Source organism: Niabella soli DSM 19437 (assembly GCF_000243115.2).
GTDB classification, from domain to species: Bacteria; Bacteroidota; Bacteroidia; order Chitinophagales; family Chitinophagaceae; genus Niabella; species Niabella soli.
In genome coordinates, this window is record NZ_CP007035.1 from 173015 (window position 1) to 288357 (window position 115343).

The 115343-nt window shown below is 44.2% G+C and carries 88 protein-coding genes (2 of these 88 running past the window's edge); 49 read left to right on the forward strand and 39 right to left on the reverse strand.

Features of this window, described 5'->3' with window-relative positions; genetic code table 11:
- A protein-coding gene (locus tag NIASO_RS00695; protein ID WP_008582193.1) for an ABC transporter substrate-binding protein crosses the window boundary here: on the forward strand, positions 1 to 1121 show its 3' portion. The gene continues 517 nt to the left of window position 1, outside the view; 1121 of the gene's 1638 nt are visible here — the last part of the coding sequence; its start codon lies off the left edge, out of view; it ends in the stop codon at positions 1119 to 1121.
- Positions 1122 to 1736: 615 nt separating this feature from the next.
- Here the strand turns inward: NIASO_RS00695 and NIASO_RS00700 are convergent.
- The gene (locus NIASO_RS00700) at positions 1737 to 3083 is read right to left on the reverse strand and encodes a carbohydrate porin (protein WP_008582192.1); all 1347 of its coding nucleotides are present in this window, start codon (positions 3081 to 3083) and stop codon (positions 1737 to 1739) included.
- A gap of 709 nt (positions 3084 to 3792) precedes the next feature.
- On the opposite strand from NIASO_RS00700, the gene NIASO_RS00710 reads away from it, so the two are divergent.
- The 4 genes from NIASO_RS00710 (at position 3793) to NIASO_RS00725 (ending at position 9377) form a co-directional block, all read left to right on the forward strand.
- A complete protein-coding gene (locus NIASO_RS00710; protein ID WP_008582191.1) occupies positions 3793 to 4692 on the forward strand; it encodes an Abi family protein in 900 nt (299 codons plus the stop codon).
- 270 nt (positions 4693 to 4962) lie between these two features.
- Positions 4963 to 5700: a hypothetical protein gene (locus tag NIASO_RS00715; RefSeq protein WP_008582190.1), complete on the forward strand. Its 738-nt coding sequence runs from the start codon at positions 4963 to 4965 to the stop codon at positions 5698 to 5700.
- A gap of 621 nt (positions 5701 to 6321) precedes the next feature.
- Complete coding sequence (locus NIASO_RS00720) at positions 6322 to 8691, forward strand: AAA family ATPase (RefSeq protein WP_008582189.1); 2370 nt, start codon at positions 6322 to 6324, stop codon at positions 8689 to 8691.
- A 119-nt stretch (positions 8692 to 8810) separates the two neighbouring features.
- A complete protein-coding gene (locus NIASO_RS00725; RefSeq protein ID WP_008582188.1) occupies positions 8811 to 9377 on the forward strand; it encodes a hypothetical protein in 567 nt (188 codons plus the stop codon).
- 122 nt (positions 9378 to 9499) lie between these two features.
- On the opposite strand, the gene NIASO_RS00730 is transcribed toward NIASO_RS00725, so the two are convergent.
- Positions 9500 to 9736: a helix-turn-helix domain-containing protein gene (locus NIASO_RS00730; RefSeq protein ID WP_245605208.1), complete on the reverse strand. Its 237-nt coding sequence runs from the start codon at positions 9734 to 9736 to the stop codon at positions 9500 to 9502.
- A 303-nt stretch (positions 9737 to 10039) separates the two neighbouring features.
- On the opposite strand from NIASO_RS00730, the gene NIASO_RS00735 reads away from it, so the two are divergent.
- Both NIASO_RS00735 and NIASO_RS00740 read left to right on the forward strand, forming a co-directional pair.
- The gene (locus tag NIASO_RS00735) at positions 10040 to 10528 is read left to right on the forward strand and encodes a hypothetical protein (RefSeq protein WP_008581892.1); all 489 of its coding nucleotides are present in this window, start codon (positions 10040 to 10042) and stop codon (positions 10526 to 10528) included.
- A 397-nt stretch (positions 10529 to 10925) separates the two neighbouring features.
- Positions 10926 to 11531 (forward strand): hypothetical protein, encoded by a 606-nt coding sequence (locus tag NIASO_RS00740; RefSeq protein WP_008581889.1) that lies wholly within the window; start codon positions 10926 to 10928, stop codon positions 11529 to 11531.
- A 134-nt stretch (positions 11532 to 11665) separates the two neighbouring features.
- Here NIASO_RS00740 and NIASO_RS00745 read toward each other — a convergent pair whose 3' ends face one another.
- The 8 genes from NIASO_RS00745 to NIASO_RS00790 form a co-directional block, all read right to left on the reverse strand.
- The gene (locus tag NIASO_RS00745; protein WP_008581888.1) at positions 11666 to 11983 is read right to left on the reverse strand and encodes a GIY-YIG nuclease family protein; all 318 of its coding nucleotides are present in this window, start codon (positions 11981 to 11983) and stop codon (positions 11666 to 11668) included.
- Between the two features lie 261 nt (positions 11984 to 12244).
- Entirely contained in the window at positions 12245 to 13519 is a 1275-nt protein-coding gene (locus tag NIASO_RS00750; protein WP_008581886.1) for a multidrug effflux MFS transporter, read from the reverse strand.
- A gap of 11 nt (positions 13520 to 13530) precedes the next feature.
- A complete protein-coding gene (locus NIASO_RS00755) occupies positions 13531 to 14961 on the reverse strand; it encodes an efflux transporter outer membrane subunit (RefSeq protein ID WP_008581884.1) in 1431 nt (476 codons plus the stop codon).
- 195 nt (positions 14962 to 15156) lie between these two features.
- A complete protein-coding gene (locus NIASO_RS00760; protein WP_008581882.1) occupies positions 15157 to 18321 on the reverse strand; it encodes an efflux RND transporter permease subunit in 3165 nt (1054 codons plus the stop codon).
- Positions 18322 to 18508: 187 nt separating this feature from the next.
- Positions 18509 to 19684 (reverse strand): efflux RND transporter periplasmic adaptor subunit, encoded by a 1176-nt coding sequence (locus tag NIASO_RS00765; protein ID WP_008581881.1) that lies wholly within the window; start codon positions 19682 to 19684, stop codon positions 18509 to 18511.
- Positions 19685 to 19901: 217 nt separating this feature from the next.
- On the reverse strand, positions 19902 to 20498 hold the full coding sequence (locus NIASO_RS00770; RefSeq protein WP_008581879.1) for a TetR/AcrR family transcriptional regulator: 597 nt from the start codon (positions 20496 to 20498) through the stop codon (positions 19902 to 19904).
- Between the two features lie 715 nt (positions 20499 to 21213).
- On the reverse strand, positions 21214 to 21603 hold the full coding sequence (gene gloA2, locus NIASO_RS00775) for an SMU1112c/YaeR family gloxylase I-like metalloprotein (protein WP_008581878.1): 390 nt from the start codon (positions 21601 to 21603) through the stop codon (positions 21214 to 21216).
- A gap of 819 nt (positions 21604 to 22422) precedes the next feature.
- Positions 22423 to 28569, reverse strand: a complete 6147-nt coding sequence (locus NIASO_RS00790; protein ID WP_008581874.1) for an alpha-2-macroglobulin family protein — start codon at positions 28567 to 28569, stop codon at positions 22423 to 22425.
- Between the two features lie 237 nt (positions 28570 to 28806).
- Between NIASO_RS00790 and NIASO_RS00795 the strand changes: the two genes are divergently transcribed.
- Positions 28807 to 29463, forward strand: a complete 657-nt coding sequence (locus tag NIASO_RS00795) for a protein-L-isoaspartate(D-aspartate) O-methyltransferase (protein ID WP_008581872.1) — start codon at positions 28807 to 28809, stop codon at positions 29461 to 29463.
- A 10-nt stretch (positions 29464 to 29473) separates the two neighbouring features.
- Complete coding sequence (locus NIASO_RS00800; protein WP_008581870.1) at positions 29474 to 30169, forward strand: LysE family translocator; 696 nt, start codon at positions 29474 to 29476, stop codon at positions 30167 to 30169.
- A gap of 190 nt (positions 30170 to 30359) precedes the next feature.
- Here NIASO_RS00800 and NIASO_RS00805 read toward each other — a convergent pair whose 3' ends face one another.
- Positions 30360 to 31676 carry a (Fe-S)-binding protein gene (locus NIASO_RS00805; RefSeq protein WP_025298584.1) on the reverse strand — a complete coding sequence of 439 codons (1317 nt, stop codon included), beginning with the start codon at positions 31674 to 31676 and terminating at the stop codon, positions 30360 to 30362.
- Positions 31677 to 31743: 67 nt separating this feature from the next.
- Here NIASO_RS00805 and NIASO_RS00810 point away from each other — a divergent pair, with 67 nt between their 5' ends.
- The gene (locus NIASO_RS00810; RefSeq protein ID WP_008581865.1) at positions 31744 to 32235 is read left to right on the forward strand and encodes a phosphoribosyltransferase family protein; all 492 of its coding nucleotides are present in this window, start codon (positions 31744 to 31746) and stop codon (positions 32233 to 32235) included.
- Positions 32236 to 32402: 167 nt separating this feature from the next.
- Here NIASO_RS00810 and NIASO_RS00815 read toward each other — a convergent pair whose 3' ends face one another.
- Positions 32403 to 33284, reverse strand: coding sequence for a dienelactone hydrolase family protein (locus tag NIASO_RS00815; RefSeq protein ID WP_008581863.1), 882 nt, complete (start codon positions 33282 to 33284; stop codon positions 32403 to 32405).
- A 155-nt stretch (positions 33285 to 33439) separates the two neighbouring features.
- Between NIASO_RS00815 and cmk the strand changes: the two genes are divergently transcribed.
- The 3 genes from cmk to NIASO_RS00830 all read left to right on the forward strand — a co-directional run bounded on the left by cmk (position 33440) and on the right by NIASO_RS00830 (position 37324).
- Entirely contained in the window at positions 33440 to 34123 is a 684-nt protein-coding gene (cmk, locus tag NIASO_RS00820) for a (d)CMP kinase (protein ID WP_025298585.1), read from the forward strand.
- 240 nt (positions 34124 to 34363) lie between these two features.
- Positions 34364 to 35482: a Gfo/Idh/MocA family protein gene (locus tag NIASO_RS00825; RefSeq protein WP_008581860.1), complete on the forward strand. Its 1119-nt coding sequence runs from the start codon at positions 34364 to 34366 to the stop codon at positions 35480 to 35482.
- Between the two features lie 246 nt (positions 35483 to 35728).
- Positions 35729 to 37324, forward strand: a complete 1596-nt coding sequence (locus NIASO_RS00830; RefSeq protein ID WP_008581858.1) for a C1 family peptidase — start codon at positions 35729 to 35731, stop codon at positions 37322 to 37324.
- 303 nt (positions 37325 to 37627) lie between these two features.
- Here NIASO_RS00830 and NIASO_RS00835 read toward each other — a convergent pair whose 3' ends face one another.
- From NIASO_RS00835 to NIASO_RS20550, 5 genes are all read right to left on the reverse strand, one after another.
- Complete coding sequence (locus NIASO_RS00835) at positions 37628 to 38428, reverse strand: TlpA family protein disulfide reductase (protein ID WP_008581855.1); 801 nt, start codon at positions 38426 to 38428, stop codon at positions 37628 to 37630.
- 69 nt (positions 38429 to 38497) lie between these two features.
- On the reverse strand, positions 38498 to 39721 hold the full coding sequence (locus NIASO_RS00840; protein ID WP_008581853.1) for a DUF2130 domain-containing protein: 1224 nt from the start codon (positions 39719 to 39721) through the stop codon (positions 38498 to 38500).
- A gap of 116 nt (positions 39722 to 39837) precedes the next feature.
- Positions 39838 to 40101: a hypothetical protein gene (locus NIASO_RS00845; protein WP_008581851.1), complete on the reverse strand. Its 264-nt coding sequence runs from the start codon at positions 40099 to 40101 to the stop codon at positions 39838 to 39840.
- A 343-nt stretch (positions 40102 to 40444) separates the two neighbouring features.
- Positions 40445 to 41734 (reverse strand): tRNA (N(6)-L-threonylcarbamoyladenosine(37)-C(2))-methylthiotransferase MtaB, encoded by a 1290-nt coding sequence (mtaB, locus tag NIASO_RS00850; protein ID WP_008581850.1) that lies wholly within the window; start codon positions 41732 to 41734, stop codon positions 40445 to 40447.
- Positions 41735 to 41880: 146 nt separating this feature from the next.
- Positions 41881 to 42015 (reverse strand): hypothetical protein, encoded by a 135-nt coding sequence (locus NIASO_RS20550; protein WP_262491846.1) that lies wholly within the window; start codon positions 42013 to 42015, stop codon positions 41881 to 41883.
- A gap of 70 nt (positions 42016 to 42085) precedes the next feature.
- Between NIASO_RS20550 and NIASO_RS00855 the strand changes: the two genes are divergently transcribed.
- Together NIASO_RS00855 and priA are read left to right on the forward strand one after the other, a co-directional pair.
- Positions 42086 to 42667, forward strand: a complete 582-nt coding sequence (locus NIASO_RS00855) for a lysophospholipid acyltransferase family protein (protein ID WP_245605209.1) — start codon at positions 42086 to 42088, stop codon at positions 42665 to 42667.
- 5 nt (positions 42668 to 42672) lie between these two features.
- The gene (gene priA / locus NIASO_RS00860) at positions 42673 to 45174 is read left to right on the forward strand and encodes a replication restart helicase PriA (protein ID WP_008581846.1); all 2502 of its coding nucleotides are present in this window, start codon (positions 42673 to 42675) and stop codon (positions 45172 to 45174) included.
- A 184-nt stretch (positions 45175 to 45358) separates the two neighbouring features.
- Here priA and NIASO_RS00865 read toward each other — a convergent pair whose 3' ends face one another.
- Both NIASO_RS00865 and NIASO_RS00870 read right to left on the reverse strand, forming a co-directional pair.
- Entirely contained in the window at positions 45359 to 46492 is a 1134-nt protein-coding gene (locus NIASO_RS00865) for a S1C family serine protease (RefSeq protein ID WP_008581844.1), read from the reverse strand.
- Between the two features lie 4 nt (positions 46493 to 46496).
- Positions 46497 to 47066 carry an RNA polymerase sigma factor gene (locus NIASO_RS00870; protein ID WP_008581842.1) on the reverse strand — a complete coding sequence of 190 codons (570 nt, stop codon included), beginning with the start codon at positions 47064 to 47066 and terminating at the stop codon, positions 46497 to 46499.
- 136 nt (positions 47067 to 47202) lie between these two features.
- On the opposite strand from NIASO_RS00870, the gene NIASO_RS00875 reads away from it, so the two are divergent.
- Positions 47203 to 47430 carry a hypothetical protein gene (locus NIASO_RS00875; RefSeq protein WP_008581840.1) on the forward strand — a complete coding sequence of 76 codons (228 nt, stop codon included), beginning with the start codon at positions 47203 to 47205 and terminating at the stop codon, positions 47428 to 47430.
- Positions 47431 to 47601: 171 nt separating this feature from the next.
- The gene (locus NIASO_RS00880) at positions 47602 to 49251 is read left to right on the forward strand and encodes a DEAD/DEAH box helicase (RefSeq protein WP_008581839.1); all 1650 of its coding nucleotides are present in this window, start codon (positions 47602 to 47604) and stop codon (positions 49249 to 49251) included.
- Positions 49252 to 49898: 647 nt separating this feature from the next.
- Here NIASO_RS00880 and NIASO_RS20280 read toward each other — a convergent pair.
- The 4 genes from NIASO_RS20280 to NIASO_RS00895 form a co-directional block, all read right to left on the reverse strand.
- Positions 49899 to 50045 (reverse strand): hypothetical protein, encoded by a 147-nt coding sequence (locus NIASO_RS20280; RefSeq protein WP_008581838.1) that lies wholly within the window; start codon positions 50043 to 50045, stop codon positions 49899 to 49901.
- Between the two features lie 51 nt (positions 50046 to 50096).
- The gene (gene clpX / locus NIASO_RS00885; protein WP_008581836.1) at positions 50097 to 51344 is read right to left on the reverse strand and encodes an ATP-dependent Clp protease ATP-binding subunit ClpX; all 1248 of its coding nucleotides are present in this window, start codon (positions 51342 to 51344) and stop codon (positions 50097 to 50099) included.
- 96 nt (positions 51345 to 51440) lie between these two features.
- Positions 51441 to 52091: a ClpP family protease gene (locus NIASO_RS00890; RefSeq protein ID WP_008581834.1), complete on the reverse strand. Its 651-nt coding sequence runs from the start codon at positions 52089 to 52091 to the stop codon at positions 51441 to 51443.
- An 80-nt stretch (positions 52092 to 52171) separates the two neighbouring features.
- On the reverse strand, positions 52172 to 52855 hold the full coding sequence (locus tag NIASO_RS00895; protein WP_008581833.1) for a ClpP family protease: 684 nt from the start codon (positions 52853 to 52855) through the stop codon (positions 52172 to 52174).
- Between the two features lie 508 nt (positions 52856 to 53363).
- Between NIASO_RS00895 and NIASO_RS19530 the strand changes: the two genes are divergently transcribed.
- The 11 genes from NIASO_RS19530 to NIASO_RS00955 all read left to right on the forward strand — a co-directional run bounded on the left by NIASO_RS19530 (position 53364) and on the right by NIASO_RS00955 (position 74336).
- Positions 53364 to 56012, forward strand: a complete 2649-nt coding sequence (locus NIASO_RS19530; RefSeq protein ID WP_008581829.1) for an ATP-binding protein — start codon at positions 53364 to 53366, stop codon at positions 56010 to 56012.
- A 544-nt stretch (positions 56013 to 56556) separates the two neighbouring features.
- Positions 56557 to 60213 (forward strand): type I polyketide synthase, encoded by a 3657-nt coding sequence (locus NIASO_RS00910; protein ID WP_008581827.1) that lies wholly within the window; start codon positions 56557 to 56559, stop codon positions 60211 to 60213.
- Between the two features lie 26 nt (positions 60214 to 60239).
- On the forward strand, positions 60240 to 64256 hold the full coding sequence (locus NIASO_RS00915) for a non-ribosomal peptide synthetase (RefSeq protein WP_008581825.1): 4017 nt from the start codon (positions 60240 to 60242) through the stop codon (positions 64254 to 64256).
- A gap of 115 nt (positions 64257 to 64371) precedes the next feature.
- Positions 64372 to 65700: a UDP-glucose dehydrogenase family protein gene (locus NIASO_RS00920; RefSeq protein ID WP_008581824.1), complete on the forward strand. Its 1329-nt coding sequence runs from the start codon at positions 64372 to 64374 to the stop codon at positions 65698 to 65700.
- 199 nt (positions 65701 to 65899) lie between these two features.
- Entirely contained in the window at positions 65900 to 66286 is a 387-nt protein-coding gene (locus tag NIASO_RS00925) for a response regulator (RefSeq protein ID WP_008581823.1), read from the forward strand.
- Positions 66243 to 67349 (forward strand): sugar transferase, encoded by a 1107-nt coding sequence (locus tag NIASO_RS00930; RefSeq protein WP_008581821.1) that lies wholly within the window; start codon positions 66243 to 66245, stop codon positions 67347 to 67349. Before NIASO_RS00925 ends, NIASO_RS00930 begins: the two co-directional genes overlap by 44 nt.
- A 27-nt stretch (positions 67350 to 67376) precedes the next feature.
- Positions 67377 to 68084 (forward strand): TolC family protein, encoded by a 708-nt coding sequence (locus tag NIASO_RS00935; protein WP_008581818.1) that lies wholly within the window; start codon positions 67377 to 67379, stop codon positions 68082 to 68084.
- A 19-nt stretch (positions 68085 to 68103) separates the two neighbouring features.
- Positions 68104 to 70329 carry a Wzz/FepE/Etk N-terminal domain-containing protein gene (locus NIASO_RS00940; protein WP_008581816.1) on the forward strand — a complete coding sequence of 742 codons (2226 nt, stop codon included), beginning with the start codon at positions 68104 to 68106 and terminating at the stop codon, positions 70327 to 70329.
- Positions 70330 to 70334: 5 nt separating this feature from the next.
- Positions 70335 to 71777, forward strand: coding sequence for an O-antigen ligase family protein (locus NIASO_RS00945; protein WP_008581814.1), 1443 nt, complete (start codon positions 70335 to 70337; stop codon positions 71775 to 71777).
- Between the two features lie 149 nt (positions 71778 to 71926).
- Positions 71927 to 73108, forward strand: a complete 1182-nt coding sequence (locus NIASO_RS00950) for a glycosyltransferase (protein WP_025298587.1) — start codon at positions 71927 to 71929, stop codon at positions 73106 to 73108.
- Between the two features lie 19 nt (positions 73109 to 73127).
- Positions 73128 to 74336, forward strand: a complete 1209-nt coding sequence (locus NIASO_RS00955; RefSeq protein WP_008581812.1) for a glycosyltransferase — start codon at positions 73128 to 73130, stop codon at positions 74334 to 74336.
- A gap of 8 nt (positions 74337 to 74344) precedes the next feature.
- On the opposite strand, the gene NIASO_RS00960 is transcribed toward NIASO_RS00955, so the two are convergent.
- The 6 genes from NIASO_RS00960 to NIASO_RS20580 form a co-directional block, all read right to left on the reverse strand.
- A complete protein-coding gene (locus NIASO_RS00960) occupies positions 74345 to 75082 on the reverse strand; it encodes a polysaccharide deacetylase family protein (protein ID WP_008581811.1) in 738 nt (245 codons plus the stop codon).
- Between the two features lie 22 nt (positions 75083 to 75104).
- Entirely contained in the window at positions 75105 to 75878 is a 774-nt protein-coding gene (locus NIASO_RS00965) for a glycosyltransferase family 2 protein (protein WP_008581809.1), read from the reverse strand.
- 42 nt (positions 75879 to 75920) lie between these two features.
- Entirely contained in the window at positions 75921 to 76745 is an 825-nt protein-coding gene (locus NIASO_RS00970) for a glycosyltransferase family 2 protein (protein ID WP_008581807.1), read from the reverse strand.
- A 380-nt stretch (positions 76746 to 77125) separates the two neighbouring features.
- Positions 77126 to 78274, reverse strand: a complete 1149-nt coding sequence (locus NIASO_RS00975; RefSeq protein ID WP_025298589.1) for an acyltransferase family protein — start codon at positions 78272 to 78274, stop codon at positions 77126 to 77128.
- Between the two features lie 182 nt (positions 78275 to 78456).
- On the reverse strand, positions 78457 to 79305 hold the full coding sequence (locus NIASO_RS00980) for a glycosyltransferase family 2 protein (RefSeq protein ID WP_008581804.1): 849 nt from the start codon (positions 79303 to 79305) through the stop codon (positions 78457 to 78459).
- Complete coding sequence (locus tag NIASO_RS20580) at positions 79302 to 79898, reverse strand: acyltransferase (protein ID WP_316929397.1); 597 nt, start codon at positions 79896 to 79898, stop codon at positions 79302 to 79304. Before NIASO_RS20580 ends, NIASO_RS00980 begins: the two co-directional genes overlap by 4 nt.
- Positions 79899 to 80062: 164 nt before the next feature.
- Here NIASO_RS20580 and NIASO_RS19535 point away from each other — a divergent pair, with 164 nt between their 5' ends.
- On the forward strand, positions 80063 to 80641 hold the full coding sequence (locus NIASO_RS19535; protein ID WP_008581802.1) for a gluconate 2-dehydrogenase subunit 3 family protein: 579 nt from the start codon (positions 80063 to 80065) through the stop codon (positions 80639 to 80641).
- A gap of 7 nt (positions 80642 to 80648) precedes the next feature.
- Positions 80649 to 82316: an FAD-dependent oxidoreductase gene (locus tag NIASO_RS00995; RefSeq protein WP_008581799.1), complete on the forward strand. Its 1668-nt coding sequence runs from the start codon at positions 80649 to 80651 to the stop codon at positions 82314 to 82316.
- Between the two features lie 58 nt (positions 82317 to 82374).
- Here NIASO_RS00995 and NIASO_RS01000 read toward each other — a convergent pair whose 3' ends face one another.
- The 4 genes from NIASO_RS01000 to NIASO_RS01015 all read right to left on the reverse strand — a co-directional run bounded on the left by NIASO_RS01000 (position 82375) and on the right by NIASO_RS01015 (position 88081).
- Positions 82375 to 83706, reverse strand: coding sequence for an oligosaccharide flippase family protein (locus tag NIASO_RS01000; RefSeq protein ID WP_008581798.1), 1332 nt, complete (start codon positions 83704 to 83706; stop codon positions 82375 to 82377).
- Positions 83707 to 83771: 65 nt separating this feature from the next.
- Positions 83772 to 84647: a beta-1,6-N-acetylglucosaminyltransferase gene (locus NIASO_RS01005; protein ID WP_008581796.1), complete on the reverse strand. Its 876-nt coding sequence runs from the start codon at positions 84645 to 84647 to the stop codon at positions 83772 to 83774.
- A gap of 157 nt (positions 84648 to 84804) precedes the next feature.
- Positions 84805 to 86229: a hypothetical protein gene (locus tag NIASO_RS01010; protein WP_025298591.1), complete on the reverse strand. Its 1425-nt coding sequence runs from the start codon at positions 86227 to 86229 to the stop codon at positions 84805 to 84807.
- 496 nt (positions 86230 to 86725) lie between these two features.
- Positions 86726 to 88081 (reverse strand): hypothetical protein, encoded by a 1356-nt coding sequence (locus tag NIASO_RS01015; protein WP_025298592.1) that lies wholly within the window; start codon positions 88079 to 88081, stop codon positions 86726 to 86728.
- Between the two features lie 645 nt (positions 88082 to 88726).
- On the opposite strand from NIASO_RS01015, the gene NIASO_RS01020 reads away from it, so the two are divergent.
- Positions 88727 to 89590 (forward strand): ATP-grasp domain-containing protein, encoded by an 864-nt coding sequence (locus NIASO_RS01020; protein ID WP_168128479.1) that lies wholly within the window; start codon positions 88727 to 88729, stop codon positions 89588 to 89590.
- Here the strand turns inward: NIASO_RS01020 and NIASO_RS01025 are convergent.
- Together NIASO_RS01025 and NIASO_RS01030 are read right to left on the reverse strand one after the other, a co-directional pair.
- Positions 89587 to 91179 (reverse strand): hypothetical protein, encoded by a 1593-nt coding sequence (locus tag NIASO_RS01025; protein ID WP_008582167.1) that lies wholly within the window; start codon positions 91177 to 91179, stop codon positions 89587 to 89589. The genes NIASO_RS01020 and NIASO_RS01025 overlap by 4 nt on opposite strands.
- Positions 91180 to 91308: 129 nt before the next feature.
- The gene (locus NIASO_RS01030; RefSeq protein ID WP_025298593.1) at positions 91309 to 92370 is read right to left on the reverse strand and encodes an RluA family pseudouridine synthase; all 1062 of its coding nucleotides are present in this window, start codon (positions 92368 to 92370) and stop codon (positions 91309 to 91311) included.
- 800 nt (positions 92371 to 93170) lie between these two features.
- On the opposite strand from NIASO_RS01030, the gene lipB reads away from it, so the two are divergent.
- From lipB to NIASO_RS01075, 9 genes are all read left to right on the forward strand, one after another.
- A complete protein-coding gene (gene lipB, locus NIASO_RS01035) occupies positions 93171 to 93899 on the forward strand; it encodes a lipoyl(octanoyl) transferase LipB (RefSeq protein ID WP_008582164.1) in 729 nt (242 codons plus the stop codon).
- 278 nt (positions 93900 to 94177) lie between these two features.
- Positions 94178 to 95068, forward strand: coding sequence for a prephenate dehydratase (locus NIASO_RS01040; protein WP_008582162.1), 891 nt, complete (start codon positions 94178 to 94180; stop codon positions 95066 to 95068).
- Positions 95059 to 96216 (forward strand): pyridoxal phosphate-dependent aminotransferase, encoded by a 1158-nt coding sequence (locus NIASO_RS01045; RefSeq protein ID WP_008582160.1) that lies wholly within the window; start codon positions 95059 to 95061, stop codon positions 96214 to 96216. The genes NIASO_RS01040 and NIASO_RS01045 overlap by 10 nt, the downstream gene beginning before the upstream one ends.
- A gap of 4 nt (positions 96217 to 96220) precedes the next feature.
- Positions 96221 to 97072, forward strand: coding sequence for a prephenate dehydrogenase (locus NIASO_RS01050; RefSeq protein ID WP_008582158.1), 852 nt, complete (start codon positions 96221 to 96223; stop codon positions 97070 to 97072).
- Positions 97073 to 97088: 16 nt separating this feature from the next.
- Positions 97089 to 98180, forward strand: coding sequence for a chorismate mutase (locus tag NIASO_RS01055; RefSeq protein WP_008582156.1), 1092 nt, complete (start codon positions 97089 to 97091; stop codon positions 98178 to 98180).
- A gap of 85 nt (positions 98181 to 98265) precedes the next feature.
- Positions 98266 to 99291: a 3-dehydroquinate synthase gene (gene aroB / locus NIASO_RS01060; RefSeq protein WP_008582155.1), complete on the forward strand. Its 1026-nt coding sequence runs from the start codon at positions 98266 to 98268 to the stop codon at positions 99289 to 99291.
- 46 nt (positions 99292 to 99337) lie between these two features.
- Positions 99338 to 100687, forward strand: a complete 1350-nt coding sequence (aroA, locus tag NIASO_RS01065; RefSeq protein ID WP_008582154.1) for a 3-phosphoshikimate 1-carboxyvinyltransferase — start codon at positions 99338 to 99340, stop codon at positions 100685 to 100687.
- A gap of 108 nt (positions 100688 to 100795) precedes the next feature.
- Positions 100796 to 101788 (forward strand): chorismate synthase, encoded by a 993-nt coding sequence (locus NIASO_RS01070; RefSeq protein WP_008582152.1) that lies wholly within the window; start codon positions 100796 to 100798, stop codon positions 101786 to 101788.
- Positions 101789 to 101892: 104 nt separating this feature from the next.
- Positions 101893 to 102156, forward strand: coding sequence for a GlsB/YeaQ/YmgE family stress response membrane protein (locus NIASO_RS01075; protein ID WP_008582150.1), 264 nt, complete (start codon positions 101893 to 101895; stop codon positions 102154 to 102156).
- Between the two features lie 55 nt (positions 102157 to 102211).
- Here NIASO_RS01075 and purU read toward each other — a convergent pair whose 3' ends face one another.
- Positions 102212 to 103045 carry a formyltetrahydrofolate deformylase gene (purU, locus tag NIASO_RS01080; RefSeq protein WP_008582148.1) on the reverse strand — a complete coding sequence of 278 codons (834 nt, stop codon included), beginning with the start codon at positions 103043 to 103045 and terminating at the stop codon, positions 102212 to 102214.
- Between the two features lie 72 nt (positions 103046 to 103117).
- Between purU and bshC the strand changes: the two genes are divergently transcribed.
- Complete coding sequence (bshC, locus tag NIASO_RS01085) at positions 103118 to 104719, forward strand: bacillithiol biosynthesis cysteine-adding enzyme BshC (protein ID WP_008582146.1); 1602 nt, start codon at positions 103118 to 103120, stop codon at positions 104717 to 104719.
- Between the two features lie 351 nt (positions 104720 to 105070).
- Positions 105071 to 105550: an IS200/IS605 family transposase gene (gene tnpA, locus NIASO_RS01090; RefSeq protein WP_008582145.1), complete on the forward strand. Its 480-nt coding sequence runs from the start codon at positions 105071 to 105073 to the stop codon at positions 105548 to 105550.
- Positions 105551 to 105571: 21 nt separating this feature from the next.
- Here tnpA and purE read toward each other — a convergent pair whose 3' ends face one another.
- Complete coding sequence (purE, locus tag NIASO_RS01095; protein WP_008582142.1) at positions 105572 to 106090, reverse strand: 5-(carboxyamino)imidazole ribonucleotide mutase; 519 nt, start codon at positions 106088 to 106090, stop codon at positions 105572 to 105574.
- Positions 106091 to 106403: 313 nt separating this feature from the next.
- On the opposite strand from purE, the gene pncB reads away from it, so the two are divergent.
- From pncB to NIASO_RS01115, 4 genes are all read left to right on the forward strand, one after another.
- On the forward strand, positions 106404 to 107594 hold the full coding sequence (gene pncB, locus NIASO_RS01100; protein ID WP_008582140.1) for a nicotinate phosphoribosyltransferase: 1191 nt from the start codon (positions 106404 to 106406) through the stop codon (positions 107592 to 107594).
- Positions 107595 to 107819: 225 nt separating this feature from the next.
- The gene (locus NIASO_RS01105; protein WP_008582139.1) at positions 107820 to 108581 is read left to right on the forward strand and encodes a murein L,D-transpeptidase catalytic domain family protein; all 762 of its coding nucleotides are present in this window, start codon (positions 107820 to 107822) and stop codon (positions 108579 to 108581) included.
- Positions 108582 to 108676: 95 nt separating this feature from the next.
- Entirely contained in the window at positions 108677 to 110659 is a 1983-nt protein-coding gene (locus NIASO_RS01110; RefSeq protein ID WP_008582137.1) for a sialate O-acetylesterase, read from the forward strand.
- 56 nt (positions 110660 to 110715) lie between these two features.
- The gene (locus NIASO_RS01115) at positions 110716 to 111447 is read left to right on the forward strand and encodes an esterase family protein (RefSeq protein WP_008582135.1); all 732 of its coding nucleotides are present in this window, start codon (positions 110716 to 110718) and stop codon (positions 111445 to 111447) included.
- A gap of 130 nt (positions 111448 to 111577) precedes the next feature.
- Here the strand turns inward: NIASO_RS01115 and aat are convergent, their stop codons facing one another.
- The gene (gene aat, locus NIASO_RS01120; protein WP_008582133.1) at positions 111578 to 112225 is read right to left on the reverse strand and encodes a leucyl/phenylalanyl-tRNA--protein transferase; all 648 of its coding nucleotides are present in this window, start codon (positions 112223 to 112225) and stop codon (positions 111578 to 111580) included.
- A gap of 17 nt (positions 112226 to 112242) precedes the next feature.
- A complete protein-coding gene (locus NIASO_RS01125; protein WP_008582131.1) occupies positions 112243 to 112545 on the reverse strand; it encodes an ATP-dependent Clp protease adaptor ClpS in 303 nt (100 codons plus the stop codon).
- A gap of 212 nt (positions 112546 to 112757) precedes the next feature.
- Between NIASO_RS01125 and NIASO_RS01130 the strand changes: the two genes are divergently transcribed.
- The 3 genes from NIASO_RS01130 to NIASO_RS01140 all read left to right on the forward strand — a co-directional run.
- Positions 112758 to 114437, forward strand: coding sequence for a GMC oxidoreductase (locus NIASO_RS01130; RefSeq protein WP_008582129.1), 1680 nt, complete (start codon positions 112758 to 112760; stop codon positions 114435 to 114437).
- 55 nt (positions 114438 to 114492) lie between these two features.
- Complete coding sequence (locus NIASO_RS01135) at positions 114493 to 115152, forward strand: gluconate 2-dehydrogenase subunit 3 family protein (protein ID WP_008582126.1); 660 nt, start codon at positions 114493 to 114495, stop codon at positions 115150 to 115152.
- A gap of 84 nt (positions 115153 to 115236) precedes the next feature.
- Positions 115237 to 115343, forward strand: partial view of a hypothetical protein gene (locus NIASO_RS01140; protein ID WP_025298595.1) — the start only. 184 nt of this gene lie beyond the right edge of the window; the window shows 107 of its 291 coding nt (coding positions 1-107); it begins with the start codon at positions 115237 to 115239; its stop codon lies off the right edge, out of view.

The window sequence follows — 115343 nt, forward strand, 5'->3', positions numbered from 1 at the left end:
GCATTCTGGCTATGCAATATTGCTCGGTGGTAGCGCCGGAAGCGGTGCAAAAATTTGGGGTGGATTTCAGAAGCCATCCCGTGGGTACAGGCCCCTTTCAGTTTGTGGCCTGGGAAGAAGGACAGGGGCTGGTGTTTAAAAAGAATCCGCATTATTTTGAAAAAGACAGTGCCGGCAACCGGCTGCCCTATCTCGATGGCGTTAAAATAAGTTTTAAAGACAGCCGTGCAACGGAGTTCTTATTGTTCCGGCAGAAAAGTCTTGATTTTATTAATGAGCTGGACCCCAGTTTTAAAGATGAAGTGATGACGAAAAAAGGAGAACTGCGGAAAGAGTGGAAGGGGCAGATCCGGTTATTGACGCATCCTTATCTGAATACGGAATACCTGGGCATACTGGTTGATACGGCGTTGCCCATTGTAAAAGCTTCTCCGCTACGGTTTAAAAAAGTACGGCAGGCCATCAATTATGGATTTGACCGGCGAAAGATGATCCTGTACCTGCGCAATTCTTTGGGCACCGCCGCAGAATCGGGCTTTGTGCCCAAAGGACTTCCGTCGTTTAATGATTCCATAGTGAAAGGTTATTCTTACGATCCGGAAAAGGCGGCCCGGTTATTAAAAGAAGCGGGCTTCCCCAATGGAAACGGGCTTCCGGCAATAAAATTACTTACCGTTTCGGTGTATGCAGATTTTGCCAATTTTATAGCAAAGCAATTAGAAGAAATTGGCGTAAAGATCCAGGTGGAAGTAGTGCAGAAAGCGTTGCTGTTTGAAATGACTGCCAACTCCAGGGCCGTGTTTTTCAGGGCCGGCTGGATTGCCGACTACCCCGATGCGGAAAATTACCTGTCTGTTTTTTATTCAAAGAACCCGGCGCCGCCCAACTATACGCGGTATAAAAACCCGGAGTTTGATGCCGTTTTTGAAAAAGCAATTGCGGAAACCAATGATTCCCTTCGTTATGTTTTATACCGAAAGGCCGACCAGATCGCTATCGACGATGCGCCCGTAGTTCCTTTATGGTACGATAAAGTAGTGCAACTGGTGCAGCCCAACGTAAAAAACTTTCACCCCAATGCGTTAAACCTGCTGGAGCTGCGGCATACGATTATTGAATAAATAGGTAGTAGGGAGGTGAAACGTGAGAAGTGAATGGTGAAAGGTAAATGATGAAAAGAGCGTTCCTTACAAGAGGAACTATTTCACCGAAGGTAATCTCTGTAAAGTTTGATACCTCGCGATTCAGCCTCCAGTGTTTTCAGAATCTTTTTTTCGGATGACTTTCAAAGAAAATCTTTTCGCACCAGTCCTTTTCGTTTTCATCAGGGAGTGCCTTAACATTACTATTCCTAAACGTAATAGAAACTACAATTACCAACTGGCTTTTGAGCGCCTCTTTTTTACGCCGTGTGTGTTTGTTTTTTAGCAGAACATCCCCGTAAAAAATAAGCGCAGTAAGGATTGTATAACAGCCATGCCTTGAAATCTTCGACCTTCCCGCTCAATAAGGCTTTGCTGTAACTTTTCATAATGCCTGTTCGTGTGCGTGGCCGGTCAAACGGGCGGAGGCGTTCGTTTGACCATGACTTTTTGCTCTACTTTTGTGTCAAAGACAAAAGTGGAAAAAGAAAAAACAGCCGCTTTCTGTTCACTCGAAAATATCTCCGCCTGATCTGCGAAAGTCTGCGTATTCTGCGGGAACCATAATCGTAAAATATAATTTCTCCCCGAACTCTAAAACGTCACATGCCCCCGCACCGCAAACGCATGCACCGGTCCGCGGTCTTTATTATACCCCGGATTATTTACAAACTGGTAATCAAACGTCAGCCATAAGAACTTCGCTAATTGCGCACTGTAGTAGGTTTCAATAATTCCCTCCGAACCGTAATTCAGTTTTCCATCGCCAATAATAAACCCATAGCCGCCGGCTTTCAGAAAATCCCGGTGCGGCTTCGAAATACCATTCAGTGCACCGGAGAGGCCCCACACATCGCCACTGCGCTTCCAGCGCGAGCCGTTTACCGATACGCCCGCGGTTGCCGTCCGGTCAATTTCCGTAAAAGCCCAGGAAGCATATTTTCCATCGTTCCAGCCCAGGCGACTAAATACACCCACGCCATCCGCAAGCTCCTGACCAATGTTCAATCCTATCCCCAGTTTTTTACCCCCGTACGCGTGGTGCTCCTCTTCACCGTTGATCACTTTAAGTATCGCCGAATCTCCCGTTTGCACCGCGCTGATCCCATCCGCATAAGAGGGCGCCTGCGAATGCGTATTGCTCACAATAAGGCTTATGGCGCCCGGTCGTTTGTTAATGGAAAGTTTGTGTTCCAGTTCAAAAGTTTCAGAATGCGCTTTGGTGATTTGGTATTCCATCAAATGAAAATTAGCGATCCGCGGCACAGCTACCGTTGCCACCCGCAGGGTCCATTTGGGTTTTACCAGTTCCGCCACAACGCCCTCCGTATAGCCTCTCGTATTGGCCGGATAATCCCAGGCGCCGTTGGCCCAAACGGACCAGTTAAGGAACTGCGTGCGGGGGTCCTTGCTATAGGGGTTATCATCAAAAAAATCAGAAATGGCAAATTTACCGGCGCTGATCGTGATCCGGCTGGTGGGCACCAGCTCCGTTACCTGGTTTACGTCATCCTGCACGGTTTCATAGGTAGTGTTCCCAATCGGGATGTGCTGTTGCAGGTAGGCCCGCGCAATAAAAACAGCGGGCGCTACTTCCCCCACGCGGTAGGTTTCGCCATTCAGCGCACCGGCCACCCCGCGGGCAAAGCTAAGGCCCTTGCCGCCGGATACCTCCGGGTTTACATAAACCGAAGCGCCTTTCCAGAGTTTTCTTCCCAGGAACAGCGTAGCGGTCAGGCTGGTTACGGTTGGCTCCACCGAATCCGCCAAAGAATTTTCACCGCTGTACAGGGCCTTAAACCCCGAATGTTTTTGAGCAATAACGGTGGTTTGAAAATGCGTCGTCCATTTGGAAACTTTTTTTTCTTCCTGCGCCTTTAATCCCTGGCTAAACAAGGACAAAACCATTCCAAGTGCCAGTAACGTTCGTTTCAGGTTCATGATAAGGTATTAGGGTAGTAGTACAACTTTTTATGATCAGAGTGTGCCGTTAAAGCACAGTGCTGCAAATATAGAGCACAGCCGCCGATGAAACTTTTTAAGGCACCGGTTTTTGCGAAAGGTTTTTATTGGGCCGGCTGTAGTGCTTATGGCAGCCTCGTTGTGTCACTCACTTGTGCTGCGGTGCATAGGGCGGCTGGTTGTTGGTGGGACTTGGGCGACTGGGTGGGACAGGGAGCAGCCCGCCCGAATTATTTTCATAAGGGCCGTCGGCCTGCCCGTCCCCCAAATCGTCCCGCATCAAAGCGGGATCCCATCAATGCTGCCACGCCTTACACAGCCCTGCGGATGCTCAAATCTTAGGAACAGTTTTTTCTTACGGCTTCCTATAAAACGGCTCTTTTGTTAAAGAATACATTTGTATAAACCACGAAGGCGATTTTTTATGAGTTGTAAAAAATAAGTATATTAGCAAAGTAGCCTTTTAGGAAAAACAGAACCCTCAAAAACAAATACCGGAGCCGATAAATTTCTTCAACAAAAAAGCTATTGGATAATGGTGTTTAAGCATTTGTAATTGAAGCAATTGGCCCATCTGACAATACTAATGTTTTTTTATTTGCAAAATATTATTACCTTTGATTTATCAATCCCTCGCACGCCTCTGAATGTAAGCGCAACTTGCGAGGCTTTTTTTTGCCCAATCTGAATGAAATACACTAAAAAACCAGAAACCGCTGAACATTGTTGTTCTATCCTTAAGGAAAGAGGATTAATCATTAACGATCCCGAAAGAGCCATAAAATACCTGAAAAATGTTGGATATTTTAGATTGACAGGGTATATGTTTCATCTGCAAAGTAAAGATGGTAAACACAATTTTGCAGAAGGAACAAAATTTGAGGATATAATCGCTCTTTATCAATTTGATAAAAAATTGAGAGGAATTATTGCTGAAAATTTGGAAAGCATTGAAATTTGTTTAAGGGCAAAGCTAACGGACAAATACAGCGTTCAATATGGATTCTTTTGGTATACAGATAGCACCTTGTTTGACGATAAAGAAATATTTGACAACATCAATAGGGAAATTCAGGAAACTTTTAACGATCCCAAAGAGCTGTTTCTTAAGCGGTTCAAGAATAAATATACAATGGAGCGTATTCCTCCATCAAATATGGCGCTTGAAACCTTATCGTTGGGTAAACTTGCAAGATTATTTAAGGTATTAAAAAGCAGAGATGGTAAATCGGAAATTGCGAACGAATTTAATTTGCCAACGGCCACCCTTACATCCTGGTATATTTATTTAGCTAATGTTAGAAATATTTGCGCCCATCATTCACGGTTATGGAACAAGAAAGTTACAGCAGACAGACCTATATTTCCAAGCCGTGAAAAATATAGATTCAAAGGAGTGGTTTTTGACGATTCAAATACCACGCTTTATGGGATCATTTCAATGATAGACCGATTGCTGATTTCTTTCGACCCCGGTAATAGGTTTGCCCAAAAAATTGAAGATTTGATTGAGGCGTATTCAATTAATTGCACCTTAATGGGGTTCCCGGAAAATTGGGCGGCAACCGCAAATTGGAAAGCAAAGTAGGCACGCATTACACTAACCCCGGGGATGCTCAAATCTCAGTAACTTTTTTTTTCTTACAATTTCCCGTAAAACGGCTCTTTTGGTTAAGAATACATTTGCATAAACCGCGAAGGAGATTTTTTAAGAATTGTAAAAAGTAAGTATATTAGCATTGTAACCATTTGGAGAAAATTGAAACTGCTAAAGAATAAATGCCGGCATGGTTGTGGAAGGGAATAATTTCTTTTGATTTATAAAAGCGATGGCTCACTGTGTTTAAATACTTACATTATGACAAAGTTTAAAAAAATAACAATACGGGCTTTTTTTATTTTTGTGATCTTGATTCCAGTAGCAGCATTTGCTCATTTCATTATTTTCCCGCAAGAGACAAGAAGCATTTTAATCGACTATTCCGGTTTTAAAAAGGAGGGACGTATATATTTTAACGAGCATACTACTTCACAAGGTAAAATTGATAGCTTACAATCATTGATAACAGAAGCATCCGCTCGTGTTAAAGGCTTTTGGGGCCAGAAAATAAGTACCCCTAAATTTATTTATTGTAACAACGAATCCGATTTTAAAAAATATAGTGTCAATGCTTCTGCGCCTGCTGTTACCTATTTAAAATTAGGTTCGGTTATTGTATTAAGCAGGGAAGCAATGAACTTGGATATTATTGCTCATGAAATTTCACACGCTGAATTATATGAGCGACTTGGATTTTACAAATTCAATTATAAAATTCCAAGTTGGTTCAAACATGGAATAGCGATGCAGAATGATTATAGAAATTATTATTCTTTAGACACCCTGAAAGTAAGGTCCGATAACTTTAAAAATTTACCTGACATAAAATCTTTTACATCTGACAGGCAGTTTTATTCCGGTTCGCAAGAGCAAATTATGCTCAATTATATGACAGCTAAATATGAAGTTGAAAATTGGTATACAAAAGAAAAGCTTGACAAACTAATCGAAGACATAAAATCGGGTAAAACATTTGATGAAGCTTTCGGGAAATAACTTTGCCCCAATATTGGATTTGCCGCTTTTTCTTGCGCGGCTCTCACAGGCTTAGCCAACTAAGGGTACCGGCCATTTGCCGACGCTGTGGGGTGTTAGGTTTAGGATAAAGAGGGTTTTGCCTCAGAGAGGCAACCGGTGGGTAGGGGATTGGTTTAGCCGAGAGCAGCGGCCCGTCAGGGCCGCCAGGTGATAAGTTATCAAAGAATAAAATAGCTGGGAATTATCAGCCGCCTGTCGCCCCGGTCTCCATGTCCCACCAATACAAGCACGTGCCACGCTAACCTCAGGTATGCCCAAATTTTAGGCACAGCTTTTTCTTACGGTTTCCCGTAAAACGGCTCTTTTATAGAAGAATACATTTGCATAAACCGCAAAGGTGATTTTTTATTAATTGTAAAAAATAAGTATATTAGCATTGTGACCATTTGGAAAAAATATTAAAACTGCTAAAGAATAAATACCAGAACGGTTGCGGGACTGATAAATTCTTAATAAGCAAAGCTATTGTATAGTTGTATTAGAGCGTTTATGAACGATTATAAACGTTTAGTGATTGCTACAATCGGTGAGTTATGGAGCAATGCTGCTTTACAACATCGCAATAAATAACAGGAAGTAATGATAACAAAATTCAAATCAATAACTAACTTTGCAGTTTTCCAAAATTTTAATTGGGACACGACTATTCGAGATGGAGGCAACAATGCTGTTACATTCAAACCAATTAATATTTTTTACGGACGAAATTATTCTGGTAAAACAACACTTTCTCGAATAGTTAGAGCATTAGAAACAGGAAGCATTTCCGATAAATACGAAAATCCACAATTTGAAGTAAGTATTAAAGAGGCTGCAGATTGTACACCAAATAATTTAACAGCACATGGAAAAAAAATTAGGGTATTTAATGAGGACTTTGTAAAAGATAATCTTCGTTTCATCATAAATTCAGACGAGAGTATTACACCTTTTGCAATAATTGGCGGAAACGCAACAATTGAAGAAGAGATACGAAAATTCAAAGATGACTTGGGTGACAATGAGGAGGGCAACGAAAGCGGGTTTTATCTTGAACTTAAAAATGCTAACTCAATAGCTAATATAGCATATCAAGCGTATCAAACTGAAAATAATAGCTTAAGCCAACAATTAAATACAAAAGCATTAGACAGAACCACAGGTATAAAATATAGGTCTGATAGGTTTGGTGACCAAAACTATACCACAGCAAAGCTTTCAGCAGATATTGAAACTGTTTTAAAAAGCTCGTTTCAAGCCCTTACAGATGATGAAGTAACTCAAAAACTAAATTTGCTGGATGAAAAGGCGAATGAAGATATTCCTGCTGTAGGAAAGCCAAATTTAAATTTAAAAACGGTTAATGCAAAAGCTAAAGAGCTTATGACAAAATCAATCATCAGCTCTAATAAAATTGAACAGCTTTTGAAAGATGCTATCCTTAATCGTTGGGTTAAAGAAGGACGACAAATACACAAAAATAAACTTGAACAGTGCGCATTTTGCGGGAACCACATTTCCGAACAACGTTGGAACGAACTTGATAGTCATTTTGATGAAGAATCTGAAAAATTAGAAAAGGAGATTGATAAAACAATTTCGGAAATTGAAGATTTAACTCGAAGTGTTGATGGACAATTGCCAATCAATAAAAACGCTTTTTATTCAAAGTTTCATTCGGATTTAGATAGATTAATTTCACTAAGACAGTGTATTGTTGATAAAATAAAAGAGGAATTAAATCGTATTAATGAAAATCTTAAAGAACGTAAAGATGACCTGTTAAACTCAAAAAGATATATTGATATTAATGATAACAGCAAGCGGCTTGAATGGTGCTGGACAATATTTGACAAGTATAGAAATGAAGCTAATAATTATAGCAGCTCATTAGGAAATGAACAAACTGAAGCGAAGAAGTTACTACGATTGAGTGAAGTTAGTGGTTTTGTAGCAGCGATACAATATACTGGTAAAACTGCAAGGATACAAGAATTAAAAATAGCCTCCGAAACCGAAATGCAGAACAAACAAGCTATAGAACATAAAATACAAAGGCAAATCGAACAAATTGAAGACAAAGAACGTTTGATGAAAGATGAAGAAAAAGGAGCGCTAAAGGTAAACGAATATTTAAATAACTTTTTCGGACACGATTTTTTAACTCTACAGGCTAAAGAAGAAGCCGAAAGAAAAATACATTTTGAAATTATTAGGAATGGAAAAAGAGCCCATCATTTAAGCGAAGGAGAATGTAGTTTGATAGCATTTTGTTACTTTATGGCTAAACTTGAGGATGTTGAAACCAAAGGAAGTCATCCAATTATTTGGATTGATGACCCAATTTCAAGTTTGGACAGTAATCACATTTTTTTTGTATATAGTCTCATTAATGCAGAAATTATTTCGAAGCAAGAATTTGAACAAATATTTATTTCCACTCATAATCTTGATTTCCTGAAATACTTGAAACGACTTCCAGGTGCATTAAATAAAAATCAATGCAATTACTTTTTAATTTCAAGAGAAAAAGAAAATAGTAGAATTAGATTAATGCCAAGATATCTAAAAGACTATGTAACAGAGTTCAATTTTCTTTTTCACCAAATTTATATGTGCTCTACTGCTGATGCAGAGGATGAGCAGCAACACAATTTATTTTATAACTTTGGGAACAATACACGGAAGTTTTTGGAAGCATTTCTTTATTATAAGTATCCAAATGCCAATGACCAAATTGAAAAGCTAACAAAATTCTTTGGCGACAACAGACAAGCTTCTACAATGACAGATCGTATTAACAATGAGCTGTCGCACTTGGAAGGTTTGTTTGAACGAAGTATGACACCTATTGATATACCAGAAATGAAAAAAACAGCAGTATTTATATTGGACAGAATCAAAGAAAAAGACCATGAGCAATATCAGGCATTGTTATTAAGTATAGGTGTTGAAATTGGAATAGAATAAGTGCTGTGACACAGTATTTATCTAAGGCCTGTAGAATTTAATCATTAATTTATTTTCTACTATTATGCTTCAGTGTTTTATTTGCCGAAAGTTTCTAAATTAGCAAGTAAAAACGGCTTATGGAAATTTTGGATCAATTAATATCTGAGGGAGAGAGTTTAACGGGAACAATTGCATATGTGCCTGCTCCGCCGAATGTAATTAGGGGTTATTCTTTATATAGAACCTCGGAAAGTGATCGTTATCAAGATTGGTTGTCTTCTGTTCAACGTTTTGTCAAGACTTATCATTCAAGTGACGTAGAAGATGTTAAAGAAGCTGCAAAGAAGCTTAGTTCAGATAACCATCGTAAAATATTGGGAATATTAAGAGCAATTAAAATGTTGCCAACTGAGCCGGTTTCAACAAATATCAATAAGCCTTCCCCAATAAACAGTATTCATATTACTAACACTCAAAATAACACACAACAGGTAACTGTAAATTTATTCTTGGATGCAATAAAAGATGAACTAACTGGAAAAGAGTTTAAGGAAATAAAGGATATTCTGAAGGACTTTGAAGCAGAACCAGAAAAGACTAAAACAAAATTGATTGAAAAGATAAAAGGATTTGGCGGAAACGTTCTATCTAATATAGTTGCAAACATTTTGACAAATCCCACTATTTACAACGGGTTATTTTGATAAAAACACTGTTGATGTTGCATTATCGAAATCTGTGCAGATGTCTAAAGATTTCACATGTAAATTCAATTCTCAACTTCAAAATCCGGTGGATTTTTTGATTGTATTTCGAAGTCTGATGATTATTCAGATTCAGAAAAAAAATCTTCTAGTTCAGCATCTAAAGCAATTGCTAATTTAACAAGGGTAAGAAATTCAATATTTTTTTGTCCATTTTCTATTCTGCTAATTTCCGTTCTGTTAATTCCGGAATTAATTTCCATATCAAGCTGCGTTAACTTTTTTTGCTCCCGGAGTTTTCGAAGGCGTTCACCCAATAGGCTAATTTCCTGATTATATCGCTTTTCAAGTTTATTCACAATTCCAAGGTCCGGCAATGTTAAAAAAAATAAAGTGAGTTATAGCTCACATTTCAATTTGAATTACTATATTTGTGCTGAAATAATATTTTTGCGATTACTTCATAAAATTATTTGAAGCATTCGCTTTGAATCTCGAATAGAAACCTGAGAAATTTCAAAAACAACGGGATGATAAGCAGAATGGCTCACGACCTAGGCGTGGGCTCTCTTATCCGTTGCTAGGCGTCTCAGGGCCTCTAATGCGGTAAGTTGAGCACCACGCCTTTTTTGTGCGGGTGCCCAGCCTAAAACCTATTAGTTATGGATAACGCCGTTGCTACACCCGCACCAAACACCTTTAATGAAGCACAGTGGCTGCAAGTGCTTTTTCTGCTGGCAGATACGCAAAGCTGGCTGCAACAATTGCAGGAAGGCCTTATTTGGCAGTTGCCGGTAAAAAAACGTAAAAAGCTGCTGCGCCAGGGCTGGTACCTGAGCGCCAAAGTGCTGGCGCATATTTTAGAGCGTCATTATTACAAAGTGCCGCGCCACCCACTCACCGGCAAGTTTACCATTTCCGTACCGCAAATTGTAGCCTGCATAAGAGATGCCGGCCAAGAACAGCCCGCCCCTTTAGGGGTTGGGGGGAGTCACCACCTGCAACGCGTATGGGATGCGGGCATGCCCGTGGGCTATGATCCTGCGGGCAACACTGTAACTACCCTTACGGTTATTGCCACCACCAGCGGGGAAATTATGACCGCTTTTCCCGGCCGGGTGCAACCGCCGCCGCCAGTTTCGTCACCCTGACCGAAGCGCAGCGGAGCGGAAGGGTCTCACGATTTTCGGAGGGTTCGTTATTACAGGGATGCTTCGGCTCCGCTGCGCTGCGCTCAGCATGACGCGAGTATGATTGGTATACGTCACCCTGAGCCTAATAAAATGGAGCCGAAGGGTCTCTCAATTGTCGGTGGCTTCGGCATTACAGAGATGCTTCGGCTGCTCCCGGCGAGGGCCGGGATTCGCTCAGCATGACGACAGCATAGTCGGTGCACGTCACCCTGAGCGGAATGCAATGGAGCCGAGGGGTCTCTCAAATTTCGGAGTCTTCTGTATTACAGAGATGCTTCGACTACGCTACGCTTCGCTCAGCATGACGCGAGTATGATCGCCTGATAAAAGTATAATTAACCTAAAAAAATATCTCATGAAAAACAAAGACCCTTTTAAAACCCGCTGCTGGGCCGGTTTGGCCGTTGCCGATCCCTACCAGGTATTGGCCGAGTGTTTCCAGTTTGCAGATATCGGCTCCTTTAGAAAAACCATCCGGCAGGTATTGCTATCCGCCGCTAAAAACAAAATACATCAAAAGGAGGAACCGGCATCCGTATTGGATTCGTTTAAGGCGATCAGGTCTGTAATGCTTGCTGCACGGGCCTTTTGCCGGCAAAAGAAATCAAGCGCGCTGCAACTAAACCCGGAACAGTTTACAGACAAGCGGCTGTATGCCCGCCCCAATGCCACTTGTGCAGAATGGATGTATCTGCCCAAAAACCTGTCGGAAAAAGAGTATCAAAATCCTTATGCCGTGTTTCATCGCTTTTTTAAATATCAGGATATAAAGCAATGGCGGCAAAGTATTGAACATATATTAACCTATGCACTGTCCAGTTGTTCGGAAGATATTGATCTCGATTTATTAAAGCTATACCTGCACTTAACCCGGCTGATGGAAGCCGCGCATTTAATTGATGTGCGGGAGGTGCTGCATATTGGTGGGTATTTGAAGCCCGCGTTGCGGAAGGAGGGATGAGGGGAGCGAAGGCCTGCTTTAAGCACGTCACCCTGAGCGGAATGCAATGGAGCCGAAGGGTCTCCCAAATTTTGGAGTTGTTCGTATTACAGGGATGCTTCGACTCCGCTCCGCTCAGCTCAGCATGACGCTACTTAATACAAAAGACTATATATCTCCTTAGAAATCTCCTCATTAAAAACCTTCCACTGCGGATTCTTTCGTGCAATCAATTGTTCTTTCTTTTTTCTGATCCAGCCCTTCAACTGTTTTTCCCGTTCTATGGCCGAATTGATCGTATCGAACCACTCATAATAAATGAGTAGTGTTACATTGTATTTGTCCGTAAAGCTGCCGGGTATCTCGTGGTGCTCGTGCTCCCATAACCGTGACGGGAGATTGGATGTTACGCCGATATAAAGAACGGTTCTTAGCTTGTTGGTTAGTATGTATACAAAGCCGCCTTTTTGCATGGTACAAATTACTAAAATAAACCAGGATATTTGGGGGTTGGGTACTCCTAAATTTTGTTGGTGTTTATGTTACAGGGATGCTTCGGCTGCTCCCGGCCTTCGCCGGGATTCGCTCAGCATGACGGAAGCATGATTGGTACACGTCACCCTGAGCGTAATGCAATGGAGCCGAAGGGTCTCTCAATTGTCGAGGGCTTCTGTATCACAGAGATGCTTCGGCTCCGCTCCGCTGCGCTCAGCATGACGGCTACACCTTACTAACTATACAATAATGCAAGCTTCTTCCTCTTCAACAACAGCATCCGCAATCACTGCTGCTTCCACCGCAGGCGTTTGCTTTACCCACCGCTGACCTATCAGCAGTATCACCAGCGCCAGCAATCCACTGGCAGCAATAATGATGGCTATAGGTGTTGGTGTTCGGTTCTCAAACACACCGGTAAGCGCCGCAGCCAGGGCACCCAGGCCCATTTGCAGGGCACCCAGCAATGCAGAAGCACTGCCTGCTTCCTTGCTAAAAGGCAGAATGCTAAGCGCCGCGGTATTGGGAGAACTGATGCCCAGCGTGCAGAAAAGAAGAAAGATAACGGCGATGGTGCCATATAGCCCCAGGATGCCGGTGGTAATACCCGCCAGTAATACAAACCCGATGATGGTTTGCAGCAGTATGGATGCGGTTACCAATTGCTCGCTGGAATATTTTTTTAATAGCACGGCATTTAACTGGCTGCTGCCGATAAGTCCGGCTGCAATAATAGCAAAGATGGCACCGTAGGCTGTTTTAGAAACCCCAAAGTATTCCATAAATAAAAACGGCGAGCCGGAGAGGTAGGCAAATAATCCCGCAAAGGACACACCACCTACAAAGGCATAGGTAAAGAACTGCGGGTTCTTTAGCACACCGCCAAAGGCATTAAGTATGGGTCGGGGTTTTAAGGATACGGAAGTATCCGGAGGCCTGCTTTCCTTAAACAGGAACACCACCGCAGCCAGCGTAATAGCGGCAATGAGGGCCAGTATAATAAATACATCCTGCCATTTATAAAAAGCCACCACGTAGCTCCCAAAAGTGGGCGCCAATATGGGAGATACGCCTAACAGCAAAATGAGGAGCGACAGTACTTTGGCGTTATCTTCCAAAGGAAATACGTCCCTGGTAATGGCGCGCGGCGCTACCAGAGATACGCAACAGCCCAGCGCCTGTACAAACCGCAGCGCGATCAGCGCGTCCGAGGTATGCACCAGCACACAACCAATGGAGGCGGCAATGTACAGTACCAGTCCTATGATGAGCGGGCGCTTTCTGCCATAGCGATCCAGCAACGGCCCGCTGATAAGCTGCCCCACGCACAGCCCGATGAAGAAGCTGGACAGGGAGTAGGCAATGGTGTTGATGGACGTATGCAGGTCCTTTGCCATAGCCGGGAAACCGGGCAGGTACATGTCTATAGAGAATGGACCAATGGCGGTGAGTAATCCAAGAATGGCAATGAGTACTACTCTTGTTTTTTTATGGGTGATGTCGGTTACTTGCATAAAGTTTATTTTTATTTCCATCCGCCGCCAAGAGAGCGATAGAGGTCTACCGCGGCACTCAGCTGCAAACGGTGAATGTTGGCGAGGTTCAGCTCTGCCTGCAATACATTGGCCTGCGCGGAGAGCACCTCTATATAATTGGCCATGCCGCTTTTAAACAACAGCCGCGCATTTTTAATGGCCCCTTTTAAGGTATCGGCCTGACTGGTGGCAATGGTCTTTTGCTCTTTTAATTTTTCGGTGGCTACCAGTGCGTCCGATACTTCGCCAATGGCAGTGAGTACCGACTGGCGGAACTCCAGCACCGATTGCTCCCGCTGGATCTTTGCCGTTTCCAATTGTGTTTTTAACCGGCGCTGTTCAAACACGGGCTGGGTAACACTACCCAACAAAGTACCAAACAGGGATGCCGGTATATTAAACCAGTTATTGGCCAGGTAGGAGTTTAGGCCGCCCTGCGCGGTGATGGACAGGCTGGGGTACATATTGGCCTGGGCAATACCGGCCCTTGCATTGGCGGCGATCAGCTCCATTTCCTTAGCGCGTACATCCGGCCGCCTGCTGAGTATTGCAGAGGGAATGCCGGGTGTTAACCATTGCGGCACTGCCGAATTAAAAAGCCCTTTGCCACGCTCTACCGGTCCGGGTAAACTGCCGGTTAAAATGCTTAAAGCATTTTCCTGCACCGCAATATTTTGTTCCAGCTGCGGAATGAGCAGGGCAGTGGATTGCTTTTGCGCTTCCACCTGTTGTACGGCCAGCGTGGTAACCTCACCGGCATTGCGTTGCAGGCGGGTAAAGTTGAGCGTACTGTCGGTTATTGCCAGGTTCTTTTTTGCAATGTTCAGTTGCTCATCCAGCATCAGCAGGTTATAATAACCCTGCGCAATATTGGACACCAGCTGCGTTTGCACGGCTTTTGAAGCCTCGTAGGTTTGCAGGTAACCGGCCATGGTGGCCTCCTGCTGGCGACGGATCTTGCCCCAGATGTCGGCCTCCCAGGTAAGGTTAAAAGCGGCATTAAAATCTTCCACATGTTGCTTGCCGATAAAGCTGCCGATGCTTAACCCGTTTAAACTGTTGTTGGACGGATTAGTGGTTTGCGCCGTAACACTGAAGCTGAGCTGTGGCAGTTGCAACAGCTTTGCCTGCTTTAATGTTTGTACAGAAGCGGCCACGCGCTTTAGCGCTATTTGCAGATCATAGTTATAACTGATCCCTTTGCCGATAAGCGTTTGCAGGGTAGGGTCGGTAAAAAATTGTTTCCATTCCACATCGGCAATGCTGCTGGTGTCGGCCGTTGCAACCGCGCGGAATTCCTGCGGCAGCGCCACTTCCGGGCGTTTATAAGCCTGTCCTACTTTACAGGATGCGGCCGTAATCGCTATTACGATCACCGGCAGCAGCAGGGAATATCTTTTTTTCATATTTAAATAGTTCATAGTTGATTTGATCCTTTTTAATAAAGCCGTTCATTTTCTGTCGTCATGCTGAGCGAATCCCGACGAAAGTCGGGAGTAGTCGAAGCATCTCTGTAATAACTACCTCTTCGATAACTGTGAGACCCTTCCGCTCCGCTCCGCTGCGGTCAGGGTGACGTTCGTAATTATGCTTTCGTCATGCTGCGCCCATCGAGCTTATCTCAATTCCCAATCGGCATCATCCTCCGCTCTTTTTGCTACAATCTTTTCCTGCAAATACTGGAAGATGATGTACAATACCGGGATAATGAAGATGCCCAGTAACACACCGGTCAACATACCGCCAACGGTACTATAACCAATGGAGTGGTTACCAATAGCCGAGGCACCTTTTGCAAACACCAGCGGTAGCATCCCCACAATAAATGCAAAAGAGGTCATCAAGATCGGGCGCAGGCGCAGCCTTGAAGCTTCCAATGCGGAAGCCACCAGGCTCATTCCTTTTCTTCGCCGCTGTACCGCGTACTCCACAATAAGGATGGCGTTCTTGGCCAATAGCCCGATGAGCATGATCAACCCGATCTGTACATAAATATTGTTTTCTAATCCGGCAAAGCCGATAAATAAAAACACACCCATGATACCGGCGGGTACGGTAAGGATCACCGCCAGGGGCAACACATAACTTTCATACTGCGCTGCCAACAGGAAGTATACAAAGATGATGCTGAGCAGGAAGATGTACACCTGCTGACTGCCCGCGCTCCGTTCTTCGCGGGTAATGCCCGTCCATTCATAAGAGTAGCCTCTCGGCAGGGCCGTCTTCGCCGTTTCTTCAATAGCGCGGATAGCATCACCTGTACTATAGCCCGGTTTGGGCACTCCGTTAATGGTAACGGCATTAAAGAGGTTGTTGCGGGTTACGGTTTCCGGACCATATACACGCTTCAACGTAACCAGTGTTTTAACCGGCACCATTTCGCCCAGGTTATTTTTTACAAAAATGCCGTCCAGCGAAGACTGATCTTTACGATAGGGGATATCTGCCTGCGCCATTACCCGGTAGTATTTACCAAAGCGGTTAAAGTCGGACACAAAACTACTACCAAAGTAGATCTGCATGGTCTGCATCAGCTCGCTTACGGATACGCCCAACTGTTTTGCTTTAACATAATCGGTTTCTATTGAATATTGCGGATTGCCGGCTGCAAAGGTGGTAAAGGCATAGGCGATCTCTTTTCGTTTCATTAATGCGCCAATAAAAGCGCCAGCCGTATTGCCCAGTTTATCCAGCGGGCCATTGGTGCGGTCCTGCAACATAAACTCAAACCCGCTCACGTTACCAAAACCCTGTACGGTAGGGAAGTTGAAGAAGAAGGTATTGGCATCTTTTACGGAAGTTACCTTGCCGGTAAGTGCTGCCGCGATGGCATCCGGGTTCGTCAGCTTACCGCGTTTGTCTACATCCTTTAGCCGGATGAAACCTGCGGCATAAGGAGAAGCGGAGGCATTGCTGATAAAGTTTAATCCATCGGCTACCCAAAGATTTTCAACGGATTCTTCTTTTTTAATTATCTGGTCAATAGCCTCTGTTGCTTTATGAGTACGATGTAGTGAACTTCCCGGAGGCGTGTTTACCGCATACAATACGAAACCCTGGTCTTCCGTAGGAATAAATCCCGAGGGTGTTCTTTTGATCAGCCAGTAACTTACCCCGGCAATAAGCACCAACCCACTAATGGCTACCCATTTCCGGCGGATCAGGAATTTCAGACTGCCGATATAGCGATTGGTAAGGGTGCGGAATCCGGCATTAAAAGCCATAAAGAAGCGGCCCATAAAACCTTTCTTTTCGTGCGAATGTCCTTTTTCCCCCGGCTGATGTGTATTCTTCAGGAACAGCGCACAAAGCGCGGGGCTTAGTGTTAACGCGTTCACCGCAGAGATCAGGATGGCGATGGCCAGTGTAAAGGCAAACTGGCGGTAGAACACACCGGCCGGCCCCTGCATAAATCCGACAGGCACAAATACTGCGGCCATTACCAGCGTGATGGAAATGATGGCGCCGGAGATCTCATTCATGGACTGTACCGTGGCCTTGCGCACCGGCATATCCTTCTGTTCCATTTTTGCGTGCACGGCTTCCACTACCACGATGGCATCATCCACCACAATACCAATAGCCAGCACTAATGCAAACAGCGTGAGCAGGTTGATGGTAAAGCCAAACAACTGGAGAAAGAAGAAGGTGCCCACAATGGCCACCGGCACTGCAATAGCGGGTATCAATGTAGAGCGAAAATCCTGCAGGAAAATAAATACTACAATAAATACCAGTACAAAGGCGATGATCAATGTTTCCCTTACCTGGTGAATGGACGCATCCAGGAACTCCTTGGAGTTGTACATGGTAACGGGTTTGATGCCTTTGGGCATGGTGGTATACAGTTCTCCCAGTTGCTTCTCCACTTCTGTAAGGATCTCGTTGGCATTGGATCCGGCGGTTTGTAAGATCGCGAATCCCGAAACCGGTTTCCCGTTCAGGCGGTTATTGGCGTTATAAGTAAACGCACCAAACTCCACACGGGCAACATCTTTCAGCTTTAATACGGAACCATTGGGGTTTGCTTTTATCACGATGTTTTCATAATCTTCGTGCTGGTTTAGCTTACCCTTATACTTCAACACGTATTCAAAAACTTCATCGCTGTTTTGCCCCAACCGGCCGGGAGCAGCCTCAAGGCTTTGGTCCCTGATGGCCGCGAGTACATCCTGCGGGGAAAGATTGTTGGCTGCCAGTCGATCCGGTTTCAGCCATACGCGCATGGAATAATCTTTAGCGCCAAATACCTGTGCCTGGGCCACACCGGGGATCCGCTGTATCTGGGGAATCACGTTGATCTTTAAATAGTTCTCCAGGAACAGTTCATCGTACTGTGTACTGTCTTCACTGTAAAGCCCGGTAAACATGATAAAACTGTTCTGCACTTTTTGAGTGGAAATGCCCGACTGCACTACTTCCTGGGGGATCTGGTTCACGGCTTTGGAAACGCGGTTCTGTACGTTTACCGAAGCGATATCCGGATCGGTGCCCTGTTTGAAAAATACGGTCAGGGTCATGGTACCGTCGTTGCTGGAGTTGGAGGTCATGTAGGTCATGTTTTCCACACCGTTGATGGCTTCCTCCAACGGAGTGGCCACGGAGCGCGCTACCACCTCACCATTGGCGCCGGGGTAGGTGGCAGTAACCTGTACGCTGGGCGGTGCAATATCCGGGAACAGGGTAACCGGAAGCGCGAAGAGGGAGAGGATACCCAGCAAGAGCAGGATAATGGAAATAACCGTAGATAATACGGGTCGTTGTATAAATTTCTTTAGCATGATATAGAGTTGTAAGTATGCTGTGCGTAAATAATTGGGATAAAAAGTCCCCGGGCGGCAGGGGTTGCTGCTTTGTCAGGGCCTGTTGTCCGCAAGAAAATAAGTGCTGTTACCTTCCCGCAGCTATTCGCAGAACAGTGTTGCGATCAGCGCTTGTCTGCGCGATCTGCGGGAAAATAAACTTCTCTTAAATCGGATTGGCTTTTAACACGCTGTCGGCTGAAACCACCTGTGGCTGTATCTGTACACCGTCCTTTAAATTACCGGTTCCGGAAAGCACGATCTTTTCGCCTGCGGAAAGTCCTTTGTTTACAAAATAATAATAAGAAGTTTTACCGGAAACGGCAATGGGTTTGCTGGTTACCTTGTTACTGTTATCTACTGTAAATACAAATACTTTGTCCTGTATCTCAAACGTGGCTTCCTGTGGTACCACCAATACTTCATTAAAGAGCTGCGGCAGGCGGATCTTACCGGTGTTACCGCTTCTTAATATTTTATTGGGGTTGGGGAAGGCCGCGCGGAAATTAATGGCGCCAACGGTTTTATCAAACTGCCCCTGAACCAGCTCTATCTTTCCTTGTTGCGGATAAACGGTATTGTCGGCCAGCAGCAATTGAACAGAAGGAACGTTCTTCAGCTTTTGCTCAATGGTTTCGCCCGGGTATTTATTCTTAAAGGCAATGAAGTCGGGCTCACTCATGGAGAAGTAGGCGTACATCGTGTTCACCTCGCTGAGCACGGTAAGCGGCTGTGTTTCCCCACGGCCTACCAGGCTACCGGTTTTAAACGGAATGCTTCCGATATAACCGCTCACCGGCGCTTTGATCAGTGTATAGCCTACATTGATCTGTGCACCACCTACCAGGGCTTTTGCCTGTGCCAATGCCGCTGTTGCTGCATTGTAATTTGCTTTTGCTGTTTTTAGTTGCACATCGGAAACAACGTTGTTGTCTACCAGCGGTTTCAGCCGGTCCAGCTCTACCTGTTCTTTCTGAACATTTGCCTGCGCGGCTAATAAACTGGCCCGGGCATTGTTAAGCGCTTCATTGTAGGACTGTGGGTTGATCCGGAAAAGGGGTTGTCCCTGGGAAACATAAGCGCCTTCGTCAACATAGATCTTGTCAAGGTAGCCTTCTACCTGGGGCCGCACTTCCACGTTTACTTTACCTTCCAGCGAAGCGGAAAATTCCTGGTATACGGTAACGGGCGACAGAGGCGTTTGCATTACCGGTAAGGTGGGCGCCTGGTTTTGCGGACTTGAATTGGCTGCGCCGTTGGTGCAGCCTTGGATCGATATGGAAAGCGCAATAAGCGCAGGGATAATAATACTTGTGTGAATGGTATGGTTGTTTGCTTTCATCTGTTGAGTAGTTTTTTGAGTCAAAGAAATATTCGTCCTGCCGGTGTACCTACCGGAGAATGGCGCCCAGGTTGTTGCCGGGGCTGGTGCTCCTGTTTGCAAGTGTAATTCCTGCGTGTTACGGAATGGCGACCATTGCCCGTTGTCATTCCGTCCCGATTGCAATCGGGAAATGCACTAGAAAATAATTACTATTTGAATTGTCGTCTTTTTTGGCTTAAAGATTTTCAATAATGTTCACTACCATTTGATCGAGCACTGATACGTTCATTGTTTGCGGAACGTCAGCGCTTCTTGCGATCATGATTGAAGTAAAACCATGTATGGCCGACCAGAATGCGTGCGTTTTATAACACGCAGATTCAATATTGGTTTTCTTTTCGATGATTATTTTTTTTATGATTTCATAAATTATATCCTGTAAGGCTCCAAATTCTGTTTTCATTTTTCCTTCTCCGCAACAGGGCATACCCACACCAAACATGAGTTTGAAATAGCTCCGGTTCTTGAGCGCGAACTTCCAGTAGGTTTCTACAAACGCTTTCAGCTCCTCTTTCGGCGATGCTTTTTTTGAGATGGCTTTGTGAATATTTGACAGCAGCAGTTTAAAACCGTCCTGCGAAATTTCAAAAAGAATGGCCTCTTTGTTGGCAAAGTGATCATAGATCACCGGAGCGCTGTATTCAATAGCATCCGCTATTTTCCGTATGGACAGTGCTTCCCAGCCTTCACTCTTTACCAGCTGCAACGCTGCATCGATGATCTTTTTACGGACCAGCTCCTTTTCTCTCAATTTGCGCTCTGCTACACTCATGAAAAATAAATTTACCTAACAGTGTTAGCAAAGTTAACGGTGTTTTGAAACCACTTCCAAATTTTTTTTAAAATTTGTTGCCCAAACGTTTGTTATTGCCGCACCGTTAGTGATTCATCGCTTAACGTGTTGTAGTTGTTGACGAGCACATGTGCGGGGTTAATACCATTCCCGGAAAAAGGTAACCTGGTTTTTTCTGCTTCGGTTCAAAAAAGTAAATCAAAAAGCTAAACCCAATAAAAACATTGTTTGATTTATACAGTATCTCATTGTGAAAACACTGCCCGTTTTATTTGGAAGGCCGAAGCTAAAACGGGGTGGTGACAACTGTGTGTCAGCATGTTTTTTTTCTCTCTGAAAGATTGACCTGTTTCTAGCTCAAATGAATCGTGCCGATGGCACTCAATGCTCTACCGGGCTAATCAATCCGGAATAAATTCCGGATTTACCTGATGAACAAGCCGATGGCTTTCTATGACAGAAGGGATATCATTGTGCGGGATCGGAATTCCCCGGGGCCGCGAACTTTATAGAGGCGCAGCCTCGGTTTAATGGGTTAACGAGGAACTTCAGTTCCTTGTTAGCCTAAGGTCTGGTAAGACCAGAGAGCCATCGGCTCGGCCTATAAATCGCCCCCCAAATGGTATTCTTTTTATCATTAGGTCCGCGTGTTATGGCAAAATACGTTTCATCGTTTATCAGATCGCGTGCAACACTATATTTCATAAAGCTCAATAGGCAGCCCGTCGGGGTCAGCAAAGAAGGTGAATTTTTTTCCTGTGTATTCGTCAACGCGAAAAGGTTCTACCGTTATGTTTTTTGCCTGTAGTTGCTGAATGGCTGCGGCTACGTCCGTTACTTCAAATGCAATGTGGCGCAGGCCGGTGGCTTCGGGCCTTGTGGGGCGTGGCGGCGGATCAGGGAAGGAGAATAGTTCTATAAGATATTGATCATTTAACGCCAGGTCCAGTTTATAGGAGGCGCGTTCCTCCCGGTATACTTCTTGCACAATTGTAAATCCCAGTACTTCTATATAAAACTTTTTCGACCGCTCATAATCGCTGCAAATAATAGCGATGTGATGAAGCTTTTTTAAATTCAACATATAATTGTTCTTGTATGACTTATATAATTGCAATTATACCTCTTTTCTTATAGAATAGTGTTAGCTTATTGTTTAGCCTATTCGAAATGGGTCTCCCGCAGATTTTCGCAGAAGAAGGAAGTATGATCTGCGCTTCGCCATTGGCGGTCCAGATACCGATCTAGTTGTGTGGACACAAAATATTACTTTTTATATTTTTCTACTTTTTGGGCACCCAAAAAGTAGCGCAAAAAGGGCAGGGTCAAACGAACGCCTCCGGCCGTTTGACCGGCCACGCACGCGAACATACATTACGAAAAGTGGCAACAAGGCCTTGTTGAGGAGGCAAGGTCGAAACTCCGGTTACCTGATTGTCGATCAGCCTTCCCTGCGCTGATTTTTTCCCTGCTTGATTTTTCTGAATACAAACATCCGTTGGGTAAAAAATAGGCGCCCAGGATCCGTTGATTCCCGGAGTTGCAATTAAGTAAAAGAAATACCGCTGATGAAAAACAGTTGTTTGTTCCGAATGGATGCTGCTTAGAAGGGGTTCCGCCGCAGCCCGGCCACGAAACAGGCGGCGGAATTCACCTACCGGCGAAAAAGATTTTTTGCTCCACTTTTTTATTCCCGATTGATCGGGAATAAAAGTGGGAAATATGCAATTAGACAACACTCTATTCATCTTTTTCGATGATTATTGGAAAGAGTACACATCTATAGATCTCACCCACAGGTCTTACTCTATTTATAAACTATTTGAAATGTGTCCACACGATAGGATGACCATCGGGATACGGATTCTGCAGGCCATAAAAAACTTAATGCATAAGCAAAATACTATTTCGTCACTGTAACCCTTACGCCCTCACTATGCGCGGTAAACTCCGGCGCATACATACATTGAATAGTAGTAATGCCATTGCTGAAATTACCTGCAAGGGTTGCAAACAATGTGTATTCAAATACATACGTGCCTTTGGGTAAATAACTAAAAAAGAAATTAGTGCTGGCATCTTTGGTGGATTCATAATAGCCCAGTCCCCCCTGCCATTTGTAGGAGCTTAATACATTAACCGGCTCAAAACTGCTGGCGCGCATGTCTTTCATGTGCACATATTCCATATCCCGATCTACCCGCAGCTCCACCCGCACTTTTATTTTGTCGCCCACTTTAATGGGGTTTCCTTCTGCAACCGGCGTCAGCACCGGCCCCCGGTCACTATTGGTTTCAATGAATAATTTTTTACTGAGTTTTAAAGGCGTTTCCGCTGTTGTTATTTTGTCGAGGTCCTCAAAGTACTGCCAGTACAGACTTCCCCAGGTGGGTAATGTGTTGCTTTGTTTAGGGCCAGCGCTGGGTTGATCAACCGTTACGGTTACATTGCCCATGGATGGCCGCACTTTTTCGCCCGGAATTGTTTTTTTCATATAACCGGTTCCAGCTTCCGTTTTTTCCAGTTGAGAGGTTACTTTTAATCCGCCCAGATCAATAGTTACATCGGGCGTTACCGTTAACCACAGGGTGCCTTGCAATAACAGCGCATAACAGGCTTCAGCGGTTGCTTTCGTGCTTTCCCAGTTATTGGTTTGTTTGTTTTTAAGTAACCAGGTGCGCAGGTCGTCTGCTGTTTTATGATCGGCGGCTATTTCTTCAAAGGCTTCTATGATCAGCGATTGGCGTTCAATGGGTGCTTCGTACCACCACCAGCTTCTGTAGGTGTCTTTATAATAGCTGCCCAGTTCTTCATTGTTGACGGATGTTTCTTTCAATGATTTCAGAATGTTGCCAGCAGTGCTTTTGTCGCCGCTACGATACAGTGCCAGCGCCGCCATACCCTGCATATACTTGTTGGTTTTTACCCATGTTTTCGCCGCGCGCTCCATAAAATAGCCGACAGCTTTTTGAGCATTCGCTGCAATTTTATTATTGCTGAAGAAACTGCGCATGTACAAGTATTGGATCACATAGTAGGAGGGAATGTACCCGTTTAAATCAATTTTATTTTTTATCAGGTCGTCGTAAGTGTCTTTGATCCGGGCATCCAGGTAGGGAAGGGCTTTGTTTACGATCGTATTTGATTTTTGTATTTGCGAAGGTTCAATGGCATTTAATTTTTTTAAATGTCCGATGCCTGTTATAATATATTGGGTCATGTACTGATCATCCCTGCCGCCTTTGAACCAGACAAAACCGCCGTTCGGGCTTTGGAGCTGACTTAGTTTTTCGTACGCTCTGTTCAATTCGCCGCTCATGCGCATCAGGTCAAACAAAAGAGCGAGGTTTTTCTTTTGCTGAGCCTCTGTTTTAGCCTGCAATACCCAGGGCGTTTCTTCTAGTAAAACAGATTTCAGTTCCTGATTCTTTTGAAGATTACTAAGTAATGCTGCGGTGTCCTGCGTTTTCCAGGTATCGAATACCTGTTTTATTTTCGGCGAACTGTTGGCGATCAATGTGGCCAGGGAATTGGCATAATAACGGTTCCAGGTTTGTTCCGCGCATTCATACGGATACTCCATCATATAAGGCAGCGCCTGCACCGCATACCATGCCGGGTTGGAAGTATATTCAACTGTCAGCGACTGGTTGGTGAGGGTTTCACTTTGTCCGCTTTTCAATAATTTATCAAAGGTGAATTTTTTGGAACCATTGCCACGCATTGCAAGAGGTAGAGATTCGGTAACCAGCATCCGGTTGGTTAATACGGGCAACATATTTTCTTCGCCATCACTTAATGCAACGGTATTTGCTTTTTCGTTTGGAACCGTTGCGGTGATGCGCCAGGTAATGGCTTTACTGAATTGGTAAGGCACTTCAATGGGAAACTGTACTTGCTGGCTCTGACCTGCGGCGATGGTAAAATATTGTTGTGGGATCACATTTTTAAACCAGCCATCGATGGGCTCATTGGTAGCGGCATCAAATAATTGCAGGGTGGCGATGCCCGTTATTTCTTTGGAGGAAAGATTAACCACTTTGCTGCTGAATTCCATTTTATCACCTTCTCTCAAAAAGCGTGGTGCATTGGGTTGCACCATCAGTTCTTTTTGGGTGACGATCTCCTTTGAAGTATAACCAAATGCCAGTTCTTTAGTATGTGCCAAGGCCTGGAACTTCCAGCGGGTAAGGGCTTCAGGCATTGTGAAAGAGAAGCGAATGGTTCCGTCTTTGTCCGTGGTAAGGTTGGGCAGGAAGAAAGCGGTTTCATTAAAGTTCTTTCGGGGCTGTATTGCTGTTGGTGCAGCAATGTTTGACGGAATATCCGTATTAGCTTCCATTGCATCCATTGCCAGAGTGGGAACTGCCATCCCCAGGGAAGTTACAGCGCCGGTAATCGCCCTCTTGTTTTGAGTACCATATCCCACTACCACAACTTCGTTCACTGAAGAGTTGTCTCTCAGTTGTATCCCCGCTGCTTTCCCTTCCAAAGGCAGGCTTGCGACTGCACCGTATAAAATTGCCCGCCTGATAAATGGATTTTGGGAAACTAATTCGTCATAACGTTTGTCAAAATTTTTGTATTCTGAATGTAGGGTTGAACTTGTATGAGCACGCGTAATTGAAAAATTGCTCCCTGAGCTCCAATTATTATAATTGTAGCGGTTGGGCCATAGGCCTGGAATCCTCCATTGATGTGGGTAGAATTGATCCAGCGAAGCATCGTACATACTGGCAAGCAGTTCTGCCGCTACTTTTTCACCTTTATAACCCCTGATGGTGACACTCCATTTTTCCTCCGCGCCCGGCAGTGTCTTATCGCGGAAGGTGCCGTATTCAACTTTCAGCTCTTTGTTAGTCCAGGGTACTGCAATGGTTTGATTGATGGTAAATACCCGGTTGTTTTTCACAAACATATAATTCACCACATAACCGCCCCGGTCGGCCCCGGTGGCGCCAAATTCAAAATTGCGGGTAGTATTGTTGAGTGCGGAGAATGTGTACTGTGTTTTGTCTTTTGTCAGCCCCTGTACCAGGAATACATCTGGCGCAGTGCTGCCAATCTCAATAGTTGTTTTTTCTCCTGGCTCAATGGGCTTTGGTATGCTGGCCCACAGGTATTGCGGGTAAGCTTTTTGTTTTTGTTTCGATTCATAGAACTCCGCATAGTGGATATCCTTTACTTCTTTTCCGTCTTTGTCTTTCGCCGTAATTTCAATGGCATAAACCCCCGTTTCGGGGATAGCTTGTTTTACTTCAACCCTCCCGGTTGAATCCGTAGTTGCTTTTTGTATAAGCTGGGTTTGTGTTTTGGCCCAACTGGCGAATTGATCCTCATCTTTGTAAATATCATTGGGAAAATTTTTAATGTATTCTTCTTTAGTCATTGTAAACTGATCGGGCTGCTCCCAATAACGCTTCCGCAGCAAACGCTGTTCGGGCTTCAGTTTGGTAAGTGTCACATTGATCGTTGCTTGCTCAAATGTACCGGCCATATTCTGCGTGCTGATGTGCAGGTTGGTTGTGGCTTCGATAGGGATGCGTTGCGGGATCTCGGCAGTTATCAAAAGCGATTTATATCCAACAGAAACGGATTGTTCACCACTTCTTACTTCGCCATTGATGTCGGTTACATCCGTGTACACCTGGTAGTCAAATACCGGTTCCATTTTTGGATCAATACTCCGGTCGGGAATAGCATCGAAACGAATAATAAATTTGCCATCAGCATTTGTAGTGGCTGTACCGTGGGCTATTTCCATTTGCTCTCGATTCATTAGCCACCAATAACCCCTAAAGATCCAGGGGTAGGGAAAGCGTGCCTGGCGTACTACGCGGTATTTTACGGTGGCTCCATCCAGATCATTTCCCGCGTAGGCTTTGGCAAGCCCCTTAACCGTAATGCTGTCATTCAGTTTATAAGTGCCCTTCATCTTTTCAAAGTCTACGAAAAATTTGGGACGCTTATATTCTTCCACTCTGAAAGAACTGCTTCCTTCGGTGGTGGCGATGCTAAAACCGCCGTTTAATCCTCCCTCCGGCAAATGAAAACTGCCGCTGAAGGATCCGAACGCATTGCTGGTCACGGGCAGGTCAGCTACTTTTTGGTGATTGGCGTCATAGAGGGTTACCATGGTTTTGTATCTGGCCAAAACGGATGAATTCTTTTTAGCCGGATCGGTATTAACGGCAATGCCTTTAAAGTAAACCGTTTGGCCGGGCCGGTAAAGACTTTTGTCAGTAAAGAAGAATATTTTGGTGTTTTTCTTTTGCGCAGGGGCTGAGTAATTATTGTAATAGTAACCATAATTGTTGTCATCCATAAAAAAGCGTTCTTTTTGATACATAATATCGAGAAGATAATTATTTCCGCTTTTGATGTTATTGTTATCTGTGGTTCCTGAAAATGTAAAATACCCGTTTTGATCGGTTGAAGCCGTACTTATTTTTTTGTTAAGATAACTTCTTGTTTTGTAATCATAATCTTTTTTCCAAATGGTAACTGTAGCATTATTCAATGGTTGTCCGGTATTTCTGTTTAAAACAAAAAAATCGGTTTTATTATTTACATAACTTATGTTTGAAATATAGGTTAACTGTAAAGCGAGGATATTTTTGCTGGAATCAAAATCCTTATTCAGGGAAGTAATGATGTAATACTCGCCATTGGGTAATCCATCAGCTTTAATCTCCGCGCGATGCTCCCGGTAATCATTAGCCGCTGGCAATGCTTGCTCCCAAGATCGGATAGGGGCTGCTTTTGTGAACAGTTTCCAGTATTTTTCTTTTCCGTCACGGTCGGCCACAGCTGCTTTTAATTCAGATGTGGCAGGTATAATGCGCAGAAAGATTGTTGGGGTGTTTTTATAGGTGACCAATATCCGAAAAGGCTGATCGGGAAGGTTTACTTTTTCCAGATGAAAGCTAGACTCAGGCTCGCGTATTTCTTGCAATAAATTTCGGGCATTGACACTTCCTTCATTGCTGTTCCTTTGGTTTGTAATTTTTTCAAGAATTATAGTGGCGGTAATGATGTGCTTGTCATCCGGATTTTGTTTATTGCCAGGGAGATTGGATTGTTCGTACTGCCATTGCGCCATCAGGAACCGGGCCTGGTCCATCGCCGGAAGCTGCCCATATTTTTGAACTATTTTTTCGAGTCCTGCATAATAGAGGGCGTCTTTGTCCGGACTAACGGCCTGCTGGTGCATAAATTCCAGTCTGCTGATATCCGCGTCAATAAGCGCTTCAGGGCTTTTGTCTTTCAGATGCAACCGGATCAGTTTTTGATACAATTGCAGCGCTCTAAAACTGAGCGAAAGGCTATCCCTGGTCTGAAAAACACTATTTGCAAAGGTTGCAGCGGGTGCAAAGGCATCGGGCTGGTCGATCTCAAATTTATAAGCGGGCTGGGTTATGGTCCGTTCCGGATTCTTAAAATAATCCAATGCCCGGAATGCGAGCAGATCATAAAGGGTGGGGCGCAGGTTGCGTACATTCCCCTTTGTGATCAATGCATCATATGGCTCTAATCTTGTTTGCTGTAATAGTTTTTCAGGCGCTACTGATTCCAGGTACAGGTTGCTGATCACCTTTGTAAAATCATCCGCTGTCCAGGTTTCGGGGTCAGTCTTTTCGAAGTTTACCGTGTTAGTCCGGTTATAAAATTTGTGACGGTTCCAATTAAAGTATTGCTGATAGATGGACGCCTGGTAGCTTTTTAATAAAGCCGTAACCACTTCGCTACTTTCTTTTATTTCCGTTTCTATGGAGCTAATGCCCTTTAGTTCACTGTTCTCATTATTCGATTCCTGTAGGTAATTCATATAGAGCAGGGCTTTTATTACCTGCGCCTCTTGGCGATCTGCTTTTGCCTTTGCATAAATCTTTTTTACAATTGCCGTGGCAGACCGGTTCTGCCCTTTTTCAATCGTATCCATTACCACCTTCCAGTCGGCTTCATAGTTTTTTACAGATTGAGCGTTACTTTTCATACAGGTAAACAGGATAGCCATTAAAAAAAGGAGATGAATTCCCGGGAGCTTCATAAATAGAGTTTATTAAGAGATGCAGTAAGGTGTAAAATTACATAAAACGAGCGTCATCCCGACACCTGCGAAGCTGGATAGGGAGCCCGTACTGGCGGAATGAAAAATATAAAATATGAAATGGTTTCAAGTTCCAGGTTGCGGGTTTCTGGTTTCGGGCATAAACTGACAACTAATGGCTAATAACTGAATACTGGCAGCTCAAATCTCAACAGAAATCGTTTACATTTGCCGGGTATGAGAAGGACGTTAGAAGATACATACCGGCACAAGGGATTAAGGAAAAAGCTGGTGGAGGTAGTAAAGGGAAAAGGGATTACGGATGAAACGGTGTTGGAGACGATGAATGCTATTCCGCGTCATTTTTTTCTGGATTCCGCATTTGATGATGTGGCTTACGAAGACCGGGCTTTTCCGATAGGTGAGGGGCAAACTATATCGCAACCCTACACAGTTGCTTACCAGACACAATTACTGGAACTGACGCCGGGGATGAAAGTATTGGAGATCGGTACGGGAAGTGCTTACCAGGCGGTGGTGCTGGCAAAAATGGGTGTGAAATTATTTACGATAGAACGGCAAAAAATGCTGTTTGAGGAGAATAAAGGATTTGCCTACCTGAAACAGTTTCCTTTTATAAAATTTTTTTATGGCGATGGCTACCAGGGCCTGCCTACTTATGCGCCGTTCGATAGGGTGTTGATTACAGCCGCAGCGCCGGAAATCCCGCAAAAACTGATAGAACAATTAAAGCCGGGAGGGATGATGGTGATCCCAGTGGGAACAGGGAATGTGCAGCAAATGATGCGCTTAACCAAACAGGCAGACGGGAAAATGCAGGAAGAATTGTTTGATAATTTCTCTTTTGTGCCCATGCTGGCGGGTAAAAACTAAATGAAAAGCAGTGACGGAAAGTATTGCTAAAGGGTGGGTGCGCGTGTTTATTACCGGAATGGTGATCAGCTTCCTGGGCTGTCTGCCCCTGGGAACCTTAAACATTGCAGCCATGCAGATCGCAATCAATCAGTCGGTAGAAAATGCGCTGCTGTTTTCTTTGGGAGCGCTCACGGCCGAAATGATCTATGTACGCCTGTCGTTAGTAGCGATGGACTGGGTGCGCAAGCAGGAAAAAATATTCCGCATGCTGGAATGGCTGACCTTGCTGATCATTGTGGCACTGGCGGTTTCAAGCCTGTATGCGGCGATGCACCCGCAGCAGGGCAGGAATGTTATTTTAAACAATAACCTGCCGTCTTATATCCTGGGATTGAGTATGAGCGCGCTAAATCCTGTGCAGATTCCTTTTTGGTTTGGATGGAGCACAGTGCTGTTTACCAAAAATGTGTTGAAACCACAGGCTGCTTATTATAATACTTATATCATTGGTATTGGCCTGGGAACCATGCTGGGCAACTGTGTTTTTATTTTTGGAGGCCGGCTGATCGCCAGTAAGATTCAGAATAACCAGTCCTTAATGAATTACGTTATCGGCGGGGTATTTGTAATTACTGCGCTGATCCAATGCTGGCGCATGTTTGTGAAGAAGAAGGATATTGGGGCGAAGTTACATGAGACGGAGGAGGGAATGCCGAACGCATAATGCCTAATGCAAAACGCAGAAATAGTTCATGGTCGATAGTCCATAGTTCATAGCAGAGCACAGCATTACAAAAGATAACTGACAACTTAAATCTGATGGCTGATCAAGAACCCTCTTAGAACCCTCGTAGCCATATTATTCAAATGATTCAAACCTGAACCCTGGAACCTGAAACTTGTAACCTGTAACATCATCCGCCTTGCGTCCACGCGTCCCGGTCGTCCGGACTGAATTTCCAGGGAGCAAAATTGGTTTCTACATTGCTGAACATAGCATTCCATTCTTGCGGGGCGCTGCTTTCTTCCATTATTAAATAACGTCGCAACTGCAGAATAATATCAAGGGGGTTAATGCTTACCGGGCATTCCTGCACGCAGGCATTACAGGTGGTGCAGGCGCGCAGCTCTTCTACAGAAATATAATCGTGCAATAAGCTTTTGCCATCGTCTTTCCATTCCCCGGTTTTATCAATATTTTTCCCCACTTCCGCAACGCGGTCACGGGTATCCATCATGATCTTCCGGGGGGATAATAATTTTCCGGTGCTGTTGGCGGGGCAGGCAGCGCTACAACGGCCGCATTCAGTGCAGCTATAAGCATCTAATAAATTTTTCCAGCTCAGGTCCATCACATCTTTAGCGCCAAATTTAGCTGGGGGAGCCGCATCAGTGGGTGCCAGTTCCGGCTGCATAGCGTACAGTACTTCATTTTGTACCGAAGGCATATTTTCCATTTCGCCCATAGGCTCCAACCGGGCATAATACGCATTGGGGAAGGCCAACAAAATATGGAGGTGCTTGGAATAAGGCAGGTAATTGAGAAACGCCAGGATGCCGGCGATATGCAACCACCAACAACCGCGTTCAATTTCTTCCAGCGTGCTGTCTGAAAACCCGCTTAGCAAAGGTTGTAAATGTTCGGAAATAATAAAGTTACCTGTAGGATGCACCGCATAATGGGCAACGCCGCGCGCCTGTAGCAACGTATCGCTGGCATTCATGGTCAGGAATAAAGCCATCAGAAGGATCTCCGTGATCAGGATATAGTTGGCGTCGCTCCTGGGCCAGCCGTTCAGATCTTTACTCATGAAACGGCGGATCTTTAAAATATTTCTCCGGATCAGGAAAACGGCACAAAAGGAGAGTACCAGCAGCGCCAGCACTTCAAACGAATTGATCAAAAAATCATATAAGCCGCCCAGCACTCCGGCAAAAAGGCGGTGCGTGCCCACTATCCCATCCAGGATGATCTCCAGTATTTCAATATTGATAATCACAAACCCGGCATATACAAAAAAGTGCAAAAAACCTACCAGCGGGTTGCGGAACATCTTTTTTTGACCAAATGCAAGCAGTAGTACATTTCTCCAGCGTTGGTTGGGATGGTCACTAATCACCTCGTCTCTGCCCAGGTTAATATTGCGACGGATCTGCTTTATCTTTTTTGAAAAAAGTACAACGGCAGCTATGAATAGCAGTATAAATAAAATTTGTTGAGCAATTTGCATGTGCATTCAGTTACAAAGTGCTAATTTACGCCATCCTTTACAAGTAACTTCTATAAATAAACAATTCGTGAAAAAATATATTTTAAATGCCGATGCAGTGGAGAAGAAAATGCAGCGCCTGGCACTTGAATTAATTGAAAATAATTTATATGAAAAAGAGCTGATCCTGGTAGGGATCGAGGAAAGCGGCGTGGTGCTGGCCAAAAATATTCAGCAACGGATGAAAGGGAATAGCACTATTAAAACAGAACTGGTTACGCTTAAACTGGATAAGAAAAGACCGGAAGCTGTAACACTTAGCAAGGAACTAAATTTTGATGGCAAGGTTGTGGTTGTTATCGATGATGTAACCAACAGCGGCAAAACACTTTTATACGCGTTAAAACCTTTTTTGAATTACCACCCTAAAAAAATACAAACACTTGTTTTAGTAGAACGGACGCATACGCTCTTTCCGATCACCCCGGATTACCGCGGCACCTCCCTGGCTACCACGCTCCAGGATCATATTTATGTGGAGATTGAGGGCGATAAGGTGGTGGGGGCGTATTTGAGATAGGCGGAATGCTAAATACCGAACGCATAATGCTCAATGCGTAATGCAGGAAAATACGATCCGGTATAGCTTGAATAGTTATTAAAAGATACTCGATACTAGATTCTGGATATTGGATATCAAGCATCCAGCATCCAATATCAAAATATCTGCGCCAATAACTACTAACGCTAAGAAAACACTTTCGACAGAAATTTCTTCATCTCCTCCCAGGAAGCTTTATCCGCGGCTTCGTTGTATTTAATATCCAGTTTATATTTTTCCCCGATGGCGGTTGCCGCCGGGTTGGTAAATCCATGTTTCGCATTGGGATACCCGATAAACTGCATATTTGCGTTGGCTGTTTCCATTTCTTTTTTGAAATCGTTCACCACATTTACGGGAACAAAAGAATCAGCATCTCCGTTCAGCACCAGTATGGAAGGATGAATGCCTCCCTTACGCGCCGTAATGCCATAATTGGCCAGGTCTCCGTGAAAACTCACCACACCATTTATGTTTTCGCCAAGACGCGCCATATTTAATGCCATCGAACCGCCAAAGCAATAGCCGATCGCCGCAATTTTTGTTGTATCAGCCTCTTTGAAGGTCTTGGCTATTGCCATCGCATTATCAAAACGCTCCTGAGCCAGTTGTGGATTTTTGTAATATTTGGTTGCTTCTGCTCCAGCACCTTTGGGATCTTCAAATGTTTTACCATTCCCATACATATCCACTACTACTGCCAGGTATCCCAACTCAGCTACTTGCTTTGCCCTGCTTTTTATATAATCGGTGACGCCCCACCATTCAGGGATGATAAGCACAATTGGTTTTTTGCCGGGGTTGGCCGTATCAAAAGCTGCAATGCTGTTAAAGGTTTTAATGCCATCCTCAAATTCAACGGGCTCGATCTTTATATGCGGCAGTTCTCTAACAGTAGCGGCTCCCGTGGTATCAGAGGAATCCATATTGGACGCAGGAGGCGCTGCTTTATCTTTACCACCGTTGCAGGCAATTAAGAACAGGAAGATAAAAAAGGAAACCGGGAATAAAATCCGTTTGAGGTACATAGTTTCAAGGTTTGATTGAATATACAAAATAAACTTTAATAAAGCAAAGGTTGCAAATTTATTGGGAAAGCAACAATTTTCCCTTAATAAAAAATTGTATCTTGCTGTAGAATTGGCTCCTGATTAATACGGAGGTTGCGATGGGTAATGAAATTATGAAAAAAAAGATCATTGTTGCAATAGATGGCTGGTCCAGTTGCGGGAAAAGCACGCTGGCCCGGGCACTGGCTAAACAATTGGGGTATATTTATGTAGATAGCGGTGCTATGTACCGGGCCATCACCTTATATTTTCTCCGGGAGCATATTGACTGGACCAATGAAACCCTGATACCGGCTGCTTTGGAAGATATAGAGCTGGATTTCAGACCGAATGAAAATACCGGCGAAATAGAAATTTACCTGAACGATGAGAATGTGGAATACCTGATCCGCGACCTGATCGTAGCTGAAAAAGTGAGCGAAATTGCTGCCATAAAAGACGTGCGCGCCTTTGCCGTGGAACAGCAGCAAAAGATGGGGAAGAAAAAAGGGATCGTAATGGATGGCCGCGATATTGGAACGGTTGTTTTTCCCAGGGCGGAGTTAAAAATATTCATGACGGCCGACAATGCGGTACGGGTGGAGCGGCGGTTTAAAGAACTGGTAGAAAAAAATCCGAATATTTCTGTTGAAGAAGTAGCAGAAAATATCCAGATGCGCGATTATATTGATGCTAACCGGGAAATAAGCCCGCTGCGACAGGCAAAAGATGCGATCGTGTTAGACAATACCAATCTTACACAGGATGAGCAATTAAAAAAAGCCCTGAAATTAGTGAAAGGCGCCGTTGTAGCCTGAACGATACGAATCGATAAATGAGTATGTTATTTGCTGAACGCCTCAATGGCTCTTAATAACTCTATTGATTGATAATGCAATATTCTTATCAGAATAGAAATAAAGAATAAGAAATATTAAATAAGGAAATGTAAAAGTAGATCGGGTTTCTTGAATGAAAATTTCTAATCTAACGTGGTGCGCTCTCCCATTTATTACTTTATATTCTTCTTTGTTTAGCCATCTGCAAAATTCTTCGTCATGAGTACACGTCGCCATTTTATCCGCAATATCAGCCTGTCCACCCTGGGTGCCTATACTTTAATGGATTGGAAACCGGCTTCAGCCCTGTCTTTTTTTAATAGTGATGCGGTGCTGAAAGTTGCCTTGCTGGGGCTGGGCGGCTATGCGTCCCGGGTAGCGGAAGCGATACAGCAATGTCAACGCGTAAAAATTACCGGTCTCATCAGCGGTACGCCGGAAAAATTAAAACAATGGGGAGAAAAATATAAGGTCCCCGAAAAGAACCGGTACAATTATCAAAATTTTGATGCCATAAAAAATAACCCTGATATCGATGCGGTATATGTGATCACGCCGAATGCCCTGCATCATGATCAGGTGATCCGCAGTGCAAAGGCAGGTAAGCATGTGATCTGCGAAAAGCCAATGGCGATCAGTGCAAAGGAAGGAAGGGAGATGATCGAAGCCTGTAAAAAAGCCGGCAAACAACTGCTGGTGGGCTACCGGATGCATTTTGAACCACTGACGTTGGAAGTGGTACGCATGCGGAGTGCAGGAGAGTTGGGCGCCATACGGTTTTTTCAGGGCCTTTGCGGATTCAGGATCGGCGACCCCACGCAATGGCGGCTGAATAAAGCGCTGGCGGGTGGTGGTTCGCTAATGGATATCGGCATTTATGCATTAAACGGCAGCCGGTATATGGTAGGCGAAGAGCCGGTATGGGTTACGGCACAGGAAACAAAAACAGATCCGGTAAAGTTTAAAGAAGGTGTTGACGAAACGATTACGTTTCAACTCGGCTTTCCCAGCGGTGCCGAAGCCTCCTGTCTTTCTACCTATAATATGAATAACCTGGACCGGTTCTTTCTAAACGGCGATAAGGGATTTGCCGAGTTACAGCCCGCAGCGGGCTATGGCCCGATCCGTGGAAAGACGAATAAAGGTCCCCTGGATATTAAAAATCCCTTGCCGCAGCAAACGATCCAGATGGATGAAATGGCGGCCATCCTTCTCGATAATAAAAAGCCGATAGTACCTGTTGATGGGGAAGAGGCGCTTAAAGACCTGGTGCTTATTGAAGCTATTTATAAAGCGGTGAAAACGGGGGGCCAGGTGAAGCTGAATGCGGAACGCTAAATGCAAAATGCAGAACGCCAAATGCTCAATACAAAATGCGAAACGACGGACACTGACCGCTCTATTCAGAAATCGGAGGTCAACCTGCAACCAACGATAAACGATAAATAACGTAACGAACCTTGAACGTCAAACGATAAACAACAAACCAGAAACCTGCAACCAGAAACCGGATCTCAAAACATTTTTTCTAACATTCGATTGTCTTTCCCGTCCCCGCATTATTTTTATACCAAATTTTAGCTTATGCCTATCAGAATGACAGACGACCCTGATAACGGGAATGATGATTTTAACGAAGATGCCGGTGGTGGCTCTGGCCCGGGCGGCGGAGGGGGCGGCCTGCTGGGACTGCTGCCTTTATTGCTGGGCCTGTTCCGTGGAAAAGGGATCATTGTGCTGCTGGTGATTGGGGCAGCGGTTTATTTTTTAGGCGGTCGCGGCGGTTGTGGAAACATAGGCGGTGGTGTGGCAGATGCTGCCAAACAATTATTCTCACAAAGCGGTTACAGCTATAGCCCGTCCGAATTTGATAAGGCGAAAATTTATGAAGGGCTTGATAATAATACTACTAAAAACCCTTTGCCGGAAGCCGTTTCCTTACTGCGGTTTGCGCCTACGGCGGGCGACCAGGGACACCAGGGTAGCTGCGTGGCCTGGAGCAGCGCTTATGCTGCTCAGACCATTTTAACAGCGGCGGCTACGGGCAAAGATCCGAATACGATCGCCTTCAGTCCGTCGTATTTATATAACCAGATCCGGTTGGGGAACGATTGCCAGGGCTCTTATGTGCAGCGCGCCATGGAAGCCATGAAAGCCAATGGGGGTGTACCCTTGCGCGATTATCCTTATGACGACCAGGATTGCAACCGGACGCCGGGCAGCTCGGCGATCCAGGAAGGCCGGCAGAATCTGATCCATGGGTTTACCCGTTTAACCGAGGGCGATAATTTAAACCAGATCAGTATAAGGGCCATTAAAGAACATCTGGCGAAGGATGCACCTGTAGTGATCGGGATGCTGGTGGGACAAAGTTTTATGCAGGATATGATGGGGCAGGACCTGTGGCGGCCGCAGGGTATGGACCAGGCGCAGATGGGGATGGGTGGCCATGCCATGTGCGTGATCGGTTATGATGATCGTAAGTATGGCGGCGCGTTCCAGATATTGAATAGTTGGACGCCCAAATGGGGCAATAACGGGGTGGCCTGGGTGCGGTATGGCGATTTTCAGAATTACGTGCGTGAAGCCTATGGGATCGATCCGCTACCTAAAGCGGCCAATGTAGCGGCCATGCCGCTGGAATGTTATATCGGCCTGGTTAATAATGCTACCAAGCAATATATAAAGCTGAAAGCTGCGGGCAACAATGCTTTTCAGACCGTAACGCCGATCAAAGTGGGCACGCGTTTCAAGATGGAAGTGAAGAATACCACGGAATGTTATATTTATATTTTCGGGGAAGATACCAATGGCAGCAGCTATGTGTTATTCCCTTATTTAAAACCCGGGCAAACCGTTTCCAAACATTCGCCGTATTGCGGTATTACGGGGTACCGGCTGTTCCCTAAAGGTCAGTCGCTGGAGGCCGACAACGTAGGTACAAAAGACCAGATCGCGATAGTGGCCAGTAAAAAAGAACTGAATTACAACGATTTTAATAACGCCATTAATAACAGCCCCCAATCTACTTACGCGGGCAAAGTGGCCGATGCCATACGATCGATACTGGCTCCCGGCGCCACTTATAACAGCGCTTCCGACGGCCGCATGTATTTTAAAGCAACGGCAAATGCGGGGCAGGCGGTGGCTACGGTGGTCGCATTCGATAAAGTACCTTAACGTTGTATAACTATTCTCATTGCCCCGGCGCCTTAATGACGACATTCGCTGCGTCTTTGCTCCTTTGCGTCGTAGCGTGATATAACAGTGATGCATCAATGCCGCCAGCTTCAGTACTACTATCAGCATCCTTGTGTCACTCCCTTCGGCTGCAGTAGTACTAGCTGCAATTATGATTTCCTTTTAGTGAGAGGAGTATGGTAGATGTGTGCCGACAGGTGCAATGGAACGATGACATTCGCTGCGTCTTTGCTCCTTTGTCCCGATAGCTATCGGGATTGCAAGAAATAAAATAACCAGGCATTATCTTTTTTCTATTTCCTTTTCAAAGAACGGAATTATTTCTTTCGCTTCCTGGGTTACTTTTACAATCTTTCCCGCCCGGTTAATTAAAAAATGTGTGGGATAGCCGGTAACCTGCAGCTCCTTACTTAAATAGTCGTGCTGTTCGGGCACTGTCGCATAGTTAAATGAATGGGTTTTGAAAAATTGATGTAGACTATCCTTTGGATCAGTAGCCAGGCTAATGAAAAGTGCATCTTTTCTATTCCGGTATTTTTCAACAAGTTGGTTTAATTCAGGAAATTCGGCTACACAGGCAACACAATGAACAAACCAGCATTTAAGTAGCATCACTTTTCCCTTCGTGTTCTCCGGAGTATAGGTTGTCCCGTTTAAGTCAGCAAAATGATAGCGGGGGAGTTCTTTCCCTTCCCAGTTATAGTTTTTAATGTGGGCATAGGCAAGCTGAATCGTTCTGTCTGAAATTTCGGAGTCTATCTTTTCCGGGTGCTCAATTTTATAAACGGAGGAATCGTCTTTTATCAGAACCTCAAAGGGAACATAATTCCCACTGGCAAGTTTATGTAGAAAAGCGGCCTTGCTGATCCTGGTGGAATCTTCGTTTAAAGGAATGAAATCTCTTTCCAGGTGTATTTTTCCTGAGATGTAAGTCCACCAGGTCCTGAAATCCTTTAAAATGGCGGCCTTATTTGGTGCAACCACAGCAGTTACAGTATGCGCATTGCCGCCGCTGTTATTGGAAGTGCATGCAAGTGTTAAGAGGATCGTTACAAGAGTAAAAGCAGTAGCCAATCGTTTCATATTTTTTACATTTTAACGCAAGCTTCCTTACTGCCGGCCTTTTACATTCCTAATTCCTTATTCTATATTTTACATTCCTTCGTCTTCGTATCCCAGCAGGTTCAGGTCCACCGATTCCAGACCGCTGATGCCATCAATAGATCCCCGGATATGCGTGGCGTTCAGTAACACTTTTTCCAATTGTTTTTCACGTGCCTTCCACAAGCGCTCCATCGCATCCCGCTCTTTCTGAATCGAAACTTTCATACTTAAAAAGCCTTCGCGTATGGCTTTCCATTGTTCGGCAAACTCGGGACTGGTAAGGTAGGCGTAGAGCATGTTCATTTTGTCACCTTTATTCTCCTGGCTTTTCCCGGCATTAAAGATCCTGATGATACCGTCCCGCAAAACAGAAGCCAATGCCCTGGCCTCCGTAAAGTTACAGATCCAGATCCCTTCTTTTTCGCCAAATTGCTCCATATCTTTCGGGTACCGCCGGGTAACCAGTATGGCCACATCGGCGCCCTGGCCGCGCATGTCGGCTTTTAATTTTTCGACCCAATCATTGCTGAAATTTTCTGCGCGCTTGCTTTCCCAGATTATTTTTCCGCAGGCCACGCCAAGGGTGTTCCGGATGGTTTGTATACAATCGGCCCCACGCACGCCTTTGCCCACTTCTTGTATAACATCAAAAGGGAAGGCAGTTGCCAGCATTTCCTCCAGCGCCAGTTCCTGGCTTTCACCCTGCAATTGCATCGAGCCTTGTTCCGCTTTACGCTGCATCTCTGCTGCCAGCTTTTTTTGTTGTTCCAGTTGGGTTTCCAGCTCCTTCAATCTCAATTGAAATTCATTTTCGCGCAGCGCAGATCGTTGCGCATCTATTTGCTTCAGCTCCTCGGCAATTTTATCCCGTTCTGTATTTAATTTCTTTTGAATGGTAATTTCAAGCTCTGCTTCTTTGGTTTTAAATTCCTGTTGTTGTTTCAGCAGCTCTATTTCTTTTTGCCGGGCCAGTTTCAGGCGTTCCTCGTTTTCGGCATTTGATTTTTGCAGTAATTCCAGTTTGTTTTCAAAGTCTCCGGCGATGGTTTTTGTTAGCTGTTCCTCTAATTGTTTTTGCAGGGAAGATCTTTCGGTTTGCAGCTTTTGCTGCCATTCCTGTTCTTTTTTGGTAAGCTCCGCCTGGTACTCCTCGTTTTTTTTTCTTTGCCAGTCGGCTACTTTGGCGCGCAGTTCTTTTTCCACCTCATCGCGGATCGCATCATTGGGCTCAAACTCGGTTCCGCAATTCGGACATTTTATTTGTGTAGACATAACGTTCTGATTCTATTGGCCAAACTTACAAAAATTCCCAATGGTTATTTCTGATCCTGCCAATAAAAAAACACACCGGCTTGCGGTGTGTTTTTTTATAAAAAGAATCCTCTGAATTAAGCTTCTGTTTCCTCTTCTATTTTATTAGCCGTAACTTCTTTGTTAATGGCTACCAATGTATAAGTACTACCTTTTGTTGTAGGAGCAAAAGCCTGAGGGGGAGCTTTCTTGTCTTTTTTCTTGTCTTTTTTAGGATGAGTGGTTGTGTCTGTTTGCGGCATGGAAGTGTCCTTTTTTGTAGTATCCACTTGAGCAAATGCACTACCAGTGATAACTGTTGCTGCTAAAGCCAGCATGAACGTTTTTGTTGTTTTTTTCATGATGAAAGTTTTAAAATAATAAATAAAAAATTAAAATGGTTACATATAAAAGAACGGTGAAAAGATTGCTGTTTGTACACCCGTCTTGTTAAGAAATAGTATATAAATTATTAAAACGTCTTTGCCTGTAATCCAATAGCGGCAATGGTTTGAGCGTTTATACCCCTTAAGGTATAAAGTGTGTGCAAGGTTTATTGCTGGTTAGTAACAAACAAATACAATACCAGTAAAACCCAGAATTAGAAAAGAAAATGTTAATGTGGTGTTGGAGAAATGTAAGTCCCTGAAACCAAAAAAACTAGATAGGAAAATAAAATTGGATAGGAATAAAAATGAGTGGGCATCAAAGTTTCCAGTCGATGATCTGGTTCTCCCATTCGGCTCTGTAAGGCGTTGTAACGCGAATGTAGTTATCCGTATAGCCCTCCATCATATTGTTTTTATTAAAGCCTTCAAATAAAACTTTCCTTGTTTGGCCTGCATGAAGCTTTTCAAAATACTGCATTTTCATATAGGAAAGGTTCCGCAGCGTTTTGTTCCGTTCATTGCGGAGGGCAACCGGCACAACGGGTGTAAGGCTGAGGGCGTGCGTGTTGGCGCGCTCGGAATAGGTAAATACGTGAAAATAAGATACTTCCAGTTCATGCAGGAAATCATAGGTCTCTTTAAAATGGTCCTCCGATTCGCCGGGGAAACCAACGATCACATCTACCCCGATGCAGCAATGGGGCATCAGTGTTTTTATCAATCGTACCCGCTCCGCATAAAGTTCTCTTTTGTATCTCCTGCGCATCGCGCCTAGTACCTCATTACTGCCGCTTTGCAGGGGAATATGAAAATGCGGCATAAATTTGCTGCTGTTCGCTACAAATTCGATGATCTCATTGGTCAAAAGATTCGGCTCAATGGAGGAGATCCGGTAACGGTCAATTCCTGCTACTTTATCTAATTCCCGGATCAGCTTGTAAAAATTTTCGGTCCTGCCATTGATAGCCGCAGGGGCATCGCCATCCGGACCTTTGCCAAAATCGCCCAGGTTGATGCCGGTCAATACAATTTCTTTTGCCCCGGAGGCAGCAAGCGTTTCAGCATCCTGCACTACATCGGCTATTACCGCGCTCCGGCTTTTCCCCCGGGCCATGGGAATGGTACAAAAAGAACAGGTATAATCGCAGCCGTCCTGTACTTTTAAAAAAGTGCGGGTACGGTCGTTGAGCGAATAGGAGCTGTGGAATCCGGTAACCGTGTCAATATCGCAACTGCATATTTTTGTAGCGTCATTTTTCGATAAGGCTTTGATATGCTTCGTGATATTGAACTTTTCTGCGGCGCCCAGCACCAGGTCCACCCCCGGGATCGTTGCAATTTCTTTTGGTTTTAATTGCGCATAGCAACCGGTGATCACTACGAAGCTTTCAGGGGCTTTGCGCTGAATGCGCCGCACCAGTTGCCGGCATTCCTTATCAGCATTATCAGTAACGGAGCAGGTGTTGATAACATACACATCTGCCACCTCTGTAAACTCTTTTTTTTCAAAACCTTCCTGCTCCATTAACCTCGAAAGGGAAGAAGTTTCTGAATAGTTGAGTTTACAACCAAGTGTGTGGAAAGCCACTGTCTTTGCGGATTGCATAAGGGCTGCAAAATTACGAAAAAATGAGCATTTTAAATCATTGGCTGGCGGATAGGGCACCGCAAAAATCTGTGAAAATCTGTGCCTTCTGTGAGCAGATAGGAATATTGTATTCCCCGGCCGAAAATATCTCCTCGTAATTATGGCTAACCCATTATTTTTGAGGTAGTAACAACTATGTTTCGTATTTTATACACCATTTGGGCGGCTTTTATTTTTGTGGCAATCATGCTGCTCATTTTCCCGTTGGCGATTATTGCAGCCTTTTTTGGTCGAATCAAAGGCGGCAATTTTATTTATAGGCTTTGTATTTTTTGGGCAGATGTCTGGTTTGCGTTAATGGGGATCCGGATGAAGAAAATATATGAAACGCCTTTTGATCCGGGCAAGAAATATATTTTGATCTCGAATCATATTTCTTACCTGGATATACCCGTAATGATAAAAGTATTTCGAAAGCCCATGCGCCCGTTGGGAAAGGCAGAAATGGGGAAAATTCCCGTTTTCGGATTTATTTATAACCGGGCAATTGTTACGGTGAACCGGGATTCTGCCGCTGAAAGGGCCAAAAGCATCCGGATTTTGCGGTCGGTTATCAACAAAGGCATTTCTATCTTTGTTTTTCCGGAAGGTACGTTTAATGAAACGGGGCAGCCGTTAAAATCTTTTTACAACGGGGCCTTTAAGCTGGCGGTAGAAACCAATACGCCCATACGGCCGGTATTGTTTTTAGATACTTATGCCCGGATGCCTTATAACCGGCGGTTCTCACTGAATCCGGGTAAATGCAGAGCTGTCTTTTTGGAAGAGATCGATGTGAGCGCTTACAGCGAAAAAGGAAGCGACCGGCTAAAACAGGAAGTGCACGCGCTGATGGAGCAAAAACTGGTCGAATACAGGGCTTCATGGATTAAGCCCGGCAAACAGGAATAAAACGAATGACTGACAGGGAACGCTTATTTACAGAGCCCGCAAACGCGGCCGACAGTTTTGCGGAGGTGATCATTCCGCTGGCACTGCCGTTGAATTATACCTGGGCCATACCGGCGCATTTAAAGGATGCCGCCAGGGTAGGGTGCCGCGTGGAGGTGAACCTGGGCCGGTCGAAAAAATATGCCGGCATCATTAAAAAAATACACCATAGGCCCCCGGAATTTTCTGAGGTAAAAGAGATCGTGAACGTGCTGGATGCAGCGCCGGTCATTTTTTACGAACAATTGCAGTTGTGGGAATGGATCGCCCGTTATTATATGTGCACGGAAGGCGAGGTAATGGCGGCAGCGCTACCCGCGCATTTTAAATTGAGCAGCGAAACGATCCTTGTTTTTAATGAAGAAGCGGGAGATGATTTTGCGGAGCTGGACAATGAAGCGTACCTGGTGGCAGAGGCGCTGTTGATAAAAAAAGAATTAAAGCTTGCGGAAGTACAGCAAATACTGGACAGTGCCCATGTTTACCCGGTGGTAAACCGCCTGATCCAGCATCGCATCTGTTATGTATGGGAATCGCTGAAAGAAAGTTATAATCCAAAGAAAGAAACTTTTGTACAGTTGCACCCGGATTATAACACTGAAGCAGCGTTGGAGCAACTGCTCAATACCGATAAAAAACTACAGCGTGCGGAGAAACAAATGGAATTGTTGCTGAGCTACCTGTATCTCCAAAAAGCCGAAGGGGAAATAACAAAGCCTGCATTACTAAAAAAATCAGGAGCTACGGAAGCGCAATTGAAAGGGTTGGTGGACAAAGGGATCTTATTGCTGGACAAACGGGCGGTGGACCGCATCCGCTTGCTGCCCAAAGATATACAGGTGAATTTTGAGCTGTCGCCCGCACAGGATCAGGCTTTGGCGCAATTGCGGGAAGCGTTGCAGCAAAAAGATGTTTGCCTGCTGCATGGCGTTACTTCCAGCGGTAAAACAGAAATTTATATTCACCTGATAGAGGAGCAGCTTAAAAAAGGGAAACAGGTGTTATATATGCTGCCCGAAATTGCGTTAACTGCCCAAACAATAAGAAGGTTGCAACGGCATTTCGGGGGGCATATCGGCGTATATCACTCCAGGTTCTCACAAAATGAACGCGTGGAAATATGGAATAAGGTTAAAGACGGCTCGTTAAAAGTGGTGCTGGGTGCCCGTTCTTCTTTATTCCTGCCCTTCCAGGACCTGGGCCTGATCGTTTGCGACGAGGAACATGACACTTCCTACAAACAAATGGAGCCGGCGCCCCGCTACCATGCGCGGGATACGGCCGTTTATTTTGCATCGCTTTTTGAAAATTGTAAAGTAGTGCTGGGAAGCGCCACGCCTGCGTTTGAATCCTACAGCAACGCGCTCCAGGGTAAATACGGGCTGGTGCGACTTACAGAACGTTTTGGGAACAGCGTGCTTCCTGAAATTGAAATGGCGGATACCCGCCGCTATCGTACGAAAGAATTTGCAGACACGATACTCTTTCCACCCCTGGTGGAAAATATCCGGAACGTGCTGGACCGAAAAAAACAGGTGATCCTTTTTCAGAACCGGCGCGGGTACACGCCGTACCAACGCTGTAATACCTGCGGTTGGGTGCCTCAGTGTAAATATTGCGATGTATCGTTGAATTACCATAAATTCTATAATAAACTGGTATGCCATTATTGCGGAACCAATTATCCGCTGATGGTTACCTGTCCCAGTTGCGGCGGTCATGATTTTGTGCAGAAACAATTCGGCACAGAAAGAGTAGAGGAGGCATTGCAGGAGTTATTTCCCGCCGCGAAAACCGGCCGGATGGATATTGACGCCGTGCGGGGCAAACACGCGCACGACCAACTGATACAAACCTTTGAACAACAAAAACTGGACATCCTGGTGGGCACCCAGATGGTGGTGAAGGGGCTGGATTTTGAGCATGTGGAATTAGTGGGCATTGTTGATGCCGATGGTATTTTGTCTTTTGCTGACTTCCGGGTGAATGAACGGGCCTTTCAGCTAATGGAGCAGGTGAGTGGGCGGGCAGGTCGCAAACATGGTATTGGTAAAGTATTGATACAGACGACTCAACCCGCCCACCCGGTTTTGCTACGGGTGCAGCAGCACAACTACGAGCAATTGTTTGCTGATGAAATTTCCAAGCGGGAACAGTTTGGCTATCCGCCCTACACAAGGCTCATCCGGCTTACCTTGCGGAACAAGATAAAGGAGGTGACGCGTGACGCGGCAGTTTGGTTTGCCGGCAGTTTGCAAAACCGGTATAAGGATTTCATTATCGGGCCGTCGGAACCCATTATTAGTAAGGTACGCAATCAATACCTGATGGAATTACTTATAAAGCTGCCCCGTAATGCAAAGATCATCGAACAGTGCAAAAAGGACATCCTGTACAATATTGCCTTGCTACACCAGGAAAAACGATACAAATCCGTCGTGGTGATCCCCGATGTGGATACGTTGTAAAAAGGTATTATCAAAACAACACCTGGCCGGCAAGACGGTGAGGCGGTAAATCAGGACCCAAAAAAAACAATAACTTTCCGCATTTCCGGCTTCCCTGCTATTAATTTGTTTTTGGTCTTTGTTTCTAAAGCAAAAGCCGCATCAGGAATCGGATGCGGCTTCTAAATATTTGAAAGCTTGCTTATTAACTCACTTTTACCATAAATACATAGTCCTGGATCTTCTTAGCCTGCTGCTGGCGGCTCAAATTGGTAAGGGTGGACCGGGTATTCAGTCGCACATTCTGAATAGAAGTATCTGCTTTTTCTTTATTCTTTATTTCGCTAAGAATATTATATAAGTTCCTTGAACGGACGAAAAAAGCCACCCCTTCCTGGTCTTTCTGACGACCGTTTAAAATACCGATCACGTCGCCGCTGTTGTCCAGTATCGGGCTGCCGCTATTACCGCGGTTAGCCGCAATTTCTATCTGGCAACTTAAAGTGTCGCCATTATAGCCTGTTTTTGAGCTCAGGTAGCCCTGGTTATAAACGATATCTTCCCTGGGGTAGCCCAATGTGAAAACAGGCTCGGCCAGCTCGGCCATTTTTCTTGTAAAGCCGTAGGGGATCGGCGGCAGCGTTTTGAAGTCCTTGTCGGTTATTTTAACCAATGCAATATCTCTTACAGGGTCTGTATAAACCACTTCTGCAAAATATTCAACCCCGGCTGCGTTGGCTACGGCAATGCTCCGCGCATTTTGAATCACGTGGGCATTGGTCACCAGTAAGCCCTTATTGTCAATTATAAAACCTGTGCCACCGGAACTGTAAGTGATCTCCGGAGGTCTTACTAATGAGGAATGATTATTCTTGAGATTATTGATCTCTTCCGCCTGTTGGCGTGTTTTATTGGTAAGGGTGTTGATGCTCCGGTTCAGGTCCTGCCATTGCGCCGTAGGTGTTTTGGGCGTTACCGACCACAGGATTGCAGATACTATTAAAGCAGTTAGTCCTGCAATAGAGGCGGCTATGGAGCCTACCCGTTTGTATTTATTAAATAAATAAACCAGTTTGGCCTTTCCTTTAAGGGAAGGAGAATCAATTTTACCCTGTGTTGCCAGGTCATTATGAATTTCATTCAGCGATACATGAAATTTTTGCCATTCATTGTACCGGTTCATTTTCTGCATGAAAAGGGTATGGGCCACCACCATCTGGTCTACCTCGCTGTCCTCTTTCCGCAGGTGCTCAAAATGCAGCCGCTCATCGGGCGACATTCCGCCTGAGATATAACGCTCTATTGCATCTGTTAATAAAATATTTTCTTGCTCGTTCATCACACTACTTTTTATTATACCGGGAGAAGAATAATTTCTTCAACCGCATCAGGCATTTATATTTCTGTGTTTTTGCATTTTCAGCGTTGGTATAGCCAAAAGCATCAGCTATGTCCTGCATGCTTTTCTTTTGAAAATAAAATGCTTCCAATAAACTTTTGCAGGGCTCCCCCAGGTGCTGGATCGAATGATGCATCAGGTCATATTCCTGATCTTTTTGTTCATGGGTTTCCATGTCATCATCCACCTTTACCAGGCTGCCGGCATCATTCCACTCTTCTGTAAACCGGTTTTGCTGATGTAACCTTTTTAACCACAGCCGCCGGGCAACTGAGTATAAATAGGTCCTGATCTGGCAATTGAGCTCAAATGTTCCGGAGCGGGCCTTCTCAAACAGCACTACCATCGATTCCTGGAAAATGTCGCGGGCATCATCAGCAGTACCATTGTTATTGACAACTAAAGCCTGAATAAGGTTGTAATTCTGTTTGTATATTTCTTCGGTTGATTTCTTGTCGTTGCGCGCTAACCCTTTCAATAACAAAATTTCCTGTTCTAAGATTGTCTCTTTCACGCTTTGTTCAGTTTATAATACTTTTTTTTAAAAATAGTAACCCTTTGGCACTAAGAAAAACTTTTTTACCACCACCTGGGTTACATCTGAAGATTTCTGGTATTAACGTATTATTTGTAATTAAAAGTTTAAGATAATGAAAAAAATATTTATTGCTTTGGTAATCAGTTCAGTAAGTTTTGTGGCTTGTAATAGTGGAGCTAATAGCGAGGCAAAAAGCGGTGATTCTTCTGCTGCTGCAGCCATAACTCCGGATAGCGCGAAGGCGCCGGTGACCGTTAGTACAGACACAATGGTAAACCTGGATACCAATGCTGCCGTTTCAGGAGCTGCCCACCACGTTGATTCATCTGCAAAAAAATAAATGCATTTATATTCGGCAAAAGAGGAGCCATTCCGTTATTACGGGTGGCTTTTTTATTTCAGGTTCGAGGTCACAGGTTTCATGTTTCATGTTTGGACCATGAACTATGAACTACCGACTATGAACTAAATACCATACCTTTGCCGCTTCATTTTATATAAAAATACATTAGTGGTTACATTTGAGTCACTTGGGATTGAAGAGGGATTACTTCAATCATTACAGAAGATAGGTTTTAAAACACCTACTCCCATTCAGGAACAGGCAATTCCCGTTTTACTGCAAGGAACAAAGGATTTTATAGGACTGGCACAGACAGGTACAGGAAAAACGGCCGCCTTCGGTTTGCCTTTACTGCAATTAATTAATAAGGCATTTGTATCGCCGCAGGCACTGATCATTTGCCCTACGCGCGAACTTTGTTTACAAATTGCAAATGACCTGCAATCCTTTAAACCGGAGAATGGAAACGTTCACGTTACGGCGGTTTATGGCGGAACGGCCATCAGCCAGCAAATACGCGAAATAAGAAGGGGAACACATATTGTTGTGGCTACCCCGGGCCGTTTAATTGACCTGATCGAGCGCAAAGCGATCAACCTTAATGATATCCACTATGTGGTACTGGATGAGGCGGATGAAATGCTGAATATGGGTTTTAAGGATGATATCGAATTTATTTTAAAAGAAACGCCCAACCGCCAAAGCACCTGGCTGTTCAGTGCTACCATGCCCAAAGAGATACGGCAGGTAAGTAAACGGTATATGGAAAACCCGTTTGAAATTACCGTGGGTAAGGCAAATTCTGTTAACGTTAATATTGCCCACCAATACTACCAAACGCAGCATATAAACCGTTATGAAACCCTGAAAAGGATCATCGATTTTAACCCCGGCTTATATGGTATTATTTTTACCCGCACCAAGGCGGATGCACAGCATATTACCGAACAACTGATTCGTGAAGGATACGATATAGAAGCGCTGCATGGTGATCTGACGCAGGCGCAGCGCGATAAAGTGATGGCACGTTTTCGTGAAAAATCACTGGAGCTGCTGATCGCTACAGACGTGGCTGCCCGGGGTATCGACGTACAGGGCATCACCCATGTGATCAACTATGAATTGCCCGATGATACAGAAGTGTACACCCACCGGAGCGGAAGAACCGGGCGGGCGGGATTGAGCGGCATTTCCATTTCAATTGTAACGCCCAAGGAATTATATCGCCTGCGGCAGATTGAAAAGCTGGTAAACACAAAGTTTAATAAGATCGACATTCCTTCCGGAAAGGATGTTTGCCGCAAGCAGTTTTTCCATTTTATCGATAAAATGCTGAATGCCGATATCAGTCACGGCGAATATGAAGCCTATGTACCGGTACTAAAAGAAAAATTTGAGGCCGTAACAAAAGAGGAAGTATTGCAGCGGGTGGCCGCGCTTGAATTTGACCGGTTCCTGAGGTATTATGAGAACTCTGCAGATCTGAACTTAAGAAATGATAAGGGTGACCGGAAAGGAGACAGGGATGCATCCAGGGATAACCGGAACCGCTCCCGTGGCAACGGACAATACCAGCGGCTGTTTGTAAACCTGGGTACCAAGGACGGTTTTTACAAAGCCAGCTTCCTGCAATTTATCCTGGATATGAGCCGGTTAAATAAAGAACAACTGGGACGTATTGATATGAAGGAAATGAACAGTTGGGTGGAAGTGGAGGCTGATGCAGCGCGGATTATGATCAAGGCGCTGGACGGCAAAAATTACCGCGGCAGAAGAATCAGAATGAATGATGCTGAAGCGGGTGGAAGGAGAAGATAATCATATAAGCACACTAGTACTACTACAGGCGTCCGCGGGGCGCCTTTTTTTGTGGCGTGCCATGACCGGGAAGCTGGAGATGGATTAATAATAATAAGCCGGTATCAATCTTATTAAAATATCCAGGACCCTATTGATTAGAAAGATACTATTATTGAGCGGACATAGGCCGAGCCTAGGGCTCTCTGATTTCATTTCCACACAGGTGTTAACAAGGAACTAACGTCCCTTGTTAACCTATTAAACCGGGGCTACGCCTCTTCAATCTTCCCCGGCAGGAAGGATCTGCCGGCACAATACTATTCTTTATATTATAGAAAGCCAGCGGCCCGCCCGGATGAACCTAGCGGGCTTGCGCTCATCGGGCAACTTCGGAAGTGATGTGCCGGGTAGAAAAATGAGTACCGTCGGCATGACCCATTTGAATCTGAAAGCAATGCCCTATCGCTTTTCTTAATTGCCTTCCATCAGGTTCACATCGGTTGCAATCAGAGGCATAGCCAAGCCCATAATGATAATTCTGATACCGGTTCATTATAATATATTGGTTGTTAGCATAATATTGCTTTCACTGCTACGGCTTTTCCGGCCATAAAAAGCCCCGGGCGATCTGCCCGGGGCGCAATTAAATTTTTGGAACCGGTGCTTTAATTGCCACCAAATAAATTGGCAACAGCACCTTCCAGCATCGGGAATTTTTCCACTATATAATTTTTTACCGTCTCTAAAGCCTTTTGCGCCTGCTCGTCATTCAGGTTTACTTCTGCTTTAAGTTTGTCTATTAATTCCTGCATAATTATTTGTGTTAAGATTAAAATTAATAATTGCGAAGTACAGCGGCTTCTTTAAGCTGCTTTTACCAATCCCATCTTGCTTTTTTCAAATTTGCGCCGGGCATAATCTTTTGTAAGGATAAAGCTGGTTTCAGCAGAAGAAGGAAGCTCATACATAGCGTCTGTGAGAATGCTTTCGCAGATACTACGCAGCCCCCTTGCGCCTAATTTATATTCAACCGCCTTTTCCACCATAAAATCCAGTACCGAAGGGTCCACCTCCAAATCTATTCCTTCCAGTTCAAACAGCTTTTTATACTGTTTCATCAAGGCATTTTTGGGTTCGGTAAGAATGGCGCGCAGGGTAGGCGCGTCCAGGGGATCGAGATGCGTCACCACGGGTAAACGCCCCAGCAGTTCGGGGATTAAACCAAAGCTTTTCAGGTCCTGGGCGTTCACAAAACGCAACAGGTTCTTTTTCATATCTTCCTGCTCTTCTTTATCTACATTAAATCCAATCGTATTGGTTTGCACCCGGCGGGCGATGATCTTATCGACCCCGTCGAAAGCTCCCCCGCAAATGAACAGGATATTCTGCGTATTTACCTTGATGAGCTTTTGATCCGGGTGCTTACGACCCCCTTGCGGCGGAACCAGCACATCAGTACCTTCCAGCAACTTAAGTAATCCCTGCTGAACACCTTCACCGCTTACATCGCGGGTGATGCTGGGGTTATCGCTCTTTCGCGCTATTTTATCCAGCTCGTCTATATAAACGATGCCGCGCTCTGCCGCTTCCACATCATAATTGCAAACCTGCAGCAGGCGGGTTAAAATGCTTTCCACGTCTTCCCCCACATAACCTGCCTCCGTAAATACGGTAGCATCTACAATAGCAAACGGAACATTCAGCATTTTGGCAATGCTTCTCGCCAACAGGGTTTTACCCGTTCCGGTTTCGCCTACCATAATAATATTGCTTTTTTCAATTTCAATATCGGCATGGTTTTCAATTTCCCTGCTTTGCTGTTTTAATCTTTTATAGTGGTTGTAGACGGCCACCGCCAGCACTTTTTTTGCATCATTTTGCCCGATCACATAATCATCCAGAAATGTTTTAATCTCCATGGGCTTTTTGATGGACTGGTTGAAATTTCCGGAAGCTTTTGGGTCTTCCTTGAAATGCAGTTCCTGGTCAATGATTTCCTGTGCGTGCTCTACACAATTTTCACATATATGCCCATCCTGGCCGGCAATAAGTATTTCTACTTCATCCCGGCTTCTGCCACAAAAGGAACATTTTAACACATTATCAGCCATATTAATTCTAAAGGGTTTAAGGTGCAAAGATAAAAAATCGCTGCCAAAACAGCGATTTTCATCATTTAAAGAATATTTAAATACTTATGGGTGCGGCTACAGTTTTTCAACGATTTTGTCCGCAATTCCATAAGCGATCGCTTCTTTTGCATCCATCCAGTAATCGCGGTCAAAATCGTGCAGGATCTCCTCCACCGTTTTGCCGCAGTTTTCGGCCAATATCTGCGCGCCGATCTGCTTCACCCGCTGCGTTTGCTTCGCCTGAATCTCCAGGTCGGAGCTTACCCCCCGGATAAACCCACCCAATGAAGGTTGGTGGATCATCACTTCACCATGGGGATAAATATACCGGTTGCCTTTGGTGCCGCCGCTCAGCAAAATACTGCCCATGGAGGCGGCTAAACCCATACAAACCGTGCTTACCGGGCTCTTGATCATCTTCATAGTGTCATAGATCACCATACCGCTGGTTACGACACCCCCAGGGCTATTGATGAAAAATTTGATTTCTTCCCCCGGCTTGTCTGCTTCCAACAGTAATAATTTGGTGGTCACCTCGCGTGCGCTTTTATCGTCTACCACGCCCCACAGGTGCACTTCCCTTTTTTCAAAGAACAACTTTTCCAAACGCTTGTTCAGCATCATCAGGTCGTCTCTTTTATCCGGGGCTTCTTTTGGCTCCTCTTCTTCGTCACCATCAAAGCGAAGTGGGTTGAACCATTTATTTGAATTTAAATTTGAAATCATTTTATGTTTATTTAGTTGATAAGTTGATGGGTTGATAAGTTTAAAGGACTTCCTATAAACCTATCAACTTGGAAACCATTTTACTTTTTCTTTTTGTTTACCAGCAATACTTCGTCCACAAATCCGTACTCTTTTGCCTCAAGGGCGGTCATCCATTTGTCGCGCTCAAAATCTTTTTCAATTTGCTCGATGGACTTATCGGTGTGGTGATTAACAATATCGTACAGTTCTTTTTTCAATTTGCGGATCTCGTTAACGGTAATTTCAATATCGCTTGCCTGTCCGCCAATACCGCCGCTGGGCTGGTGCATCATGATGCGGGCATGTTTCAACGCCGCCCGTTTGCCATGCGAGCCGGCGCCCAGTAAAACGCAGCCCATGGAAGCCGCCATGCCGATGCAAATAGTGGCAACATCCGGTGTAACATATTGCATGGTATCATAAACGCCCAGACCCGCATACACGCTGCCGCCGGGGCTGTTGATGTACATATTGATATCCCTTGTACGATCGGTGCTGTCCAGGAACAGCAATTGGGCGGTTACTATATTGGCCACCTCGTCATTGATGGGATAGCCCAAAAAGATAATGCGGTCCATCATTAAGCGGCTGTATACATCCATCACGGCCACATTCATAGGACGCTCCTCAATAATATTGGGTGTCAGTGCGGTTACCAGGTGGTTGCCGTAGCTGTTCAGGGTATTGCTGGAGATACCCCTGTGTTTTACAGCATACTTTTCAAATTCCGAATTATATGTCATAGTTAAAAAATTATTTATTTCTGTTGATTATAGCTTTTAAAAGTAATCAAATATTTTTCCATTTACAAAATAGCGGCTTTATGTGCCAAGTTGGCCGGTAAAATAGTCATTTGGGCATTTTTCGTTTCCGGTAGAACAATTTTAAAGGAGGTAAAATGACAGGAAGTTGAGCATCCCGCCAGCGGAATGGTATTTATTAGCTTAATATTGTATATTAAATCTTTATAATGGTTATTTGGATCTAATTTATTAATTTTGAGTCGGTTAAATATTTCCATGGGGAAGATGTGTTTATTTGCACGGCAATGAGGAAATAGTGTGCGTTTTGGATCTTATTAAACAAAGATCGGCGGATGATTTTTTTTAATAGCATAACAGCAGCCCGATAGCCTTTGTAGTATCTTGTACCCTGTTTTTGTGTTTGAGAATTTTTAAGCCCCAAAACTTACCGCAAATTTCGATTCCCGTTGTGCAATTGGATTTTTTTTAATGTTAACTTGGGGTCATTATGATCATACCGTTTTTAAAGAAGGCGTCTGAGAGAAATATCATTATTGTTTCTCTTGGTTTAAGTATGATCATACTGGTAGGATTGGGTATTTATGCAAACACCTATACTTATCGCTATAAGCGTTCCATGGAAAATACCACGGAAAAAGGCGAAATAATTGCCAAGGCAGATCAGATACATTTCGAATTTCAGGAACTGCAAAGTAATATGCGGGGGTACCTGATGGCTTCCGATTCCACCTACCTCTCCTCCTTTTATGTGGCGGAGCATATGATAAAACTGAACCTGACCCAGATCAAATCCCTTCCCTTAATGAAAGAGCAGCGAAGCGCCATTGCAGAGATCAGCGCTTTGATCGACCGGGAAATCAGTTTGGCAAAAACCATTCTTGCTGCTCATAAAGATTCTGTTAATGCGCTCGCCATTATGCAGGATAAGGGGGAGCGCTACCTGGCTTCCAATATCAAATACAAATTATCGAGCTTTATCAATGATGAGCGGGTGAGTCAAAACCAGGATATCGCCTATGAAAAAAAGCACTCCAATTTTGATAAGGTTGTCTTTGTGATAACCCTCAGTATCGTTGCGTCTGTTGTTATTCTTTTATTATTGCTTTTATATATTTTAAAAACATACCGGAGGCTGACGACCACAAAAAAGCTGTTGATGCAGTCGCAATTGCGGTTGGAAAATATTCTGGATATGTTGCCGATCGGGGTAATTATTGCCAATGCTCTGAACGGGGAATATCATGCCAACCATAAAGCAATTGATCTGTTGGACAACCGGGTGGTTTCGGACGGTTATTTGTCTGGTGACGGCGATAAAGAAAGTAAGGAAATTTTGAGCAATGAGTTAATGGATACGTTGCTCATCGCCGAATCGCTAAAAGGGGCTCATCATATGGGTGTTAACCGGCTGGTGATAAAGAATAATAACGCCGAGATGCCGTTGCGTGTAAGCGCTACCCCGCTGTATAATGACAGCAACCAGATTGAATATGCCATCTCTGTGTTTGACGATATTACTAATATAAAAAATGTAGAGAAGGAACTGATACAGGCAAAAAAACTGGTGGAACAATCATTGCGGTTAAAGGAGTCCTTTCTTACTAATATGAGCCACGAGATCCGCACCCCGATGAATGCGATACTCGGGTTTACAGAATTATTGGCCAAGAAAGACCTGGGACCCCAACAGAATGAATATGTAAAAACGATTCGCTCCTCCGGTGATAACCTTTTAAGGCTGCTGAATGACATACTGGATTTCTCAAAGCTGGAAGCGAATATGCTGGTTTTTGAGGAGCAACCCATTTCTGTTAATGATATTATTATTTCCATTTGCGACCTGCTGGCGCCAAAAGCAACCGGTAAAGGAATTTCGCTGCGTCACGAATGCGATCCGGCTGTTCCGAAAGTAGTGGTTGGGGATTCGGTGAGATTGAACCAGGTGATCACTAATATTGTGGGTAATGCGATTAAATTTACGGAAAAGGGCGGGGTGGTTATTTCATCGAAGTACACGGGCATGAAGGGAGATAAGGTCCAGGTTGAGTTTATGGTAAAAGACAGCGGAATAGGCATTGCCCCGGACAAATTAGCGGCTATTTTCAACAGGTTTGAACAGGCAGATTCCGACACCAGCCGTTTTTACGGAGGAACGGGTTTGGGGCTCAGCATTGCCAAGCATCTGATTGAATCGCAGCAGGGTTCTATCGAGGTTGCCAGTGAACTGGGAGCGGGAGCTACTTTTTCATTCGTGATTCCCTTCAAATTGTATAATGAGCCGGAAGGGCGGCTAAACGTAGAGAAGAAGCAGGTCGCTATTGACTATGACTTTATGCGTTCCGTAAAAGTATTGATGGTGGAGGATAACCTGTTTAACCGAAAGCTGATGCAGGGGATTTTTGCCGAATATGACCTTACCCTGGACATGTCGGAAAATGGCAAGGTGGCGCTGGAACGCCTGCACGATGCTGTTTATGACGTTATTCTGATGGATATTGAAATGCCGGAGATGAACGGGTACGATACCTCAAGAATCATCAGGGATGAGCTCAAACTATCTACGCCGATCATTGCGCTTACGGCACATGCCATGGCGGGGGAAAAGGAAAAATGTTTGCAGGCGGGTATGAATGATTATCTCACAAAACCCGTAAACGTAACGTTGCTTTTTGAGAAGCTCTACAATATTGTACATGCAAATGCCGGAGATCGGGTACCTGAAAAAAAGGAAGTTGCGGTGGAAGAGGCGCCGGCAATAAATAATGTGCAACAGCCACCTGTTGCAAATGGAACTATTGACCTCAGTTATCTTAAAGAAATATCCAGTGGCAACAAGGAGTTTGAGAAGGAAATGATCGGACTGCTGTTGATGGAGGTGCCCGAACAGGTAACCCAACTGCAAGAGGCATTTGCTAACCGGGATTTTCCGGCCATCAAAGTCTATACCCACAAACTGAAATCATTGGTACCCATATTAGGCGCACCCGAAACCATCCCTTTTCTTAATTCCATGGAAAAAGATGCAATTGCTGATAAGATCGATGATGAAAACGCAGCAGCTTTTGACGGTAAAATTGCATACATCAATAAATGTCTGGATGCGTTAAACCGGCTGCTTTTAGAAGAATATGCCTGAGGCTACCCAATTTCAGGTATTAAGATAATAAATGGACACATAATAATAAATCTGTATCTTTGAATCAGAAGTTCTGAAGAAATATTGGGCCAGGCCCGAAATAAGCCAGGTGATGAATGTTAGAGCAATCTATCAAGCCCTTACCTTCTCAAAATGCTTTGGTTTCGCAGTGTAGAAAATTGAGCACTATTTATTTTAAACGGGTGAAGAGTGAGGAATTGTCATGAAGAGCGCTTATTGAGGCACCGAAAGAAGGTACAAAACTGAATATTGGAGATGAGCATGCTATCAAAAATGAGGAAGAATCAAGAGTATAACCACTTCTGACCGCAGGATGATGGGTTTTCTCGGGGATATGTGTGTAAAAACCGGAACGACATATGAATCTGCTGACTTCAGCGATCTAAGCATCCGATTCCATTTTTAGGCTATTTTGTTTGGGACGATTCATTTCAACCAGTGCCTCTCCGGAGCTAATAGCTACCAGGCGCAGAAGCGGTTAATCGACGGTAAGATTTCCAGGTTTTCAAAACAACACCAAAATATGAGTAAAGAAGTATTATACAGAAAGCCCGTTACAACTACTCAAAAAAATATTGCTGCCGTTTGGTTTGATATTTTGCAAATAAAGGATATTGGATTAGATGATGTTTTTTTTGATTTAGGGGGAAGTTCCTTTTCTGCCCAAAAAGTAGTTGTTCAATTAAAAGACCAGTTTAATTATGATATTCCCGTTGCTAAATTGTATCAATTTCCTACGATCGCAGGACTTGAATCTTTTTTAAACGGGAATACAAAAACCAAGACAACCTTTTCATTAAAAAGTAAGCGCTCCGGAGGCAGCCCTGATATTGCCATTATTGGAATGGAATGCAATCTTCCCGGGGCAACGACCGTTGAAGCGTTTTGGGATTTGCTGAAAAACGGGAGAGAGGCGATTACTTTTTTCAGAGAGGATGAAGTGGATCCTTTTGTTCCTGACCGTATCAAAAATGATTCAAATTATGTAAAGGCCAGGGGCATTTTAAAAGAGGTGGAATATTTTGATGCTGATTTTTTTGGAATGAACCCCAGGTTGGTGGAACTAATGGATCCCCAACACCGGCTTTTTCTGGAAACATCGAGAAATTTATTAGAAAAGACGGGCTATTTAGCTGATAAAAAAGATTGTATTATCGGGGTGTATTCCGGTTGTAATATTAATACCTATTTTAACAATAATGTTGTTTGGCATAGAGATAAAATGGAGTTGCAGGGCGCAATACCGGTAGAATCCGTAAACGATAAGGATTATATTCCGGCCAGGGTGGCTTATCATTTAAATTTGCGGGGCCCTGCTGTGAATGTTAATTCTGCCTGTGCTACCTCCGCCGTGGCTATTGCGCAGGCCGTGGCAGGTTTGCGTGCAGGCCAATGTGAGGTGGCCATTGCCGGCGCGGCGGCTGTTACGGCCCCGGTTAACAGCGGACATTTGTATGAAGAGGGCTCTATGCTGAATATCGATGGACATACAAGGCCCTTTGATAGCGCCGGAACGGGTACCGTGTTTAGCGATGGCATTGGCGCCATATTATTAAAACCATTAGACGATGCCGAAAGGGATGGCGATATTATTTATGCGGTAATTAAAGGCGTTGGCGTCAGCAATGACGGGGGCAATAAAGCCAGCTTTTCTGCTCCAAGTATTGAAGGGCAGGCCCAGGCCATTGCCCTGGCCATACAGGATGCGCAAGTAGTACCTTCTCAGATTTCCTACATCGAAGCGCACGGAACGGCAACACCGGTGGGCGACCCCATTGAAATAGAAGGATTAAAACTTGCATTTGGTGAGCAGGAAAAGAAACAATATTGCGCCATCGGGTCTGTTAAAAGCAATATAGGGCATGCGAATCATACGGCCGGCGTGGCGGGTGTCATAAAAGTGGCACTCTCCATGCAGCATAAACAATTGCCGCCCTCAATTAATTTCGTTGAGGCAAACCCCAAAATTGATTTTGAAAACAGCCCGTTTGTTGTAAATGATAAATTGAAAGATTGGGTCGTTGATGGAAAGAGAATCGCAGGGATAAGCTCTTTTGGTGTAGGAGGCTCTAATGCGCATATCATTGTAGAAGAATATAATTCCCCTGCAGAAAAAAAACATTCGGAGCCGGATCAGGTGGTAACACCGCAGATCATTGCATGGAGCGCAAAAACAGAAAAAAGTTTAAGGGATTATTCGGAGAAACTAAGGGAATATATAGATGCTAACCCAGGTGCGGCTCTTGCTGACATTGCCTACACCCTTCAGCATACCCGGCAGGAGCTGGGGATAAGAAATGCGTTAGTGGCTAAAAACCTGGATGACCTGCGTGATCAACTAACCGATGCGACTAAGCTTTCCTCGTCGGTCAATGTTGTCAAAGAAAAAGGTGCAAATATAGTTTTCATGTTCCCGGGCCAGGGCAGTCAATACATAAATATGGGGAAGGAGTTGTATCGCACCGAACATGTTTACAGAGCTGCAATTGATGAATGTGCCGGGATATTGTTAAATGAAATGAAGGAAGATATTCGCAGGATTATTTTCCCGGAACAGGAGGATGAGCGGGCAACTGAGCATTTAAAGAATACGTATTATACACAACCGGCCATTTTTATAACCTCTTATGCTTTGGCCAGATTATATATGAGCTGGGGCATATTACCCAATGCCCTGATGGGGCATAGTGTAGGGGAGTTTGTTGCGGCACATTTGGCCGGCGTTTTTTCTTTGGCGGATGCTTTAAAAATTGTTTCAACACGCGCAAGGCTGATCAGCGGATTGCCCGGCGGCTCCATGTTATCGGTCAGGACATCGGTGGATGCTATTCAATCCTTTTTGCCCAAAAATATCTCCGTTGCGGCCATCAATGCTCCGCAGCTATGTGTATTGTCCGGAGAAAATAATGTTATTGAAGCGTTTTCCCAGGTATTGAATAAAAAGGATATTCTGAATAAACTTCTGCGGACCAGCCATGCCTTTCATTCTGAAATGATGGAACCTATAGTGCAACCGTTGGAACAGGTTGTTGAAGCTGCAGCATTAAATGTTCCCCGCATCCCCATATTATCAACGGTTACCGCCAGTTGGTTGAAAGATGAAGAGGCGCTCAGCCCGGCCTATTGGGCGGATCATTCAAGGGCGACGGTTCGTTTTTCCGGGGCAGTAAAAGCCATCGAGGAGGAATTGCAGCCGATATTCCTGGAAGTAGGGGCTGGAATTACCACCACCGTTTTAACCAAGCAACACGGCGGTGAAATAAGTAAAAGAACATTTGCATCGTTAGACACTTCAAATAAAGCGGAGGGTGAACCGGCTGCTATAAAAGGAGCATTGGCGAAATTGTGGTTGAAAGGAGTGACCATTAATTGGGAACCAATACACAACGGGTACAAGCCGACGCTATTGCACAGTGTACCAACCTATTCATTTGACCGGAAAAGGATATGGATCGACCCTTTGAGTGATGCGGTATCGGACAATAACAGACAGGTTAATAATGTAGGAACGGCCCTGCAATCTGATCCGGTGCGGCCGGTGCAAAAATCAGTTGCGGCGGCACCCGGGCGCAAGGAGGTTATCATTAAAAAGGTAGCTGAACTGATCGAATTAATTTCAGGTATTGATTTAGCCAGTGCCAATCCTCACAGTAATTTTACTGAATTGGGTTTAGATTCTTTATTGTTGACGCAAGTGGGCTCGGCATTAAAAAGGGAGTTTAAACTTCCGATTTCATTCAGGCAATTGAATGAAGATTATGATACCCTGGATAAGGTAGCCGTTTATTTTGATAGTAAACTGCCCCCTGATGCTTATGCGGAAAACGCCCTTTCTTCAGAGAAAAAGATAACGGAAGTCCCGCAGCAGTACCCTACACAACGAGTAGTTGCAGCAGGAAATTTAAAGGAGGACGGCGCTGTGGCACTAGCTGCAATTATGCAACAGCTAAATATGCTTACGCAGCAGGTGGCCAAATTAGAAGAAGGCGCCCGTTCGAAGGAAACGCCGGTGCTTTCGGATGTGAATGCTAACCGGAAAAGCGACAAGAATGAAGGCGCTATTGTTATGGATAGTACGAAACCTCCAATGGCAGGGGCCCGTTTAGGCAGAGACCGGCAAGGGAACCCGGCGTGGTTTATTGAAGATGCCGGTAATCCCGGCAATTATATTCAATTGTAAAATAAATTTAATTAGTAATAGTTATTATGGTCGTGGACAAAGTCAGTAGTGAACCAGGTTATAATCCCTTTGCAGGTAATTCAATAGAAAAAGCGCTTCCGGCAACTGAACCGCAAACGGAAATACTCGTTTCCTGCGTGATCGGTGGTGATGAGGCTAATCTTGCCTATAATCAATCCATGTCCCTATCCTTTACCGGCCCGCTCAATGAGCCTGTTTTGAGGGAATCGTTACAGGAATTATTAAACAGAAATGAAGCATTGCGTTCTTCGTTTAATGCTGATGTAACCCGGATGTTTATTTATTCCCATCAGTCCCTCGATTTGTTTTACAGAGATATAAGTTCCGACAGCAAACTTCAGCAGGATGTTACAATAGATGCGTATAACCGCAAAGATGCAGTTACTACTTTTGACTTAATTAATGGTCCGCTGATACGGTTTGCATTATTTAAAAAAGCGGAAGATCAGTTTTTACTAACCATCACCGTGCATCACGTAATTTGTGATGGGTGGACCTGGGGAATAATGTTCGAACAATTATCCTCGGTTTATAACTCAAAACTAAAAAACGAGCCCCTGTCCGACCAGCCTTTATTATTCAGTGATTATGTACAAAAAGTCCTGGCTTTTTCAGGTACAGATGAATATGCCCAAATTGAAAAATATTGGCTGGACGAGTATAAAAATAATATTCCTTTTTTTGAAGTACAGCCTGATTTTCCCCGTCCGTCATTAAGGACCTATAAGAGTAATGGATATAATTACACTTTATCAGATGATCTGGCGGAAGCAGTAAAGAAAACCGGGGCAAAATACGGATGCAGCTTTGTAAACACACTGATGTCTGTATTTGAAATATTGCTGTATAAATATACCGGCAATAATGATATTGTGATCGGGCTGCCAACAACAGGGCAAACGGCAACCGAAATGCATTATCTGGTTGGCCATTGTGTAAACTTTCTTGCTTTAAGAAGCCACCCCGATGATGCCCTTTCATTTGTTGAATACTTAAAATTAAGGAAGTCCAAGACCCTGATGGATTACGAGCATCAGCAGTTTACCTACGGGGCCTTGTTAAAGAAGCTAAATATTAAAAGAGATGCGGCGCGCATACCGTTAACCCCTGTATCGTTCAATGTTTCCTTCGGTATAAATATGCATGTTGCCTTTGACGCTGTTGACTTTGAAATAATTTATAATCCGCGGGTAAGTGAAACCTTTGAACTGACGCTGAACGTTACGGAAGGCAGGAATGGGTATGTTTTTCGCTGGGCATATAATGCGCAGTTGTATGAAGAGGCCACTATCAGGGGATTGATGCAAAAGTACCTGCAACTACTGCAACAAATAGTAGAAGACCCTGAGCGCAAGATCGGGGATCTATACATAGACAACCAGCCGGCGCAAAAGCCCGATAAATGCGATAATACTTACCAGGAATTGCCTGATAAAACGGTCGCCGGATTATTTGAAGAAATGGTGCGTCAATATCCGGATAATAGTGCATTAGGATTTGGGGGCGAAACTCTTACCTACAGGCAACTGAATGAGCTCGCTAACCGGGAAGCTAATTTTTTATTGGCAAGGGGGCTTAAAAAAGGAGATATAGTTGGCCTTGTGCTGGAGCGGGCGCCGCAGGTAATTATATCAATGCTGGCAGTGCTTAAGTGCGGAGGCGCATACCTGCCTATTGATCCCGGGTTTCCCGAAGACCGGATCAACTTTATGTTGGAAGATTCGGAGGCCCGCTTTGTTTTAGTAAATAATACTTTTTCAGGTAAATTAAATCCGGCGGCCTCCCTGATTGTTATTGAAAATATAAAGCAGGAGCTGCTACAGGCCGCCACTGCCGTTACCAATATTCCCGTTTCGGGAGGAGATCTTGCTTATCTGCTTTATACCTCGGGCTCTACAGGAAAACCCAAAGGGGTGATGGTCTCGCACAAAAACCTGCTGAACTTTCTCCTGAGCATGAAAGATATCTTCAGAACCGGTATTCATACAAAGCTGCTTTCCGTTACCACAATATCCTTTGATATAGCCGGGCTGGAAATATATTTACCATTGATTTCCGGGGGGCAATTGGTGCTGGCGGATAAGAATACTGCAAAAGATAGTAAAGCCTTAATAGAATTGTTGAAAACCGGACGGATCGGAATGATGCAGGCTACCCCTGCAACGTATAAACTAATGCTGCAGGAAGAGTGGCCCGGCAACCGGTCGCTGACGCTGTTGTGTGGCGGAGAGGCCCTGTCGAAAAAAGTAGCGGAGGCTTTGCTGCAGAAGTGTGACCGTTTGTTCAATATGTATGGCCCCACGGAAACGACCATTTGGTCTACCGTGAAAGAAATAAGCGCATCGGATAAATTGATAACGATAGGCCGGCCTATACAGAATACAAGCGTTTACGTCCTTGATGAAGATCATAATGTATTACCGCCCGGTACAGAAGGCGAGATTTTCATTGGGGGCGATGGGGTAGCTTTAGGTTATTATAAACGCCCCGGGCTTACAGCAGAGCGTTTCATCCCCGATTTATTTTCGGATAAGAAAGGTGCAAAACTTTATAAGACGGGTGATCTGGGCAAGTATTTGCCTAATGGGGAATTAGTGTGTTTGGGTAGAAGCGATAACCAGGCCAAGATAAGAGGCTTCCGGATTGAACTGGAGGAAATAGAGCATTATATCTCAAAAATAGAGGGAATAAAAGATGCAGTGGTGAAAGTAGAGGACGCAGATGGGTTAGATCCCCGGCTGATCGGATACGTGGTCCTCTCCGATACGGCTGCATTGAACGGAGCGGCCGTAACGAGAGATGAAATTATAAAATGGCGGAGGGAATTGGGCCGGACGCTCCCTGATTATATGATACCTAATGGCTGGGTAAAGCTTAAAGAATTCCCGCTGACGCCTAATAAAAAGGTAGACCGGAAGGCGTTGAAGTATAAAACGGCGGAAGACGAGATACAAAAAGAGCCCCTAGCCCCGTCAGAAGAACTGGCTGTATTAATAGTGGGTATAACAAATATATGGGAAGAAGGAATTGGCGTAAAAGGAATAGAACCCAATGACAATTTTTTTGAATTGGGCGGCAATTCAATGATTGCTATTAAGGTGATGGCGGAAATTGAAAAACAAACAGGTGCTAAACTGCCAATCGCTACTTTATTTGAAAGTCCTACAATAAAATCCCTGGCAGAAATAATTGATACCAACAAAAATTTTAACCATTCAAGAGTGGTAATTCCCATTAAACCCACCGGGGAAAAGCACCCGATATTTTTGGTGCACGCGGGGGGGCTTAATATAATGCTGTATAAGTCATTGAGCCAGTATTTTGATGAGAACCAACCTTTATATGGACTGCAGGGCCTGGGTATAGATGGCGATGTATCGCACTTGAAAAGTATGGAGAGCATAGCGCAACGGTATTTGTCGGAAGTCTTGGAGCATGACCCAACGGGGCCTTATATTATTATGGGGTATTCCTTTGGAGGGGTCATTGCGTTTGAAATGGCAAAACAGCTATTGGCTATGGGAAAAAAGGTTAAAATGCTGGGTATCCTGGACACCAATATTTTCAGAGAAATTAAATATAGTAATAAGGCGCAATTATATGCTGTAAAAGCCTTGAGGCAATTCCCCAAAATTGCATTTTACATCAAACAGTTGATAATTACGCCGCGCGATTTTTTCAAATATCAAGGGATATATCTTAAGAAAAAATTTAACAAAGAATATGTTGACCCTGAATTTGTAAAGTTAGAAATATATGACTATGATGAAAAGGTTGTGCAGGCCTACTACCGGGCAAATCAAAATTATGAGTTTAAACCGATAGATATTAAGATAGATTTGTTTAGAACCGAGGAGAAACTGCCCTATTTCAATGTAGATTCCAAATACTTCAGTTGGAGGAAATATGCGCTGAAAGGCGTTAAACGGCATGTTGTTCCGGGAACCCACGCAACCTGTATGTTACCTCCAAACAATGAAATGTTAGCTAAAAAAATTCAGGCGGTGGTAGATAATAAATAAGTTTATAATATTTTGTTCATATCTTGCATAGCTATCAAATTCAATGCGTTTGATTGGAACCAAGCTGAAGGAGAAATAGAAGCAATTATCAAAAAACAAACCTCTTAATAAAAATATGAAAATTGCAGTTGTAGGAACCGGTTATGTAGGATTGGTTACCGGTACCTGTTTTGCTGAAACAGGAAATCATGTTACGTGCGTGGATATTGATATGAACAAAATTGAAGCTTTACGAAAAGGAGTTACACCCATTTATGAACCGGGACTGGAAGTACTGCTGACCCGGAATATTAAAGAGGAACGCATTTCGTTTACTGATGATTTAAAAGAAGCGGTTAAGGAAGCAGTTGTTATTTTCCTGGCGCTGCCTACCCCTTCAGACCAAGATGGTTCTGCTGATCTGAAATATGTATTGCAGGTAGCGGAAGAGCTTTCCGGCATGATCACTTCCTACAAGGTAATTGTAAATAAGAGCACTGTTCCTGTTGGAACATGTGAAAAAGTAACGGCAGCCCTTAGCAAAAAATTGTCAAAAGATCTTTTTGATGTGGTATCCAATCCTGAATTTTTAAGGGAAGGCGTTGCCGTTGAGGATTTCCTGAAACCTGAAAGAGTGGTTGTAGGCAGCAGTTCGGAGAAAGCGTCTAAAATAATGGGGGAACTTTATAGCCCTTTTGTACGCCAGGGAAACCCCATTTACTTTATGGATGCAAGAAGCGCGGAAATGACAAAATACGCTGCCAATTCCTTTTTGGCTATGAAAATTTCGTTTATGAATGAAATGGCAAATCTTTGTGAAAAAGCGGGGGCAAATGTAGATTGGGTAAGAATAGGCATGGGTAGCGACCAGCGCATTGGGAAACGCTTTCTTTTCCCCGGTATCGGGTATGGGGGGAGTTGTTTCCCAAAAGATGTACTTGCCTTAAATCTCACGGCAAAGGAGTATGATTATGATTTCAAATTATTGCGGTCGGTTCTGGAGGTAAATAAAATACAAAAAAAGCTAATTGTTGACAAGATCAGGAACCATTATAAAAATAATCTTTCAGGGAAGCATTTCGCGTTATGGGGGCTGGCCTTTAAACCGGAAACGGATGATATCCGGGATGCGCCATCATTGGATATTATTGAGGCATTGCTGGGAGCAGGGGCAACTTTGAGCGTATATGACCCGGTTGCCATGGAAAATATACGTAAAAAGTTCAGCGATCGGATCGGATATGGGATGAATCAGTATGAAGTGCTGCACAATGCCGACGGGCTTTTGATTTTGACGGAATGGAGTGAATTCCGGAATCCCGATTTTGATAAAATGAAGCGATTGCTGAAAGAGTATGCTATTTTTGACGGACGAAATGTTTATGCGCTCGAAAAGATGAGAGAGATGAACTTCCATTATGAAAGTATCGGCAGGGAGATTGTTGACCACCGATCGGTGTCATAATGGCAGATCAAAAAAGCCTCAGATGAGCTATTGAAGCTGGGAAATTAGCTCCGTAGCCGGATAACGGCGGCAGTTAAAGTATTTATCGATGAACTGCCCCCTTTCATCGAAAAGATTAAAATGTTTTTTTAATATAATGTAGTTTTATGACCGATACGAATTTTTTAAAACCGATTTCGGTTAACCTAACACGATTACGATGAAGTCTAAACATTTATTAATTGTCGATGACGAGCCAGCAATCCTCAAACTGCTTCAATTTATCTTGTCAAAAGATTATACAGTAACGCTTAAAAATAACGGCCTGGAAGCGGTGTTGTGGCTGGAAGAAGGAAATAAGCCCGACCTGATCATTCTTGACATTAATATGCCCTACTTTAATGGACAGGAGTTTTTTAAATCGCTAAAGGTAAGTGGCCTGTTCCAGGAAATTCCAGTGATCATTCTTACCGGGCACACAGACATCGATCAACTCAAAGCCGATTTACAATTCCCGGTAGCCGCCATCATTCCTAAACCATTTAACCCCTCTATACTCCAAAATGCAGTCAAATCTTTCGCTCGGTCAAGATCTGAGATATTTTAAATCTGATATTGTAGACGCAAACGAACTCGCATATATCGGAAAGAGCTATCTGGATGAGGTAGCAATACCGCTTCATAAGGATTATCATTTTGAGGTGGATGAGTTTGAGTCGTTTCGTCACTTTCAGGCTTTCCTGAAAAAATGCTCCATTCTGGAATGCCCGGGCATCATAGTATTGGAAGAGCAGGAAAATATGGATATCGACAGCGTGCTTACTGAACTCCGGGATAATCCTTTGACTTCGGGTGCCATTATCATCTTGTTGGCCTGTAAAAACAGGGATGCGGAGTATTATCAACCCCGTAAAATTAATGATATTTACATTGCCCCCTTCAAAGTAAATATGATCGCGGACCGGTTATCATTTTTGCTTCGGTTAAAGATCATTAAGTCCAATAATGAAGCACTGAAACCGGCGGATATCCCTACTTACAAGATGGCATTGGGTAAGCGCCTGCTGGATATTGCCGTTTCATCGCTGGCCCTGCTGCTCCTGTCGCCACTATTACTGATAATAGCCCTGCTGGTGAAACTTTCAGGAAAGGGGCCTATTATTTATAAAAGTAAAAGAGCCGGAACCGGATATAAGATATTTGATTTTTATAAATTCAGATCGATGTCTGCCGATGCCGACAAAAAATTACAGCAACTGAGCACAACTCATAATCAGTATGCCACTGCCGACACAAACGAGCCAAAAGCATTTGTGAAGATCCTGAATGATCCCCGGATCACAAAAATCGGTGCTTTTTTAAGAAAAACCAGCCTGGACGAGCTTCCACAATTATTTAATGTCTTAAAGGGAGATATGTCTTTAGTTGGGAACAGGCCTTTACCTTTGTATGAAGCGGAGCTATTGACGTCTGATCAATTTGCCATGCGTTTCCTGGGTCCTGCCGGGATTACGGGCCTGTGGCAGATCAGTAAAAGGGGACAGGCGGAAATGTCAAGTGAAGAACGCATCAGTCTGGACAACCATTACGCGCAATATGCATCGTTTTGGATGGACCTTAAAATCGTGTTGAAAACAATACCAGCAATGCTGCAAAAAGAGAAAGTATAATATTTATCTACAAAAAAAACGCTTATAATGAGAACTTATTGCCTTACTACCACTTTATTGTTATGTTTATTAAGTTTTATCCCCGCCAGATCCCAGGAGTCTTTGGTAGGAGATATAGATCGTGATCTTCTTACAAAATACATTGCGCTGGCCCGTCAGAATTTCCCACGGGTGAAAAGTTTCCACGCTCGTGAGGAAAAGGCCAGGAGTATGGTGACCACTGCACAGATGTCCTGGTTCGATATGTTTAATGCAGGCTATTATTACCGGCCGGAGACTAGCACAGGCAGTGGCACCACCACTGGTGGCGGTGTTACCCCTAACGGACAGTTGATCACCAGCGGTTTCCTCTTTGGTGCAACCATTAATTTGGGATCGCTGCTTTCCAAGCCTTCACTAGTTAAGGCGGCCAAGGCAGATTATAAAGCCGCAGTTGCGGACAATGCAGAGTATGATATCATGCTAGCCAACGATGTCCGGTCCAGATATTATGACTACCTTGCTGCCAGAAAGCAGTTGGTGATCCGGAACCTTTCCGCGCAAAACCTGAAAGGTATAGCAAATGACGCCCAGGCAAAATATGAAAAAGGGTCAATACCACTGGATGTTTATACCATCTCTAAAAATGCGGCTACCGAGGCAGCGGCCCAGGCATTGGGTGCAGAGGTGACTTATCTTAAAGCAAAAGATGCTTTGGAAGATCTTATTGGCGCCAAATTAGAAACTGTAAAATAGCACCAGGAAAAAAAATCAAATGAACCTCAATCTAAACCTGAAAGATTTTTTAAAATATTTATTCCGTTTTAAATGGCTGTTGATTATTGTGCCGGCCGTTTGTTTGGTCATTTCTTATTTTTTTATAAAAAAAATGCCCAAGAAGTATGTTTCTGAGGCACTAATTGCAACGGGAATCACGGGGCAATTTCAGCAATCGATAGCAACCGATCAGCAGGGGATGGATTATTTTAAAATGAGCCAGCAGTTTGGCAACCTTTTGGAATTGCTCCAGTCAAAGCGCGTGATCAATATGTTGTCTTACCAACTGATTCTGCATGATCTGAGGGACCCAAAGTCGCCGTTTTTGGAATATTCCAAGCTGATGAAGCAATTAACGCCAGCACAAAAGGATCAGGTTATTGCCGGGTATGAAAAACGTCTTTCCGAAAATGAAATTATATCTTTGGCGGATAACGACGGGCCCATCCAATTCTTTGATATTTTAAAATCGAAGGGGTATGATGAACAGAGTATTTTAAAAAACCTGAAAGTGGCCCGCAATGGCGAAAGCGATTTTATTAAGGTCTCCTATACATCTCCCAATCCTCATTTGTCCACATTTGTTGTCAATAGTCTGTCTACCGATTTTATTTCTTATTACACAGACCTTACGCTTGCAGGGCAAAAAAAATCAATGTCGATCCTTGACACGGTTCTTAAAACGAAGCAGCAAACGCTGGAAGAAAAAAGCGCTCAACTGAGCAGTTCCATATCCAGCGCTAACGCAGCTGCTTCCGGAGCGCAGATCGCACAAAGGAAATCGGATATGTCCTATCAGCGCCTTAATGAAGCAGAGGGACAAAAGGCTCAAATGCTGAGAACCATTAGTTCGATCCAGGGAGCTATAAATGATATCAATAATAAATTAAATGGCGGTGGCGGTTATCTTGAGCAGCCGCGTTCATCGTCAACAGCAAATGCAGAGATTGTAAATCTCGATAATCAATTAAATATCGCCAATCAGCGCTATATCAATAATAATTTCAGCCCGCGGGATAAAGCGACGATCGATTCGCTGCAATTGTTAAAAACGCGCCTGATCGCCTCCAGTTCCGCAGGTTCATCCACCGCTAATCCGACGGCTATCCGCCAGGGCCTTATTGATCAGAAAATGAAGCTGGAAAGTGATCTGGCTTCTGCCAAAAGCAGTATGGCAACAATAGATCAACAGCTTAACGCGTTAAAAGCAACTGCCGGGCCGTTATCAGGAGGTGTTGTGCTATCTAATGGCAATCAACAGGAAATAGTTCAGGGCGCCGACATTGCCGCCAGGGACTATGCTGATGTTCAACAGAGATATGAACAAATGATGCTTGCCGCCAAAGCCGGAGTGAAGCTTACATTGGCGGAACCGGGATTGCCGGGGACGGCGGAACCTTCAAAGGGCCTGCAGCTTTTGGCGTTGTCGGGCATTTCAAGTGTATTGGTTTGCCTGCTATTGCTTTTGGTAACGTTTATGCTGAACAACACCCTGAATACACCCGAGCAACTGGAAGCGGGCATGCACCAGAAAGTGCTGGGGTTTCTAAATTATATTCCGGAAGAAGACAAAGATCTCCGAACCATATGGAAAGACAAGGGGACTGTACCCAGCTATTCGGCCTATAAAGATCTGTTACGGTTGCTCCGGTTTGAACTGACGGAACGGCTCAGGGATGATAGGAACGTACTGGGGATCACAAGTGTACTGCCGGGCGAAGGAAAGACCTTCCTGGCTGGCAGTCTTTGTTACGCTTTTGCAATGACCGGAAAAAATGTTTTGTTAATAAGTGATGGGAACGAGTCTTTAATGGATCTTGTTTCCAATAAAAAAAGTAAACGGGAGTCTTCCCAGGGGTTTGAGTCTTTCATTGTTAAAAAGGAGATTGAAGTGGAAGACCGGATCACTATCTTAAACAAAAACCCTTCAACCACTTCGCTACTTGAGTTGAGAGACAGTCAGAGCCTTCAGGCTGGGTTTCAGGTGTTGAAAGAAACATTTGACGTGGTAGTGGTGGATATTGGCAGTGCACAGGATATACACAGTATTAGAGAATGGCTGATGTTTTGTGATCATAACCTGGCTGTTTATGAGGCCGGGCAAAAATTAACAGACCAGCACCGGGAAGTGAGTCGCTTTCTATCTGCTCAGCCCGGATTTATTGGATGGGTGCTTAATAAAGTACAATTAAAACCTAACCATCGCATTGCAGCAAAAGTATAGATTGGATGATGTTGCGGCCGCTCAAAACCATAAAATTATCAAAAAAGGGATACGCATTTATCGCGCTGGGGGTGGTGGTGGCTGTTCTGTCTTGTGTATGGAGCATAAAATCACAAAACCCTGCGTTTTTCTTTGCCCCGGTGCTGGTGCTGGTTAGTTTTGCTTTTTTGGTGGCCCTGTTCAGAGAGCCTATGGTCGGACTGATCGCAACGATCGCTTATTGTTTTCTGCTCGGGATCCCCGCAAGGGAAATAGGGGGCGTATCTTATGGCATGGGCATTGAATTGCTGCTATTGCTGACGTTGCTTTCGGTATGGTACCATGCCCCGCGCTATAATTTTTCCGGTTTAAGAAGTGAGTTGATGGCACTGATGCTTATATGGTTTATCATAAGTGTGCTGGAAGTCATGAACCCTTCCGGCGCCAGCGTCAGAGGATGGCTGCAGGAAATCAGAGGTGCGGCCTTATACCCGCTGTTGATAACCGGGTTGGGGACAATTTTATTGACAAAGAAAAAATACGTTACTGTTTTTGTGGGGTTAATCGTCACTCTTTCTGTTATAGCGGCCCTGAACGGAGTGAAACAAAAACAGATCGGCCCATCGCGTGGGGAACAGGCTTTTCTGGACAATGGAGGAGCCGTCACACATATACTGGGCGGCCAGTTACGGGTATTTTCCTTTTACCAGGATGCTGGACAGTTTGGAGCTTCAATGGCTGTATTTGTTATTATTGCATTGGTGCTGGCTGTTGGAATAAAACAATTTAGAAAACGATTATACTATTTCCTTTGCGTGCCCCTGTTTGGTTATGCGATGCTGATTTCCGGAACGCGGGGATCGTTTTTTGCGTTGGTTGCTGCGGCAGCATTTGCGCTGTTGCTTACAAAAAATTTTAAAGCGCTGCTGATTGGCAGTATTTTATTAGGTGGATTTGTGGGTTTCCTTAAGTTTACGACTATCGGGAATGCCAATTATGGTATTTACCGGCTACGTACCGCTGTAGACCCGCAGGATGCTTCACTGAATTTACGATTCTTTAATCAGCAAAGATTAGCGCAGTACCTTCAGAGCAGACCTTTGGGGGGAGGGCTGGGGGTAATTGGTGCTTTTGGGCATGAATACAATCAGGGACAATTTCTTGCTACAATTGAGCCAGACAGCTATTGGGTAAAGGTTTGGGCTATGTATGGTATTGTGGGCTTTACCCTGTGGTTTTGCATCATTATGTACCTTTTAGGAAAATGTTGTGGCATTATCTGGAAGGCGCGCGACCCTGATCTTAAAGTGAAACTGATTGCACTGGGGGCGGGGATAGCCGGAGTATTTTTATGCAGTTATGGCAATGAGGTAATTAATAATATGCCCTCTTCAATTATGGTGAACCTTTCATTTGCCATTATCTTCAATTCACCGCGGATGAGCGATGAAAAAACAACGCTCCATTGATTCACATGCTTAAATAAAAAATTTTAAAAATGCCGTTCCTGATTTTTGCAATTCCGGGCTTGTTGTGCTTCCTTTGGGGATTAAAGAGGGGGTATAAGAAGCCGTAATCCCATCTGGGACTACCACGGTTTTCGGAATATATAATGGATGTGAAAATAGCTATCTCGCTAATGGTAATATGGACTACGATACAGGTTATTATAGGAATGTATTTGGTACTTCCTGTTTTGTTTTATTTACTTTTTATTGTTCTGAAAAAAAAAGGGCCCGAACCTTTGCCGTCCGATTCGTTTAATGAAAATATTGCAATTATTGTAACAGCTTATCACGAAATTGCTCATATCCCGGATACGGTTGAATCGATCCTGAATTCAGACTATTCAAATTTTATTTGCTATGTGGTCCTGGATAATTGTGATGATATATCGTCCCTTCATTTCGAAGACGGCAGGGTAGTTTTGCTAAAACCTCCAACTGTCCTGGGCGGAAATGTGTATTCTCATTTTTATGCTATTGAGCATTTTGTCCGGCCGCACCGGTATTTTACAATTATAGATAGTGATAATCTGGTAGCGAAAAATTATCTTACCGAAATTGCCGCCAGCCTGCAAAAGGGTTATACTGCTGTGCAGGGTATCCGTGAGGCCAAAAATTTAGATACGCAATATGCTTGTCTGGATGCGGCCAGGGATCTGTATTATCATTTTTACGATGGGCTGGTGTTATATCGCATCGGCTCTTCTGCAACGCTTGCTGGTTCGGGCATGGCCTTTGAAACGGCGCTTTACAAAGAATGTTTGGGGCATAAAGATGTATCGGGTGCCGGGTTTGACAAAGTATTGCAATATGAAATAGTGAAAAGAAAGGTACGTATTGCCTACAACGACCGTGCGGTGGTATATGATCACAAAACGGCGCACCCGGCGCAATTGGTAAACCAGCGTGCCCGATGGATCAACACCTGGTTTAAATATTTTAGCTATGGTTTTGACCTCCTGTTCAGGAGTGCAAAATCCCGAAGCTGGAATCAGTTTTTGTTTGGAACGGTTCTTTTAAGGCCTCCGTTGTTTATTTTGCTCGCTATTGCATTTTTATTTGCAGCAATTAATTTAATTTTTGATCCCTATGCAGCGCTTCTGTGGGCGGGCGGTTTTTTGCTGTTTGTGGTGGGATTTGCGTTGGCGTTAGTTTATTATAAGGCCGATAAAAGAATTATCCGCGCGCTGAAAAGGATTCCTTTTTTTATCTATTACCAATTTGTTTCCCTGTTTTATTCAAGAAATGCCAACCGGCGATCTGTAGCCACCCGGCATTTTACAAACCATGAATGATTTTGTTAAATAGTATTTTATGCTAAGGGGTAAAGATATTATCATCGTGGGCCAGCAGCCGTGGGACACGGAAATTGGCAGTAATTGCAAGGATATTGCATTGGAACTTAGCAAATACAACAGGGTGCTTTATGTAAACTCCCCTCTTGACCGTATTTCAAAATGGAGGAACAAAGATCAGCCGGCAATAAAAAAAAGAATTGAGGTGATTGCGGGCGTCGCTTCGGGAATAATACCGGTTACTGAAAGTTTGTTTAACCTGTACCCGGATTGTATTGTAGAATCCGTTAACTGGATCCCGTTTACTCCCCTTTTTCGGAAAATTAACCGGCTTAATAATAAAAGATTTGCGCGATCCATTTTAAAGGCGATTGATCAGTTGGGGTTTAAGGACTACCTGTTGATTAATGATAGTGAAATGTTTAAAGCGTTTCACCTAAAGGAGTTTTTAAATCCGGTGCTCTCTGCTTATTATTCCAGGGACAACCTTATGGGCGTTAATTACTGGCGAAGGCACGGATTGCAACTGGAACCGGAGCTGATCGCTAAAAGTGACCTGTGCCTGGCAAATTCCGAATACTTGCGCGCTTACTGCGGAAAGTACAATCCCGATTCCTACTATGTTGGACAGGGATGTGATTTTACTTCTTTCAATGAAGCGCCGCGTGCTGTGCCCGGGGAAATGCAGGGTATCCCAAAGCCGATCATTGGCTATGTGGGTGCTTTATGGACTACACGACTTGATCTGCCGTTGCTGGAAAGTATCGCAGATAAAAGAAAGGACTGGAGCTTTGTTTTTGTAGGGCCGGAAGATGAACATTTTCAAAGAAGCAGGCTGCATCATATGTCCAATGTGCATTTCTCCGGGGCTAAAAAGCCTGAAATGCTGGCTACTTATATCAGCGCTTTTGATGTGTGTATGAACCCGCAATATGTGAACCCGATTACCATCGGCAATTATCCCCGGAAGATCGACGAATATTTGGCAATGGGCAAGCCCACGATTGCCACGCTTACTGAATCCATGCTTTATTTTAAGGATTATGTAGCGCTGGCTAATAATGAGCAGGAATATATTGATGGCATTGAACGCCTGCTGGCAACCGACGGCGCCGGATTACAACGTGACCGGAGAACCTTTGCATTGTCTCATAGCTGGGAAAATAGCGTGGAATTAATGGCACAGGCATTTGCAAAAGTTGCTGTTCAAAAGGGGAAAATACTCTAGTTACCTGATTATTTCAACTTTAACCGGTGCACGATATTTTTTGCTATTTGTTTATAAAACTTGGGTTGAAACCTGCGGGTGAGAATATCGATAAACCCGGCAACGCCTGTGTCAGGCAAAATGTCGATACGGTTCAGCGCATAAATATTAGCAGAAGAATTATTGCGGGACCAGTTTGTAGTAAAGGCTGCCTTGTACCCGTTTTTCTTTAAGTAGCCCACATCGCGTTTTTCGCGGTGCTCCAGTTGCCCAAACGGGTAGGCGAAAAATTCCGTTTTTTTCCCAAGCTGGTGCTCCAGGTCTTCTTTGGATTGCCTGAATTCTTTTTCTTTTACAGCCGCTGTGATATGCCCGAATGATACATGATCGTATCCGTGCGAGCCAAAAGTGATCAGGGGTTCCTGGTCCAGTTCCTTTATTTCTTCCCAGGTCATGATGGTTGTTTTATGCGCGCCTCCATCCCAGGTATTGTAGTTTCCAACATGATGAGTGGGTACAAAGATAATCAGGGGAACTTTGTATTTTTTTATAATGGGAAGCACCAGTTCCCTAAGGCAAACATAGGCGTCGTCAAATGTAACAGTGATATACCTTTTTTTATTGGCCCCGTCAATTTCCGCAATATATTCATCTGCCGCCACCGGATTGAAATGTTCGCTGATGTATTTCATCTGCGCCTCAAAATCAGACAGCGATACGGTGTTGAAGTCTTTCTCCGGAGCAATGTTGTGGTACATTAAGATCATAATAACCTTTTGAGCAAAGGTGCTACATTTTTTTTAAGAAGAGGTCATAATTGTATTTCAGATGTCGATACAGGTGCCTGATGACCGTTAGTGCAGCGTTATTGGAAGTGGAAATACTCTTACGCACCATGGTGCTCGGCTCCTGGTCCGAGTTTTCATGATCGAATAATTTTCGATAATCATTATAGAAAAGCGTTTTTCCTTTTTTTCTGAAATAGGAGATACACATCCAGTATTCCGTCCGATCACCGGGAATACCTTCCCGGTAGTGACCAAACTTTTCGAGAAAATTATGGCGCCGCAGATGCGGAAGGTCAGAGTAATTATAAATCTTCGTATACTTTAGTGCAAGCGGGGCGTAATAAGTCAGCGAAAAATCCGGGTCTTTCGGAAAAGGCTTCATATAAGGATAACGTGAATGTGAAAAGAAGCGGGTCATGTCTATCGAATGGTCCGCTTCCATATATTGAAGTGCGCGCCGCAATTCCCCCGGAAATAATGGATCGGGCAGGAAATCTTCCTGTATATATAATACATAAGGTTTGCTCGTAGCCAGGTGGCCTTTATTCATGTTATTGCCTAACCCTTTATTGACGGGAGTGGTAACGAATTTAAAATCATATTGGTTTTTGAGTTCGCTAATATAAGAAATATGTGGCTCAGGACTGCCATCGTCCGAAACGATAACTTCTCCAAAACGACAACCAATCGCCTGCAAGGACGCTAACAAGCGCTCCAGCGATTTACTGCGTTTGTAATGGGTGATCAGCAGGCTAACCTGGTCAAAATGAAACATAAATAAGATTTGCGGCTTCAGTCAATAATAATCGGTGCTTGTTTATTCTTTCGTGGTATCGGGTGGGGAAATGGTTAATCCCTTTCGCAGTTGTTTTAATTCTTTTGTCCATTTCCACAATTTTACTTTTAGATGGGCCTGCCTCAGAACCCGTGCAAGCGGGTCTCTCCGGTCGCGCCACCTGTTAGTATCCCGGATGATAACGCTCGGTTCATCCGTTGTGTTAACCTGGTTAAAGATCCCGCTAAAATTAGTATGATACAAACTTTTGGCCTTGTTAACGATAAAGGAAAGGCTCATCAGATATTCGGTACGGTCGCCCGGGTAGCCCTCAACATACCGGCCAAATTTTTTAAAGAAATCGCTCCGGCGCAGGTGGGGATGATCACTATAGAAATAAAATTTTATGTGTTTGTAATGGATCATGTTCGGCTTAAATACCTGTTCGTAAAACTCCCCGTCATAATACTTCAGGTATGGGTACCGTTTGTAAGCGTAAAAGCGCACCATGTCCCACTGGGGTTCCCTTTCCATAATGGCCACTGCTTTTACAAAAGCCTCCGGGAAAGTGTCAAAAGGATCAAAATCTTCCTGAACGTAAAGGGTTAGCGGTTTAGTAACGGCATCCTGGGAGCGGTTGTTATTGACCCCTAATCCTTTATTTTCAGGAGTGGTCAACAACCGGAACCCGAATTTTTCCTGGAGCATTTTTATATAATCCAGGTGCTCCTGGGGACTTCCATCGTCAGAAACAATAACTTCTCCGAAAGTACAATTAAGCCGTTTGAACGATTCTAACTGACGCTCCAGGGATCTACTTCTTTTGTAATGCGTAATTACAAGGCTGACATTTGGGAAATGGTACATATAGGGTAATTAAAAATGATGGATTTTAGCATATGGTAATGCAATTATGAATGCTCCTGCACCACAATTGTTCATAGTATACTTTTTACATCTCCGATATTATTTAGAGCGCTCCGCATATTACAGTTATTTCAGTTAGTATAACGTTAATTAAATTTCTTCAAAAACAACAGAAGCCTCTGTCCTCAGTAACCCTAACAAAGATACATATAACTATTTTCTTTTTTGTTTTTTAAACTCAATTCTTATTTGATTTAGCGCCTGTTTTAAAATTTATTTGCAAACGGAATATATCGATCTGCGATAACCGGAGCTATAATCGCAAAATATAATTTTTAAACACAAAAAATTATACCGCACCATTTCTGAAAAAATAAAGGCTAAGCAAAGCTTCGTTTTAATTTCAGGAAATATTTTTCGATATATTGATAGCTTAGTATTGCAATTAACAGGGTCAGCAAAAAGCAAATACTGTCATCGATGAAAGCTTTTTCATATACATTTTTTATCGTAAAGGGAAATTTTACATACCCATATTCGATACTCGCTAATAATGGGTAGTGATATAGGTAAATGCCATACGACCTTTTGCCAAGATATACAAGCGTTTTATTATTCAATATTTTGTTAAGGCCGCGGTTTTCTACATTTACAGCGTTGACTATTAGTATAGAAGCCATTATTGTAATCAAGTAGAAATTCAGGTTTAAAAAATACTTTGTATTGAAAAATAAAAAATAACCAAAAAGGATAAGGGTTATGACCAATGAATATCTATTCGTATAAATTTTATTTATAAAGCGGGTGATTTTTTGGGTTTTTGGCGATCCGGTGTAAATGCGGTTATAAGCCATGTTAAAAAACAAGGCGGTATAACACCCAAAAAATATCTCAAAGAATCGCCAGCCAAAAAATTTATAGTATCGGTCTTTTAAAATAATACTGCTGGCAATCAATAACACCAGGAACAAAATATTAAAGGTGGGAAAAGTATCCAGTAAATTCTTTTTACTGCTGAATTTGGTATAGTAATGGAATGCAAATAGCAACACAAAAGTATAAAGCAGGTAAAATTGTTCTTCAACTGCTAGGGACCAACTGTGCCCAAAGAATACCGGGAACTGTAAGTTTTTGAAAAAATGTAAAAAAAGCGGTACAATATCACCGGTATAAGTTACCAGAAAAAAGCTGTTGGATAATGCTTGCGTCTTATCTGCGATGAAATAAATAGGAATCACCATCAGAATCAGTGCTACTCCTATGGCAGGGAAGAGCCTTAATGCACGGTTTAAATAAAATCTTGACTTATTGATGGTTCCTGTTTGGAGGATCTCTTTAAGGAGTATAGTTGTAATTAAATAACCAGACAGTACAAAAAAAACATCTACTCCATAGGTTCCTCCCGAAAACTGGAAAGGGCTTTTATCTACAGATAGCTGCCTTGAGATTTCCGAGTGGCATAGGAAAACGGCCAATACAGCAATTGCTCTTATCGAATCTAACCGGGGATAATAAGTATTATGACTCATTTTAGTAACGCAGTTATTGCTCATCACATAAGGGATGATTTTTCAGGTCATGAATGACTGGTTGCCCGCTAGTAAGTTACTAAATTTAATTGATTTATTATTGAGTCTTTAAATATATTTTTTTCAATATACCCGCCCGTGGATTTTGGAAGCAGGAAGGCTGCTCTTTATGCAATAATTGCTCACTCGATGATGTTTTCCTTCCGGTCTTTGTAATGGTTTTCCTTTGTAAAATAGTATTTCAATCCTTTGAGGTTTGCGAAGGCTCTTTTTATAAAACTGTTAAAAAAGGAGCCATCCTTGCCCACCGTTCCGTATCCTGTGATCACCCTTGCGGCCCGGTTTCGCAGGAAGAAAAGCCGTCCGTATTTTTTCAGACCGAGCGCCATCATCCCGTCCTCGCCGCGTTTAATGTGAACGGGGAAGCCTACCTGTCTGCCCCATTCCGTGTGGTAGCCGAATACCATGCCTCTTACGCTAAGTTCCGGCCGGCGGGCGGATTGTATCCGCAAATGAATGTCTCTCAGCAGTTCATAAAGTTTTACTCCCAGCCAGGAGTGCTTTTCATCTGGCATGTAACTCCATAATGAATAAACGCCGGCTACGCCCGGTTGCTCAAGGTGGCTGACCATCAGTTCAATATACCCGGGGGGGTACAGGGTATCGGCATCTATGCAGATGTAGTATTTTCCGCGGGCATGATTTAAACCGCATAGGCGGGCATAGCCCGGGCTTTGCTTCAACTCATTATAATAAGGAAGACCAACAGCTTTATAAACGTCTTCAGTATTGTCTTTTGAATTGTTATTGACGCCTATGATTTCAACAGGATATTTGCATTGCGACTCGCTTAGCGACCACAGGCAGCCCAGTAATCTTTTTCCTTCATTGTAGGCGATGACCACCACGGATACCAGTGGCTGGTCGTTTTGCAGTTGTTGCAGGTTCTCTTTTATGGTAGCTATTGTTGCGGCAGGTGCGGCTTCAAACGGCTTTTCGTAAACGGATAAATATTTTGAATACCATTTCATCTGTTCGTTATTTGCCGGGAATTTTCTGCGTATTTCTTCCAGGTATTTTCTTCTCTGTTGTATTGCTTAATGATTTTTCCGGGATTGCCCACTACCACAGAATAGGGTGGAACATCCTTGGTAACCACACTGCCGGCGCCAATTACGGCATGTCGCCCGATCCGTATTCCGGCGGTTATGGTGGCATTTGCGCCGATCCATACATCATCTTCAACAATTATTTCCCCGGTGGTAATGCCCTGCTGTACGGGAGCGATGGTGACATCCTGGAAATTATGATTAAGGCCGGAAAGGACAACATGCTGGGCAAAAAGCACATTGTTGCCCACCGTTACAGGACCAATAACGACATTGCTCAGGCCTATGATCGAATTGCTGCCGATCCGTACCGCTCCAACCGTATTGTTGATGATGGAAAAATCTTCAATAATGGTTCTATCGCCAATGCTGCAGGAGTTATTCGGAAGGAGATCCAGGCGCACGGATTTTCTGATCAGCGCTCCCCGGCCTTTTTTGCAGATAAAAGGGATAACAAATATCCTGAACCAAAGGCGCGGCCGGTAATCATTTTTGGGCATCATTAAACGATACACTTTCTTTTTTAATGATGGATTATTTAGTATACTGCTTCGGAGGCCCATTCCCGCAAAAAGATGTTAGTTGATGAATTCATAAAGATATTCAAAAATTGTTTTTTAATTGAAGAATTTTAATTTTATTTTGTAGTCAAAACCAGGGGGATTAATATTTATCCTTTATGAATCGGAGAACTGCAGTTAAAAGCATTTTTATTTATGGGGCAGCAATCGGGGGTGTTGTTTCGGCGTATGAATTTTTTAAGCTGAACAGGAAAGTTGATAAAGAATACATTCAGTCCCGGAAAAAACTAATTGAACAACTTACAGAACTGATTATTCCTGCTACAGATACGCCGGGGGCGCGGGAAGCAGGGGCCGGGGACTATGTTGCACGGGCTGTTTCAGAAAATTTATCCAGGAAAGACGCAAACAATTTTATAGACGGATTGAAAGAACTGGAACGGCTTTCGAGATCAAAAAAGAAAAAGGATTTCCTGGAATGTTCAATGGAAGAGCAAAAAGAGCTTTTACAGATAATAAAGGCGCCCCCTTTCTATGGTAATAATAAGACTGTGAAGAAAATTGACCGGAAAATTTTAGGCGCTTCTTTTTTCGATACCCTGAAGCAGCAGACCGTTATTGGCTACTGTACTTCTGAACTGGGCGCCACCAAAGGAATGAACTATGATTATATTCCCGGTCATTACGCCGGTTGTATTCCACTTGAAAAAGGACAAAAATGCTGGGCTACAAAATAGATGCTTTATGTATTATGATGCAATTGTGATCGGTTCGGGTATTAGCGGAGGCTGGGCGGCCAAAGAACTGTGCGAGAAAGGACTGAAGACCTTGCTGCTGGAGCGTGGGCGGGATGTAAAGCATGTTACCGATTACACTACGGCCATGTTAAACCCATGGGATTTCCCCAACCGGTTGCAGCAGACCCAACGCGACAGGGAGGAGAACCCGGTGCAATGTAATTTTTATAATGAAGGTTCCAAAGCTTTTTTTGTTAAGGACCGGGAGCACCCGTATATACAGGAAAAACCGTTTTTATGGGCGCAGGGAAACCAGGTGGGAGGCCGGTCGTTGGTATGGGGGAGGCAATGCTATCGCTGGAGTGATCTTGATTTTGAAGCCAATACCAGGGAAGGCATCGGGGTAGACTGGCCGATACGATACCAGGATATCGCTTCCTGGTATGATTATGTGGAGCGTTTTATAGGGGTGAGCGGGAGCAAAGAAAATTTGCCCCAACTGCCGGATGGCGTATTTCAGGATCCGATGCAATTGAATTGCATTGAAGAGCATCTGAAGGCATCGATAAAAAAAAATTATGAACAGCGCCTCCTGACGATTGCGCGCGTGGCCAATCTAACCAGCCCCCTTGGCAGCCGGTATGCCTGTCAGAACCGGGATTTATGTAACCGGGGCTGTCCTTTCGGAGCCTATTTTAGCAGTAATAGTTCTACGATTCCAGCGGCATTAAATACGGGAAATCTTACGTTGCGACCTTTTTCGACCGTTACTGAAATTATTTTTGATGACGTCACACAAAAAGCCAAAGGCGTTCGGGTAATTGATACCATTAGCCTGCAGACGGTAGAGTTTTTTGCAAAAATTATTTTTTTAAATGCTTCTACCATCGCGTCCACAGCGCTTTTATTGAACTCTACTTCGAAAAGATTTCCGCACGGTATGGGAAATGATAGCGGGGAACTGGGGCACAATTTAATGGATCATCATTCCTCAGCAGGCGCAGCCGGAGCGCACGACGGATTCCAGGGTTCGTATTATAAAGGGCGAAGACCTTGCGGATTCCTTATTCCACGTTTCAGGAATATTGATAGCAATAAAACCGCTGATTTTAAAAGAGGCTATAATATTCAGGGAGACGGGGAGCGCAGGGAATGGTTCGATACGGCTGGCGATACAGCCGACGATTTTGGCGCTTCTTTCAAAGACGCGCTTACAAAGCCCGGCCCCTGGTCTATATGGATGGCGGGCTGGGGCGAATGCCTGCCTTATCATGAAAATAAGATCAGCCTGAGTAAGGAGAAAAATAAATGGGGGATCCCAATTGTGAAAATTGATTTTGAATTTAAGGATAATGAGAACAAGATGATGAAGGATATTCAGCAGTCCTGTGCCGAAATGCTTGAAAAAGCAGGATTCAAAGATGTAAACTCCTTTAACTATCACCGGCCAGGCGGAGGCACCGTGCATGAAATGGGCACCGCCCGCATGGGAAATGATCCCAGAACTTCTGTACTAAATAAATTTAACCAGGTGCATGCGGTCAAAAACCTGTTCGTGACCGATGGAAGTTGTATGACCTCCTCTGCCTGCCAGAACCCTTCCCTTACTTATATGGCGCTAACGGCCAGGGCCTGCCAGTATGCATTTGACCAGCTTAAAAAAGGTGAACTTTAGATAGGGGCAAATGATTTAAGTGCCGAATATCGGTCTAATAATGAGAGATTAACCCGGTTTATGCAGCTCGTTTTTTAAAAATATAGCTGCGGATAAATTCAGGATAAAACTTCACCGCATAGATCCAGGGATTAAAAAAATTGATGCTAAAAAGCCTTTTTAAAAGGATCTGCGATACAGTGAAGGAAATAACGCCTGCCGCTAATGTGGCGTAGGCCGCTCCCATAACGCCCCATATTCTTATAAAAAATAAGTTAAATAATATTACCAGGAAGGTGGACAGCAGCATGGTATAAAAATTGATCTTGGCCCTGCCGGTAGCGGCCAGTATAATGCCGCTTTGCCGCCCGTACGGAGAAAACACACATCCTAACAGGGTTACATGCAAAAGCGAAACGGCGCTTTCATATTTCCCACTGGCGATGATGATCAAAATGTATCTAGAAAAAAAATACATGAACAGTATGGCTGGAACTAATAATGCGAGCACCACACCTACTGATTTTTCATACAAATATTTGATCGCCTCACTGCCTTCTTCTTCAAACCGTTTTGAACTTTTAGGAAAAACAATAGTGGCCATGCTGTTAACGGGTATATCTGTAATACTGGTTATACGCACCGCAACATTGTAGGAGCTGCTGGCCGATTTGGAAAGCATGGATCCCAGCATCATCTGGTCCACAGATCCGGATAACGAAGAGCTCAGTGAAATGCCAAATGAATATTTGCCGAAATTTAAGATCTTCTTTATCCAGCTTTTATCCACCCGTTTTTTAATACGGATATATTTTGCCGTAAATGCGTAGGAAATAATTGCCGCCCCGGTAATGGAAACAATATTCATCACCGCCAGGTGAACCGGCGTAATGGTTATTTTCCTGATAAAACAAAACCCTATATAGAAAAAGGGAATAAGCTGTCTGAACAGCGTAGCGCTGGAAACCCCTTTGAACTGGAAGTGCGACTGCTCAATGCAATTCACCTGTGATGTAAAACCCGAAATAAAAAAAACAATGATGTAAAGATTAATCATCAGCGGCAGCTCGGGCGAATGCCAAATATCGCCGGCATAAGAAGAAAAAATAAGACAAAAAACAGATACAGTAATAGCCGTGCATAAATTAATTAGCATTGCATTAAAACTGATCACACTTTTGGTGTTTTCATCGGCCGCGGATAAATATTTTATGGTAGCTTCCTGGGTAAGGCCGTTTTTTGCCAGTTCCACAAGTGTAATGATGCTGTTAAAAATGATCCAGACTCCATATTCCTCTTTATTCAGCATTCTGGTTAGCATGTAAAAGGTAAGGAGGCTGAACATAATACCGGTAATACTTGGTAAAATGTTAAGGACGCCGTTTTTCAACCAGTAATTTTTATCTGTCATTTTGGATCAATACGTTTATTTGCCTGGAAAATTTATTTCGTTTTTTAAATAAGCGGCCGGGTACGCTATTGGTTGTCGCGGAGAAGTAGTCTTTTATCAATAAGGTCAAAAAGCTCCCTGTCAGTTTCCATATCCAATTTTCGTGCAAAAAAATGTTCGGATTGCTCCAGGGCAGCAAAGTCATTTTTTGTTAATGTTTTAGGATGCGCGTTCCCTTCCGACCAATCGATATAGCGCAGGTTGTTATTAATGGCAGTTGTTGTAACCGGTGCGTTCATGATAATCGTGGGGAAAACGATCTCATCAATGCCCCAGGTAAATTTTGTAAACTGCTGTAATACGCGGTCATTGAGGATCCTGTCCGCTAAATGAGTCGCCGTTTCCGCATTTATCGTCCACCAGGTAGCACAGTTGCCTCCATATAAAGACCAATGGGCTGGAATACGCCGTTGGGGCATTACCCGGTTTACGAGTCGCTGCACAAGGTACTTACCTCTAAAACTAAATTCATTAAAATGGTAGCGGCGAAACCGCTCCCGATTTTCCTGCCACCATTCACCGCCCTCTGTTTCCTTAATAAAGTGGATAAAGTTTTTATCAGGGTTGTTTTCTAAATAGCATACAAACCGGGCTACAGGTTTAATAGGATAGTCCTGAGCGCTTAAAAGATTTACATAATCGTACGGCACGCCGGAGGACGCTATTTCTTTAATGGCCCTGGCCACTGTCAATACCGTGGTAAATCCGCCCCAATGCACGGCTGTTCTGTTTTTGATGAACGTAACATTTGGTTGGTTATCCAGTAAATCCCTGAAAGGGGCTTCAGCTACTTTCTTATCAATGTGTATAAAAGAACGGCATGCCGGGTGCGACAGCGCCTTCACTAATCTTTGCAGTTGCAAAGGATTTTTATGTGCCAGGATCAAATTGCAAATCTGCATTACAGCCTTTTTATTACGTTATGGTAGGGTGCGTCAATCCCAGCGAAAGTAAGACAGAAATTGCACTTTTAAGATTTAATCTGCAATGAAATACTATGTTCCCCATTGATGGGGCATATAAAAGTTGCCTGCCCCGGACGGGCAGTTTAGGCACAGCTTAATTAATAACGGCGCCCACCCCGGGGATTTTTGAATTGAGATTGGTACTGTTTACTACTGCATCGCCCAGCGCGGCTTTGTAGAAATTATTTGAATTAACAGTGATCTTTGTATCAGACATATCGTTGATCAATTCCGCATCATTGTTTGCGAATGCAAGGTTGTTGTAAAACTCCAAGGTTCCATAAGTATTGTAAAGATCCAGCAGTCTGCCGGGAAATGAACTAAGGCTGGTGTTCATCTGGCCTGCGGTATTATTATATACTTTTGCATTGGCGGGTTTAAAAAGCGGGCTTGCCTTTACATAAGGAGGTACTTGAACCTCAAAGGCGCTGTATTTACGGCTGTTGTACACTATATTGTTGTAGATCTCGACTGTTTTGGGAGACGATACACTATAAAGCCAGGCCCTTATAGCATTGCCCTGATGGTTTTTTACGGTGTTATTGTAAAATTTACCATTGCCGGAAAGCATAAAGATCCCGTTGTGATTGTCATTTTGGCTATTAATATTGTTGATAAGATTATCGTGTACATTATAGTCTTCACAAGCGCCCAGGGAAACCACGATCCCGATTCCCGGAGAATTGATGCAACTGATATGTCCTACCTCAACGTTCCTTAAAAGACCAGTGAAATTGCTGTTGCTGATATCGCCGGGCAGATTGATAAAGGTGTTAATGTTTTCTCCGTCAAGGTTGAGGAAAGCAATATTGGAACGGTAGGATTGGGCCGAGCCGTCGTACACCAGTTTATCCAGGTCATTATAATAGATTACGTAATCCCCAATATTCTTAAACAGCATATTTTGAAGGGTGAAATTATTGATGGAGCCCGATAATTCAACGGCTCTGTATGCACTGTTGGTAAAAGCAAATCCTCTGTCCGTAGGAGAAGTTCCTGCACCCGAAACGGTAACATTATTTAAATTGGACAGCCGTAGCCATCCTCCGCCGTTTAATGTGACTAATCCGCTGTTGGAAAAAGTAACTCGGATCCCATTGGGGACGGTTACATTTTTAATGGTGATGCTGCTATAGAGACCACCTTTTATTTGCACGATATCACCATTTTGGAAATTGTATTTTGCGCCGTTCACAACAAAATTGTTTCCATCAATAGATAGGTCGCCCGCACCGATCCCCACAGTGATTATTCTTCCATTTGTTATGGGCGGGGGAGGGGGGGCTGCGGGAGTGCCACTGCCACCACTGCCGCCACTGCCTGGGTTGTTCACTTTTGCTAATGAATCTGCAATGCGGGTCGAATCAGCAATACGTATAGAATCTGAGCGCAGCAAGGAATCTTTGATCTTGGTTGAATCTGTTTTTAAAGAATCGCTGATTTTGCCATTGTCGTGTATTTTAACGGAATCTATAACCTTGCCCGGCAACCCGCGATCCGGAACTTCATTATTGTCCAATGTTGAAGATTTTTTACAACTAAAAAAAATAACACAGCTAATGAATGACGATAACAAAGGGATATAAAACTTGCTTTTGCGAAGAATAGATAATGTAAGCACTTGTCTTATTTAAAAATTAAAAATAGAGCGTCAAAAAATTTAATACAAACCAGTAAGGCTATATGTTATTCTTTATATATGTATAAATCCCTACTTATATTTTATTATGCTATAGCAGTCCAAATCCCATGCCAATTATTAAAAAAAATAATAATTCGAATTATTTTTACATATGTATACTGCAATAAATATAATTGTGCTATAAAAATAGCAGGCAGAAGAATGGTTTATCGGATTTTCAGATTTTATAACCAGATAAGTTGTTTAATGCGGGCTCTATGTTTTGGTTGAAATAACAGGGATTTGTAAAATCTTATTTCTAAAAACAACTGTGATCCTTGCAAAACGAATCAAATGGTAGTTTAATCCAAACGCCTGCGTTGGACTAGTATTATTAAAATGCGGCAGTGGCGCCCACCCCGGGGATTTTCGAATTTAGATTGGTACTGTTTACTACGGCATCGCCCAGCGCGGCTTTGTAGACATTATTTGAGTTAACAGTGATCTTTGTATCAGACATATCGTTGATCAATTCCGCATCATTGTTTGCGAATGCAAGGTTGTTGTAAAACTCCAAGGTTCCATAAGTATTGTAAAGATCCAGCAGTCTGCCGGGAAATGAACTAAGGCTGGTGTTCATCTGGCCTGCGGTATTATTATATACTTTTGCATTGGCGGGTTTAAAAAGCGGGCTTGCCTTTACATAAGGAGGTACTTGAACCTCAAAGGCGCTGTATTTACGGCTGTTGTACACTATATTGTTGTAGATCTCGACTGTTTTGGGAGACGATACACTATAAAGCCAGGCCCTTATAGCATTGCCCTGATGGTTTTTTACGGTGTTATTGTAAAATTTACCATTGCCGGAAAGCATAAAGATCCCGTTGTGATTGTCATTTTGGCTATTAATATTGTTGATAAGATTATCGTGTACATTATAGTCTTCACAAGCGCCCAGGGAAACCACGATCCCGATTCCCGGAGAATTGATGCAACTGATATGTCCTACCTCAACGTTCCTTAAAAGACCAGTGAAATTGCTGTTGCTGATATCGCCGGGCAGATTGATAAAGGTGTTAATGTTTTCTCCGTCAAGGTTGAGGAAAGCAATATTGGAACGGTAGGATTGGGCCGAGCCGTCGTACACCAGTTTATCCAGGTCATTATAATAGATTACGTAATCCCCAATATTCTTAAACAGCATATTTTGAAGCGTAAAATTGTTGATGGTTCCCTCAAGAATAACTGCCCGGTAAGAATTGTTTAGAAACGCAAATCCCCTGCTCATACCATTCACACCGCCGCCGCTTACGGTAACATTATTTAAATTCGATAATGTCAGCATTTTATCTGTTCCGTCAAGGCTGATCAATCCCGCGTTTGCAATGGTTACCCGGTTGCCGTCAGGAACAGAGATATTTTGAACGGAAATAGAATTGTAGGAGCCTCCCTGAATTTTTATGCTATCGCCATTTTGTAAATTCATTTTTGCACCATTCATCACGAAGTTATTTCCGTCAATAAGAAGATCTCCCGATCCTTTGCCTACAAGGAAAGTTCTCCCCTGTGGGGTTACTGTTACTGGTGGGGCAGGCACCACCGGTTGGGTAGTTGTTGAGGAATCAGCTTTAGGCGGATGGTTTGCCGCAAGCATATTACCCCCTTTATTGCAGGCGAACGAAAAAGCCGTTAAAAGGAAAATAGCAAACAAATTAATTTTTGAAAAAGAATAAATTGTACGTGAAGACATTTGCTTAAATTATTGATTTTGAATGCAAAGGAACGAGAACCTTCCGATGATTCTTAGAAAAAACATATTAATAATTTTTCTAAACGGTGCAAAATTATCATTTATTGTCTTAACTGGAAATTATTTTTTTATAATATAATTAATATACTGATTCTAAACTAGATGTAATTATACAAAATATTTCGAAAAATGTGGCATCCGGCACCAGATAATTTAACAAAACGGTATTACGCTTTAACAAACAGTATTACCCTTAAAACGACTATCTTCGTGGTGGTAGTGCTTAACCGGTATAAAACACTGGTATTTAAATAAGCCCGTATAACTACACCAAATTATTAACGCATTATGTCTTCGGTGCTGATTGTTTGCAGGGGGAATTGGGATACCTGCACTGAAATTCCATATATCCTGAAAAAAGGGGGCTACAGTAGGGTTGATATATATTGTTCTGATCAGTCTTGGTTGATCTGTAATAAATTTTATGATACATGGTATAAAAGCGAAACCAGTGATCAAAAGTTTATAGAAGGTCTCCGGGGCGTTTTGAATCAACACCCATATGATTGGGTAATTCTTGGAGATGAGATTGCGCTCAATTTATTTAATCACGAAATAAAGACGGATAGTGAATTCCTGAAAATTATGCCGCTTACAAAGCCGGAACACCGGTGGGTATTGTCTTCGAAGATCGGATTATCCAGGTTTTGTAAAAAAAATAACATTCCTTGTCCTGGATACCAGGTATATGGTAAGGAAAGTGATTGTGAGAAAATAAAAAATGATCTTCGTTTTCCGGTTGTTATTAAGGCTGATTTTGGATGGGGTGGGGACGGCATGTTCATTTCCGAAACATATGACACTTTTGTTAGGGCGATTCATAAACTTCCAGTACATAAGCATGTCCTGGTGCAGGAATATATTGAGGGCACCGAATTTCCTGTAGAAGCCCTGTTTTCCAATGGGAAGCTGCTAATGTACCAAACTTCATCAATCAGAAAGTTCAGCGGCCACCGGTTTTCGTTCACTACCCAGCGGGATTATTTTCCCTGCCCTGACCTTAAGGATTATTTGGAAGACCTGGGTGAAAAACTTGGCCTGAACGGGTTTACTAGCATCGGTTATATGTTTGATCCCCGGGACGGGACCTATAATTTAATTGAAGTAGATATGCGCCCTAATTCCTGGACGGCGATGGGCCGCTTTTTATCTCCGGACCTGCTGGACGCCATTCGTTATTTATCGGAGAAAAACCCTGCAGTGCCCTTTCAGCAAAAGGGGATGAAAAACAAAACAAAACACCTGGCTTTGTTTTATAAAGATTTCCGGAGAGCTTACTGGGAAAAAGATTGGAAAACTGTTGTCTGGTGGATCTTTGATGTTAAGGGTTTCTGGCGGTACATACCCTTCTATGATTCTAAATTATTGAGAAAAGTGACTTTCAGTATTTTTAATGAAATTTTTCTCGCCTACAAGGCTAAATATTTCCCCAGAAAAACCAAACCCTAGTTGATAGCATCTGTCTGAAGGAAAACAGGTTTTTCCGAAACATCAAAATGTACAGTTCCCTGGCTGATCGTCAGGCTTTGCGTTGTGCCCTGGTTACTACCCGGTACCAATGAAGTTAATTGTGCACTTTTTGCCGCAGGGATGGATAGGGTATAGCCCGGCACCTTATAATCTTTACTGGTTTTTGCCCAAACTACATATACTCCTTTTGAAGAGGCCACATCCTTAAATTTATAAACAAGTACATTAGGGTCGGTTGAATTTTGAGATCCCATAAAATGCATATTTGTTAAAACATTCTTTAAGGTATAAACATAATACCAGGATTTTTTGGGAGTAAAATCTCCTTTAGGACCCATCAGACCAGTGCTCGAAAACCAGGTTTTATTATTGGGATCATAATCTCTCGACATATACATTTGAGCCCGGTCAACACCGGCCGCCGCAAAGGCAAGATAAGCGCGTACCAGCCAGATAGCCTGTATTTCCTGCATATCCATGGATCCGATAGGAGGGGGCGCCAACACAGATTGCGGATTCGTGTCCCAGCCAAATTCAGAAACCCATACTTCTTTGCCGGGAAGGTTCTGATCCCGATAGGCTACAACGGCTGCCAGCTTTTCTTTAAAACGGGCGTCTTCGGGGCTTAGTGCAGGACCGCCGCCCTGCCAGCTCTGCCCATCTTTAAAGGCATAAATATGAAAGTTTAAAACGTCGGCGGCAAATTGTTTATCCTTCCGGTTCGCTTCAAACCAGGACTTCATCCGCTTAATGTAATTGATATCTACGTTGGAAAGCCCGCCCATTACCAGTTTTAGCGAGGGGTCAGCGTTTTTAATGCCGTATTGCTTGCCAAATTTGTTCAGGGTATTGCAGTGACCGTCATAATCGGCGCTGGCCATAGCGGCGTATTCTTCGGGGAGAAATTCGGCATCGCGCCCGCTCCAGTTTTTATCCTGCTCATTCCAGTCTTCAATATAATTCAGGTAATTTAGTCCCGAAAGCCTGGGTTGACCTGCGGCCAGTAAAAGATTCGCATCCGGAACCTTAACGCTTCCATATCGTGCAGCGAACTGGTATAGATGATTTGCTTTTGCATAATAGGAATAAGGCGATGTGGGGTCTGCACCAATTGCGTCCAATGGTTTATTGTCTGAGTTATAATCGCCGCTATGCGGCAACCAGTTCACGGATCCTTGCAAACAGGGAGCCACCTGAACATTGTTTTGTTTTAAACCCTGGTAAAAATCATCAAAACTCCACCCCGGATAACTGGGGGCAAATTTTATTTGATTGTTAGGAAAGCCGGGATAGTTACTGGCGCCATCACCTTCATCCCAGGCCCAGTTATGGTATTCCCGTATAAATCCGACAGCCGCTAATTTATCTACCGGGTCGTCAATAAATGCATTTGCCCCGATAAAACGATCCATTGTTGTAACGGTGGTCCCGGGACCTACTGAGTCATTTCCAGCCGGAACTCCGGGAGCAGGCGCTCCTCCTTTAGTTTCTTCTCCTGAGCCTCTGTGGCAAGAGAATAAAAGGATGGTAACAAGACTCAAGACCAGCAGCGGTTTGTTGGTTTTCATACCTAAAGTTAATGATTTTCTTTCGACCTATTATATTTTAGATATATATATGGAAGTGGCTCCAGGAAGTATTTTTGGCCGGCAGAGCTAAGTTGTGCGCTAAAAAACGACCCCCTGTATTTCAATGGCTCATTGCTCCCTGCCCGTATACCTACTCCATTTTTCAATAACCTGCTCCATATCCTGGGGCAGGGGACTTTCAAACAGTATTTCCTGTTCCGTATCCGGATGTATAAACCCCAGCGTTTTGGCGTGCAATGCCTGTCTCGGGCACAGGGCGAAGCAGTTCTCCACAAATTGTTTGTATTTGGTGTAAACGGTGCCCTTTACAATTTTGTCGCCGCCATAAAAATCATCATTAAAAAGCGGGTGGCCTATATATTTCATATGCACCCGTATCTGGTGGGTACGACCTGTTTCTAAGATACACTGCACCAGGGTTACATAGCCAAAGCGCTCCAACACTTTATAATGGGTAATAGCCTCCTTACCGTGCTCCCCCTCAGGATAGGCCTCAAATAATTTGCGGAAACGCTGGTGCCGCCCCACATGGGCAATAATGGTTCCTTCATCAGCCTCCATATCGCCCCAAACGAGGGCAATGTATTTCCGGCTTACGGTGTGGTCAAAAAATTGCTTCGCCAGGAAACGCATAGCGTGTTCCGTTTTGGCAAGCACCAGTAAGCCGCTGGTATTTTTATCGATGCGATGCACCAGGCCAAAACGGGGTAGGGTTGTTTCAGTAATAGCTGCGTTCTCCTGCTGCAGGTGATAGGCTACGCCGTTTAAAAGCGTGCCGTCGTAGTTGCCCGAACCTGGATGCACCACCATACCCGGCGTTTTATTAATGATCATAACGGCATCATCCTCGTATTCGATATTCAGGGGTATATTTTGCGGAACGATATCGCTTTCATCCGGCGCAGTGTCTGTGTACACCACAATTTCCTGTGCGCCCTTTAACTTGTAATTGGGTTTTATTTCTTTGCCATCAACCAATACCATTTTATTATGGATGGCCTGCTGGATCTTGTTGCGGGTGGCCCCCTCAATCCGGTTCATCAGGTATTTGTCGATCCGGAAAGGCTCCTGTCCCTTATCCGTTTTGTATATAAACTTCTGGTACAGGGCATCGTTGCTTTCCGTTCCTTCCGTAAAATCCCCGGGTTCTTCCGCGCTGTTTATTAACATTGATTGATCCATTGATTCCGGCAAAGGTACTGCATCTGTCGTATCTTGTATTAAAAGACGAGCGCGTGAATTTGAAAGCTGCCATAAATCCTCCAGAGACGGACACAGTTCCATCGTTCTGCGTAGCAGCATGATTTAGGATACAATGAAAATGATCCACATAGATCAGCGGCCAAAAAGTCTCCCGGAGATTGCGCAGACTTCCGCAGAAGAAGGAAGTGTAATCCGCGCCGCGCCATCGGCTCCCGATTTATCGGGATGCGCGTCATGCTAAGCGCTAGATTCAATCTGCTGGAACTGCAACTACAACAGCATTTGAGCCATTCCCGCTCCGTTAGGAGCGTTGTGTTTATAGCAATCGCAATGGTATTTGTTCGGGCTGTTTACGCGGCCCCGCTGAGGCGGGAGAGCCGATGCGTTGCGTAGATGATCATGAATACTATAAACACGCGGCGCTTACAGCGCCTGAATCGTGTTCTTTATCTTGACGTACATGCGATTTATCGGGATGCGCAAATCTGCGGGCCCCAAATGAACTTCCCACCAGAATGACTTTGTTGGGTTGGCGTTCGTGCAGGGTTAAAAAGTTTAAACAACTTTAATATCTTTGCCGATCAATTAGGTTATAAAAGGTGAAAGGGCTGCTCACAGAAGCCACAGATTTTCACAGAAAGGGTTCGTGACCTGGCGGAAAATTTAAAAAGCTTCTGTGTAATTCTGATAAATCTGTGTAAACTAAAAATGTTATAAAGCCTAAAACGTCAGACATCAGACGTCAGACTTGAAACGGAATAGCGACAATGAACCAGGAAGTATTTTTCGAAGATATAGGCGCCGTGCGTTATAAAGACGCCTGGGATTACCAGGAAAAATTATTGCAGGAAAATGTAGCCATTAAAACGACATTGCGCGAGGCGGAGGAGCGTGGTGAAACGATAAACGATAAACGACAAACGATAAATCATTTGCTGTTTGTAGAGCATCCGCATGTGTACACGCTGGGTAAGAGCGGGCATATTGAAAATGTTTTGCTGAGCGAGGAAAATCTCGCGAAGCGCGGGATCGATTTCTTCCGGATCAACCGGGGCGGGGATATTACCTATCATGGTCCCGGCCAGGTGGTGGGTTATCCCATTTTTGACCTGGAGCGGTTTTATACAGACATTGGCCGCTACCTGCGCAATATCGAAGAAGTGATCATCCGGACCATTGGGGAATATGGTTTAAAAGGGGAGCGGTCTCCGGGCGAAACGGGGGTTTGGCTGGATCCCTTTATAAAAGGCCGTGAGCGGAAGATCTGCGCCATCGGGGTGCGCACCAGCCGGTGGATCACCATGCATGGTTTTGCCCTGAATGTAAATACAGACCTGGATTATTTCAATTTTATTATCCCTTGCGGAATACAGAACAAACAGGTAACCTCTCTCCAAAAAGAATTGGGACGGAACGTGGCTATGGAAGAGGTAAAGCAAAAACTGCGGAATAATTTTGAAGCGGTGTTTGAAATTTCGTTAAAGAGCAACAAATGAGCAATATTCTTATAAGTTATTCGATAACAACTGTTAGTTGTTGATTTTTTTTGAAAAAAATTTTTCTGATTTTAAAATTTCATTTTATCTTTGGCACTCAATTATGAAATCAACAAGATTCTATACCTGGTTTTATTTTAGCTTTTTCTTTTTTGGAGCAAAGCCGGGTTCGCTTTTGTTGAAGTAATTTAAATAGAAATAAAATCACTAGAAATAAAAGAAGATCCCGGCGAAGAAGGCCGGGATTTTTTTTAACCCAATTGTAAAATAATGGCGTTATGACCCCCAAAGAATCTGAAATAACAAAAATAAGTAAAGGCACCGTGGGCAACCTGGCGGCTGCAGGGCCTATTGCGATCCAGGGGTTTGAGGGGAGCTTTCACCAGATGGCTGCAAGATTCTTTTATGGTAAAGAAACGGAAGTGCGCTGCTGCAGTACCTTCCGGGAAGTGATAGATGCGGCTAAGGATAAAAAAAGAACCGATGGCTGCATCATGGCGATTGAAAACTCTATTGCCGGAAGCATCTTACCTAATTACAACCTGATCCAGAAAAGTAATCTCCATATTGTTGGGGAGATTTACCTGCAGGTCGACCAAAACCTGTTGGTGAATCATAATGTGGAACTGGAAGATATTAAAGAAGTGCATTCGCACACCATGGCCTTACAACAATGTTATGACTACCTGGACCAGCACAAGTGGAAACTGGTAGAATCCGAGGATACGGCTTTAAGCGCCAAACATATCGCGCAATACAAATCGAAACATACAGCGGCGATCGCCAGTACACTGGCTGCTGAATTATTTGATCTGAAAGTGATCGCCCCCAGGATCCAGACGCAGAAAAAGAATTACACAAGATTTATTGTGCTGAAACGGCCGGAAGATGTGGGGGTGGCTCAGGGAGGCAATAAGGCATCTATCAATTTTCAAACGGTACACAAAGAGGGAAGCCTGGCGAGGGTATTAGGCGTCATTGCCATACATAAAGTAAACCTCACCAAATTACAAAGCTTCCCTATCCCGGGATCGGAGTTCAAATACCAGTTTCATGCGGATATGGAATTTGACAGTCTGCTCTCCTTTGAAAGAGTGATCGAGAAAATGAAACCCTTAACAGAACAGATAAAAATTTACGGAGTCTATAATAAAGGTGTATGGAAGTAGCAAAGAGATTACAGGGGGTGGGCGAATACTATTTCTCAAAAAAACTGAGAGAAATAGATGCGCTGAATCAGCAGGGTAAAAATATCATCAATCTTGGTATCGGAAGCCCTGATCTGCCGCCGCACCCGGATGTAATAAAGGTGTTGCAGGAAGAAGCGCAAAAGCCCAATGTACATGGGTACCAGAATTATAAAGGCAGCCCGGTTTTACGAAAGGCTTATGCAGACTGGTATCAGGGCTGGTATGGCGTTACCCTGGATCCGGAAACAGAGATCCTGCCGCTGATCGGCAGCAAAGAGGGGATCATGCATATTTGTATGACCTATTTGAACGAAGGGGATAAGGCATTGGTGCCCAACCCCGGCTACCCAACCTATGCCAGCAATGTGAAGATCGCAGGGGGTGTTACAGTGAGTTATGAGCTGACGGCAGAACATAATTACCAGCCCAACCTGGAAGCGCTGGAGGCCAATGATCTGACAGGCGTAAAACTGATGTTCGTAAATTATCCCCAGATGCCTACGGGGCAACAGCCGGATAAAACGGTTTTTGAAAAGCTGGTACTGTTCGCAAAAAAACACGGTATACTCATCGTGCATGACAACCCGTATAGCTTTATATTAAATGATCACCCGATCAGTTTTTTAAGTGTAGCGGGGGCCAGAGAGGTAGTGATCGAATTGAACTCGCTCAGTAAATCGCATAATATGGCCGGCTGGCGCCTGGGCGTTTTAGTGGGCGCCGCTGATCGTATCAATGAAGTGTTGCGCTTTAAGAGCAATATGGACAGCGGTATGTTCCTTCCGCTGCAACTGGCAGCAGCAAAAGCCTTAACGTTGGGTAAAGAATGGCATGATGCAGTAAATGCGGTGTACCGCGAACGGCGGCAGAAAGTATATGAACTGCTGGACCTGTTAGGATGTACCTATTCAAAAGAGCAGGTAGGCCTGTTCATGTGGGCCGCTATTCCTGCAACCTACAAAGACGGGTATGAACTGGCCGACGATATTTTATATAACGCCAACGTATTTATTACCCCCGGCGGCATTTTTGGCAATGCAGGGGATCAATATATCCGCATTAGCTTATGCGGATCAACAGGGCGGTTTGAAGAAGCCATCAAACGGGTAAAAGAAATAAAGCATTAGTAAGATGAGCAATCGTAAGCGCATAGCAATTGTTGGGGTAGGGTTGATCGGCGGCTCGATGGCATTGCAGTTGCACGAAAAAAAATTATCGGCAAAGCTGATAGGGGTGGAGGCAAACCAGGAGCATGCGGAACAGGCGCTGGAATATGAATTGGTGGATGAATTTTTGCCCCTGGAAGAAGCAATAGCAGCCGCTGAAGTAATTGTGTTGGCGATCCCTGTAAATAAAATGGTAAGCCTGTTGCCGCAAGTACTGGATCGGGTGACGGATCAGATCGTTTTTGATATGGGATCAACAAAGGCTGCATTGATCGAAGCGGTAAAAGAACATCCCAAACGCGGGCGCTATGTAGCCACGCATCCTATGTGGGGTACGGAGTACAGCGGGCCCAAAGCCGCTCAGCGCGGGGCCTTTGAAGGAAAGGCGGTGATTCTTTGCAATACCCATGAGTCGGATCCTGACGCGCTGGACTGGATAAAGAAAATGTATGAAAAAATAGGCATGCGCCTGGTGGAAATGGAAGCCAAAGCCCATGATCTGCATGTGGCCTATGTAAGTCATATCTCGCACATCACGTCTTTTGCATTGGCCAATACGGTTTTGGAAAAAGAAAAAGTGGAGAGCGCTATCTTTGAAATTGCATCAGCGGGTTTTGAAAGTACCGTGCGCCTGGCAAAGAGCAACCCGGAGATGTGGGTGCCCATCTTCCTGCAAAATAAAGAAAATGTCATCGATGTATTGACGGAGCATATTGATCAGCTTACCAAATTTAAAGAATCGATACAATCCAATGATAGCAAGGGCTTGCAGGCATTGATCGACGACGCCAATAAAATAAAACGGATCATCAAATAATTAATAATTTAAAAAAATGAAAACGGCTGAAATGACGGATAAAGAAAAAACACAACAGGTATGGGCAAAACGCCCGATAGTGATCAGCGGGCCTTGCAGCGCTGAAACGGAAGAGCAGGTAATTGCAACGGCTAAGCGCCTTGCGGCTACCGGAAAAGTTGATGCTTTACGGGCCGGTATATGGAAACCGCGTACCAAGCCGGGTATGTTTGAAGGCATTGGCGCAAAGGGACTCCCCTGGTTGCAGGCTGCAAAAAAAGCAACCGGTTTGCCTACGGCAATTGAAGTGGCAACAGCCAAACAGGTAGAGGACGCCTTAACGTTTGATGTGGATATTCTCTGGATCGGCGCGCGTACTACGGTAAATCCGTTCAGCGTACAGGAAGTGGCAGATGCGCTTCGCGGCGTTGATGTGCCGGTACTGGTGAAAAATCCGATCAATCCCGACCTGGAATTGTGGGGCGGCGGTGTGGAGCGCATTGCACGCGCCGGCGTTAAAGACATAGGCCTGATCCACCGTGGCTTCTCTTCTTATGGAAACACACAGTTTCGTAATGCACCCATGTGGCACCTGGCTATTGAAATGAAGCTGCGTTACCCTGAGCTGCCGATCATCAACGATCCTTCGCATATTTGCGGAAATCGGGACGGCCTGTTTGATGTGGCACAAAAGGCGATCGACCTGGATTATGATGGCGTTATGATCGAATCGCATATCGATCCGGACAATGCCTGGAGCGATGCCAAACAACAAATAACACCGGAGCGCTTAAAGGAAATGCTGGAAGCGATCGTATGGAGAAAAGAAAGTAAGGACAACTCCCAGTTGCAGGGCGGCCTGGAAAAATTACGCCAGCAGATCAATCACCTCGATGATGAAATGCTGCAGATCCTTTCCCAGCGGATGAAGATCGCCGATAAGATCGGACAGTATAAAAAAGAGAATAACCTGACCATTTTACAAACCAACCGATGGCAGGAGATCTTAGATAAAATGATGGCTAAAGGCGAAAAGCTGGGATTGAGCAAAGATTTCATTATGAAATACCTCGATGCCGTGCATTTGGAGAGCATTAATCATCAGAAAAATATAATGGACGCATCTTAGCTCATAGTTTGATAGTTCATAGATCATAGTTCATGGGTCATAGCGCGCCATGAACTATGATCTATGAACCATGATCCTTTCATAAATGGAAAAAATAATAAAATTCTCCACCGCTGCCACACATTTTTACTTTGCAGCAGCCATCAGTAAGCTCAAAGAAATCGCTGATAAAAAAATGGCGGTGATCATTACCGATGAACATATTTATACTGCACACAGTAAAAAGTTCAGCGGCTGGAAAACCATCGTGCTAAAACCGGGCGAACAATACAAGGTTCAGCCTACCGTTGATGAAGTGATTCAGCAATTGATTGGACTGCAGGCCGACCGGAAAACGACATTGATTGGCGTTGGCGGAGGTGTTATTACCGATATCACCGGGTATATTGCCTCCGTTTATATGCGGGGGCTTCGCTTTGGATTTGTGCCTACGTCCATCCTGGGTTTGGTGGATGCTTCTATCGGTGGTAAAAACGGCATTGACGTTGGCCCGTATAAAAATATGGTTGGTGTCATCCGGCAGCCTTCGTTTATCCTGCATGATATGAACCTGCTTAACTCCCTGCCGCAACTGGAATGGGAGAATGGGTTTGCGGAAGTGATCAAACATGCCTGTATTAAAGATGCCGCGCTGTTTGCTGCGCTCGAAAAGAATACATTAAAAGATTATCAAAGCCGCAGGAAAACGATCGCTGAATTAGTGGAACGGAACGCCCTGATAAAGATCAGGGTAGTGCAAAAAGACGAGTTTGAAAAAGGAGACCGTCGTTTGCTGAACCTGGGGCACACGCTGGGACATGCCATAGAAACGCAATACAACCTGATCCACGGTCACGCTATAGCTATCGGTATGGTAGCTGCCTGCCGTATCTCGGAGCAGTTGTCAGGATTCAAACAAACGGAGCGGGTGGTACAGCTTTTGGAAAGATATCATTTGCCCACCCATTTGGATTTTGATCCCGGAAAAGTTTTTGAGGTATTAAAGATGGACAAAAAACGGGAACTGAAAACAATGAATTTTGTGTTGCTGGATAAGATCGGCAAAGCGGTGGTGCGGGCAATTCCCATGAAACAACTGGAGCAGATCATCGGAGGGTTGAATCAGAAATAAGTCCCGATAACTATCGGGATAAAAAATCAGAAATAAAAAATTAGAAATGAGGGTCACCATACATCCTTCTCAGCTATCAGGTTCTATTTATGCCCCTGCTTCCAAAAGCTCCATGCAACGGGCTTGTGCGGCGGCGTTGTTAGCAACTTCAAAAGTTGTGATCACTAATCCGGGCCATAGTAATGATGACAAGGCAGCACAGGGGATTATAACCGCGCTGGGAGCAACGATCTCAACAATTGATCCCGAGACTATCGAAATAGAAAGTGGCTTCCTGAAAGATCCTGCGGCGATCCATTCCAAAGAGGATGCGGTGAATTGCGGTGAAAGTGGCTTAAGCATCCGGATGTTTACACCTGTTGTTTCGTTATGTACCAATGCCGTTACCATTAATGGTGAAGGGAGCCTGGTCACCCGTCCGATGGATTTCTTTGACCAGGTGTTGCCGGAACTCGGGGTAGCCATCACCTCCAATGCCGGGAAATTACCGTTGCAGGTGAAGGGCCCCTTGCAGGCGAAGGATATTACGATAGATGGGTCACTAAGCTCGCAGTTTCTTACGGGCTTACTGATGGCCTTTAGCGTGGCGCCGATCACAAAACCCGTTGCCATTAAAGTAACAGATCTGAAGAGCAAACCGTATATTGATCTTACATTGAATGTAATGAAGCAATTCGGGATGAACGTCCCGGAGAATAGAAATTACGAAGAATTTATTTTTCATAGGACTGAATCAGAAATCAGAAATCAGAAATCAGAAATTATAAATTATACCGTTGAAGGCGACTGGAGCGGCGGTGCTTTTTTATTGGTGGCCGGGGCTATTGCCGGTAACATTCACGTAAGAGGATTGCAGCAAGGCAGCACCCAGGCCGATAAAAAGATCCTGGAAGCATTGATGGCTGCCAATGCAGGTATAGCAATGGATGCAAAGGGTATCACGCTGCATGCGGCGCCCTTAACAGCCTTTGAATTTGATGCCACGGACTGTCCGGATCTGTTTCCGCCACTGGTGGCACTGGCCGCCAATTGTAAAGGCATTACTTCTGTAAAAGGCGTAAGCCGGCTGGCGCATAAAGAAAGCGACCGCGGGCTGACCCTGCAGCAGGAATTTGGAAAGATGGGAATCAAAATAGACCTGGAAGGCGACTGGATGCGCATTCATGGCGGACCGGTAAATGGAGCAGTGGTGCATTCCCGGCACGATCATCGTATTGCGATGGCCTGCGCTACGGCTGCATTGAAAGCAGATGGTGCAACTGTTATCGAAGAGGCGCAGGCGATCAATAAATCGTATCCCGATTTTTATGATCACTTAAAACAGTTGGGCGCAACAGTTGACAGCGGGATCAATTACATCGATTCATTGAAACAAACTTTTTCAGACAACGGATAGGCATGGGTGTGGTAGGCGGTGATCGCAACATAAAATCGGAACAGGATTGATAGTTGCTTTTAGCGCTCACGTTTAACGCCTCATGTCTCACGACTCAAATCATAAAGTATGAATTCATTCGGCCAGTTATTCAGAGTGCAGATATTTGGAGAATCGCATGGGGAGTGCGTGGGAGTGGTGTTGGACGGGGTTCCTGCGGGCCTTGCGGTTCCGGTGGAAGATTTTTTGCCCGATATGGAGCGCCGGAAGGGAGGCAACCAAAAGGGTGCCACGCCCCGGAAAGAAGACGATATTCCTATTTTTAAGAGCGGTGTTTTTAATGAGAAAACAACCGGCTTCCCGGTAATGATCTATTTTGAAAATAAGAATACGCGCAGCGGCGATTATGAGAAATTAAGAAGTTTCCCCCGGCCGGGTCATGCAGATTTTGTTGCGCATAAAAAATTTGGCGGCTTTGAAGACTACCGGGGTGGCGGCCATTTCAGCGCCCGTCTTACAACAGGTTTGGTTGCTGGCGGTGTTATCGCGAAAAAGTTATTGAGGAACATTACGATCGATGCTGTTATAACAGAAATCGGCGGTGATCCCGATCCGGAGCGCGGGCTTCAAAAAGCTATCGATGCAAAAGATTCCGTAGGGGGATTGATCGAATGCCGCGTAAAGGGCCTGCCGGTTGGGTTAGGAGAACCTTATTTTGACTCAGTAGAGTCATTGTTGGCACATATGTTATTTACGATCCCAGCGGTTAAGGGGGTGGAGTTCGGAAGCGGTTTTGCGGCTGCAAAAATGTTCGGCTCTCAACATAATGACCCCATCGAAACTATGGAGGGAAAAACGTCCACCAACCATGCGGGAGGCATTGTAGGGGGGATCACTAATGGCAATGAGCTGGTTTTCCGTATCGCCATTAAGCCAACAGCCTCTACCCCCAAGCCCCAGCACAGCCTGAACTGGGAAACCGGCCAAATGGAAGATTTTTCAGTAAAAGGGCGCCATGATCTTTGTGTGGCTTTACGTGCACCGGTAATTGTAGAGGCGGTAACGGCAATTGTATTGGCTGACCTGATGATGCAGGCAGGTCATATTGCACGGGTCATTTGATCCTGGGGTATGTTGATAACCCGGTGCCAAATTTTTTATTTTGGCATGTTTTTTTATGTTAGTTTTAAGTGTCGGAATTTTATTTCACATAAAAACTAAAAACTATGGGCATTTTATCTTGGATCATTTTCGGATTGATTGCAGGTGCAATTGCTAAAGCACTACATCCTGGTAAGGACCCCGGCGGATGGATCGTTACCATTCTTATTGGTATTGCCGGCGCTTTTGTGGGTGGATGGATTGGAACACAGGTATTGGGAATTTCTATTAATGGGAACTGGTCGTTTAAAGGATTTCTATTTGCCATCCTGGGCGCTATTCTCTTATTATGGCTGTATGGATTGGCTACCCGTAAAAAGGGCGCTTGATCCTTGGCTTAAAATTTGTTGAATCATCCTGGCTTTTGGCAGGATGATTTTTTTATCAGTTTTCAAACACCACCGTTTTGTTTTTGTCAACAATAACGCGGTCCTGTAATACGAGTTGCAAAGCTTTTGCCAGCACCGCTTCTTCTACTTCCTTACCCAGGGTAACCATATCCTTAACGGAATGCGCATGATTTACCGGGATGATTTGCTGTGCTATAATAGGTCCTTCATCAAGGGTATCGGTTACAAAATGCGCAGTAGCGCCGATTAGTTTTACCCCCCGCTCGTGCGCCTGCCGGTAAGGATTAGCCCCGATAAATGCGGGCAGAAATGAGTGGTGTATGTTGATGATCCGGTAAGGAAATACTGCCACGAAGCCGGGGGAAAGAATGCGCATAAATTTGGCCAGCACAATATAGTCAAATGAATAGTTGCTTAATGTTTGCATCAATGTTTCTTCAAAATATTCCTTCGATATATCAGTATGATCTATGAAATGGAAGGGGATGTCAAATTTTTCCGTTAATCCACGTAACGTTTCATGATTGCCGATAACGCATGCTACACTGGCGCCGAGCGTATTAAAATAATTCCTCAGCAGAATATCACCCAGGCAATGGTATTCTTTGGTAACCAGTACCACAATTTTTTTCTTTGTGCCGGTAGCAATACCGATTGAACTGTTCTCCGGCAGCACTTTTTCCAATGCCGTTTTTACAAATGCCGGCTCGAAATTTTCGTCGGCAACCTCAAGGCGCAGGTAAAACCGGTTGGCATCAATGTTCACATACTCCCGCATAGAGATGATGTTAAGACCGGCATTTGCCGTTACTTTCGAAACAGCAGCCACCAATCCTACCTGGTCAACGCATTGAATTAAAATAATCATTCACTAAAAATAAAACTATTTCATTTTAAAAATGTTATTGTATTTTTCATTTTGTTTTGCAATCTGATCTATATGGACTGTAAGGTTTTGAATATTTCGTACGGGGAAACCGGTTATTTTGGCAAACTGGTGCTGGACTATCTGGGCCGGGATGAAAAATTAAAATCCTTTTACAATGGTTTTCCTGATAAGCAGGCCATTGGTGATGCGATCAGCCGCCGGCAGGATACTGCTACCAGCCGGACCTTGCTGGCAAACGTTTTACAACAACAATATTCGGAAGTACAACCTTTTCAAAAGGTAAAGGAGCATATTGAATTGCTCCGGAAAGAAACTACTTTCACCATTACGACGGCACATCAGCCCAATATTTTTACCGGACCTTTATACTTTATCTATAAAATATTGCATGCTGTAAAACTGGCGGCCTATTGCAAACAACTGTTTCCTGAATTTGATTTTGTTCCCGTTTATTATATGGGTAGCGAGGATGCCGATCTTGAAGAGCTGGGGCAACTATCGGTCAATGGTGAAAAGCTGGTTTGGAGTACGGATCAAACAGGCGCCGTGGGGCGTATGAAGGTGGATAAACCTTTGCTGGAGCTTATTGCGCGGATAGAAGCCCAGGTGAATGTATTGCCTTTCGGGCAGGAAATTACCAGGAAAATTAAAGATTTTTACAGGGAGGGGGCCTTAATACAAGAGGCAACTTTGCACTTCGTTAATTTCCTGTTTGCCGCTTACGGGTTGGTTGTGCTGATTGCTGATAACAAAGAGCTGAAAGCCACTGCTGCCGATATTTTCAGGGATGAACTGTTGCAGGGCCACTCTATACAATTGGTGGAAGAAACGGCGAAAGAATTGGCTGAAGCCGGTTATAAAGTGCAGGCTCATGGCCGCCCGATCAATTTGTTTTATTTGTCTGATGAAGGGCGGAACCGGATTGAACGTGCCGGCGGTCAATGGAACGTGGTTGATACCCAAAAGGTATTTACACAGGAACAAATAATAAAGGAGGTCGATACGAATCCCGAAAGATTTAGCCCCAACGTGATCCTGCGACCGGTATACCAGGAACGGATACTTCCGAATCTTTTATTCATCGGCGGTGGCGGGGAACTGGCCTATTGGACGCAGCTCAAAAGAGTATTCGCCCGGTATAATGTGCCTTACCCGGTGCTGGTGCTCCGTAATTCATTCCTTTTTATTAACAGGCAACAGGCCGCTCTCGAAGAAAAATTAGGAATTTCGCCAACACAGCTTTTTCAAACTTCTTTTGATCTGAAGAAGGAGTGGGTCAGCACGAACACTGAAAAAGAGCTGGATACAAAAAAAACAGTGGAAGCCTTTTCGGTCATCTATGACCAATTAAAAGCCCAGGCAACACCGATCGATGGTACATTGGTACAGCATGTTGCAGCCTTGGAGCATGCCGCCTTAAAAAAGATAGAAGCGTTGGGTAAAAAAATGTTGCGTGCGGAAAAGCGCAATCACCAGGATGCCATGCGTCAGATCGACAAACTCAAGAATCAGCTATTTCCCGGTGACGGGCTCCAGGAACGCATTGAGAACTTTATTCCTTTTTATGCCCAATATGGCAATGATTTTATCACAACCCTCTACCAACACTCCCTTGCCCTGGAACAGGAATTTGTTGTTTTGGAACAACAATAATTTTGCGGGGTTGCCGGCGCGCTGCGCCTATAGGGATTTGTGCCGCGCTGCGGCTAAGAAATTGCGATAGACCGGACAATTTGTCTTAAGGTGTATTTTGTATCTATTCATTTAAAAAACACATCGAAGGCGCAACAAGATCTCCGATGCGTTACCCTCAAGGTAAACCTGGATGTTGACTTATCGGCATTTATGCCGCGCTGCGACCGCGTTATTACAATCTTTATCGGATATTACATTTCAGGTGCAGCGCACCGCCGAAATCTATAGACTAGGGGCGTTCGGATCTGAGCCGCAGCGCGGCGAAACATAAAATGCCGCGAACGTTTCTCGTTAAAAAATCGTAGATTCATGGTGACAAAAGCACCCACCATGGCAAACACCTACACACAATGTTACGTTCACCTGGTATTTTCGCCCAAAAACCGACAAGCCTTAATAAAGAAGGAGTGGAAAGATCTTTTGGAGAAGTATATAACGGGGATCGTGCAGAACAATAAACATAAATTGATAGCCATATACGCTATGCCCGATCATATTCACATTTTTATTGGCTATAATGTAAATCAGTTAATACCCGACCTGGTCGAAAATATCAAGACCTCATCCAATGCCTGGATCAACCATAATGGGTTTACGAAATGCAAATTTGAATGGCAACGCGGATATGGAGCGTTTACGCATGCTCATGCGCAGATCGGCACCGTGGCGGAATACGTACATAACCAGGAAGCACACCATCAGGAAAAAACATTTCACAACGAATACCTGGCATTGCTGAAGCAAAACAATATTGATTTCAGGGATCAGTATCTGTTTGAGTTTTTTTGAGAAGCCGGCTTCGTCTATTTATCAAGAGGGATCAAACGCGTTGGGTTGCCCTTTAGACCGGAGCTGTTCTACTTTTCCCAGGACTTCCGTTTCCATGGCTCTTTTGTACGCCGCTATTTTTTCGTTAAGGGTATCGTCTGACGCCCCGATGATCTGGGCGGCGAGGATGCCCGCATTTTTTGCGGCATTTAACGCAACAGTGGCCACCGGCACACCATTCGGCATTTGCAGAATACTCAGCACAGAATCCCATCCGTCAATGGAATTGCTTGATTTTACAGGAACGCCAATCACCGGTAAGGTGGTTATAGAGGCCACCATTCCCGGAAGATGCGCTGCACCACCGGCGCCGGCAATGATCACTTTCAGCCCCCGCTCTTTTGCTTTTGTAGCGTATTCGATCATACGCAGGGGGGTGCGATGCGCAGAAACCACCGTTACTTCGTATGCGATTCCAAACGTTTTAAGGATGGCTGCAGCCGGTTCCATAACGGGCAGATCGCTGTCGCTGCCCATGATAATGCCTACCTGTATTGTCATGCTGCAAAGAAAAGTAAAAAATCAGAATTAGCCACAGCGAATAAAAGCTGTAAGGCAGTTGTAACCGCAAAGGAGTCGCTTCCTCTGCGTCCTTGCGTGAAACTGCTTCCGCGCCACTGCTCCGCTGCGCCTCCGCGTGAAATCTTTGCGTCCTTATGTGAAACCCTTACTGTTGCTGCGTGAAATAAACGCCGCGTGAAATCTTTGCGTCCTTATGTGAAACCCTTACTGTTGCTGCGTGAAATAAACGCCGCGTGAAATCTTCAGCAAGCCAATCATTCTGTAAACCCCAAAAAATATGTAGGTTTGAAATATGAACAAAACCGAACATCTTTTCCCTTGCGTATCGTTGCTGGATAATGATTTTTATAAATTTACCATGCAATGCGCCGTAATGCAATTGTTCCCTGATGTAAAGGCCCGCTATGCTTTTATTAACCGTGGCAGGCATGAATTCCCTGAGGGCTTTGGTGCGGCATTAAAAGAACAGGTGGAGCAAATGGCAACTTTAAGGCTAACAAAAAAAGAGCGGGAGTATCTTGTGAAAAACTGCCCTTATTTAAATGCAGCTTATCTGGATCTGCTGACGGGCTATCAGTATGATCCCGCAGAAGTGAGCATCGTTCAGCAGGGAAAAGAGCTCGAAGTTACAGTGGAAGGGCATTGGTTCCGGACCATTTTATGGGAAGTGCCTATCTTATTCCTGATAAGCGAACTGTATTATAAAATGACCGGTCAGCAACGGAATGCCGATCAAGAGGTGATAAAAAATACCATAGAAAAAACAAGGATCTATAAAGACCTGGATGTGCCGGTTGCGGAGTTTGGAACCCGGCGAAGACATTCTTATGAAGTGCAGCAACTGGTGGTAAACACCCTTGCAAAGCATGGCGGGAAAAGCTTCGTGGGAACAAGCAATGTACACCTGGCGATGCTTTCAAATAAAAAACCGATAGGAACACATGCACACGAATGGTTTATGTTTCATGGCGCTAAATATGGTTTTACAATGGCTAACAGCCTCAGCCTGGAACACTGGGCAGCCGTGTATCGCGGTGACCTGGGCGTAGCGCTTTCGGACACCTATACCAATGATGTTTTTTTTGAGCAATTCGATAAAAAGTTTGCAAAGCTCTTTGATGGGGTACGCCATGACAGCGGGGAGCCGATCGCCTATGCAGAAAAAGTGATCGCCCATTATAAAAAATTAGGCATCAATCCCGCTTATAAGTTTATCATATTTTCCGATGGATTGAACTCAGAAAAAGTGGCAGAGATCACCCATGCAACCAGGGATAAAATAGGGATATCCTTTGGCATCGGAACGAACCTGACGAACGATGTGGGGTTAGAGCCCATGAATATTGTAATGAAACTAACGGGTGTTCAACTGGAGGGCCGGCGCTGGATCTCCACAGTAAAACTTTCAGATGAAAACGGAAAACATACAGGGGACCCCCAAATGATTGAGCTGGCTAAGAAAGTGCTGGGTATTGGGAATTAAATATATACAAATTATTTTATATTAAATATTTCTTTTAGGTTTTTTGTAACGAAAAAACCGGCCGCCTGCAGTACCTTTGCAGCGGTTTCAGGGAAAATTGTCTGTACACTGTGAGCGGCTGAAATGGGAATTGCGATTATTATGCTGCTTAAGTCCCCTAAATCGTACCAAACCTTATTATCAGTTTTTAATAATTTAAATAATTAAAAAAGAGATTTTTTAACTATGAGGTCTTCTATTGTGAAAAAGATTGTACCGGTACTACTGTTAGTCGTGGCAATGGCAACCAGCTCCTGGCGGTTTGATGCGCCGGTGGAACCGACGGTATCCGAAAGCGATTTTAAGGATATTATCGGATGGCATTGGGGAGCGGGTTCTTTCTTAACGGGTGCTTCATCGGCTCACGAATTGATGTATGATAGCCTGGGGCTGGATCTGAAAGGCCTTTCCGAGCAGGCATTTTTGGATGCCATGGAAGGTTTTGATGAGTTGAAAAAAGAGGGGCTTCTGAAAAACGATTCCATCATAACCGTGATCGATTTCGATCAGCCCAGCATTAATAAACGCATGTATGTGCTGGATATAAAACATTACCAGGTATTGTTTAATACCTGGGCGGCACATGGAAGAAATTCGGGAAGCCTGATGGCCACTTCGTTTAGTAATGCCATGTCTTCAAATAAAAGTAGTCTTGGTTTTTATCTTACAGATGAGCCTTATTACGGAGGAAACGGCTATTCACTCAAATTAAAAGGGTTGGAGTCCGGCGTGAACGATAAGGCGATGGTGCGTGCGATTGTGTTGCATGGAGCCGATTATGTAAGCCAGTCGAGCATTAATGAACTGGGATACCTGGGACGAAGCTTTGGCTGCCCGGCGGTGCCCAGGGCTTTGAGTCGCCCGATTATTGATGTAATTAAAGAAGGATCGGTATTGTTTATATATAACAGCACCTATCATCCGGCAGCCCGGTACGCGGCAGGTTAGAATCCTGCATAATATATCTTTAGTAATGCCAGGGTTGCCCCTGGTTTTTTTATGCCCTGAAATCGCCGTATTTTTAAAACCCAAAAACGAATTGTATGATGCCAAAAATAGTACTACAGCCCTTGTTGTTGTTTTTATTGTTTTTTGTGACGCTGTGCGCTGATGCAATGGTAAAATTACCGGCGCTGTTTAGTAATAATATGGTATTGCAACGGCAAACCAATGCGGCTATCTGGGGCACGGCAACAGCAGGAAAAACAGTTACGGTGCAAACCTCCTGGAATAAAAAAACCTATTGGGCAAAAGCCGATGCCGGTGGCAACTGGAGTTTGAAAGTGAGCACTCCAGGGTATGGCGGCCCCTTCAGCATCAGCGTTGCGGAGGAAAATACGATTAAGTTAGAAAATGTGCTGATCGGTGATGTGTGGCTCTGCTCCGGTCAGTCAAATATGGAAATGCCGTTGGCCGGCTGGGGTAAAGTAATGAATTACCAGCAGGAGATCGCGGCTGCCAACTACCCCGCTATAAGACTGTTGCAAGCCTTACACGTAACCAGCAATACGCCGGCAAAAGATCTTGCAGTAAGAAACAACGGCTGGGATATTTGTACTCCGCAAACGATAGCTGAATTTTCTGCTGCGGCCTATTTTTTTGCCCGGGAAATTTATGAAAAAACGAAGATCCCTGTTGGTTTAATCCATAGTTCCTGGGGCGGTACGATTGCTGAAGCATGGACGAGTTTTGAAACCTTACAAACGCTTCCGGATTTTGCGGCAGCAGCCAAAAAAGTAAGGACCACTCCCGAGCTGGACAAGGCTTCGTACGATGAGCAAATGAAGCAATGGGGTCAGAAAAAAAATCAGGCCGATAAGGGATTGGTGTCGGGCAAACCTGTTTGGGCCGCCATGGACCTGGATACCAGCGGCTGGCAAACCATGCAGTTGCCGGGCTTATGGGAAAATAAAGGATACCCGGATCTGGATGGAGTGGTGTGGTTTCGTAAAAAAGTAACAATACCCGGATCCTGGAATGATAAGGACCTTGCCCTGAGTTTAAGTACGATTGATGATGACGATATTACTTATTTTAACGGCGTGCAGGTGGGGGCAACCATAGGTTATGATCATGACCGGGTTTATAAAGTGCCAGCCAGCCTGGCAAAAAAAGGCGATAATTACATTACTGTAAGGGTTATGGATAACGGTGGCGGGGGAGGCCTGTATGGAGATGCGAAACAAATGTTCCTGGGAACGACAGCAGGGCAGCAAATCGATCTTTCGGGAAATTGGATCTACAAAATATCCTTTACCTTCAAAGACCTGCCCCCGGCGCCGGAAAGTCCGCAAAACCCCGACCGCCCCGGTGTATTGTACAATGCGATGATCCACCCCATCACCCGGTTTGCTATAAAAGGCGTTATCTGGTACCAGGGAGAATCCAATGCCGGAAGGGCCGGGCAGTACCGGGAGTTGTTTCCTGCACTGATTGAAGACTGGAGGAAAAGATTCCCTTCCGGTGATTTCCCTTTTTATTTTGTACAACTGGCCAATTACAGGAAGCGTGCATCCCTGCCGGCTGCATCCGACTGGGCGGAACTGCGGGAGGCGCAACTGATGACCACGCGGCTCCCCCATACGGGGATGGCAACGATTATCGATATTGGCGCCGCCGATGATATTCATCCCAAAAACAAACAAGAGGTGGGCAGGCGCCTGGCGCTGATCGCATTGAATAAAGTGTACGGACAGAAAAACGAATATTCCGGTCCGGTGTATCAATCGCAGCAAATAAGCGGCGGTGCAGTTACCCTGTCCTTTACACATGCAAAAGGGATGAGCGCAAAAGACGGGTCATTAAAAGGTTTTGCCCTTGCCGGTTCCGATAAAAAATTTTACTGGGCCGATGCGACAATTAAAGGAAATACTGTTGTAGTGCGGTCCGCCAGTGTTAAGGCCCCTGTTGCAGTGCGCTATGCCTGGGCCGATAATCCGGAGGCGAACCTCGTAAACAACGATGGGCTTCCGGCATCGCCTTTCAGAACTGATAGCTGGGACGGTGTTACAAAAGGCAAAAAGTAATTATTCCGGAACAAGTTTAATTGGTTATTTTGGTAGTAGAATTAAAAACGACATTCATGAAGAAAGATATTTTTTCCTGGTACAGTCCTTCCCTGCAAAAAGAAATGCCGATTGTTTCTTATGGAGATTATGGCTCCGTATTTCTTTTGGTGCCCACCGCAGGAGCCGATTTCCTGGAATACGAGCGCTTCCAGTTGATCGACTCGCTGGCCCCGTTTATTAATGCCGGTAAACTGAAGATCTATTCTGTGGATAGCGTAAATAATGAAAGCTGGCTGAACAAAGAAATGAATAACTGGGATAAAGCGCAACGGCATGAACAATGGAATGCCTATATCTATCATGAAGTATTGCCGTATATAAAAAATGAATCGGGAGCAGATACGCCTGTTTTTATAAGCGGAGCATCCTTTGGCGCCCTGCACAGCATGAACCTGTTTTTGAAACGCCCTGATCTTTTAAGTGGCGTTATCGCGATGAGCGGCGTTTACGATCTGACCTATTACACGGACGGGTTTATGAACGACACTGTTTATTTTAACAGCCCCCGGCATTATATGCCCAATTTGACGGATCATGATATTTTAGAAGAGATACGTAAAAGTCCCCATATACACATTCTCACCGGGGCCGGAGCATATGAAGATCCCCGGGCAGGGGGAGAATTTGCCAAGATCCTCTACGATAAAGGAATTTATTATGAATTTGACAACTGGGGAGAAGACTATAAGCACGACTGGCCGACCTGGCGTGCGATGCTGCCGCATTATATAGGAACGCGTTTTTAGGCTGAACGCTTAATGCTTAATGTGGGAAGCCAGATTCTGGACTTCCGACGATGACCTAGTTCGGAGCGCGCATTTAGCGTTGTGCGTTAAGCATTCAGCATTTTGCGCAGCATGCACTATTGACCATTGACTATTGACTGTTCACGGGTAGATATCGTTCAAATGCTTCCCTCGTAATCATCCGTGCCCCCATACTTTCCAGGTAGGCAGAATGTACCTGGCAGTCGATCAATTGCACGTTTTCCGTTTTCAACTGCATAATATATTTTGTAAAGGCATACCGGGAGGCATTGTTCACCAGGCTAAACATGCTCTCCCCGCAAAATACAGCGCCCGTGCGTATGCCATACAGGCCGCCAACTAATTCCTTCTCCTGCCATACTTCTGCGCTGTGGGCATAGCCCATTTCGTGCAACTCGGTATAGGACCGAATAACTCCCTCGGTGATCCAGGTGCCGTCCTGGCCGGGACGCTTTACCTGCTGGCAGTGACGGATCACCTTTTCAAAAGCGGTATTCACGGTAAATTGAAAGCTGTTTTTGTTGAGGAGCGATCTGATGGTCTTGCTCGTTTTATATTCTTCAGGAAATAACACAAACCTTGGATCGGGGCTCCACCAAAGCACCGGCGGCGTATCATACCAGGGAAAAATACCTTTTGAATAAGCCAGCAAGATCCGTTCCGGGCTTAAATCGCCTCCGATTGCTAGCAACCCGTCGGGTTCAGCAAGATGCGTAGGTGGAAAATAAAGACGATCAGAAAGGGCAAAAACAGCCATTTGGGATAAGTTTGCTGTCAGGTTACCAGCTCCTCAAGGGTTGCTGCAATGCCCCTGTCAAGAATAGCGTTGCACATCGGTTCCAGGTCTTCATACATTCCTTCTTTAACGCCATATTTCCCTTTATAATGAATGAATAAAGAACATTGCTCGGCCTGCTCATAGGTATGCCCGCATACCTCTATCAGTGTTTCAATAACCCAATCAAATGTATTGACCTCGTCATTCCACACAATAAGCTGCCACGAAGGAGCTACCTCTGTTAATGTAGCAACTTCAGGAGCTGTCTTTGTGAAGGGTTGTGCTGAAGAAAAAAGCATACCGCAAAGATAAATTATTCTGAATAATTACTTCAAAAAGCGGATCTGTTAGAAAAAATTCAAAAAAAGGTGGTATGTATTTAATACACAATATTGTTCATGAGATTGTAAAAAAAATAATGGTGAATTGGATTTAAAGCAATATTTTTATAACGGTTTTTATGATTGTTGACAGATACTAACGATTTTGTGAAATTTTTAAAAACAATTTAATGGCAGAAAATACTTACGACGCTATTGTTATTGGTAGTGGTATTTCCGGCGGTTGGGCTGCAAAAGAGCTGACCGAGAAAGGATTAAAAGTTATTATGCTCGAGCGGGGAAAGAATATTGAGCATGTGAAGGACTATGTGAATGCGGGCAAGGCCCCCTGGGAGTTTCCGCACCGCGGAAGTAAAACGCAGGCGATGATCAAAGATCACCCGGTGTTGAATCGTGATTACCCCCTGAATGAAACAAACCTGGATTGGTGGGTGGATGAAAAAGAATCGCCTTATACGGAAATAAAGCGCTTTGACTGGTTCCGGGGCTACCATGTGGGCGGACGTTCCCTGTTATGGGGCCGCCAGAGCTACCGCTGGTCTGATCTGGATTTTGGAGCTAACGCAAAAGACGGTATTGCCATAGACTGGCCCGTGCGTTATAACGAAATTGCACCCTGGTACGATTACGTGGAAAAATTTGCGGGCATCAGCGGTAACAGGGATGGCTTGGCGGTATTGCCCGATGGGCAGTTCATGCCACCCATGGAAATGACCGTTGTAGAAAAAGATTTTGCTTCTAAAATAAAAGATCTGTACAAGGGGCAGCGTCCTGTAATTATCGGTCGTACGGCCAATATTACACAACCGCTTCCGGGACGGACCAATTGCCAGTACCGTAACAAATGCTGGCTGGGTTGTCCTTTTGGCGCCTACTTCAGCACCCAGTCCTCAACATTGCCTGCGGCTATGAAAACAGGCAACCTTACCCTGAGGCCGATGAGCATTGTTACAAAGATCTTGTACGATAAGGATAAAAAACGTGCTACTGGTGTGGAAGTGCTGGATGCTACAGACAATAAGACCTATACCTACAACGCAAAGATCATTTTCCTGAATGCTTCTACATTAAACAGCGCCTGGGTGTTGATGAATTCAGCTACCGATATATGGCCGGGCGGATTGGGAAGCTCCAGTGGTGAGCTGGGCCACAACCTGATGGACCATCACCTTGGGGTGGGCGCTTCCGGACGTGTGGAAGGGTATGAAGATAAATATACGTATGGGCGTCGTGCCAACGGTATTTATATTCCGCGTTTCCGCAACCTGAACGGAGAAAAACGCGATTATATACGCGGATTTGGTTACCAGGGCGGTGGTGGAAGAGGCAGGGGCAATGCTTCTGCTGAGGAGCTGAGCATTGGCGTTGGTTTAAAAGAAGCGCTTACCGAACCAGGAAGCTGGAGTATCGGCATTGGCGGTTTTGGTGAAATTCTTCCTTATCATGAAAATACGGTAACACTTGATAAAACTAAAAAAGATAAATGGGGCCTGAATGTGTTAGCCATTGATTCGGAGTGGAAGGATAACGAACGCAAGATGCGGGTGGATATGAAGAACGACGCGATCGAGATGCTGGAAAAATTTGGCGCCAAAGATGTTAAAGGAAGAGAAGGGGATGGCACTATTGGCCGGGGTATTCATGAAATGGGTACCGCCCGTATGGGAGCCGACCCTAAAACCTCCGTGTTAAATAAATTTAACCAGGTTTGGGATGCGCCTAACGTGTTTGTAACAGACGGTTCCTTCATGGTTTCTGCCAACTGCGTGAACCCTTCATTAACCTACATGGCCTTTACCGCCCGCGCGGTAGATCATGCGGTAAGCGAATTGAAAAAACAAAATCTTTAATAAAATAAGATCTGTCAGGTTTTTAAAGCTGGCAGGTCTGTTTAAAATACAAACAATGAACAGAAGAGAAGCTTTATCACGTGTAAGTATTTTATTGGGCGGAACCATTATCGGCGCCGAAGTTTTTTTATCGGGTTGTAAAACAACGCCGGCAAAGACGGCCGCATTCTCCGCAGAAGACATCGCTATGCTTGATGAAATAGGAGAAACGATCATTCCCACCACGCCGGATTCGCCCGGCGCTAAAGCAGCCCAGATCGGTAATTTTATGAAAACGATCGTGAATGATTGCTATACTGAAAATCAGCAAAAGGCCTTTGGTGAAGGCATCGATAAATTTAAGGACGCCTGCAATGCCAAATACAAAAAAGATTTTGTTAGTCTGACGCCGGCGGAAAGAACCGAATTCCTTACCGCGCTGGATAAAGAAGCAAAAGATCTGGCGAAATCCGATGACTACAAAAAGAAAAAAGAAGCGTTTGATAAGCAACAGGATGACTGGGTAAAAGCAGAAGAAGCTAAAAAGAACTTTGGCGCCTCTCATTTAAAGGAAAGCTATCCCCCGCATTATTTTGCTATGATGAAACAATTAACGCTTTGGGGCTATTTCACGTCCAAACCCGGGGCCACACAGGCTTTGCGTTATATGGAAACGCCCGGTAAATTTGACGGAGCTTATCCCTATAAGAAAGGGGATAAAGCCTGGGCATTGTAAGCAAGCCCCTGCATTTATTATAAAACCCGGTCCGGATCGAACGAATAAAAGTTTGCCGGGCCGGGTTTGTTTTTGTTTGTAATTTTGCATAAGAGAATATTTCAGAAGCTCTTTAGAATTGCTGAGGTGGCGAGCTTAAAAGAGGAGGAATACATGTTATATCAAAAAGATATTTTAGACAAATGGACCGA

Coding starts and splice junctions, on each gene's coding strand:
- tnpA (WP_008582145.1), top strand. CDS start 105,071: ATGGTGACAAAAGCACCCACCATGGCAAACACCTACACACAATGTTAC.
- aroB (WP_008582155.1), top strand. CDS start 98,266: ATGGAAAAAATAATAAAATTCTCCACCGCTGCCACACATTTTTACTTT.
- NIASO_RS00945 (WP_008581814.1), top strand. CDS start 70,335: ATGATGTTGCGGCCGCTCAAAACCATAAAATTATCAAAAAAGGGATAC.
- NIASO_RS01050 (WP_008582158.1), top strand. CDS start 96,221: ATGAGCAATCGTAAGCGCATAGCAATTGTTGGGGTAGGGTTGATCGGC.
- NIASO_RS00935 (WP_008581818.1), top strand. CDS start 67,377: ATGAGAACTTATTGCCTTACTACCACTTTATTGTTATGTTTATTAAGT.
- NIASO_RS00825 (WP_008581860.1), top strand. CDS start 34,364: ATGAGTACACGTCGCCATTTTATCCGCAATATCAGCCTGTCCACCCTG.
- NIASO_RS00830 (WP_008581858.1), top strand. CDS start 35,729: ATGCCTATCAGAATGACAGACGACCCTGATAACGGGAATGATGATTTT.
- NIASO_RS00805 (WP_025298584.1), bottom strand. CDS start 31,676: ATGCAAATTGCTCAACAAATTTTATTTATACTGCTATTCATAGCTGCC.
- NIASO_RS01070 (WP_008582152.1), top strand. CDS start 100,796: ATGAATTCATTCGGCCAGTTATTCAGAGTGCAGATATTTGGAGAATCG.
- NIASO_RS00700 (WP_008582192.1), bottom strand. CDS start 3,083: ATGAACCTGAAACGAACGTTACTGGCACTTGGAATGGTTTTGTCCTTG.
- NIASO_RS01135 (WP_008582126.1), top strand. CDS start 114,493: ATGAACAGAAGAGAAGCTTTATCACGTGTAAGTATTTTATTGGGCGGA.
- aat (WP_008582133.1), bottom strand. CDS start 112,225: ATGGCTGTTTTTGCCCTTTCTGATCGTCTTTATTTTCCACCTACGCAT.
- pncB (WP_008582140.1), top strand. CDS start 106,404: ATGAACAAAACCGAACATCTTTTCCCTTGCGTATCGTTGCTGGATAAT.
- NIASO_RS00875 (WP_008581840.1), top strand. CDS start 47,203: ATGAAAAAAATATTTATTGCTTTGGTAATCAGTTCAGTAAGTTTTGTG.
- NIASO_RS00925 (WP_008581823.1), top strand. CDS start 65,900: ATGAAGTCTAAACATTTATTAATTGTCGATGACGAGCCAGCAATCCTC.
- NIASO_RS01075 (WP_008582150.1), top strand. CDS start 101,893: ATGGGCATTTTATCTTGGATCATTTTCGGATTGATTGCAGGTGCAATT.
- NIASO_RS00840 (WP_008581853.1), bottom strand. CDS start 39,721: ATGTCTACACAAATAAAATGTCCGAATTGCGGAACCGAGTTTGAGCCC.
- NIASO_RS00760 (WP_008581882.1), bottom strand. CDS start 18,321: ATGCTAAAGAAATTTATACAACGACCCGTATTATCTACGGTTATTTCC.
- NIASO_RS00960 (WP_008581811.1), bottom strand. CDS start 75,082: ATGATCTTAATGTACCACAACATTGCTCCGGAGAAAGACTTCAACACC.
- aroA (WP_008582154.1), top strand. CDS start 99,338: ATGAGGGTCACCATACATCCTTCTCAGCTATCAGGTTCTATTTATGCC.
- NIASO_RS00855 (WP_245605209.1), top strand. CDS start 42,086: ATGAAGAAAATATATGAAACGCCTTTTGATCCGGGCAAGAAATATATT.
- NIASO_RS00910 (WP_008581827.1), top strand. CDS start 56,557: ATGAGTAAAGAAGTATTATACAGAAAGCCCGTTACAACTACTCAAAAA.
- NIASO_RS01105 (WP_008582139.1), top strand. CDS start 107,820: ATGAGGTCTTCTATTGTGAAAAAGATTGTACCGGTACTACTGTTAGTC.
- NIASO_RS00845 (WP_008581851.1), bottom strand. CDS start 40,101: ATGAAAAAAACAACAAAAACGTTCATGCTGGCTTTAGCAGCAACAGTT.
- NIASO_RS00865 (WP_008581844.1), bottom strand. CDS start 46,492: ATGAACGAGCAAGAAAATATTTTATTAACAGATGCAATAGAGCGTTAT.
- NIASO_RS00920 (WP_008581824.1), top strand. CDS start 64,372: ATGAAAATTGCAGTTGTAGGAACCGGTTATGTAGGATTGGTTACCGGT.
- NIASO_RS00970 (WP_008581807.1), bottom strand. CDS start 76,745: ATGTACCATTTCCCAAATGTCAGCCTTGTAATTACGCATTACAAAAGA.
- NIASO_RS01130 (WP_008582129.1), top strand. CDS start 112,758: ATGGCAGAAAATACTTACGACGCTATTGTTATTGGTAGTGGTATTTCC.
- mtaB (WP_008581850.1), bottom strand. CDS start 41,734: ATGCAATCCGCAAAGACAGTGGCTTTCCACACACTTGGTTGTAAACTC.
- NIASO_RS00915 (WP_008581825.1), top strand. CDS start 60,240: ATGGTCGTGGACAAAGTCAGTAGTGAACCAGGTTATAATCCCTTTGCA.
- NIASO_RS01125 (WP_008582131.1), bottom strand. CDS start 112,545: ATGCTTTTTTCTTCAGCACAACCCTTCACAAAGACAGCTCCTGAAGTT.
- NIASO_RS01040 (WP_008582162.1), top strand. CDS start 94,178: ATGACCCCCAAAGAATCTGAAATAACAAAAATAAGTAAAGGCACCGTG.
- NIASO_RS00735 (WP_008581892.1), top strand. CDS start 10,040: ATGGATAACGCCGTTGCTACACCCGCACCAAACACCTTTAATGAAGCA.
- NIASO_RS00720 (WP_008582189.1), top strand. CDS start 6,322: ATGATAACAAAATTCAAATCAATAACTAACTTTGCAGTTTTCCAAAAT.
- NIASO_RS00965 (WP_008581809.1), bottom strand. CDS start 75,878: ATGTTTCATTTTGACCAGGTTAGCCTGCTGATCACCCATTACAAACGC.
- NIASO_RS01005 (WP_008581796.1), bottom strand. CDS start 84,647: ATGCAGATTTGCAATTTGATCCTGGCACATAAAAATCCTTTGCAACTG.
- NIASO_RS00815 (WP_008581863.1), bottom strand. CDS start 33,284: ATGTACCTCAAACGGATTTTATTCCCGGTTTCCTTTTTTATCTTCCTG.
- NIASO_RS00995 (WP_008581799.1), top strand. CDS start 80,649: ATGTATTATGATGCAATTGTGATCGGTTCGGGTATTAGCGGAGGCTGG.
- lipB (WP_008582164.1), top strand. CDS start 93,171: ATGAACCAGGAAGTATTTTTCGAAGATATAGGCGCCGTGCGTTATAAA.
- NIASO_RS00755 (WP_008581884.1), bottom strand. CDS start 14,961: ATGAACTATTTAAATATGAAAAAAAGATATTCCCTGCTGCTGCCGGTG.
- NIASO_RS01045 (WP_008582160.1), top strand. CDS start 95,059: ATGGAAGTAGCAAAGAGATTACAGGGGGTGGGCGAATACTATTTCTCA.
- cmk (WP_025298585.1), top strand. CDS start 33,440: ATGAAAAAAAAGATCATTGTTGCAATAGATGGCTGGTCCAGTTGCGGG.
- NIASO_RS00890 (WP_008581834.1), bottom strand. CDS start 52,091: ATGATTTCAAATTTAAATTCAAATAAATGGTTCAACCCACTTCGCTTT.
- NIASO_RS19535 (WP_008581802.1), top strand. CDS start 80,063: ATGAATCGGAGAACTGCAGTTAAAAGCATTTTTATTTATGGGGCAGCA.
- NIASO_RS00715 (WP_008582190.1), top strand. CDS start 4,963: ATGACAAAGTTTAAAAAAATAACAATACGGGCTTTTTTTATTTTTGTG.
- NIASO_RS00790 (WP_008581874.1), bottom strand. CDS start 28,569: ATGAAGCTCCCGGGAATTCATCTCCTTTTTTTAATGGCTATCCTGTTT.
- NIASO_RS20280 (WP_008581838.1), bottom strand. CDS start 50,045: ATGCAGGAATTAATAGACAAACTTAAAGCAGAAGTAAACCTGAATGAC.
- NIASO_RS00750 (WP_008581886.1), bottom strand. CDS start 13,519: ATGCAAGTAACCGACATCACCCATAAAAAAACAAGAGTAGTACTCATT.
- NIASO_RS01110 (WP_008582137.1), top strand. CDS start 108,677: ATGATGCCAAAAATAGTACTACAGCCCTTGTTGTTGTTTTTATTGTTT.
- NIASO_RS00765 (WP_008581881.1), bottom strand. CDS start 19,684: ATGAAAGCAAACAACCATACCATTCACACAAGTATTATTATCCCTGCG.
- NIASO_RS00895 (WP_008581833.1), bottom strand. CDS start 52,855: ATGACATATAATTCGGAATTTGAAAAGTATGCTGTAAAACACAGGGGT.
- bshC (WP_008582146.1), top strand. CDS start 103,118: ATGGACTGTAAGGTTTTGAATATTTCGTACGGGGAAACCGGTTATTTT.
- purU (WP_008582148.1), bottom strand. CDS start 103,045: ATGATTATTTTAATTCAATGCGTTGACCAGGTAGGATTGGTGGCTGCT.
- gloA2 (WP_008581878.1), bottom strand. CDS start 21,603: ATGTTGAATTTAAAAAAGCTTCATCACATCGCTATTATTTGCAGCGAT.
- NIASO_RS19530 (WP_008581829.1), top strand. CDS start 53,364: ATGATCATACCGTTTTTAAAGAAGGCGTCTGAGAGAAATATCATTATT.
- NIASO_RS01000 (WP_008581798.1), bottom strand. CDS start 83,706: ATGACAGATAAAAATTACTGGTTGAAAAACGGCGTCCTTAACATTTTA.
- NIASO_RS01115 (WP_008582135.1), top strand. CDS start 110,716: ATGAAGAAAGATATTTTTTCCTGGTACAGTCCTTCCCTGCAAAAAGAA.
- NIASO_RS00930 (WP_008581821.1), top strand. CDS start 66,243: ATGCAGTCAAATCTTTCGCTCGGTCAAGATCTGAGATATTTTAAATCT.
- NIASO_RS00725 (WP_008582188.1), top strand. CDS start 8,811: ATGGAAATTTTGGATCAATTAATATCTGAGGGAGAGAGTTTAACGGGA.
- NIASO_RS00980 (WP_008581804.1), bottom strand. CDS start 79,305: ATGAAATGGTATTCAAAATATTTATCCGTTTACGAAAAGCCGTTTGAA.
- NIASO_RS00745 (WP_008581888.1), bottom strand. CDS start 11,983: ATGCAAAAAGGCGGCTTTGTATACATACTAACCAACAAGCTAAGAACC.
- NIASO_RS00740 (WP_008581889.1), top strand. CDS start 10,926: ATGAAAAACAAAGACCCTTTTAAAACCCGCTGCTGGGCCGGTTTGGCC.
- purE (WP_008582142.1), bottom strand. CDS start 106,090: ATGACAATACAGGTAGGCATTATCATGGGCAGCGACAGCGATCTGCCC.
- NIASO_RS00835 (WP_008581855.1), bottom strand. CDS start 38,428: ATGAAACGATTGGCTACTGCTTTTACTCTTGTAACGATCCTCTTAACA.
- clpX (WP_008581836.1), bottom strand. CDS start 51,344: ATGGCTGATAATGTGTTAAAATGTTCCTTTTGTGGCAGAAGCCGGGAT.
- priA (WP_008581846.1), top strand. CDS start 42,673: ATGACTGACAGGGAACGCTTATTTACAGAGCCCGCAAACGCGGCCGAC.
- NIASO_RS00770 (WP_008581879.1), bottom strand. CDS start 20,498: ATGAGTGTAGCAGAGCGCAAATTGAGAGAAAAGGAGCTGGTCCGTAAA.
- NIASO_RS00975 (WP_025298589.1), bottom strand. CDS start 78,274: ATGAGTCATAATACTTATTATCCCCGGTTAGATTCGATAAGAGCAATT.
- NIASO_RS01055 (WP_008582156.1), top strand. CDS start 97,089: ATGAAAACGGCTGAAATGACGGATAAAGAAAAAACACAACAGGTATGG.
- NIASO_RS01025 (WP_008582167.1), bottom strand. CDS start 91,179: ATGAAAACCAACAAACCGCTGCTGGTCTTGAGTCTTGTTACCATCCTT.
- NIASO_RS00955 (WP_008581812.1), top strand. CDS start 73,128: ATGCTAAGGGGTAAAGATATTATCATCGTGGGCCAGCAGCCGTGGGAC.
- NIASO_RS01015 (WP_025298592.1), bottom strand. CDS start 88,081: ATGTCTTCACGTACAATTTATTCTTTTTCAAAAATTAATTTGTTTGCT.
- NIASO_RS00710 (WP_008582191.1), top strand. CDS start 3,793: ATGAAATACACTAAAAAACCAGAAACCGCTGAACATTGTTGTTCTATC.
- NIASO_RS01030 (WP_025298593.1), bottom strand. CDS start 92,370: ATGTTAATAAACAGCGCGGAAGAACCCGGGGATTTTACGGAAGGAACG.
- NIASO_RS00940 (WP_008581816.1), top strand. CDS start 68,104: ATGAACCTCAATCTAAACCTGAAAGATTTTTTAAAATATTTATTCCGT.
- NIASO_RS00795 (WP_008581872.1), top strand. CDS start 28,807: ATGAGAAGGACGTTAGAAGATACATACCGGCACAAGGGATTAAGGAAA.
- NIASO_RS01020 (WP_168128479.1), top strand. CDS start 88,727: ATGCCGCTTACAAAGCCGGAACACCGGTGGGTATTGTCTTCGAAGATC.